This window comes from Mesorhizobium sp. RIZ17 (assembly GCF_051127865.1).
Lineage (GTDB): Bacteria > Pseudomonadota > Alphaproteobacteria > Rhizobiales > Rhizobiaceae > Mesorhizobium > Mesorhizobium humile.
Window position 1 is genome coordinate 6,697,859 of sequence record NZ_CP147861.1, and the last position, 115,343, is coordinate 6,813,201.

At 64.6% G+C, this 115,343-nt stretch carries 98 protein-coding genes (2 of these 98 running past the window's edge); 43 read left to right on the forward strand and 55 right to left on the reverse strand.

The window, feature by feature from the left end:
• Positions 1–246: the 3' portion of a TetR family transcriptional regulator C-terminal domain-containing protein gene (locus tag WDX12_RS32660; protein WP_320295059.1), read on the forward strand. It extends 384 nt beyond the left edge of the window; 246 of the gene's 630 nt are visible here — the last part of the coding sequence; its start codon lies off the left edge, out of view; its stop codon occupies positions 244–246.
• A gap of 317 nt (positions 247–563) precedes the next feature.
• Here WDX12_RS32660 and WDX12_RS32665 read toward each other — a convergent pair whose 3' ends face one another.
• Complete coding sequence (locus WDX12_RS32665; protein ID WP_434723391.1) at positions 564–1,436, reverse strand: helix-turn-helix transcriptional regulator; 873 nt, start codon at positions 1,434–1,436, stop codon at positions 564–566.
• Between the two features lie 103 nt (positions 1,437–1,539).
• Between WDX12_RS32665 and WDX12_RS32670 the strand changes: the two genes are divergently transcribed.
• Positions 1,540–2,385 carry an SDR family NAD(P)-dependent oxidoreductase gene (locus WDX12_RS32670; RefSeq protein WP_434723392.1) on the forward strand — a complete coding sequence of 282 codons (846 nt, stop codon included), beginning with the start codon at positions 1,540–1,542 and terminating at the stop codon, positions 2,383–2,385.
• Positions 2,382–3,104 (forward strand): SDR family oxidoreductase, encoded by a 723-nt coding sequence (locus WDX12_RS32675; protein WP_434723393.1) that lies wholly within the window; start codon positions 2,382–2,384, stop codon positions 3,102–3,104. Before WDX12_RS32670 ends, WDX12_RS32675 begins: the two co-directional genes overlap by 4 nt.
• Here WDX12_RS32675 and WDX12_RS32680 read toward each other — a convergent pair.
• From WDX12_RS32680 to WDX12_RS32705, 6 genes are all read right to left on the reverse strand, one after another.
• The gene (locus WDX12_RS32680) at positions 3,101–3,493 is read right to left on the reverse strand and encodes a DoxX family protein (RefSeq protein WP_434723394.1); all 393 of its coding nucleotides are present in this window, start codon (positions 3,491–3,493) and stop codon (positions 3,101–3,103) included. The genes WDX12_RS32675 and WDX12_RS32680 overlap by 4 nt on opposite strands.
• 64 nt (positions 3,494–3,557) lie before the next feature.
• The gene (locus tag WDX12_RS32685; protein WP_434723395.1) at positions 3,558–4,016 is read right to left on the reverse strand and encodes a carboxymuconolactone decarboxylase family protein; all 459 of its coding nucleotides are present in this window, start codon (positions 4,014–4,016) and stop codon (positions 3,558–3,560) included.
• Between the two features lie 30 nt (positions 4,017–4,046).
• Positions 4,047–4,565: an RrF2 family transcriptional regulator gene (locus tag WDX12_RS32690; protein WP_434723396.1), complete on the reverse strand. Its 519-nt coding sequence runs from the start codon at positions 4,563–4,565 to the stop codon at positions 4,047–4,049.
• 364 nt (positions 4,566–4,929) lie between these two features.
• Positions 4,930–6,243, reverse strand: a complete 1,314-nt coding sequence (gene preA / locus WDX12_RS32695; RefSeq protein ID WP_434723397.1) for an NAD-dependent dihydropyrimidine dehydrogenase subunit PreA — start codon at positions 6,241–6,243, stop codon at positions 4,930–4,932.
• 2 nt (positions 6,244–6,245) lie between these two features.
• On the reverse strand, positions 6,246–7,610 hold the full coding sequence (locus WDX12_RS32700; protein ID WP_434723398.1) for an NAD(P)-dependent oxidoreductase: 1,365 nt from the start codon (positions 7,608–7,610) through the stop codon (positions 6,246–6,248).
• A 114-nt stretch (positions 7,611–7,724) separates the two neighbouring features.
• Entirely contained in the window at positions 7,725–8,462 is a 738-nt protein-coding gene (locus WDX12_RS32705) for a gamma-glutamylcyclotransferase (protein WP_320295050.1), read from the reverse strand.
• A gap of 461 nt (positions 8,463–8,923) precedes the next feature.
• Between WDX12_RS32705 and WDX12_RS32710 the strand changes: the two genes are divergently transcribed.
• On the forward strand, positions 8,924–9,700 hold the full coding sequence (locus WDX12_RS32710) for a VOC family protein (protein ID WP_434723399.1): 777 nt from the start codon (positions 8,924–8,926) through the stop codon (positions 9,698–9,700).
• A 28-nt stretch (positions 9,701–9,728) separates the two neighbouring features.
• Here WDX12_RS32710 and WDX12_RS32715 read toward each other — a convergent pair whose 3' ends face one another.
• The gene (locus WDX12_RS32715) at positions 9,729–10,346 is read right to left on the reverse strand and encodes a hypothetical protein (protein ID WP_434723400.1); all 618 of its coding nucleotides are present in this window, start codon (positions 10,344–10,346) and stop codon (positions 9,729–9,731) included.
• Between the two features lie 68 nt (positions 10,347–10,414).
• On the opposite strand from WDX12_RS32715, the gene WDX12_RS32720 reads away from it, so the two are divergent.
• Positions 10,415–10,813, forward strand: coding sequence for a DoxX family protein (locus tag WDX12_RS32720; protein ID WP_320295047.1), 399 nt, complete (start codon positions 10,415–10,417; stop codon positions 10,811–10,813).
• A gap of 21 nt (positions 10,814–10,834) precedes the next feature.
• Here WDX12_RS32720 and WDX12_RS32725 read toward each other — a convergent pair whose 3' ends face one another.
• Positions 10,835–13,261 carry a GcvT family protein gene (locus WDX12_RS32725; protein WP_434723401.1) on the reverse strand — a complete coding sequence of 809 codons (2,427 nt, stop codon included), beginning with the start codon at positions 13,259–13,261 and terminating at the stop codon, positions 10,835–10,837.
• Between the two features lie 63 nt (positions 13,262–13,324).
• Positions 13,325–14,863, reverse strand: coding sequence for a trimethylamine methyltransferase family protein (locus WDX12_RS32730; RefSeq protein ID WP_434723402.1), 1,539 nt, complete (start codon positions 14,861–14,863; stop codon positions 13,325–13,327).
• A gap of 211 nt (positions 14,864–15,074) precedes the next feature.
• Between WDX12_RS32730 and WDX12_RS32735 the strand changes: the two genes are divergently transcribed.
• Entirely contained in the window at positions 15,075–15,665 is a 591-nt protein-coding gene (locus WDX12_RS32735; protein WP_434723403.1) for a transglycosylase SLT domain-containing protein, read from the forward strand.
• A 385-nt stretch (positions 15,666–16,050) separates the two neighbouring features.
• On the opposite strand, the gene WDX12_RS32740 is transcribed toward WDX12_RS32735, so the two are convergent.
• The 6 genes from WDX12_RS32740 to WDX12_RS32765 all read right to left on the reverse strand — a co-directional run bounded on the left by WDX12_RS32740 (position 16,051) and on the right by WDX12_RS32765 (position 30,775).
• Positions 16,051–18,384: a dipeptide ABC transporter ATP-binding protein gene (locus WDX12_RS32740; protein ID WP_434723404.1), complete on the reverse strand. Its 2,334-nt coding sequence runs from the start codon at positions 18,382–18,384 to the stop codon at positions 16,051–16,053.
• A gap of 51 nt (positions 18,385–18,435) precedes the next feature.
• Positions 18,436–19,593: an ABC transporter permease gene (locus WDX12_RS32745; protein ID WP_434723405.1), complete on the reverse strand. Its 1,158-nt coding sequence runs from the start codon at positions 19,591–19,593 to the stop codon at positions 18,436–18,438.
• A 12-nt stretch (positions 19,594–19,605) separates the two neighbouring features.
• The gene (locus WDX12_RS32750) at positions 19,606–20,640 is read right to left on the reverse strand and encodes an ABC transporter permease (protein ID WP_434723406.1); all 1,035 of its coding nucleotides are present in this window, start codon (positions 20,638–20,640) and stop codon (positions 19,606–19,608) included.
• 220 nt (positions 20,641–20,860) lie between these two features.
• Positions 20,861–22,513 carry an ABC transporter substrate-binding protein gene (locus WDX12_RS32755; protein ID WP_320297031.1) on the reverse strand — a complete coding sequence of 551 codons (1,653 nt, stop codon included), beginning with the start codon at positions 22,511–22,513 and terminating at the stop codon, positions 20,861–20,863.
• A 277-nt stretch (positions 22,514–22,790) separates the two neighbouring features.
• A complete protein-coding gene (locus tag WDX12_RS32760) occupies positions 22,791–28,844 on the reverse strand; it encodes a translocation/assembly module TamB domain-containing protein (protein ID WP_434723407.1) in 6,054 nt (2,017 codons plus the stop codon).
• Positions 28,845–28,846: 2 nt separating this feature from the next.
• Positions 28,847–30,775, reverse strand: coding sequence for an autotransporter assembly complex protein TamA (locus WDX12_RS32765; RefSeq protein WP_434723408.1), 1,929 nt, complete (start codon positions 30,773–30,775; stop codon positions 28,847–28,849).
• Positions 30,776–31,052: 277 nt separating this feature from the next.
• On the opposite strand from WDX12_RS32765, the gene WDX12_RS32770 reads away from it, so the two are divergent.
• The 10 genes from WDX12_RS32770 (at position 31,053) to WDX12_RS32815 (ending at position 46,954) form a co-directional block, all read left to right on the forward strand.
• Positions 31,053–36,533 carry an alpha-2-macroglobulin family protein gene (locus WDX12_RS32770; RefSeq protein WP_434723409.1) on the forward strand — a complete coding sequence of 1,827 codons (5,481 nt, stop codon included), beginning with the start codon at positions 31,053–31,055 and terminating at the stop codon, positions 36,531–36,533.
• Between the two features lie 121 nt (positions 36,534–36,654).
• Entirely contained in the window at positions 36,655–38,745 is a 2,091-nt protein-coding gene (pbpC, locus tag WDX12_RS32775) for a penicillin-binding protein 1C (RefSeq protein ID WP_434723410.1), read from the forward strand.
• A 187-nt stretch (positions 38,746–38,932) separates the two neighbouring features.
• Positions 38,933–39,691: a M15 family metallopeptidase gene (locus WDX12_RS32780; protein ID WP_434723411.1), complete on the forward strand. Its 759-nt coding sequence runs from the start codon at positions 38,933–38,935 to the stop codon at positions 39,689–39,691.
• 203 nt (positions 39,692–39,894) lie between these two features.
• Positions 39,895–40,923 (forward strand): sulfate ABC transporter substrate-binding protein, encoded by a 1,029-nt coding sequence (locus WDX12_RS32785; RefSeq protein WP_320297037.1) that lies wholly within the window; start codon positions 39,895–39,897, stop codon positions 40,921–40,923.
• A gap of 65 nt (positions 40,924–40,988) precedes the next feature.
• Positions 40,989–41,840: a sulfate ABC transporter permease subunit CysT gene (gene cysT / locus WDX12_RS32790; RefSeq protein ID WP_320297038.1), complete on the forward strand. Its 852-nt coding sequence runs from the start codon at positions 40,989–40,991 to the stop codon at positions 41,838–41,840.
• Positions 41,833–42,717: a sulfate ABC transporter permease subunit CysW gene (cysW, locus tag WDX12_RS32795; RefSeq protein WP_434723412.1), complete on the forward strand. Its 885-nt coding sequence runs from the start codon at positions 41,833–41,835 to the stop codon at positions 42,715–42,717. Before cysT ends, cysW begins: the two co-directional genes overlap by 8 nt.
• 71 nt (positions 42,718–42,788) lie before the next feature.
• Positions 42,789–43,829, forward strand: a complete 1,041-nt coding sequence (locus WDX12_RS32800) for a sulfate/molybdate ABC transporter ATP-binding protein (RefSeq protein WP_434723413.1) — start codon at positions 42,789–42,791, stop codon at positions 43,827–43,829.
• A 206-nt stretch (positions 43,830–44,035) separates the two neighbouring features.
• The gene (locus WDX12_RS32805; RefSeq protein ID WP_320297041.1) at positions 44,036–45,022 is read left to right on the forward strand and encodes a sulfate ABC transporter substrate-binding protein; all 987 of its coding nucleotides are present in this window, start codon (positions 44,036–44,038) and stop codon (positions 45,020–45,022) included.
• Between the two features lie 248 nt (positions 45,023–45,270).
• On the forward strand, positions 45,271–45,720 hold the full coding sequence (locus tag WDX12_RS32810) for an RrF2 family transcriptional regulator (RefSeq protein ID WP_027167615.1): 450 nt from the start codon (positions 45,271–45,273) through the stop codon (positions 45,718–45,720).
• Between the two features lie 88 nt (positions 45,721–45,808).
• Positions 45,809–46,954, forward strand: coding sequence for a hypothetical protein (locus tag WDX12_RS32815; protein WP_434723414.1), 1,146 nt, complete (start codon positions 45,809–45,811; stop codon positions 46,952–46,954).
• Positions 46,955–47,076: 122 nt separating this feature from the next.
• Here the strand turns inward: WDX12_RS32815 and WDX12_RS32820 are convergent, their stop codons facing one another.
• From WDX12_RS32820 to WDX12_RS32850, 7 genes are all read right to left on the reverse strand, one after another.
• Complete coding sequence (locus tag WDX12_RS32820; RefSeq protein WP_434723415.1) at positions 47,077–47,580, reverse strand: gluconokinase; 504 nt, start codon at positions 47,578–47,580, stop codon at positions 47,077–47,079.
• 43 nt (positions 47,581–47,623) lie between these two features.
• On the reverse strand, positions 47,624–48,610 hold the full coding sequence (locus WDX12_RS32825) for an ABC transporter permease (protein ID WP_320297044.1): 987 nt from the start codon (positions 48,608–48,610) through the stop codon (positions 47,624–47,626).
• Complete coding sequence (locus tag WDX12_RS32830) at positions 48,607–49,587, reverse strand: ABC transporter permease (protein WP_434723416.1); 981 nt, start codon at positions 49,585–49,587, stop codon at positions 48,607–48,609. Before WDX12_RS32830 ends, WDX12_RS32825 begins: the two co-directional genes overlap by 4 nt.
• Positions 49,584–51,128, reverse strand: coding sequence for a sugar ABC transporter ATP-binding protein (locus WDX12_RS32835; protein ID WP_434723417.1), 1,545 nt, complete (start codon positions 51,126–51,128; stop codon positions 49,584–49,586). The genes WDX12_RS32830 and WDX12_RS32835 overlap by 4 nt, the downstream gene beginning before the upstream one ends.
• Before the next feature lie 75 nt (positions 51,129–51,203).
• Entirely contained in the window at positions 51,204–52,328 is a 1,125-nt protein-coding gene (locus WDX12_RS32840; protein ID WP_320297047.1) for a sugar ABC transporter substrate-binding protein, read from the reverse strand.
• A gap of 315 nt (positions 52,329–52,643) precedes the next feature.
• The gene (locus tag WDX12_RS32845; protein WP_434723418.1) at positions 52,644–53,672 is read right to left on the reverse strand and encodes a LacI family DNA-binding transcriptional regulator; all 1,029 of its coding nucleotides are present in this window, start codon (positions 53,670–53,672) and stop codon (positions 52,644–52,646) included.
• A gap of 162 nt (positions 53,673–53,834) precedes the next feature.
• Positions 53,835–55,067, reverse strand: coding sequence for an MFS transporter (locus WDX12_RS32850; RefSeq protein WP_434723419.1), 1,233 nt, complete (start codon positions 55,065–55,067; stop codon positions 53,835–53,837).
• 156 nt (positions 55,068–55,223) lie between these two features.
• Between WDX12_RS32850 and WDX12_RS32855 the strand changes: the two genes are divergently transcribed.
• Positions 55,224–55,511 carry a DUF3175 domain-containing protein gene (locus WDX12_RS32855; RefSeq protein WP_434723420.1) on the forward strand — a complete coding sequence of 96 codons (288 nt, stop codon included), beginning with the start codon at positions 55,224–55,226 and terminating at the stop codon, positions 55,509–55,511.
• Positions 55,512–55,894: 383 nt separating this feature from the next.
• Here WDX12_RS32855 and WDX12_RS32860 read toward each other — a convergent pair whose 3' ends face one another.
• The 3 genes from WDX12_RS32860 to WDX12_RS32870 form a co-directional block, all read right to left on the reverse strand.
• Positions 55,895–56,917: an IS110 family transposase gene (locus tag WDX12_RS32860; protein ID WP_434723421.1), complete on the reverse strand. Its 1,023-nt coding sequence runs from the start codon at positions 56,915–56,917 to the stop codon at positions 55,895–55,897.
• Between the two features lie 357 nt (positions 56,918–57,274).
• Positions 57,275–58,051, reverse strand: a complete 777-nt coding sequence (locus WDX12_RS32865; RefSeq protein ID WP_320297051.1) for a FadR/GntR family transcriptional regulator — start codon at positions 58,049–58,051, stop codon at positions 57,275–57,277.
• Between the two features lie 102 nt (positions 58,052–58,153).
• Positions 58,154–59,050, reverse strand: a complete 897-nt coding sequence (locus WDX12_RS32870; RefSeq protein WP_434723422.1) for an NAD-dependent epimerase/dehydratase family protein — start codon at positions 59,048–59,050, stop codon at positions 58,154–58,156.
• A gap of 146 nt (positions 59,051–59,196) precedes the next feature.
• On the opposite strand from WDX12_RS32870, the gene WDX12_RS32875 reads away from it, so the two are divergent.
• Positions 59,197–60,135, forward strand: a complete 939-nt coding sequence (locus WDX12_RS32875; protein WP_434723423.1) for an NAD(P)-dependent oxidoreductase — start codon at positions 59,197–59,199, stop codon at positions 60,133–60,135.
• Between the two features lie 190 nt (positions 60,136–60,325).
• Here WDX12_RS32875 and WDX12_RS32880 read toward each other — a convergent pair whose 3' ends face one another.
• Positions 60,326–61,315: a sugar-binding protein gene (locus WDX12_RS32880; protein WP_320297054.1), complete on the reverse strand. Its 990-nt coding sequence runs from the start codon at positions 61,313–61,315 to the stop codon at positions 60,326–60,328.
• A 450-nt stretch (positions 61,316–61,765) separates the two neighbouring features.
• Between WDX12_RS32880 and WDX12_RS32885 the strand changes: the two genes are divergently transcribed.
• The 11 genes from WDX12_RS32885 (at position 61,766) to WDX12_RS32935 (ending at position 72,001) form a co-directional block, all read left to right on the forward strand.
• Positions 61,766–62,509 carry an ATP-binding cassette domain-containing protein gene (locus tag WDX12_RS32885; protein WP_320297055.1) on the forward strand — a complete coding sequence of 248 codons (744 nt, stop codon included), beginning with the start codon at positions 61,766–61,768 and terminating at the stop codon, positions 62,507–62,509.
• A gap of 41 nt (positions 62,510–62,550) precedes the next feature.
• Complete coding sequence (locus WDX12_RS32890; protein WP_320297056.1) at positions 62,551–63,549, forward strand: ABC transporter permease; 999 nt, start codon at positions 62,551–62,553, stop codon at positions 63,547–63,549.
• A 185-nt stretch (positions 63,550–63,734) separates the two neighbouring features.
• Positions 63,735–64,562: an AraC family transcriptional regulator gene (locus WDX12_RS32895; protein WP_320297057.1), complete on the forward strand. Its 828-nt coding sequence runs from the start codon at positions 63,735–63,737 to the stop codon at positions 64,560–64,562.
• 125 nt (positions 64,563–64,687) lie between these two features.
• Entirely contained in the window at positions 64,688–65,131 is a 444-nt protein-coding gene (locus WDX12_RS32900; RefSeq protein WP_434723424.1) for an SRPBCC family protein, read from the forward strand.
• Positions 65,132–65,143: 12 nt separating this feature from the next.
• Positions 65,144–65,938, forward strand: coding sequence for an FAD binding domain-containing protein (locus WDX12_RS32905; protein ID WP_434723425.1), 795 nt, complete (start codon positions 65,144–65,146; stop codon positions 65,936–65,938).
• 55 nt (positions 65,939–65,993) lie between these two features.
• Complete coding sequence (locus WDX12_RS32910; protein WP_434723426.1) at positions 65,994–66,476, forward strand: (2Fe-2S)-binding protein; 483 nt, start codon at positions 65,994–65,996, stop codon at positions 66,474–66,476.
• Between the two features lie 11 nt (positions 66,477–66,487).
• Positions 66,488–67,855, forward strand: a complete 1,368-nt coding sequence (locus WDX12_RS32915) for a xanthine dehydrogenase family protein molybdopterin-binding subunit (protein WP_434723427.1) — start codon at positions 66,488–66,490, stop codon at positions 67,853–67,855.
• 1 nt (position 67,856) lies between these two features.
• Positions 67,857–68,861 carry a xanthine dehydrogenase family protein molybdopterin-binding subunit gene (locus WDX12_RS32920; RefSeq protein WP_140544408.1) on the forward strand — a complete coding sequence of 335 codons (1,005 nt, stop codon included), beginning with the start codon at positions 67,857–67,859 and terminating at the stop codon, positions 68,859–68,861.
• A gap of 8 nt (positions 68,862–68,869) precedes the next feature.
• On the forward strand, positions 68,870–69,751 hold the full coding sequence (locus WDX12_RS32925; protein ID WP_434723428.1) for an AAA family ATPase: 882 nt from the start codon (positions 68,870–68,872) through the stop codon (positions 69,749–69,751).
• 226 nt (positions 69,752–69,977) lie between these two features.
• Positions 69,978–71,114: a vWA domain-containing protein gene (locus WDX12_RS32930; protein WP_434723429.1), complete on the forward strand. Its 1,137-nt coding sequence runs from the start codon at positions 69,978–69,980 to the stop codon at positions 71,112–71,114.
• Complete coding sequence (locus WDX12_RS32935; RefSeq protein WP_434723430.1) at positions 71,114–72,001, forward strand: amidohydrolase family protein; 888 nt, start codon at positions 71,114–71,116, stop codon at positions 71,999–72,001. The genes WDX12_RS32930 and WDX12_RS32935 overlap by 1 nt, the downstream gene beginning before the upstream one ends.
• Positions 72,002–72,172: 171 nt before the next feature.
• Here WDX12_RS32935 and WDX12_RS32940 read toward each other — a convergent pair whose 3' ends face one another.
• The 7 genes from WDX12_RS32940 to WDX12_RS32970 form a co-directional block, all read right to left on the reverse strand.
• On the reverse strand, positions 72,173–72,580 hold the full coding sequence (locus WDX12_RS32940) for a carboxymuconolactone decarboxylase family protein (RefSeq protein WP_434723431.1): 408 nt from the start codon (positions 72,578–72,580) through the stop codon (positions 72,173–72,175).
• Positions 72,581–72,974: 394 nt separating this feature from the next.
• Positions 72,975–74,471, reverse strand: coding sequence for a sugar ABC transporter ATP-binding protein (locus WDX12_RS32945; RefSeq protein ID WP_434723432.1), 1,497 nt, complete (start codon positions 74,469–74,471; stop codon positions 72,975–72,977).
• Complete coding sequence (locus tag WDX12_RS32950; RefSeq protein WP_434723433.1) at positions 74,471–75,520, reverse strand: hypothetical protein; 1,050 nt, start codon at positions 75,518–75,520, stop codon at positions 74,471–74,473. Before WDX12_RS32950 ends, WDX12_RS32945 begins: the two co-directional genes overlap by 1 nt.
• The gene (locus WDX12_RS32955) at positions 75,517–77,640 is read right to left on the reverse strand and encodes an ABC transporter permease (RefSeq protein ID WP_434723434.1); all 2,124 of its coding nucleotides are present in this window, start codon (positions 77,638–77,640) and stop codon (positions 75,517–75,519) included. Before WDX12_RS32955 ends, WDX12_RS32950 begins: the two co-directional genes overlap by 4 nt.
• Positions 77,641–77,737: 97 nt before the next feature.
• Complete coding sequence (locus WDX12_RS32960; protein ID WP_434723435.1) at positions 77,738–78,763, reverse strand: sugar ABC transporter substrate-binding protein; 1,026 nt, start codon at positions 78,761–78,763, stop codon at positions 77,738–77,740.
• 86 nt (positions 78,764–78,849) lie between these two features.
• Complete coding sequence (locus WDX12_RS32965; RefSeq protein WP_320297070.1) at positions 78,850–79,836, reverse strand: ABC transporter permease; 987 nt, start codon at positions 79,834–79,836, stop codon at positions 78,850–78,852.
• A gap of 281 nt (positions 79,837–80,117) precedes the next feature.
• The gene (locus tag WDX12_RS32970; RefSeq protein WP_434725743.1) at positions 80,118–81,560 is read right to left on the reverse strand and encodes a DHA2 family efflux MFS transporter permease subunit; all 1,443 of its coding nucleotides are present in this window, start codon (positions 81,558–81,560) and stop codon (positions 80,118–80,120) included.
• 112 nt (positions 81,561–81,672) lie between these two features.
• On the opposite strand from WDX12_RS32970, the gene WDX12_RS32975 reads away from it, so the two are divergent.
• Together WDX12_RS32975 and WDX12_RS32980 are read left to right on the forward strand one after the other, a co-directional pair.
• Positions 81,673–82,674: an ornithine cyclodeaminase family protein gene (locus WDX12_RS32975; protein WP_434723436.1), complete on the forward strand. Its 1,002-nt coding sequence runs from the start codon at positions 81,673–81,675 to the stop codon at positions 82,672–82,674.
• On the forward strand, positions 82,671–84,167 hold the full coding sequence (locus WDX12_RS32980) for an HAL/PAL/TAL family ammonia-lyase (RefSeq protein ID WP_320297072.1): 1,497 nt from the start codon (positions 82,671–82,673) through the stop codon (positions 84,165–84,167). Before WDX12_RS32975 ends, WDX12_RS32980 begins: the two co-directional genes overlap by 4 nt.
• An 18-nt stretch (positions 84,168–84,185) precedes the next feature.
• On the opposite strand, the gene WDX12_RS32985 is transcribed toward WDX12_RS32980, so the two are convergent.
• The 13 genes from WDX12_RS32985 to WDX12_RS33045 form a co-directional block, all read right to left on the reverse strand.
• Entirely contained in the window at positions 84,186–84,989 is an 804-nt protein-coding gene (locus WDX12_RS32985; protein ID WP_434723437.1) for a 3-methyl-2-oxobutanoate hydroxymethyltransferase, read from the reverse strand.
• A gap of 28 nt (positions 84,990–85,017) precedes the next feature.
• Entirely contained in the window at positions 85,018–85,332 is a 315-nt protein-coding gene (locus WDX12_RS32990; RefSeq protein ID WP_320297074.1) for a MocE family 2Fe-2S type ferredoxin, read from the reverse strand.
• A 45-nt stretch (positions 85,333–85,377) separates the two neighbouring features.
• Positions 85,378–86,475, reverse strand: coding sequence for a fatty acid desaturase family protein (locus WDX12_RS32995; RefSeq protein ID WP_434723438.1), 1,098 nt, complete (start codon positions 86,473–86,475; stop codon positions 85,378–85,380).
• 7 nt (positions 86,476–86,482) lie between these two features.
• A complete protein-coding gene (locus tag WDX12_RS33000; protein WP_434723439.1) occupies positions 86,483–87,397 on the reverse strand; it encodes a sugar phosphate isomerase/epimerase family protein in 915 nt (304 codons plus the stop codon).
• Positions 87,398–87,446: 49 nt separating this feature from the next.
• Positions 87,447–88,535, reverse strand: a complete 1,089-nt coding sequence (locus WDX12_RS33005; RefSeq protein WP_434723440.1) for a Gfo/Idh/MocA family protein — start codon at positions 88,533–88,535, stop codon at positions 87,447–87,449.
• Between the two features lie 104 nt (positions 88,536–88,639).
• Positions 88,640–89,707 carry an ABC transporter ATP-binding protein gene (locus WDX12_RS33010; RefSeq protein ID WP_434723441.1) on the reverse strand — a complete coding sequence of 356 codons (1,068 nt, stop codon included), beginning with the start codon at positions 89,705–89,707 and terminating at the stop codon, positions 88,640–88,642.
• Positions 89,707–90,495: an ABC transporter permease gene (locus tag WDX12_RS33015; RefSeq protein WP_434723442.1), complete on the reverse strand. Its 789-nt coding sequence runs from the start codon at positions 90,493–90,495 to the stop codon at positions 89,707–89,709. Before WDX12_RS33015 ends, WDX12_RS33010 begins: the two co-directional genes overlap by 1 nt.
• Positions 90,495–91,364: an ABC transporter permease gene (locus WDX12_RS33020; RefSeq protein ID WP_320297079.1), complete on the reverse strand. Its 870-nt coding sequence runs from the start codon at positions 91,362–91,364 to the stop codon at positions 90,495–90,497. The genes WDX12_RS33015 and WDX12_RS33020 overlap by 1 nt, the downstream gene beginning before the upstream one ends.
• Before the next feature lie 27 nt (positions 91,365–91,391).
• Positions 91,392–92,456, reverse strand: coding sequence for an ABC transporter substrate-binding protein (locus tag WDX12_RS33025; protein WP_434723443.1), 1,065 nt, complete (start codon positions 92,454–92,456; stop codon positions 91,392–91,394).
• Between the two features lie 39 nt (positions 92,457–92,495).
• Positions 92,496–93,470 carry a PfkB family carbohydrate kinase gene (locus tag WDX12_RS33030; protein WP_434723444.1) on the reverse strand — a complete coding sequence of 325 codons (975 nt, stop codon included), beginning with the start codon at positions 93,468–93,470 and terminating at the stop codon, positions 92,496–92,498.
• The gene (locus WDX12_RS33035; RefSeq protein WP_434723445.1) at positions 93,467–94,471 is read right to left on the reverse strand and encodes an ADP-ribosylglycohydrolase family protein; all 1,005 of its coding nucleotides are present in this window, start codon (positions 94,469–94,471) and stop codon (positions 93,467–93,469) included. The genes WDX12_RS33030 and WDX12_RS33035 overlap by 4 nt, the downstream gene beginning before the upstream one ends.
• A 44-nt stretch (positions 94,472–94,515) precedes the next feature.
• Positions 94,516–95,241 carry a GntR family transcriptional regulator gene (locus WDX12_RS33040; protein ID WP_320297083.1) on the reverse strand — a complete coding sequence of 242 codons (726 nt, stop codon included), beginning with the start codon at positions 95,239–95,241 and terminating at the stop codon, positions 94,516–94,518.
• A 111-nt stretch (positions 95,242–95,352) separates the two neighbouring features.
• Entirely contained in the window at positions 95,353–96,123 is a 771-nt protein-coding gene (locus tag WDX12_RS33045) for an IclR family transcriptional regulator domain-containing protein (protein ID WP_434723446.1), read from the reverse strand.
• Positions 96,124–96,229: 106 nt separating this feature from the next.
• Between WDX12_RS33045 and WDX12_RS33050 the strand changes: the two genes are divergently transcribed.
• Genes WDX12_RS33050 through pcaF form a run of 3 tightly spaced genes read left to right on the forward strand, consistent with a single transcriptional unit; the run spans position 96,230 to position 99,093 of the window.
• On the forward strand, positions 96,230–97,087 hold the full coding sequence (locus WDX12_RS33050) for a CoA transferase subunit A (protein ID WP_434723447.1): 858 nt from the start codon (positions 96,230–96,232) through the stop codon (positions 97,085–97,087).
• Entirely contained in the window at positions 97,084–97,887 is an 804-nt protein-coding gene (locus WDX12_RS33055; protein WP_434723448.1) for a CoA-transferase subunit beta, read from the forward strand. Before WDX12_RS33050 ends, WDX12_RS33055 begins: the two co-directional genes overlap by 4 nt.
• Complete coding sequence (gene pcaF, locus WDX12_RS33060) at positions 97,888–99,093, forward strand: 3-oxoadipyl-CoA thiolase (protein WP_434723449.1); 1,206 nt, start codon at positions 97,888–97,890, stop codon at positions 99,091–99,093.
• Positions 99,094–99,106: 13 nt separating this feature from the next.
• On the opposite strand, the gene pobA is transcribed toward pcaF, so the two are convergent.
• The 6 genes from pobA to pcaD are packed head-to-tail and all read right to left on the reverse strand — an operon-like array spanning position 99,107 to position 103,965.
• Complete coding sequence (gene pobA / locus WDX12_RS33065) at positions 99,107–100,279, reverse strand: 4-hydroxybenzoate 3-monooxygenase (RefSeq protein ID WP_434723450.1); 1,173 nt, start codon at positions 100,277–100,279, stop codon at positions 99,107–99,109.
• 59 nt (positions 100,280–100,338) lie between these two features.
• Entirely contained in the window at positions 100,339–101,391 is a 1,053-nt protein-coding gene (locus tag WDX12_RS33070) for a 3-carboxy-cis,cis-muconate cycloisomerase (RefSeq protein ID WP_434723451.1), read from the reverse strand.
• An 11-nt stretch (positions 101,392–101,402) separates the two neighbouring features.
• The gene (gene pcaG, locus WDX12_RS33075; RefSeq protein ID WP_320297090.1) at positions 101,403–102,017 is read right to left on the reverse strand and encodes a protocatechuate 3,4-dioxygenase subunit alpha; all 615 of its coding nucleotides are present in this window, start codon (positions 102,015–102,017) and stop codon (positions 101,403–101,405) included.
• Complete coding sequence (gene pcaH, locus WDX12_RS33080; protein WP_434723452.1) at positions 102,017–102,769, reverse strand: protocatechuate 3,4-dioxygenase subunit beta; 753 nt, start codon at positions 102,767–102,769, stop codon at positions 102,017–102,019. The genes pcaG and pcaH overlap by 1 nt, the downstream gene beginning before the upstream one ends.
• Positions 102,762–103,160 (reverse strand): 4-carboxymuconolactone decarboxylase, encoded by a 399-nt coding sequence (pcaC, locus tag WDX12_RS33085; protein ID WP_224522923.1) that lies wholly within the window; start codon positions 103,158–103,160, stop codon positions 102,762–102,764. Before pcaC ends, pcaH begins: the two co-directional genes overlap by 8 nt.
• Complete coding sequence (pcaD, locus tag WDX12_RS33090; RefSeq protein WP_434723453.1) at positions 103,153–103,965, reverse strand: 3-oxoadipate enol-lactonase; 813 nt, start codon at positions 103,963–103,965, stop codon at positions 103,153–103,155. The genes pcaC and pcaD overlap by 8 nt, the downstream gene beginning before the upstream one ends.
• Positions 103,966–104,057: 92 nt before the next feature.
• On the opposite strand from pcaD, the gene pcaQ reads away from it, so the two are divergent.
• From pcaQ to WDX12_RS33135, 9 genes are all read left to right on the forward strand, one after another.
• Complete coding sequence (gene pcaQ / locus WDX12_RS33095; RefSeq protein WP_434723454.1) at positions 104,058–104,975, forward strand: pca operon transcription factor PcaQ; 918 nt, start codon at positions 104,058–104,060, stop codon at positions 104,973–104,975.
• Positions 104,976–105,154: 179 nt separating this feature from the next.
• Complete coding sequence (locus WDX12_RS33100; RefSeq protein ID WP_434723455.1) at positions 105,155–106,471, forward strand: ABC transporter substrate-binding protein; 1,317 nt, start codon at positions 105,155–105,157, stop codon at positions 106,469–106,471.
• Between the two features lie 28 nt (positions 106,472–106,499).
• Positions 106,500–107,231 carry an ABC transporter ATP-binding protein gene (locus WDX12_RS33105; RefSeq protein WP_434725744.1) on the forward strand — a complete coding sequence of 244 codons (732 nt, stop codon included), beginning with the start codon at positions 106,500–106,502 and terminating at the stop codon, positions 107,229–107,231.
• Positions 107,228–107,956 carry an ABC transporter ATP-binding protein gene (locus WDX12_RS33110; RefSeq protein ID WP_434723456.1) on the forward strand — a complete coding sequence of 243 codons (729 nt, stop codon included), beginning with the start codon at positions 107,228–107,230 and terminating at the stop codon, positions 107,954–107,956. Before WDX12_RS33105 ends, WDX12_RS33110 begins: the two co-directional genes overlap by 4 nt.
• Positions 107,953–108,849 carry a branched-chain amino acid ABC transporter permease gene (locus tag WDX12_RS33115; protein ID WP_434723457.1) on the forward strand — a complete coding sequence of 299 codons (897 nt, stop codon included), beginning with the start codon at positions 107,953–107,955 and terminating at the stop codon, positions 108,847–108,849. The genes WDX12_RS33110 and WDX12_RS33115 overlap by 4 nt, the downstream gene beginning before the upstream one ends.
• On the forward strand, positions 108,846–109,907 hold the full coding sequence (locus tag WDX12_RS33120) for a branched-chain amino acid ABC transporter permease (protein WP_434723458.1): 1,062 nt from the start codon (positions 108,846–108,848) through the stop codon (positions 109,905–109,907). The genes WDX12_RS33115 and WDX12_RS33120 overlap by 4 nt, the downstream gene beginning before the upstream one ends.
• A 2-nt stretch (positions 109,908–109,909) precedes the next feature.
• Positions 109,910–110,695: a coniferyl-alcohol dehydrogenase gene (locus tag WDX12_RS33125; protein ID WP_434725745.1), complete on the forward strand. Its 786-nt coding sequence runs from the start codon at positions 109,910–109,912 to the stop codon at positions 110,693–110,695.
• 39 nt (positions 110,696–110,734) lie between these two features.
• On the forward strand, positions 110,735–112,180 hold the full coding sequence (locus WDX12_RS33130; RefSeq protein WP_434723459.1) for an aldehyde dehydrogenase: 1,446 nt from the start codon (positions 110,735–110,737) through the stop codon (positions 112,178–112,180).
• Positions 112,181–112,276: 96 nt separating this feature from the next.
• Complete coding sequence (locus WDX12_RS33135; RefSeq protein ID WP_434723460.1) at positions 112,277–113,938, forward strand: alkaline phosphatase family protein; 1,662 nt, start codon at positions 112,277–112,279, stop codon at positions 113,936–113,938.
• 57 nt (positions 113,939–113,995) lie between these two features.
• Here the strand turns inward: WDX12_RS33135 and WDX12_RS33140 are convergent, their stop codons facing one another.
• Together WDX12_RS33140 and WDX12_RS33145 are read right to left on the reverse strand one after the other, a co-directional pair.
• Entirely contained in the window at positions 113,996–114,850 is an 855-nt protein-coding gene (locus WDX12_RS33140; protein WP_320297100.1) for a sugar phosphate isomerase/epimerase family protein, read from the reverse strand.
• Between the two features lies 1 nt (position 114,851).
• Positions 114,852–115,343 carry the 3' portion of an ATP-binding cassette domain-containing protein gene (locus WDX12_RS33145; protein ID WP_434723461.1) on the reverse strand. The gene runs 285 nt beyond the window's last position, so only the last 492 of its 777 coding nucleotides appear in the window; the start codon falls outside the window, past its right edge; it ends in the stop codon at positions 114,852–114,854.

Consider the following 115,343-nt stretch of genomic DNA (forward strand, 5'->3'; position numbering starts at 1 on the left):
GAGCTGAAAACCCTGGTCGACGAGAAGGCCACCGTCATCAAGGGTTGGATGCGCGCCGGCAAGATCGCCCGCACCGATCCCTGGCACCTGATCTTCTCGATCTGGGCGACGACGCAGCATTATGCCGATTTCGACGTCCAGGTGCGCGCCGTACTCGGCGCCGACCGCGGCGGCGAGGGCCGCTTCGAGGACGCGGCGCGCTTCCTGGAGCAGCTGTTCCTGGATGGGCTGAAGCCTAAGGGCTGAGGCGCGACATCAAACCAGTACAAGCTTTGCCGGTCGTCGAACTGTCTCAGGCTGCGGAGATTGGCTGAAGCGCACATTGATTTCGTCATTCTAGGGCGGAGCAAGGAGCGAAGCGACGCGCGCAGACCCTAGAATCCATGCCGTGACGCTCGCCAAAGAGCACAGCGATTCAGAATGATCGTCGCGCCCAGCCAGAGCCAGTTCTGCACCGCAGCAGCGCTTTGAAGTCGCGGCATGGATCCTCGGGTCTGCGCCGCGTCGCTACGCTCCTTGCTCCGCCCGTGGATGACGAAGCTGAGGGGCTGCAGCCATCAACGTTACGCGCTGCGGCGCTCCACCGGAATTGTATCCAGCAGCTTCCGCAGCTTCACCACTGAATTCTGCTCCGCCAGCGGCGTGTAGACGATCAGCCTCATATCCGAACCGTCATCGATCGACAGGCTCATATGTTCGAACGTCATCGCGCCGGCGATCGGATGCCGCAGGTGCTTCAGGCCGGAAAGCCGGTGCACCACATCGCGCTGCGGCCACCATTCACGGAACTCGGGACTTGAGCGCATCATCAGCGCGATCAGCCGCTCGAAGTCCGGATCGCCGGTGTATTTCGCGCTCTCGGCGCGGAACGCGGCAAGTGTTGCGCGCGCCAGCTGTTCCCAGTCCACCAGCAGATGCCGCCGGTGCGGATCGGTGAACACGCCGTGGATGATGTTGCGGGCATCGCCCTCCAACAGGCCGTAGTCGCCAAAAATGGCGACGGCCGCGTCGTTCCATGCCAGCACGTCCCAGCGCGGGCCGACGACATAGGCGGGCTGCAGGACCAGGCTCTGCAGCATGTGCAGCAACGGTCCCTCGACCTTTCCCTGCACGATGCGGCGCCGCTCTGGTTGCTGGCGGCCGGCGAGCGTGAACAGATGCCGCTGCTCGGCGCCGTCGAGCCGCAGTGCCTGGCAGAGCGCCGACAGCACCTCGACCGAAGGCCGCACGTCCCTGCCCTGCTCCAGCCAGGTGTACCAGGTCGTGCCGACGCCGGCGATCATCGCCACTTCCTCGCGCCGCAGTCCGGGCGTGCGCCGCCGCGCGCCACAGGCGATGCCGGCTGCATCGGGCGAGAGCCTTTCGCGGCGGGAGCGCAGGAAGGCGCCAAGCTCGCGACGGCGATGATCTTCAGGGGAATGGGCAATGGCATCCATGCGTCTATTATAGCAGTACCGATACCAGGATAAAGTTTGAACTGTTTGGGACGCCCGTGCTGTCCCATCTTTCCGTTTAGAGCAGCGCAAGGAGGCTCTGAGCATGGAACTCAAGGACAAGACAATTCTCGTCACCGGCTCTACCGACGGCGTCGGCCGTGTGGTCGCCGAGCGGCTCGGCGCCGCCGGCGCCCGTGTGCTGGTGCATGGCCGCGACGCAGGCCGCGCCGAGGCGACGGTCGCCGCCATAGAGGCAAAGGGTGGCAAGGCGGAGTTTCTCGCCGCCGACCTCGCTTCGCTCACCGAAGTGCGCCGCCTCGCCGAAGCGGTGCGCGCAAGGACCGACCGGCTCGATATCTTGATCAACAATGCCGGCGTCGGCACCGGCGGCCAGGGCGCCAAGCGGCAGGTCAGCGTCGACGGCTACGAGCTGCGCTTCGCGGTCAACTATCTCGCCGGCTTCCTGCTGACGTCGGAACTCTTGCCGCTCCTCAAGGCAAGCGCGCCGGCGCGCATCGTCAACGTCGCTTCGGCCGGCCAGCAGGCGATCGACTTCGACGATGTCATGCTGACGCATGGCTACAGCGGCGTGCGCGCCTACTGCCAGAGCAAGCTGGGGCAGATCCTGTTCACCGTCGATTTGGCGGAGCAGCTCGACGGCACCCGCGTCAGCGTCAATGCGCTCCACCCGGCAAGCTACATGGACACCACCATGGTCCGGCAGGCGGGCGTCACGCCGTGGAGCTCGGTCGAGACCGGCGCCGACGCCATTCTCAATCTCGCCGTATCGCCGGCGCTCGAAGGACGCAGTGGCCTTTATTTCGACGGTCAGCGGGAATCGCGCGCCGATGCGCAGGCCTATGACGAAAAGGCCCGCCGCCAATTGCGGGCACTGAGCCTCGAACTGATCGAGGGTCCATCCTCCAAACCTAAGGAACAGCACTCATGAGCGAAACCATCGAACATTGCGTCATCATCGGCGGCTCGTCCGGCATCGGCTTTGCCACGGCCAAGCGGCTGGTCGGTCCCGGCATGAAGGTCACGATCACCGGCCGCAACGAGGAGAAGCTCAAAGGTGCGTGGAAGGCCCTTGGCGGCACCGTCGGCAAGCCCGCGTTCGACGCCGCGAAGCCGGACGAGGTCCGGCATTTCTTCGATGGTCTAGGGCCGTTCGATCACCTTGTCCTCGCCGCGAGCGGCGGCAAGGGGCTGGGACCGTTCGCGACGCTCGACCTTGCCGACATCGGCAGCGGCGTCGACGAGAAGATCCGGCCGCAACTGTCCTGCCTGCAGGCGGCCCTGCCGACCTTGAACAAAGCCGGATCGGTCACCTTCATCTCGGCCGTCTCGGCGCAAATTGCAGCGCCCGGCGTCGCCGGCATCGGTGCCATCAACGGCATGCTGTTGACCGTCGCGCCGATCCTGGCGGTCGAGCTGAAGCCGCTGCGCGTCAACGTCGTGGCGCCCGGCGTCATCGACACGCCCTGGTGGGATTTTCTCCCCGAGGAGCAGCGGCAGGCGGTGTTTGCCGAATATGCCGGCAAGACTCCGGTCGGCCGCATCGGCCGCGCCGAGGATGTCGCCGAGGCGATCGCATTCCTGGTCTCCAACGGCTTCATGACCGGCCAGGTGCTGACCTGCGACGGTGGGCTGAGGTTTGCGGCTTAGCCCTGGGCCGTCAAAGCGACTGCGCGATCAGCGTCAGGAACCCCACCGGCCAAAGCAACATTGCTGACGACCCCGTTGATGCGGGAGGCGCGGTCCGCGCCCTGATGATCCCAGAAGTTATGGAACATCGGCGTCGCAACGATGAGGAAAAGGATCAGGGCTGCCGCCGCAGGCACGGTCCATAGGCCGGCAATCACCAGCGCGCCGGCAACGAGTTGCAGCACAATGCCCAGCCACAGAGCCAGTGCCGCCTGCGGCACGCCGCGCGCGGCCATCAACGAAGCGACCAGCTTTCTGTTCTGGATGTTGCGCAGGCCGGCAAAAACGAAAGCGCCGCCAAGCAGCAAGCGCGCGATGATTAGAATCTCGTTCTGAAAATTCTCGAACATGTCGTTGTTCTTTCGCTGAAAAAAGGCGTGGGCCGCTCAGCGGGCCCACGCCGCGGCAGCAAGATCAGGCAGCCTTTGCCTTTTCGACCGGATGGACGGAGCGGAACGGTATGGCGAGGCGATTCCACATATTGATCATGCCAACCAGCACGGTCAGCTTCACAAGTTCCTCGTCGGAGAAATGCTCCAGCGTTGCGGCATAGAGATCGTCCGGAACACCGTTGTCGGAAATGTTGGTCACCGCCTCGGTCCAGGCAAATGCCGCCCTCTCGCGCTCGGAGAACAGCGGCGATTCCTTCCAGGCGGCGACCAGATAGAGACGCTGCTCGGTCTCGCCGTCGCGCCTTGCCTCACGGCTGTGCATGTCGACGCAGTAGGAGCAGCCATTGATCTGAGAAGCCCTAAGCTTGACCAAATGGATCAGGCTGGCCTCCAGCCCGCTCTCCTCGACAGCCGTGTTGAGCTCGGTCACTGCCTTCATGAGAGCCGGCGCCTTGGCATAAAATTGAAGTCTCTGTTTCATCGTCTTTGCCTTTCCACATTGTCTGGCGGGTTAAGTCTGTTTGGAGGAAGCGGATTTCTGCGGCCGCTGGTGACGCTCGACGAAAGCGCAGCTCGCGGCATAGGATCGCGGGTCGCCTTCGGCGGCGTACTCGGCCACGATGTCGGAGAGCTTCACTTCCGCGAGCGCCGCCCGATAGGCGCGCTCCGCCTTGAGCATCGCGGCATTGATGCCGCACGGCTTCACATAGGCCGAGGCATCGATCTTGACCGGGCCGCGCTGGCGGATTTCGCCGCAACGGAAGGCAGGCTCCCTGCCCTCGACGGCCAGCACGATATCCAGCAGCGTGATCTGTTCCGCCGCCCGCGCCAGTCGATAGCCGCCCGCGGGTCCAGGCAGCGATTCCAGGATGCGCGCCGCCGTGAGTTGGTTGAGGTGCTTCAACAGATAGCTTGGCGACAGCCCGAAGCACTCCGCAAGCACCGCGCCCGGCATGGTGCTGTTGCCGTCGACGCTGGCCAGTGTCGCCGCACAGTGGATGGCCGCTTCAACACCATCGCCCAGCTTCATGATGCCGATCTCCTATTCATGGATATCTTTTATCATGGATAAGTTTTATCTGCAATAGAGAAAACGAAGATCGCCTGCTTCGCAACACTCAGGAATGTGAGGGAAGAGATCAGATCGTTTCTGGCACCGCGCTTAGCAGGACTTGGGTTCCTCGCACCCCGCAAAGCGGGGGAGAGGTGGCCCGGCGAAGCCGGGACGGAGAGGGGGACGACTTTTGCGAAGTCAAAACCGGCGCAGGACCAGACGCAAGATAGATCACGACCCTGGGGGCAAGTTCCCAGCCGCCAAGGCCCCTCTCCGTCCCGGCTTCGCCGGGCCACCTCTCCCCACTTCGTACCCACTGCGTGGGGCGAGGAACCCAAGCTTACTCCGCCGCCACCTTGGCCATCGGGTTGTTGGGATGCGTCGTCCAGTTGGCGTAGATCGGCGACACCGGCTTGCCGGTGCGCTCGTCCATCGCGCCGGCCGCCAGCGGCTCCATGGTGATGCAGCCCTCGACCGGGCAGACATTGACGCAGAGATTGCAGCCGACGCATTCGGCCTCGATCACCTCGAAATGCCTGGCCCCATTGACCATGCTGGTGATCGCCTGGTGCGAGGTGTCCTCGCAGGCGATGTGGCAGCGGCCGCATTTGATGCAGGCGTCCTGGTCGATATGCGCCTTGGCGACATAGTTGAGGTTGAGGTACTGCCAGTCGGTGACGTTGGGCGTGGCGCGGCCGATGATGTCGGAGAGCGAGGCATGCCCCTTCTCGTCCATCCAGTTCTCAAGCCCGGCGATCATCTCCTGCACGATCTTGAAGCCGTAGGTCATGGCCGCCGTGCAGACCTGCACATTGCCGGCGCCGAGCGCCATGAATTCGGCCGCGTCGCGCCAGGTGGTGATGCCGCCGATACCGGAGATCGGCAGGCCGTGCGTTTCGGCGTCGCGCGCGATCTCGGCCACCATGTTCATGGCGATCGGCTTCACCGCCGGGCCGCAATAGCCGCCATGCGAGCCCTTTCCGTCGATCGTCGGCATAGGCGCGAAACTATCGAGATCGACGCCGGTGATCGAGTTGATCGTGTTGATCAGCGACACTGCATCCGTTCCCCCCGCAAGCGCCGCCCGCGCCGGCTTGCGCACGTCCGTGATGTTGGGCGTCAGCTTGGTGATGACCGGCATGCGGGTGTTCTGCTTGCACCAGCGCACCACCATTTCGATATATTCCGGCACCTGGCCGACCGCGGCACCCATGCCGCGCTCCGACATGCCGTGCGGGCAGCCGAAATTGAGCTCGATGCCGTCGGCCTCGGTCTCCTCGACCACCGGCAGGATCGCCTTCCAGGCGTCCTCGACGCAGGGCACCATCAGCGAAACGACGATGGCGCGGTCGGGCCAGTCCTTCTTGACCTGCTTGATCTCGCGCAGATTGGTCTGCAGGTCGCGGTCGGTGATCAGCTCGATGTTGTTCAGGCCGAGCAGCCGGCGATCGGCGCCCCAGATCGCGCCGTAGCGCGGTCCGTTGACGTTGACGACCGGCGGACCTTCTTCGCCCAGCGTCTTCCACACAACGCCGCCCCAGCCGGCCTTGAAGGCGCGCTCGACATTATAGGCCTTGTCGGTCGGCGGCGCCGAGGCCAGCCAGAACGGATTGGGCGATTTGATGCCGACGAAATTGTTGCGGATGTCTGCCATGCTCATGCCCTCCCGTTAGAGGTCAGTGCCCGGTGGATGCTCTCGGCCGCGTCGCGCCCTTGCGCCACCGCCGAAACGGTCAAATCGTCGCCGCCGAAGATGCAGTCGCCGCCGGCCCAGACTTTTGAGAGCGACGTACGGCCTTCGGCATCGACCTTGATGCGGCCGCCTTCGAGGTCGATCTGCTCGCCGCTGCCATTGAGATGCGCCGGCACGAAGCTCTGGCCAATCGCCTTGAACACCTGGTCGGCATTGAGCCGCAGCGTTTCGCCAGTGCCGGCGAGCTTGTCGCCGTTCATCGCGGTGTATTCAAGCTCGATCGCCGAGACCTTGCCGTTTTCGGCAATGACGCGCTTCGGCTGCAGCCAGTGGCGGATAGTGACGCCGTTGGCGGCGGCCAGGTCCTGCTCGAAGCCGGAGGCGTTCATGTGCTCCTGGCCGCGCCGGTAACAGACCGTCACCTCCTCCGCGCCGAGCAGCTTCGACTGCACCGCGGCGTCGATCGCTGTCATGCCGCCGCCGATGACGACGACGCGCCGACCGACCGGCAGGCCGGAAAGATCGCTCGCTTGCCGAAGCTCCGCGATGAACTCGACCGCATTGGCGACACCGTCGGCGTCCTCGCCTTCGGCGCGCAACGCGTTGACGCCGCCGAGACCGAGGCCGAGGAAAACCGCATCGTAGTTGCGCATCAGGTCGGCGAGCTGGAAGTCGCGGCCGAGCGCCTTGCCGTTCTGGATGTCGATGCCGCCGATCGCGGTGACATAATCGACCTCGGCCTGGGCGAAATCGTCGACGCTCTTATAGGCGGCAATGCCATATTCGTTGAGGCCGCCGGCCTTCGGCCGCGCCTCGAGGATCGTCACGTCATGACCGTGACGGGCAAGGCGATGCGCCGCCGCCAGCCCTGCCGGGCCGGCGCCGACCACGGCGACCGTCTTCCCGGTCGGCTCGGCGCGCTTGTAGAACTGCTTCTCCTCGCTCATGGCGACGTCGGTGGCGTAGCGCTGCAGCCGGCCGATCTGGACCGGCTTGCCCTCCGCCACCTCGCGCACGCAGACCTCTTCGCACAGTGTCTCGGTCGGGCAGACGCGGGCGCACATGCCGCCGAGGATATTCTGGTCGAAGATCGTCTTGGCCGAGCCCAGCGGATTGCCGGTGGCGATCTGCCGGATGAACAGCGGGATGTCGATCGAGGTCGGACATGCATTCATGCACGGCGCGTCGTAGCAGAAATAGCAGCGGTCGGATTCGACCAGCGCCTCATGATGATCGAGCGGCGGGTGCAGGTCGGAAAAATTGTCGGCATATTGCTCGGAAGACAGCCGGCCGCCGGCAATGCCTTCGATGAAATGACCAGTCGCCATTCCAACTCCCCTTTGTTGTCGTTTTGGGGAAGGCTAGCACGTTTTATTTTTTTATCAATTGGTCAATTTTCGGCCAAGTCGCTGTAATGGCTGGATAAAATATGATAAATACACTCATGTTATAGCGGCGGCGATTTCCATAGCCGACGGCTCGCCGCCCGTAATCCTGTGGCCGTGGATCGAGCGCACCTCGTCCGCCACAAGTTCCTGCAGCCGCCACAGATTGCGGTCATGAATGCCGAAGGTCTCGAGGTGGCTGACGGTGTTGTAAAGGTATTCGGCGCCCGAACCGACATGACCGCAGGCGCGTGCCAGCACCCAGGCCACCTTTTCCAGAGGCTGCCCGAGCGACGTCCCCCTGCCGGTCACGCCAACCCAGAAGCCCAGCGCTCGCAGCCGGCCTTGTGCCGTGCGCACCGGAACCCACCGGACCGAGCTGACGCTCTCGTGGTCGTCGATCTCACGCCGCAGCAGCCTTTCGATCTGGGCTGGCTTCTCGCCATCCGGCAAACGATAGATGACGCCGTCGCAGCGCCCGCCCCGTTCCAGCGCCATCATCAGGCCGGGCTGCTCGCGGCTGCCGCGCCAGCGGACCATGTCGAGGCAGAACGACCGGTGCCAGCCATGCGCCGAGGCGCGCCGTTGCTCGACCGACTCGAAGGCCGGTTTCCAGATCAGCGAACCATAGGCGAAGACCCAGAGCGGTCCGTCGTCGGCTTCTCCGGCGAGACGCGTGGCGAGCGCGCTGAAATCGTCGTCGCTGAGCTGCGCCCACCCACCGCTCGGACCGGGATCGATCTCTTCGCGATGGCAAAGAGCGACAAGCTCGGGCGTCAGTGACATGTGGCGCATCGGAAAACGCGAACCCCTCTTTTGGCGCAGCAAAGTCGAAAAGCGCCGGCTGCGCAAGATCGGCGGCTACGGGCGGCCGCGCAGAAACGTGAATTCAAACGACGCGCCTTGAGTATTGATCGTCCTTCAAACCGTTGCGAACCTACGCAGCAACGCCTTGCCGTTCTCGAATTCCGGCCCAGATGTCGGATTTCTGTTGCGAGCATCGTCCTAAGGTGTGTCGAGGTTCAGGTCAGGCCGCGCCGAAAAAGGCGGTTTTCGAGAACGCCGGCGGTAGCCTTCATAGGGCGGAAACACTTATGAGGGCTTCGGCCGGCGAAGGCCGGAGCGGAGCGTACTTGAGTACGTGAGCACCGGAAGCGCAGAAAACCGGCATTTGCAGGCCGGCATCACCTGAACCTCAACATACCCTAGGATGGATCGAACAACGATCGCTGCCTGAACCGGTGAGGAGACCGACCATGCCGAAATCCCCGCAACCTTTCTTCTGGTACGAATTGATGACCACCGACCTCGACGCCGCCGAGGCTTTCTACACCGCTGTCGTCGGCTGGAAGGCCGAACCTTTCGACAAGGCGCCCGGCATGCCGCGTTATATCGTCGTGAACTCCGCCATGCGCGGTGTCGGCGGGCTGATGACGATGCCGGAAGAGCCCGCCAAGATGGGCATGCCGCCGGCCTGGGTGGGCTACATCTACACCAAGGATGTCGACGCCTCGACGCAAGCGCTCAAGGACGCGGGTGGTGCGGTGCACCGCGCCCCGGACGACATTCCGGGCGTCGGCCGCTTCGCGGTCGTCGCCGACCCGCAAGGCGCGGCCTTCATGTTCTTGCAACCCAACCAGCCGGAGCAGCCGCCGGTGCCGGCGACGACGCTTGGCCATGTCGGCTGGCACGAGCTCTACACCTCGGACTGGAAGGCGGCCTTCGACTTCTATTCCAGCCAGTTCGGCTGGGAGAGCGCCGGCGAGTTCGACATGGGCGAGATGGGCATCTACAAAACCTTCGGCGCCGGCCCCGAATCCGGCGGCGGCATCATGAACAAGCCGCCGCAGATCCCGGTTCCCGTCTGGCAGTTCTACTTCAACGTCGACGCCATCGACGCCGCCGCCAAGCGCGTCATGGACAATGGCGGCAAGGTCATCATGGGTCCGATGGATGTGCCGAGCGGCCAGTGGATCATCCAGTGCCAGGACCCGCAAGGCGCGCATTTCGCATTGCTCGCCCCCGTACGATAACGCGCCCTGCTTGCTGGCTGGCGCCGGATCACTCCGGCGTCAGCACCGCCACCTTCAGATCGGCCTTTTTCGCGCCGCTAAGCTGGATGATCGCCGCGCCGCCCGCGAGCTTGAAGCGCACGCTCTTGCGGATGCCCGGGCAGCTCTTCACGCCGCTGAACGCCGCCGATTTCACGCTCTTGCCGTCCTGCACGACATCGATCCAGGCCTCGTCGGACAGGCTGACCTGAAGCTCGCCTTCCGGTGGCACGGTCACATTCGCCGTCGCGCCGAACGTACCGGCTGCCGGTGCGCGCTCCGGCGGCACTTCAAAGCTGACCGTGTCGGCGGCCTCGAGCGAGAAATCCACTGCTTGCCCGACCGTCAGGGTCGCGCCGGACTGGGCGGCCGTCGCCTCCGGAAACAGGGCCTGCTCGCGCTCGACCGGCCATTTGAAGGCATCGCAGCCGGTACCGGCGGCCATGGCGAAGCTGGTGCCAGCAAGGATTGCGAAGAGGCTGATGACGACTTTTCTCATGGTCAAGGGACTCGCTTGGTTTGATGCGTCATGCAGCAATACAACCATAAGGATATGTTTGCAACCATAGAGAGAAGAAATATGGGGATTGAAACCCTTTCCACTCACCGATTGTTGATAGCAGGCCAAGGGAAGTGAGTGGTCCGTCGCCGGGCGATAATTTAAGGCCCCGAGCGGGGGTAAAATTGGAGTTTTAAATGAAGCTTTTCGAAAGCCTTGCTCAGTACCGGCCACAGGCGCTGGGCATATTGCGCATCATGACCGCCTTGCAGTTCATCGAACATGGCTCGCAGAAGCTGTTCAACTTCCCGGCCGCTGCCGAGCCGCATGCGCTCACCGGACTGACGACAGGTGCCGGCATTCTCGAATTCGCCGGCGGCATCCTTCTGGCGCTTGGCCTCTTCACTCGTCCGGTCGCCTTCCTTCTCGCCGGCGAAATGGCGATCGCCTATTTCATGGCGCATTTCCCGCGCGACTTCTTCCCGGCCAACAACGGCGGCGACGCAGCCATCCTATTCTGCTTTGTCTTCCTCTATCTGTTCTTTGCCGGTCCGGGCGCCTTCGCGGTGGACAATCGCGAGAGCGCCAAGGCTTGATGGCAGGGATGTGCGCCACCGTCAGGCGCGCATCCGCTCGAAATTGGCATCGAACAGCGGCGCCGCCTGAACACGCGCCGCACGGCGCTTGCCGAGGATCTCGATCTCGAAGCCATCCGGCTTGTCGGCGATTTCCTTCGGCACATAGCCCAACGCAACCGACTTCTTCGCATTGTGGGCGTAGCCGCCGGACGTAACCCAGCCGCGCACGACGCCGTCGTGCCAAATCGCTTCGTCGCCAATGACATCGGCATCGGTGGCGTCGACGATGAAGGCGAGCAGCCGGAGCTTGCCGCCTTGCTTGCGCTCGGCGAGCGCTGCTTGCTTGCCGATGAAATCCGCGTCTTTGCCATAGGCGACGAAGCGGTCGAGCCCGGCCTCGACCGGCCCGTAGATCGGCCGGTACTCGCGCGCCCATGAGCCGTAGTTTTTCTCCAGCCTCAGCGCATTGAGCGCGCGCGAGCCAAACAGAGAGATGCCGAATTCCTCACCGGCCGTGATCAGCGCCTGATAGGCAGCGCGTTGATATTCCGGCGTCACCCAGATCTCGTAGCCGAGGTCGCCGGTGTAGCTGACGCGCCCGACCAGGCACGGCGCCATGCCGATATCCATCCTGGCCATCGCCATGAAGGGGAACGCTGCGTTGGAGACATCGGCGGGGGTGACTTTGGCGAGCACATCCCTCGCCTTCGGCCCGGCAATCGCGAGGCCGGTGAGCTTCTGCCCCAGTGCCTCGATCTTCACCGAGCCGTCCTTGGGCAGATGCGCCTCGAACCAGCGCATGTGATACTGCTCTGCAATGCCCGAGCCAGCGATGAACCATTCGTGGTCGTCGATATTGGCCAGCGTGAAATCGCCGATCAGCTTGCCGTCATCCTTCAGCATCGGCGCCAGCGTCATGCGGCCGCGCTTTGGCAGCCTGCAGGCAAGCATGCGGTCGAGCCACGCGACCGCGCCCTCGCCTGTCACCTTGTATTTGGCGAAGTTCGAAATCTCCGACAGGCCAACGCCGTCGCGCACCGTCGCGACTTCCTTGCCGACATGCTCGAAGTCGGTCGAGCGCCGCCACGAGAACTCGTCCTTGACGCCGTCCGGCGCATACCAGAGCGGCACTTCGAGCCCATAGGACACGCCCCATTGCGCGCCCTTGGCGGCAAGCGTGTCGTAGACCGGCGTCGTCTTGAGCGGCCGCCCGGCCGGCAGCTCCTCGTTCGGAAAGCGGATCGAGAAGCGGCGCGAATAATTCTCGCGCACCTTGGCGTTGGTATAGGCCATCGTCGCCCAGTCGCCATAGCGCGACACGTCCATCGCCCAGATGTCGGCGCCCGGATCGCCCTCGATCATCCAGTTGGAGAGCGCCAACCCGACGCCGCCGCCCTGGCTGAAGCCGGCCATGACGCCGCAGGCGACCCAGAAGCCCGGTAGGCCGCGCACCGGACCGACCAGCGGATTGCCGTCCGGCGCGAAGGTGAAGGGGCCGTTGATGATCTGCTTGATGCCGGTCTTCTGGAAGGCCGGGAAATGGCGAAAGCCGACTTCGAGCGACGGCGCGATGCGGTCGATATCCGGCTCCAAGAGCTCGTGGCCGAAATTCCACGGTGTGGTGAACTCCGACCAGACCTTGTTGGCCTTCTCATAGGTGCCCATCAGCATGCCGCCACGCTCCTGGCGCAGATAAAGCTCGCCGTCGAAGTCGACGGCATGGATGATCTCGGTGCCGGTCTTCTTGTTCCAGTCGGCGACCTCCGGCATGTCCTCGGTGATCAGGTACATGTGCTCCATCGCGAGCACCGGCAGTTCGAGCCCGACCATGCGGCCGACCTCGCGCGCCCATAGCCCGCCGGCATTGACGACATGCTCGGCAATGACATCGCCCTTGTTGGTGATGACGCGCCACAATCCGTCGGGCCGGCGCACGATGTCCTCGACCTTGGTGAAGCGTTCGACCTCGGCGCCGAGCTTGCGCGCCGCCTTGGCATAGGCATGCGTCACGCCAGACGGATCGAGATGGCCGTCCTCCTTGTTGCGCACGGCGCCGACGAACTGGCTGGAATCGATCAGCGGCATCAATTCCGCCGCTTCCTTGGCGGAAATGACTTCGAGGTCGATGCCGAGATAGCGGCCCTTCGACACCACGCCGCGCAGCCAGTCGAGTCGCGCCTCGGTCGCGGCCAGAAGCACGCCGCCGGTGAGGTGCACGCCGGTCGCCTGTCCCGAAAGCTCCTCGATCTCCTTGTAGAGTGAGATCGTGTATTTCTGCAGCTTGGCGACGTTGGGATCGCCATTGATGGTGTGCATGCCGCCGGCCGCGTGCCAGGTCGAGCCCGACGTCAGTTCGTCGCGCTCCAGAAGCACGACATCGGTCCAGCCGTGGCGGGCGAGATGGAACAGCACCGAGCATCCGACGACACCGCCACCGATGACCACGACCTTTGCATGCGACTTCATGGTTCTTCTCGTTAATTCAGTGAGTTGAGAGGTTGAAATGAATCAGGATGGGAAGCTGTTCCCTTACGGCTCGCTTTGCCCGATCGCTTCCTTGCGGCGGGCCATATAGGCTTCGAGCGCTTCGCGCACGGCGGGGTCCATGGCTGGCTGGACATACTCCTCCAGCGCCTTCTTCCAGAGCCGTGTCGCGCGCGCCGTCGTGTCGGGCGCGCCGGCCTCTTGCCAGGCCTCGTAATTCTGCCAGTTGGACAGCATCGGCTGGTAGAAGGCGGTGGCGTAGCGCTCCAGCGTGTGCGGCTCGCCGAAGAAGTGGCCGCCGGTCGGCACCGCGCCCAGCGCCTCCACGGCCAGCTCCGCCTCGTCGACCGCGATCGGTCGCAGGAACTCCATCATGTGCTGCATCATCTCGACGTCGATGATGAGCTTTTCGAACGACGCCGTCAGCCCGCCCTCCTGCCAGCCGGCGGCGTGGTAGACGAGATTGCCGTGGCCGAGCACCGCGCCCCACAGCGCCATCAGCGTCTCGTAGGCGCCCTGCGCATCGGCAGCATTGGAGGCCGAGCCCGGCGTGGTGCGATAGGGCAATTTGTAGCGCCGCGCCAACTGGCCCGAGGCGATGTTTGCCTTGGTGTTTTCCGGCGTGCCGAAGGCCGGCGCGCCCGACTTCATGTCGACATTGGAGGTGAAGGCGCCATACATCACCGGCGCGCGGGGGCGCACCAGCTGCGAGAGCACCACGCCGAACAGCGCTTCGGCATTCTGCTGCGCCAGCGCGCCGGCCAGCGTAACCGGGCTCATCGCGCCCATCAGCGTGAACGGCGTCACCGCCACCGACTGGCCGTATTCGGCCATGGTCATCAGCCCTTCCGCCATCATCTCGTCGAAGCGGCGCGGCGAGTTGACCGAAATGATGGTGGTGACGCCGGGATCGTCGCGCATCTGATCCAGCGTCAGCCCGCGCGCGATCGCCATCATCTCGATGCCGTCGAGCGCCCTGCCCCGGCCGATCGCCGAGACGTGGAAGCATTTGTCGGTCAGCGTCAGGTTGGCGAAATAGGTGTCCATGTGCCTCGTGTTCGCCGGCAGCTCGACCGGCGCGCAGACCTGGTTGCCCAGCATGTGGATGCAGTTGAAATGCTGCGCCAACCGCACGAGGTCGCAGTAGTCGGCAAGGTTGCCGGCGCGGCGACCGCGTTCCATGTCATGCACATTGGGCGGTCCGGCAACGAGCGTGAAGTTGATGGTGCTGCCGCCGAGATGGATGGCTCGAGCGGGATTGCGTGGAGTAAGCGTGTAGTTGCTGTGCGTCGACTTCAGCGCCTCCTCGACCATGCCGCGATCGACGCGCACATTCATCGAGCCGTGATCGACCTTGGCGCCGGCGCGCTCGAACAGCGACAGCGCCCGCGCGCTCATCACCTCGATGCCGAAATTTTCCAGGATGTGCATCGACGCCTGGTGGATCGCCTCGATCTGGTCGGCCGACAGCAGCGCCATGGGTGGGTAGGGATTCTCCACCCGCCGCGGCGGCAGTTGTGGAATGGCCGCGGGGCCACGGTTGCTGGTGCGCTCGGCGCCGCGCTTGCGTCTTGGTTCGCTCATGCGCGCATCAGAGCGCCGGCATGACATGCGAGCTGTCAGGAATTCGTCATTTGCCGGCGCGATTTTAGTCAAGGCGGCATTTTTCAAAACGGGATGAGAAAATAACGACACAGGTAGCCGTAATATCGACACTCGGCTTTTTCGTGCCTCGGCGCCCACGTTAAGGAACCGCGCAAGACTCCTTTTATGATTTCGGCCTATTCGTCTCCCAATGCGTAGGTCGAGTTTTAGTAAAATTGTCGCTGTCTCAGTGCTGCTGGCGCTTTCGGCCTGCGCGACGGCGCCCAGTCACATCAACAATGTCTGCGCCGTCTTCGACCAGAATGACGGCTGGTTCGACAACTGGCAGTCCGCCGCCGAACGGACCGAGCAGAAATACGGCGTTCCCGTTCCGGTGCTGATGGCGACGGTGCGCAAGGAATCCGGCTTCAAGAGCAACGCCCGCCCGCCGCGCACCAAGCTGCTCGGCTTCATCCCGTGGACGCATGTCTCGAGCGCCACCGGCTACTCGCAGGCGCTCGACGGCACCTGGTCGCAATATCAAAGCGAGACCGGCAACTGGACCGCGCGCCGCACGCGCTTCGCCGACGCTGTCGACTTCGTCGGCTGGTACCACTCAAAAACCGCCGACACCTTTGGCGTCGCCCGCAACGACACCTACAATCTCTATCTGGCCTACTATCTCGGCTGGACCGCCTATGGCCGCGGCAATCGCGGCGATGCCGGTGTTCAAGGCTATGCTCGTGCCACCGACCAGATGGCCCGCGATTACCAGGCGCAGCTACGGCAATGCGGAAACTAGTTTTCCAACACGGTGATTTTGAACGATTGCAGGCTTGTCGGGCAAGGCTATCAACGTCCGTTGGGGTAGTAAGCGCAAACCCTGGCGATGAGTTGAAGGTTCCTGAACTTCGTCATTATAGGGCGGAGCAAGGAGCGTAGCGACGCGCGCAGACCCTGGAATCCATGCCGTTACCTGGACCGAAGTGTGCAACGGTGCCGAATTCTGGACCGCCGCGGCGCTTCCAAGTCACGGCATGGATCCTCGGGTCTGCGCGCGTCGCTTCGCTCCTTGCTCCGCCCGTGGATGACGACCGCGATAGGCGTCTCGGCCAATCGCCAAGGCATGGGATCTGCCAACGCACACATAGCCAACCGGTCAAAACTTCTGTGATAAGGAACCGGGGCTAGTGCCGCCTTGTCGTATCTTTCGGCTTTTTAACACCCGTTTCCGATGTCTCGTCGCGGACTTCGTGGCGACGGGCTTTCATGCCGGCCTTGTCCTGCTCCACCGCGTCCCCGATCTGGTCGGCTTCCGCGCTGCCCGTTTTGCCACGTGGGCGTTTCGGCGCCGTTCCCGCAAGGCCTGGCCCCGCGCCCTGCGGCGCATCTTCCGGCACGCCCTCATGAGCGGCATGTTCCTTGTCGAACTTGATGACCGGCTCCATCTTCGCCAGCACGTCGTCGGCAAGCCAGCACAGGCTCATATGGCCGTCGCCGAGGTTCTTCACCGGCGGCACCTTGGTCTCGCACAGATTGTCCGGGACCAGCTTCTTGTAGCCGCAGCGCGTCTGGAACGGGCAGCCGGTCGGCGGATTCATGGCCGACGGGATGTCGCCTTCCAGCACGATGTGCTTCTTGACCACGCTGGTGTCGGCGATCGGGATCGCCGAGAGCAGCGCCTCGGTATAGGGATGGTAAGGCGGCGAGAAAATCTGGTCGGTCGTGCCCTGCTCGACGATGTAGCCGAGATACATGACGACGACGCGGTCGGCGATGTAGCGCACCACCGACAGGTCGTGACTGATGAACAGCATCGTCGTCTTGTTCTTGCGCTGGATATCCATCAACAGTTCGGTCACCGCCGCCTGCACCGAGACGTCGAGCGCCGAGACCGGCTCGTCGGCCACCACCACTTTGGCATCGCCGGCAAAGGCGCGCGCCACGCCGATGCGCTGCTTCTGGCCGCCCGAGAGCTGGCGCGGCTTGCGGGTCTCGAAGGCCCGCGGCAGCTTTACCAGATCGAGCAGCTCCAGCATGCGCTGGCGCCGCTCCGCGACATTCTTGCCGACTTTGAACTTCTCCAGCGTTCGGATGATCTGCGAGCCGACGCTGTGGCTGGGGTTCAGCGTGTCGAACGGGTTCTGGAACACCATCTGGATCGAAGACACGGTCTCGACATTGCGGTTCTCGATGCCGGTCGACTGGATCTCCTTATTGCCCAGCGTCACGGTGCCGGAGCTAGCGGTCTCCAACCCCAGAAGCACCTTGGCGAGTGTCGACTTGCCGCAGCCGGATTCGCCGACGATCGCGACCGTCTCGGATTCGCGCGCGGTGAACGAGATCGTCTCGTTGGCTTTGACGACGCGGCCTTCGCTTGAGCCGAACACCTCGCTGCCGCCGACCTTGTAGTATTTCTTGAGATCCTCGATCTTGAGCACCGGCGCGCCGGGCTCGACCTTTTCGTTGACCTTCTTGGCGCCGGGCGGCAGCGCCTCCCAGTCGATCTCGTTGAACCGCACGCAGCGCGAGAAATGCCCCTCATGGCCGTCGACCGGGATCATCGGGATTTCCGCGGCGTTGCAGACGCCCTCGACGAAATGGTGGCAGCGCGGGCCGAAATTGCAGCCCTTCGGCCGCTCATGCGGCAGCGGCAACTGTCCAGGAATGGAGATCAGCGGCCGCGAGTTCTTGTCGGCGCCGGGCAGCGGGATCGAGCGGAACAGCCCTTGCGTATAGGGATGGCGCATCCGGTCGAACACGTCCTCGATCTTGCCGGTTTCGACCGCCTCGCCGGAATACATCACCGTGATCTTGTCGCAGGTCTCGAGGATGAGACCGAGATTGTGCGACACGAAGATCATCGAGGTGCCGAACTTCTCGCCCAGACCCTTGACCAGTTCGACGATGCCGGCCTCGACGGTGACGTCGAGCGCGGTGGTCGGCTCGTCGAGCAGCAGCAGCGCCGGCTTCGACAGCAGCGCCATGGCGATGACGATGCGCTGCTGCTGACCGCCGGAAAGCTGGTGCGGATAGGAGCGCATCATGCGCTCCGGGTCGGGCAGCCTCACCGCCCGCACCATCTCCAGCGCGCGATTATGCGCCTCTTCCTTCGACACCTTGTCGTGGATCAGCGGCACTTCCATCAATTGCTGGCCGATCTTCATCGCCGGGTTGAGGCTCGCCATCGGCTCCTGGTAGATCATGGCGATCTTGTTGCCGCGGATGGAGCGTAGCTCCTCCTCGGAGAGTTCGCCCATGTCCCTGCCCTGGAACTTGATGCGCCCGCCGACGATCTTCCCGATATTGGAGAGGTCGCGCATGATGCCGAGCGACACGGTCGACTTGCCGCAGCCGGATTCGCCAACGATGCCCATCGCCTCGCCGGGCATCACCGTGCAGGAAAAATCCATCACGGCAGGGATCTCGCCCTTGCGGGTGAAGAAGGAGATCGAGAGGTTCTCGATCTCGATGATCGGCTGACCGGTCGCCTTGGCTGGATCTCGAACTGCCTCGTTCATGGGTCGCTCCAATCCTTGGTTCTCTGGAAGATGGGGCTCAACGCCCTACCATCAATCCTTCATCGATTGCTCACGCAGCGAGTCCGCCAAAAGATTCAGCCCCAGCACGAACGACATCAGCGCGATCGTCGGCGGCAGCGCCGGGTGGATGAAGGAGCGCAACAGGCGGCTGGCGTCCTTGATCGCAGTGCCCCAATCCGGGCTTTCCGGCGCCAGGCCCAGGCCGAAATAGCCGAGCGTTCCGAGCAGGATCGTCGTGTAGCCGATGCGCAGGCAGGCATCGACGATCAGCGGACCCCGGGCATTGGGCAGGATCTCCCATAGCATGATGTACCAGGGCGATTCACCGCGCGTCTGCGCCGCCGCCACATAATCGCGTGTCTTGATGTCCATGGTCAGCCCGCGCACGATGCGGAACACGCCGGGGCTGGAGGCGAACACCACCGCCACGAAGATGTTGAGCTGGTTCGGATCGATGTGGACGATGTGCAGCGGATCCTTGTCGAAGACGAGGCCCGCATAGATCCAGCCGCCGACGATCAGCGTGATGCCGAGCAGGATGTAGAGCCGGTCCGGCCGGTTCTTGAAACGCGTCCAGAACAGCACGCTGAAGAATATGATCGGGAACAGGAAGAACAGGCCTGCCATCGCATAGGGGATCGGCGTGTCCATGATGCCCGGCGTTACCAGCAGGTAGAACAACAGGATGACCGGGAAGGCCAGCACCAGGTTGGCCAGGAACGACAGCAGCGTGTCGATCTTGCCGCCATAGTAACCGGCCGGCAGGCCGAGCGTGATGCCGACCATCAGCGCGAAACCGGTGGCGGCCGGTGCGATGATCAGCACGATCTGGCTGCCAAAGACCATGCGCGAAAACACGTCGCGGGCAAGCTTGTCGCCACCGAAATAGTAGACGAGCTTCGACGCCGGCTCGATCGCGCCGGGCAGCGTGTCCTTCATGATCGACACCTGCGCCAGCGGGTCGAAGGGCGAGATGGTGGAGGCGAAAATCGCCGTGAACAGCCAGAACAGGCAGATGAAGACGCCGGCAATGCCGACGCCGCTGTCGAAAAGCTGGCCGTAGAGGCCGAGCTTCTTCTTGAAGGCGAAGCTTGCACCCATCACCAGGAGAAGCCCCACCCATACCGGCCAGAAGCGCCAAAGCACGCCGACCACGATGTCGAAGGCACTGATATATTCGGTCTGCATCCGCCCTGCCCCCTATTGAACCCTGATACGCGGATTGAGGAACGCGTAACCGACGTCGGAGATGAGCTGCGTGATCAGCACGATGAACACCGAGACCAGCGAGCAGCCGAGCAGCAGATCGATGTCGTTGTTGCCCGCGGCTTCGACCAACGTGTAGCCGAAGCCCTGGTAGCGGAACATGACCTCAACGATGACGACGCCGGTGAGCAGCCAGGGAAACTGCAGCATGATCACGGTGAACGGCGCGATCAGCGCGTTGCGCAACGCATGCTTGACGACCACGCTGCCGAAGGAGAGGCCCTTGAGGCGGGCGGTACGGATATATTGCTGCGTCATCACCTCGACCATCGAGGCCCGTGTCATGCGCGCGATATAGCCGATGCCGTAGATGGCCAGCGTCATCACAGGAAGCGTGAAGTTGTAGAAGGTGAGGCCCTGGCTTGCCGAGGCCGCCGATCCGTTCAGCCAGCCGAGCCACGAGGCGAAGATGACGGTGAAGATGACGCCCGACACATATTCTGGCGTCGCCGTCGAGGCGATGGAGGCGACTGAAAGCGTGCGGTCCGTGCGCGAGCCCTCGCGCATGCCGGCGAGTATCCCGATCAACAGCGAGATCGGCACCATCACCGCCAGCACCCAGAACATCAAAAGCCCGGTGGCGCCGAGCGCCGGGAAGAGTTTCGAGCCAACAGTTGTCTTGAACTTGGTCGAGCAGCCGAAATCGCCCTGCAAGACACCGGAGAATGTCGGCACGACCGGGTCATTGCAGAAAGAGAAGCGCTGCGCCGGCTTTCCGGTTGCTGGATCGGTGATCGGTTGCTTAGGCAGGACGCCCAGCCATTGGCCGTAACGCACGAAGAAATTCTGCCGGTAGCCATGACCGACCAACCAGTTTTCGAGCTGGTCGGCCGACGTGTGCATTTCGGTCTGGCTGATCGCCAGCTTCTTCAGATTGGGACCGAGATTGATCAGGAAGAAGACGATCAACGTCAGGCACAGCATCGTCAGCGCCATGGTACCGAGACGTCTCAAGATGAAAGAAAGCATGGCGGGCCCCTGCCGATGGGTTGGGGGAGCCTGATTACGCAGCCATCCCGCCACGAGGCGGAGCAAGCCGGCAAACAGACCTTCGAATGCGATCAACCCTGTTTATTGCATGACCCCGCTCGATGAGTCCGCAACTTTTTTGCTGCAGAGGCTCTCCGGTTCCAGGTCATGCAAGGAAGGGGACAAAGGGGCGGAACGCCCCTTTGTCCATTCGCTCGGATCAGGCCTGGTCGAGCCAGACTTTGCCGTAGTCGTGCTCGTAGGTCGGGTGCATCTTGTAATTCTGCACCGCCTTGACCGAGTGGCTGTAGAGCTTGCGCCAGTACGGCTGGATGATGATGCCGGCATCCTGCAGGGTCTGCTCGATGTCCTTCATCAGCTCCTTGCGCTTGGCGGCGTCGGCGACGGCAAGCGCGGCATTGAGCTTGTTGTCCCAGTCCGGATTCGACCATGCGGTCTCGTTCCAGGCTTCGCCGGTGCGGTAGCCGATCGCAAGAACCTGCACGCCAAGCGGCCGCATGTTCCAGTTGGTCATCGACAGCGGATACTTCGTCCAGTCGTTCCAGAAGGTCGAGCCGGGAAGCACCGTGCGCTTTACCTTGATGCCGGCGTCGCGGAGCTGGGCGGCGATCGCGTCGCCGGTGTTCTTGTGCCAGTCCTCGTCGACCGTGATCAGCTCGTGCTCGAAATCGGCCTGACCGGCTTCCGCCATCAGGGCCTTGGCCTTGGCGGCGTCGCGCTTGATCTTCGGCAGCTCGAAATATTCCGGATGGATCGGGCTGACGTGATGGTTCTCGGCGACCGTGCCGGCATTGCCGTAACCGAGCTGCAGGACGACGGCGTTGTCGACGCCGAGTTGCAGCGCCTGACGAACCTTCTGGTTGTCGTAGGGCTTGTTGTTGACATTGGTGCGGCACACGATGGTGGCCGCCGTCACGACCTCGGATTTCACCAGGTCCATCTTGTCGAGGATCGAGACATAGTCGGCCGAGGTCTCGAAGTTGGTATGCACTTCACCAGCCTCGAAGGCGCTGACCATGGCGCCCGGATCGGTGCCGTAGTCGATGAACTCGATGCCGTCGAGAAACACCTCGCCGTCCCACCACTTGTTGTCGGCGCGGCGCTTGTAGACGACCTTCTGGCCAACGTCGTAGGAGACGAGCTCAAACGGGCCGGTGCCGATCGGGCAGGCTTTGAAATCGCCGCCCTTCTCGTCGAAGCTCTTGTGGACGATCAGGCCAGGGTAGTCGCACATATTCGGGATCAGCGCGATGTCCGGCTTGCCGAGTTTCAGCTTGACGGTCATGTCGTCGACCTTGGTCACGGCGCTCTCGTCGAGCTTGTCGTCCTTGACCAGCGTGCCCAGGCGACCGGGCATCGAATTGCCCTCGGCCTTCTTGTCGCCCCAGCGCTTGAGGTTGAAGATGACGTCGTCGGCGGTGAAGGCATCGCCGTTCGACCAGGTCACGCCCTTGCGAACATGCAGCGTGTATTCGGTGGCGTCGTCGTTCACGTCCCAGCTTTCCAACAGATAGGGACGGAAGGTGTATTCGGTGGTGTACTTGACCAGCGGCTCGAGCGCCTGGCGCTCGGCATTGGCGATTTCCGACCAATCGGCCTTGCGCGGATCCTTCGGATCCTTGACCCATTGAGCGACCTTCAGCGTGCCGCCCTTCTTGCCCTTAACGTCATCGGCTCTCGCAGGGGTCGGATCAGCGAGACCGAGCAGGCCGTAGGCCATCGCCGTGGAGGCTCCGAAGACGCTGGCCAAGGCCAGGAATTCGCGACGGTCGACCTTTCCGGCCTTGGCTTCTTCGGCCAGGGCTAGGATGTGATCCGGAACGCGGTCGCTGTTACTCTTATAGATTGTCATGACTATCTCCCATTGTTGGCTTTCCGCCTTTTAACATTCCGCATCCAGGCCCTCATGTCAAAGAGGGTATGGAGTGAGAAACATTGTTTAGGGACTCTGCAACTTTGGAATGAGACCGGTTCGCGCGATAGCGACAGTCTTGACGCAAATTTGCTAGTGCGCCGCACATTTCCCGAAAAATCGATCGGGCGATTAAATCAAGACATTTTAGGCGGATAAGGGCTTCGGCGGCGCGGCGAATGCCTCCCTGGCCCGACAGCGGGGGAACGCCGCGCCCTCAGTATTCGCGTTCGTAGAAGACGCCGCCCTTTGCTTCGCCGGCGTCATTGGCCTCGCCGCGCAGCTTCACGCCGCGGCCGACATTGAGGTCGATCGTGGCCTTGCCGGAACCTGGCTTGTCGCCCTTCTGTATCGTCACATAGGTGCGGTCGTTGAGGTACTTGCCAGCCGAAACCGCGGTGCCGCCCTTCTCGTCCGTCGTCACGTCGAGATCGTCGACGCCGATCGCGCTTTGCAAATTCTCGAGCAGCGAGGTCGAGCCGCCGACGCCGGCCAGCTGCGCGGCGGCGCTCGCAAGCTGCGCGATCTGCAGCGGCGACAGTTTCGACATGGATTGGCCGAAGATGAGCTGCGCCAGGACCTCGTCCTGCGGCAGCGCAGGCACCGAGGAGAAGGTGAATTTCGGATTGGTCGCCTCGCCCGACACGAGGATCGTGACCGTGGCGCTGCTGGTCGTCGTGGTCGCCGTCATGTTGAGATAGGGCACCAGCGACCCCTGGAACCCGATCGTGCCCTCGGTGAAGGTCAGCCGCTTGGAGAGGATGATCAACCGTCCGCGCTGCAGGGTGAAAGTGCCGACCGCCTGCGGCGCCGAGGCGGGTCCCGTCAACTTCAGTGAACCGCCGAGCTCGGCGTCGACGCCCCTGCCCTGGATGAAGATCTGGTTCGGTGCGTTGACCGTCACGTCGAGCGTCAGGCCGCTGCCGCCGTTGCTGCTGCCACTGGACGTCGCCGGACGCAGCGCCTTGTCCTGCGCCCGTACGGACGCCGGCGCATTCTTGTGCTTGACATCCAGCGCCGAAAGCGAGCCCGGCAGCTTGTCCGGAACGGTGATGACCGTCCTCGCCAGGTTGACGGTGCCGGCGATCACCGGCGCGGAGACGAGCGGCCCCTTGATCGTCAGGTCGCCGCCGAGATTGGCGGTTACCACCCGGCCGTCGGTGTAGCGGCCATCGGTGAGCTTGATCGACAGGTCGGCCGGAAAACCTTGCGCCGGCGTGATGCCAACCGTGCCGCTGGCCGACAGCTTGCCGCGTGTCGACAGCGTTCCGGTGAGCCGATTGATCCTGGCGACGCCGCCGCCGATCGAAACGTCGGCTGCGATGTCGTTCACCGCCAGGCCGGAACGCGCATCGACCAGCCGGGCGCCGGACGTGCTGACCGTTCCGCCGATCACCGGCGACGATGCCGGACCGCGCACCTGGACATTGACATTGGCTGTCCCGGTCAGTCCCAGCCCTTGCGCGGCGAGCTTCGAGGCAAGGAAGGAGAACGGCACCTTGCCGTTGAAGTCGAGCACCAGGGCCGGCGTACCCGCCGTCGTCACCGAGCCGCCGCCCTTGAGGCCGAGGCCGGCGCCATCGCTGATGTTGGCGTCGAAGGCGAGCTTGTTGCCGGCAAAAGTTCCCGACGACGACACATTCATGCCACCGAGCCCGGCGCCACGCGTCTGCGAGGTCTGCACGCCGGAAGCATCGATGTTGAAGGCGACCGAGGGGGTCGCCGGCGCGCCGGTGACCTTGACCGTGCCCGAGACCGAGCCGGCCGCGTCGAGGCCCGGCGAAAAACTGTTGGCGAGCGAGATCGGCACCCGGGACAGGTTGGCGTTGATGTCGAGCGCCTGCGCGACCTTGCCTGTCACCGTCGCGGTGCCGCCGCCAAGGTTGAGCACAAGCCGGTCGAGCGTCGTCACGCCGTTGGCGATGGTGACCGTCGAGGCCTGCGCGATCGCGGCCTTGATGCCCTGCACCGTCGCCTGGCCCGACGCGAGCTCGATGGTCGTCGAGCCGTTGGCGACCTTCACCCGGCCGGCCGCTTTGGCCGGGATATTCTTGACGGTGGCGCCGCCCGAGAAGCCGGTCCAGTCGCCGTCGCGCTTGAGATCGACGTCGATACCGGTGATGGCGGTGCCGCCGGACGTCACGCTCTCGGCGCGCACCGTGCCGGCGATGACGGGCGCTGCCATGTAGTTCGCGATCTGCGCGTCGATGGCGACATTCCTGGCCGAGAGATCGCCGCGCTTGATCTGCGAGGTGTTCGCCTTGACCGCGACGTTGGGTCCGTTGGCCGCTTTGGTGAAAGCGATCGTGCCGCGCACATTGCCCTCGGCCTTTTCCAGGGCCAGCGCGGCGAGCGGCCCGATGTCGGGCAGGTCGAGCGACACGGTGCCGACCGGCACGAAGGCATCGTCGAGGGCAAGATCGCCGGAAATCTTGTTCGGACCGAGCGACAGCAAAAGCCCGTTGATCGCGCGGCTGCCATTTGTCGTGGCGAGCACGGCGCTGCCCTGCAGGTTCTGCCCGCCGACATTGCCGGTGAGCTGCACATTGGCTGCCGGATTGGCGGCATCGGCCTTGCCGGTAGCCGTCAGCTTCAGCCCGGTGATCTCGCGCGCCGCCACCGAAAGCCGGTCGCTCTCCACCGTCATCGACAGGTCGGGCGCGGTGACCGGGCCTTGCGCATTGAGCGCAAAGGCAATGGCGCCCTTGGCGTCTTTCGAGAGCCCTGAAACGTCGCTCAACGCGCCTCTGATCCCGGCAGCCAGCTTGCTGTCGGCAAGGCTCGCCTGCCCGTCGGCGCTGAGCGCGCCCGAATTCAGCTTCAGCCCGTCGACATTGACATTGCCTTTGGCATCGCGCTTCAGGGAGGCGCTCAACTGTGCGGTCTCGCCAAGCATGCCGCGCACCGCGGCCGGCAGGGCGGAAGAAGCAACATCGGCCTTCATATTGAGGTCGACCGCACCGTCGCCCAGCGATATCCGGCCGGCGACCTGACTGTTGAGCGCATCGCTTTGGAGCGAGCCGCTGTTGACGGCAACGGAATCGGTTGCCAGTCGGCCATTGACCTTCGCCGTGACCTTGCCAGCGATCAGCGGCGCGATCAACTGATTGTCGAGGCCGATCCTATCCACCGACACCGTGCCGGAGACCGGGCCTGCCCGCCCCTTGAGGTCGAAGGCATCCGAATGAAGCGCGAGCGTCAGACCATCCACCTTGGCCTGGCTGGCGGCTATGGAAGGCAGGATTGCGGACACGTCGAGCCGTGCCTGCGTGCTCTCGCCAGCCATTTTTGCCGACAAGGACTGGACCGCGATCTTGACCGGGCTCTCGGCGCTGCCGATCGTCAACGGCAGGCTGGGCCCGGATGAGGTAAGGTCGAGGGAGAAATCGCTGGCGCCGTTGGGGTTGAGGGTGCCGGCGGCCTTGCCCGAAATCCCTTCGCCCGAAAGCGTGGCATGGTCCAGGGCCACGCCGCCCGCCAGCGTGTAGCTGCCGGCAGCATCCAGATCCAGCGGCCCGAGCCCGGCCTGGCGGGTCTGGCTGGTTTCGGCGCCCGCCACCTTGGCGTTGAACTGAATGTCGGGGTTGGACGACGGACCCGTGACATGTGCCGTGCCTTCCACCGTTCCGGCCCCGTCGAGGCCGGGCACGAAATCATTGGCGAGCGCCACCGGCAAGTTGGCGAGATTGGCCGTCAGGTCCAGGGTCTGACCGGAAGTACCGGAAACCGTCGCCGAACCCCGGCCGAGATTGAGTGCGAGCTTCTCGATTGTCGTCACGCCATTGGCTATGGACAGGCTGGACGGCTCCGCGATCGCCGCCTTGATGCCGCGCACGGTCGCCTCACCGGAAGCGATTTCCACTGTGGTCGTGCCGTTGGCGATCTTCACGCGCCCGGTGGCGGTCGCCGGAATGCCGGACGCCGTGGCGCCGCCGGTAAAGTTGGTCCAGTCGCCGTCGCGCTTCAAATCGATGCCGATGCCGCTGACCACGGTGGAACCAGAGGTCACGCTGTCGGCCTTGATCGTGCCCGAGATCGCCGGCCCCTTGAGATAATTGGCGATCAGCGCGTTGACGGTGATGGTCTTTGCCGCCAGGTCGCCGCGCGCGATCGACGTGCTGGCCGCGCTGATGGTGACGGTCGGCGCCTCGCCGTCCTTGGCGAAGGCGATCGTGCCGTTGATATCGCCGGTCGCAGTCTGATTACCGAGCGCTGCCAACGGCCCGATATCGGGCACGGCGAGCGTCAGCGTGCCGAGCGGCAGGAACTTGTCGTCGATCGCGAGATCGCCCGAAACCTTGTTGTCGCCGAGCGCCAGGCTTAGCCCCTTGATCGAGCGCTTGCGGTCGGCGGTCACCAGCGAGGCCTCGATATCGAGCGCCTGGCCCTCGGCGTTGCCGGTCAGCGAGATGTCGGCCGACGGGTTGGCGATGTCGGCCTTTCCCTTGGTCGAGAGCTTGATGTCCTTCACCGTGCGGCCGGCCGCCGTCAGGCTGGCGCTCTCGGCTGACACGGTGAAATCCGGCGCCCAGCGCGGACCGGTAGCCGTCAGCGCGAAGCTCACCCCGCCGGCAAGCGGCGTGCCGGCGAGCGACGACAGCGACGAGACGTCGCCCAGCGTGCCTTTGAGATCGGCCTGGATGTCCGAGCCTTGCGCGCTGGCGGTGCCGCTGGCGCTGAGCGAGCCGGAGGTGAGCTCCAGCGAATTGGCGGCGAATGCGCCCTGCGGATCGCGGGTCGCCGTCGCCGAAAACTTCACGCGCTCGCCGAGCAGCGAGCTGATCTGCGGCGGCAATGCCTTCGAGACGGCGTCGGCATTCATCTTCAGCGTCATCGACAGATCGGCGAGCGCCACATTTGCCGTCAGCGCGGCATTGAGCGCATCGCTGCGCAAGGTGCCCTTGTCGATGGTCACGGTCTCGCGGCTGATCGTGCCGGAAAGATCCGCGGCGAGCTTGCCGGTCACCAGCGGGGCCAGCGTCGCCACGTCCGTCTTCAGGCCGGCGGCCGCGAGCTTGATGCCAACCGGGCCGCTAAGGGTCTCGATATCGAAGCCGTCGGAATGGATCTCGCCCGTAATATTGTTGAGCTGCGTGCCGCCGACGGCCACCGAGGTGAGCGACGTGCCGATATCGACCATCGGCGCCTTGCCGTCGCCAAAGGCGCGCGCGGTGGCCTTTTCGACCGCGACCAGAATGGGAACGGCGCTGTTGCCGACATCGATGGTGACCGGCTTGTCCTTGGCGGAGAGCTCGACGGCCAGGTCGCTGGCGCCTTTCGGATCGACATTGCCGGTTGCGGCGCCGTGCACCGCTTCGCTCTCTATGGTAGCGCGCTCGATATCGACCCCACCCGACATCGTCGCCGTTCCAGCGAGGTCGAAGCTCGTCTTGCCGGCAAACAGCGCCTTTATCTTCTCCGGCAGGAAGCCCTCGAACTCGCCGTCGCCCTTGGCTTCGAAGCGGTGGCCCTTGTCGGTGAGCTGATGCCGGCCGGTCAGCTGGCTGACGATGCGGCCGTCGACCATGAAGGTGCCGACACCGCTCCAGTTGGCCAAAGGCCCGCTGCCCGAAACCACGATGTTGACGGGCGGCGCATCCGGCAGCTTGAGCAGGTTGGCGATGATGCCGCCCGCCGGTTCCGACGCCTTGAGATCGAGGTCGAGCTTGTTGTCGGCCGGCGCAAAATGGATCTTGGCGTCGACATTGCCCTGTTTGCCGTCATGGCGGGAGACGTTGAGCACGCTCTCGATCGCCAACGGCGAAGGATCGGCCTTGACCGAGCCCTTGGCGGCCAGTTCGGCGATGCCGCTGCCGGCCAGCTCCTGGCCCAGCGCGATCTCCGGCAGGTCGATCTGCTTGACGTCGATCGAAACCGGCAGGCTCGTCGAGCCACCTTGCGAGGGCTGCTGGCTCGGCTGCGGCAACCGCGCCAGCTCGATGCGTTCTGCAGCGAAGCGGTCGGCACTGAAATTCCAGGAGAGCAGCGCCGTCGGCGACCAGTCGAGCGCCACCTTGCGCGCCACCATCCAGGGGCCGGCGCGGTCTTCCAGCACCACATGGTCGAGCCTGAGCGCACCCGACCAGATGCCTTCGATGCCGCTGACCGTCACCTTGCGGTCCTCGCTCGAGGCCATCTTCGAAATCAGGCCGGCGAGGTTCTGGCGGCCACCTTCGGTTCCGGTAAGCACGACAAGCGCCCCGATTGCCACCACCAGCAAGATGAGCAGCGCGTAGAGGCAGATGCGGAGGATGCGCCAGAAAATCTTCATCGTCAGAACGCCTGACCGATGCCGGCATAGATGCCGAAATGCGGATCACCCGGATCGCGGTTGAGCGGCACGGCGGCATCGATGCGCAGCGGCCCGAACGGCGTGATGTAGCGCAGGCCGACGCCGGCGCCAACCTTCACATTCGAGAAATCGGGGAAGGATTTGGTCGAGACCGTGCCGGCATCGACGAACGGGACGATGCCGATCGTGTCGGTGACGCCGATGCGCATCTCGACCGAGGTCTCGAAGAAGGAGAGACCGCCGATCGGCTGGCCGTTGACGTCCTTCGGGCCGATGCCCTGGTAGGAATAGCCGCGCACCGAGCCGCCGCCGCCGGAATAGAAGCGCCGGTCGGCGGGCACGTTCTGCAGCCCGGTGCCGACGATCGAGCCCAGCGTTGCGCGTTCGGCGAGCACGAACCGGCTTGCCGTATCGAGCGACTGGTAGGTGTAGCCCTCACCTTTCAGCTTCAGGAAGGCCGCGCCGTTCAATATGTCGTAGCTGGGCTCGGCATAGGCGAGGAAGCGGAACCCCCTGGTCGGGTTCAGCTTGTTGTCGCGGCTGTCATAGACATATTGCAGCGGCACGCTGGCGATCAGATAGGTGTGTTTGCCGAAGGCGTCGGTGATCTTCGAATAGTCGAGGTCGAATTCGGCCGAGACGCGCTGCTTCTTGTCGAGGTCGTAGGAAACGCCGACGTCGCCCTTGACCGTGAAATGGTCATAGGCATCGGGGTGTTCGAACACCGTCTTGACACCGGTGAAGAATTTCGACGTCGGCCCGAGCACGCCCGGCTTCTCGAACATGACGCCGGCATTGTAATTGAGCGCGGAAATGCTGTTGCTGCCGATGCCGCTGATGGAGCCGTCGATACGCAGCTTCTCGGCTTGTCCGAACAGGTTGCGGTGTCCCCAATAGCCTTCGAGCCCGAGGCCTTCCGTGTTCGAGAACGTGCCGCCGACGCCGAAATAGCGCGGCTTGCGCTCGCTGACCTGGACATCGATCGGGATGTTGCCGTTGGCGTCGAGGCTGTCGCCTTCCTTGATCGTCACGCTGTTGAAGACTTCGAGCCCGAGCAGCCGATCGCGGGCATCGTCGATCTCCTGCGGAGAGTATTGTTTGCCGCGCTGCAGGCCGGTCATGTATTCGGTGAAGTCGCGATCGACCTTTTCCGTGCCCTCGACCGTCGTGTCGCCATAGCCGGCGACCGGACCGGCCGCGACCGTCAGCGTCACGTCCAGCGTCGAGCTGGCATGCTCGGCGACGATCTCGCGGTCAGTGACCTTGGCAAGCGGCCTGCCCTCGTCCTTCAACGCCCGCACGATCAGCGCTTCGGCCTTGAGCACCGCGCCGGAGCCGGCATCGCCGCCGGCGATCAGGCCGAAATCGGCTGCCGCCAATCCCGCCGCATCGCCCTTCAGCCGGATGTTGCCAAGCGTGAATTTCGCTCCGGGGGCGACTGTGATGACCACCGGAATGGGCTGCGGCCCCTTGAACTCGGCATCCGGCGGCAATTCGTCGATCGACTTGCCGTCGATCGTGATGGTGACCACGCCCTCGTAGCGGGCATCGGCGTAAAGGGCGGCGACCAGTTGTTCGCGGTCGCCGCGCGCCTTGGCCATCAGGCCGAGCGACCCGGACACCGGATGGTCCTCGTCGTTTTTCAGCGCCGAGGCGTTCTCGAGCCTCTTGACCAGATCCTTGTCGGCGTCAGGCGCGTTGATCGTCACCGAATAGCGCAGCGGATCGACGATGTCGGTATCCTCGTCCTTCGACGAGCCCCAGAGCTTGATGCCGAAAATCTCGAAAGCCGCCGCCTGCCGCACTTCTCCGGCCAGCACAGTCGAGCAGACGAGCGCGAAAAGCAGGGCGCGCGGAAGCCCGCGCCCTGGCGCGAACCCTCCTGACATCTGCGTTTCATGCGCCGGCATTAAGACAACCTAGTCGACAAAACTAAAATTGGAATGAAGTTCCGTAACGTTCGTAAAGGGGCCACAATCCAATTGTCTGAAATAGACCGGGCTTGGAATTCACACCTTTTGCATTTCCGCAAGAAAGTGTGATCCGTCTCACAGAGGTTCTGTCGAAATACCGGCCTTTGGCCGGCATGGAAACCGTTCGCGGGTGAATAACCTGCGGCGATCCGGCGTTGACAAGCCTGCACGAAGCTTGATCATGCCCGGACGCTGGCGATGTCTGGAGGGTGGTATGGCAATGCGCGCGGCTCGTGGTCTTTCTTTCCTGCTTCTCATCTTTTTCGCCCTGGGCGGAGCGGCTTTTGCGGCCGAAGCCCGGCGAATCGTGACGACCGACAATTCCGACTATTTCGGTTTCGACCTGCGGTCGGAACAGAATGTCAGCCTCGACCAGTGCAAGACAACCTGTCTCGGCGATTCCGCATGCCGCGCCTTCACCTACAACACCAAGGCGAAGTGGTGCTTTCTCAAATCCGACTATAACCAGTTGAAATCCTTCACCGGCGCCGTCGCCGGCAAAGTCGCCAATGTCGATGGCGATCCCGATATCGGCGCCCCGCCGGCGCTGGCCTTCTTCCCGAACTGGATGGCCGACCAGGCCCAGCAGTTCCGCAATAAGCTGACCGACCCGGCCTATGACAAGCCGACCGAAGGCCTTTCCGCCCTGCAGGCCGCCGCCGAGCAGGCAGCACTTACCGGCGACCATCGCCTTGCCATGCAGAAATACCAGTCCGCGATCTCGGTCCTGCCCGATGACGGCGCGCTGTGGCTGGCGCTGGCGCGCGAGATAATCGCCGTGGAACCAGCGTCCAACACCACCGAACCCTCGACTTTCCCGATGAACGCCACCTCGGCGGCCTTCAATGCCTACAAGCTGGTGCGCACGGCAAAGACCCGCGCCGAGGCGCTGGCCCTGCTTGGCGCCGGCCTCGACAAACGCGACCTCTACCGGCCCTCGCTGCAAGCCTATGAGGCGAGCCTTGCGCTGGTAAGCTCGCCGGCCGTCCAGGCCGACTATGCCGACCTCAAGGCGCGCAAGGGTTTCCGTGTCGTCGAGCACACCGTCGATGCCGATTCCTCCTCGCCGCGCATCTGCGCCCAGTTCTCCGAGGAACTGGTCAAGACCGGGGTCGACTATTCGCAGTTCGTGACCGTCGACAACGCCGCGCCCAAGGCCGTCGAAGCCAAGGACAAGCAGATCTGCGTCGAAGGCCTGGAACACGGCCAGCATTACGACGTGACCTTCCGCGCCGGCCTGCCGGCAGCGATCGGCGAGACCATCGCCGCGCCCGTCGTGTTGTCGATCTACGTCCAGGACCGCGCCCCGTCGGCCCGCTTCACCGGCGACAGCTTCGTGCTTCCGGCCGGTGCCCGCCGCGGCATCCCGGTCGTCACCGTCAACATGAACGCCGCCAAGATGACGCTCTATCGCATCGGCGATCGTTCGCTGGCGCAGCTTCTGTCCGGCTATCAGTTCCTGCATCAGCTCGACGGCTACGACATTTCCACCATTTCGGACCAGATGGGCTCGCCCGTCTGGTCCGGCACGCTCGAAATCGCCAATGATCTCAACAAGGAAGTGACCACGTCGTTCCCGGTGGATGAGGCTATCCCGCAGCGCAAACCCGGCGTCTACGTGCTGACCGCGCAGCCGGTCGACGACAAGAGCGACGACTATGGTTCACGCGCCACGCAGTGGTTCGTGGTCTCCGATATCGGCCTTTCCACCTATACCGGTCAGGACGGCCTCAACGTCTTTGCCCGTTCGCTGGGTTCGGCCAAGCCGATTTCCGGCGCCGAACTGACGCTGCTTGCCAAGAACAACGAGATCCTTGGCACGGCGACCACCGACGCCGAGGGCCACGCCGTCTTCAATCCGGGCCTCACGCGCGGCGAAAACGGCATGGTGCCGGCCGTGCTGATGGCCAAGCAGGGCGACAACGACTTCGTCTTCCTCGACATGGGCAAGGCTGGCTTCGACCTGTCGGATCGCGGCGTCGAGGGGCGCGCCTCGCCGGGTGCGCTCGACGTCTATGCCTGGACGGAGCGCGGCATCTACCGCGCCGGCGAGGATGTGCATGTCGCAGCCCTCGCCCGCGACGGCGCGGCAAAAGCGGTCGAGAACCTGCCGCTGACCTTCATCTTCACGCGTCCCGACGGCGTCGAGAGCCGCCGCGTCATCAGCAATGGCGAGTCCGCCGGCGGCCATGCCGTCGACCTGCCGCTCGAGGCCAACGCCATGCGCGGCACCTGGACGGTGTCGATCTACACCGATCCCAAGCAGGCGGCCGTCGCCAGCCAGATGTTCCTGGTCGAGGATTTCGTGCCGGATCGCATCGAATTCGACCTGACCGCCGACAAGAAGGAGGTCGCCCAGGGCGAGACGGCCAACGCCACCGTCGACGGCCGCTTCCTCTATGGCGCGCCGGCCGCGGGCCTCGCGCTTGAAGGCGAGACGACGCTGTCGACCACCAGTACCTGGGACAGCTTCAAGGATTTCACCTTCGGCTTGGCCGACGAGCAGTCGAGCGAGCCGACCGTGACGCCTCTGGCCAATCTTCCCGTCGTCGGCGACGACGGGAAGGCGACCTTCCCGATCACGATCGACCAGTTGCCGTCGACCACCAAGCTGGTCAACGCCAAGGTCACCGTGCGCATGCGCGAGGCCGGCGGCCGCGCCGTCGAGCGCTCGCTCGACATCGGCGTTCGCCCGCAGCGCGACGTCATCGGCATTCGCCCCGATTTCGCCGATGACGAGGTGCCGCAGGGCGGCACGGCCAAGTTCAGCATCATCGCCGTCGACCCGAGCGGCAAGCGCGAGGACCTCAAAGGCGCGCAATGGTCGCTGGTCAAGGTCGAGCGCAATTATCAGTGGTACAGAAACAACAACTCCTGGAACTACGAGGCGGTGAACCTCACCAAGGCCGTCGCCAACGGCGCCGTCGATCTGAAGGCCGACGGCGAGGCGACCGTGTCGTTGCCCGTCGACTGGGGCCGCTACCGGCTCGAGGTCGAGACAGCCGATCCTGACGGCCCGGCGACCAGCTATGAGTTCGACGCCGGCTGGTATGTCGCCTCGACCACCACCGAAACGCCCGACGGCCTGGAGATCGCTCTCGACAAGGACACGTACGCGGCTGGCGAAGTCGCCAAGCTGAAGGTCTCGCCGCATTTTGCCGGCGAACTTCTGGTCACCATCGGCGCCGAAAAGCTGCTGAAGACCGTCACCGCTTCGGTGCCGGCCGGCGGCAACACCGTCGACATCCCCGTCGGCGACGACTGGGGCGCCGGCGCCTATGTCACGGCGACCTTGTTCCGGCCCGGCGACGCGCAAGAATCGCGTATGCCGGCCCGCGCCATCGGCATCCAATGGCTGTCGGTCGATCCAGGCTCGAAGAAGCTTGCGGTCACGCTGACGCCGCCGCAAAAAACCGCGCCGCGCCAGCAATTGTCGATCCCGATCGCCGTCAACGGCGCGCAGGCCGGCAGCAACGCCTATGTGATGGTGGCCGCCGTCGACGTCGGCATCCTCAATCTCACCAATTACAAGGCGCCCGATCCGGAGGACTGGTTCTTCGGCCAGCGCATGCTGGGACTGGAGATCCGAGACCTCTACGGACGCCTGATCGACGGCTCGCTCGGCACCATGGGCAAGATACGCACCGGCGGCGACGGCGCTAACATGCAGGCGCAGGGCAGCCCGCCGACCGAAAAGCTGGTCGCCTTCTTCTCCGGCCCCGTCGAGCTCGATGCCAATGGCAAGGCGCGCGTCGATTTCGACATCCCGCAGTTCAACGGCACCGTGCGCGTGATGGCCGTCGCCTGGACCAAGGAAGCCGTCGGCCACGCCCAGACCGACGTCATCGTGCGCGATCCGGTGGTGATCACCGCCGGCCTGCCGCGCTTCCTGGCGCCGGGCGATGCGGCGACCATGCGCCTCGACATCGCCGATACCGATGGCCCGGCCGGCGACTATGCTTTGTCGGTGACTACGACCAGCGACCTGACGACCGGCGACAAGCCGCTGCCCGAGAAGCTGACGCTCGCCCAGGGCAAGCGACAGTCGCTCACCTTCCCGCTGGTCGCCAAGACCGCGGGCGACGCCTCGCTCACCATCAAGCTCGCCCATGCCGACGGCACCGAGGTCGAGCAGACGCTCTATCTGCCGGTGCGCCCGGCGCAGCTTCCGGTCACCAACCGCATGGTTGTCGACCTGAAGCCGCATGGCGGCTCGTTGCGCGTCGACAAGGAGCTGCTCGCGGCAAGCATGCTCGACGGCGCTTCGGTCAGCGTCGGCGTTTCGCAGTCGTCCGCGCTCGACGTGCCGTCGCTTCTGATGTCGCTCGACCGTTACCCCTATGGCTGCGCCGAGCAGACCACCAGCCGCGCCATGCCGCTCCTCTATGTCAATGACATGGCCAAGAGCATCGGCATGGAAAGCGATCCGGACCTGCACGGCCGCATCCAGGACGCCATCTACAAGGTGCTCTCCTATCAGTCGTCGAGCGGCAGCTTCGGCCTCTGGGGGCCTGGCTCGGGCGATCTGTGGCTCGACGCCTATGTCAGCGAATTCCTGACCCGGGCGCGCGAGCAGAAATATGATGTGCCGGCGCTCGCCATGAACCAGGCGCTGAACAACCTGCAGAACTCGCTGGGCTACGATCAGGACGTCCAGGACAAGGGCAGCGAGATCGCCTATGCGCTCTATGTGCTCGCCCGCAACAAGAAGGCCTCGATCGGCGATCTACGCTACTACGCCGATACCCAGCTCGAAGCCTTCTCCAGCCCGATGGCCGTCGCCCAGCTGGCGGCAAGCCTGGCGCTCTACGGCGACACGCAGCGTTCGGAAGCCACCTTCCAGACGGCGCTGCGGCTGGCGCAGTCGGAGACCGACTACGACTGGTACCGCTCGGACTACGGCTCGCGGCTGCGTGACGGCGCGGCGATGCTGGCGCTGGCGGCGGAATCGAAGCCGGTGCCGAGCATCATGCCGCAGCTGATCAAGCTGGTGGGCGTGGCCCGCGCCGACGCCCGCTGGACGAGCACGCAGGACGAATCCTGGATGCTGCTCGCCGCGCGGGCACTGAAGGAAGGCAACGATTCCATCACGCTTTCCGTCAACGGCGCGCCGCATTCGGGCGGCTACTCCGACCATGTCGCCGGCAGCGACCTCGTCGACAGCCCGCTCACCATCGCCAACACCGGCGCGACGCCGCTACAGGCCGTGGTCACCGCGGTCGCCGCGCCGGTCGACCCGCTGCCGGCCGGCGGCGACGGCTTCACCATCGATCGCACCTACTACAAGCTCGACGGCACCGAGGCCAATGTCACCGAGGCCAAGCAGAACGAGCGCTATGTGGTCGTGCTCAAGGTCTATGAGCAGAACAAGTGGCCGTCGCGGCTCCTGATCACCGATCTGTTGCCGGCCGGCTTCGAGATCGACAATCCGAGCCTGGTTTCCAGCGCGCAATTGTCGAACTTCTCCTGGCTGGCGCAGACCGACGCCGCGCATCTGGAGTTCCGCGACGACCGCTTCGTCGCCGCCTTCAACCCGAACGAAGGCGACGGCGACCGCAACATCACGCTGGCCTATGTCGTGCGCGCCGTAACGCCGGGCACCTACGCTCATCCGGCGGCGACGGTGGAAGACATGTACCGGCCGCAATATTCGGCCCGCACGGCCACGGGCGTGATGGAGGTGAAGGCGCAATAGCGATGAACAGGTCGTCGGTGTCTTCCCTTCTCCCCGCTCACCGGAAGAAGGTGCCGGTCCACCCTCCGCAGCTGCAGCGCAGCTGCTGCGGAGGACGGGCAGGCGGATGAGGGGCAGCACCATGCTCTCCAGAAAAATTCTCAAACGCACGGCCATCGCAGGCGCTTGCCTCGCCGGCTTCGCCGCGCTTTCGATCGCTGCGCTGTGGGAACTCGACCGCGCCTTCCCGCCGCCGCTGCCGGCAAAGCTGACGGTCTCGACCGAGGTCCAGGACCGCGACGGCCAGTTGCTGCGCGCCTTCGCCACGCCGGACGGTTACTGGCGGCTCGAAACCCGCCTCGACCAGGTCGACAGGCAATTCGTCGACATGCTGGTGACCTACGAAGACAAGCGCTTCTGGGATCACCGCGGTGTCGACGTCCTGGCGCTTTGCCGCGCCGCCGGCCAGCTCGTCACCAGCGGCCATATCGTGTCGGGCGGCTCGACCTTGTCGATGCAGCTTGCTCGGCTGATCGAGCCGCGCGACAGCCGCAGCCTCGGCTCCAAGCTCAAGCAGATGCTGCGCGCCATCCAGATCGAGCGGCGGCTCTCCAAGCAGGAGATCCTCGAACGCTATCTGACGCTGGCGCCCTATGGCGGCAATCTCGAAGGTGTGCGCGCCGCATCGCTCGCCTATTTCGGCAAGGAGCCGAAGCGGCTCACCGTGTCGGAAGCCGCCCTGCTCGTAGCGCTGCCGCAACTGCCGGAAAAGCGCCGGCCCGACCGCAACCTCGACATTGCGCATGCCGCGCGCGACCGGGTGCTGACCCGCATGGTCTCGGCCGGCCTGCTCGGCGAACACGAAGCTTCGCGCGCTGCCCTCGACGATGTTTCCGGCCTGCGCCGCAAACTGCCGGCGCTGGCCGCGCATGCCTCCTATGCCATGCTGCCCAGGGCCGTGCCCGGCAAGCCGCTGCAACTCACCATCCGCAAAACCGTGCAGCAAGGGCTGGAACAGGTGGCAAGGGATGCCGCCAGGAAGCTCGGGCCAAAACTCTCCGTCGCCATGGTCATGGCCGACGCGCGCACCGGCGACATCCTCGGCGAAGTCGGCTCCGCCAATTTCTTCGACGCCAGCCGCTCCGGCTGGATCGACATGACCAGGGTGGTGCGCTCACCCGGCTCGACGCTGAAGCCTTTCATCTACGGACTTGCCTTCGAGCAGGGACTGGTGGCGCAGGAGATGATCATCGAGGACAGCCCTGCCGATTTCGGCGGCTACCGCCCGAAGAATTTCGACATGGGCTACCAGGGCGACGTCTCGATCCGCCAGGCGCTGCAATTGTCGCTCAACGTGCCGGCGATCCGCGTGCTCGACGCCGTGGGTCCGGCGCGGCTGACGGCGCGCTTCCGCCAGGCCGGCGTCAACCCGATCCTGCCGGTCAACGAGGCGCCGGGCCTGGCGATCGGGCTCGGCGGCGTCGGCGTGACCTTGCGCGACCTGGTGCAGCTCTATACGGGGCTCGCCAATGGCGGAAAGATGCACACGCTGCATGACGGCACCGAGCCGGCCGATGCCGAGCGCACCACCGCCACCATCCTCGACGACCAGGCGGCCTGGCAGATCAACGACATCCTGTCCGGCGTGAAGCCGCCGGAAGGCGCCATGCAGCGCGGCATCGCCTACAAGACCGGCACCTCCTACGGCTATCGCGATGCCTGGTCCGTCGGCTTCGACGGCCGCTATGTGCTGGGTGTGTGGGTCGGCCGCGCCGATGCCAGCCCCATCCCCGGCCTGTCGGGCTATGTCTCGGCCGCACCCATCCTGTTCGAAGGCTTTGTCCGTTCCGGCCTTGCCAGCGTGCCGCTGCCCAGCCGGCCACCGGGCGTCTTCAACCCCAAGCGCGAGGAACTACCGGTGACGCTCGCGCGCTTCGGCGCCGGCGCCGACGGGCTGGTGCAGGCCACCGCCACCGAGCCGGCGCCGACCATCATCTTCCCGCCCAACGGCGCGCGCGTCGACCTCGGCACGAATTCCGCCGATGCCACGCCGCTGGTGCTGAAGCTGCAGGGCGGCCGCGCGCCGTTCCGCTGGCTCGCCAACGGCAAGCCGCTCGCCGGCATCGACCGCCGCCGCACCGCAACCTGGCAACCGGACGGCACCGGCTATTCGACGCTGACGGTGATCGACGCGGCCGGACGCGCGGCGAGCGTGAAGGTGTTCGTTGAGTAGAAGACGGCAAGCGATTCAGAGGATTGCGCTTATCCGTCTTCCGTTGGGGGCGAAGCCCCCCTCTCTGGCCTGCCGGCCATCTCCCCCTCAACGGGGGAGATCAGCAGTTCCGGCGCCTCGCTCCTCCTGCAACGTTGGTGATTGGCGAAACCAGTCGCGACAGCCGATCTCCCCCCTTGAGGGGGAGATGCCCGGCAGGGCAGAGAGGGGGGCCTCGCGCCGACTTTCACGGGTAGCGGCTGCGATCTTCGCAACGCTAGCGCTCCTGCCTGCCACCTCCTCTCACGCCGCGGTCACCCCCCTTCCCGCCGGCTTCGTCAGGCTTGCCGATGTCGATCCGACCATCCGCCAGGACATCCGCTACGCCGGCGTCGAAAACTTCCTGCACCGCAAGGCAGATGGCTACGACGCCCCGGTCTGTATTCTGACCGCGCAGGCGGCGAAGGCGCTGGCCGACGCCCAGAAGGCAATGGCCGCCAGGGGCCTGACGCTGGTCGTCTTCGACTGTTATCGTCCGGCCCGCGCCGTCGCCGACATGGGCAGATGGACAAGAGAAGGCGGCCCGCCGGATCCGCAATGGTATCCGACCGTCCAGCGAGGCGATCTCATCGCCAGGGGCTATGTCGGAGAGTTGTCCAGCCATTCGCGCGGCTCGACGGTCGACCTCGCCATCGCCGAAGCCGGGAAGCAAAGCCCGGTTCATCCGGCCTGCGGCGCGCCGGACGGCGGCACGCTCAATTTCGGCACCGGTTTCGACTGCTTCGACCCGATGAGCGAGACGGCGTACCGCCCTCTTGCCACCGAAGCGGCAGCGAACCGCAGGATGCTGCTTGCCGCCATGCGTGCCGCGGGCTTCCGCAACTATGCGCGCGAATGGTGGCACTTCACCCTGGCCAAAGAACCTTTTCCAAAACAACGCTTCGATTTTCCCGTCACCGCCAATTAAGGCGCTTAGGCTTGCCCTGACCCTTCCCGCTTCTAATTAGGCCGGCTGGCGAGGACTCATCGGCTCGCCAGTTTGAGGAAGATATTTCTTCGATCGGCGGACATCCGGCGAAAAATTGCTTCGAGGAGGTGAAAAAGGCAACATTCAATGCATCTAATTTCTATAAACTCGGTAGAGTTCGCAGCAGTTCAACGGAGGCGGGAATGACCAAACCTCATTTCAGGAAACTGCTCGGCGCGCTGGTCGCCACATCTGTCCAGTTCGGCACCCTTGGTTTCGCATTTGCCGACACCACCATCCTGAACGTGTCCTACGATCCGACACGTGAGCTTTACAAAGCCTATGACGAGGCCTTCGCCGCGCACTGGAAGGCCGAGACCGGCGAGACGGTCACCATCCAGCAGTCGCATGGCGGATCCGGCGCCCAGGCCCGCGCGGTGATCGATGGCCTCGACGCCGATGTCGTGACGCTGGCGCTCGAAGGCGACATCAACGCCATTGTCTCCAAGTCGAAGAAGATCAATCCCGACTGGCGCAAGAAATTCGAAAACAATTCAGCCCCTTACACCTCGACCATCATCTTCCTGGTGCGCAAGGGCAATCCCAAGGGTATCCACGATTGGGGCGATCTGGTGAAGGACGGCGTCCAGGTGATCACGCCGAACCCGAAGACCTCGGGCGGCGCGCGCTGGAACTATCTGGCGGCCTGGGCCTACGCCAATGCGCATGACGGCAATGACGAGGCCAAGACGAAGGAATTCGTCGGCAAGCTCTATGCCAATGCCCCGGTGCTCGACAGCGGCGCCCGCGGCTCGACCGTCACCTTCGCCCAGAAGGGCCTGGGCGACGTGCTCATCGCTTGGGAGAACGACGCCTATCTGGCCCTCGACGAATTCGGCGCCGACAATTTCGACATCGTCTACCCGCCGACCTCGATCCTGGCCGAGCCGCCGGTCGCCATCGTCGACGCCAATGTCGACGCCAAGGGCACGCGCAAGGTGGCCGAAGCCTATCTTTCCTATCTCTATTCGAAGGAGGGCCAGACCATCATCGCCAAGAACCACTATCGCCCGGCCAAGCCCGAACTGGTTCCGGCCGAGGACCTCGCCAAGCTGCCTGAGATCAAGCTGGTCACCATCGACGACCCGCAATTCGGCGGCTGGAAGAAAGCGCAGCCTTACCATTTCGGTGACGGTGGTATATTCGACCAGATCTACAAGCCGGCCCAGTGAGAGGCCGAGCCTCAAAGACTGGCGACTGCAATCTGGTTGAGTAAGAAGGGACGATCCAGAACAGCATGACCACAGCACCCGCTCACGCGGGGTGGCGATTCAGGCAGCCGAGTGTCATTCCGGGTTTCGGGCTGACGCTCGGCTTCTCGCTTGCCTACCTCACGCTCATCATCCTCATCCCGCTCTCCGGGCTGATCTGGCGCTCGGCCGCGCTCGGCTGGACCGATTTCTGGGCTTTGGCCACCGACCGGCGCACCCTCACGGCGCTCAAGATCAGCTTCGGCACGGCTTTCATCGCCGCGGCAGTCAATGTCGTTTTCGGGACGCTCGTCGCCTGGGTGCTGGTCCGCTACCGTTTCCCCGGCCGGCGTATCGTCGATGCCATGGTCGATCTGCCCTTCGCGCTGCCCACCGCGGTCGCCGGCATCGCGCTCACCACGCTCTATGCACCGACCGGCTGGCTCGGCAAATTGCTGATGCCGCTCGGCCTCAAGGTCGCCTACACCCCGCTCGGCATCGTCGTGGCGCTGGTGTTCATCGGCCTGCCCTTCGTCGTGCGCACCGTCCAGCCGATCATGGAAGAGATCGACAAGGAGGTCGAGGAAGCAGCGGCGACGCTTGGCGCCAGCCGCTTCCAGATCATCAGCCGTGTGCTTCTGCCCGGTCTTGCACCAGCCATCATCACCGGCTTCTCGCTCGCCTTCGCGCGTGGCGTTGGAGAATACGGCTCGGTCATCTTCATCGCCGGCAACCTGCCCTACAAATCCGAGATCGCGCCGCTTCTGATCGTCATCCGGCTGGAGGAATACAACTACCCGGCCGCAACCGCGATCGCCGCGATCATGCTGGCGCTGTCCTTTGCAATGCTCCTGGTGATCAACCTCGTGCAGACATGGAGCCGCAAGCGCTATGGCTGATCCCGAGATCAAATCCTACGAGCCGCACCACGAGAGCCGCTCGGCCGCGGTCACGGAAAGCCGCCCCGTCCGCATCACGCTGACGATCGTCACACTCGTCTTTCTCGGCATCTTCCTGCTTTTGCCGCTGATCATCGTGTTCAAGGAGGCTTTCGCCAAGGGCGTCGGCGCCTATTTCCAATCGCTCAGCGATGCCGACACGCGCTCCGCCATCCGGCTGACCTTGCTGGTGGCGGCGATCTCGGTTCCGCTCAATCTCGTCTTCGGCCTTTCGGCCGCCTGGGCCATCGCCAAGTTCGAGTTCAAGGGCAAGGCCTTCCTGACCACGCTGATCGACCTGCCCTTCTCGGTCTCGCCGGTCATCTCGGGCCTGGTCTATGTGCTTCTGTTCGGCGCGCAAGGGCTGCTCGGTGCCTGGTTGAAGGCGCATGGCATCCAGATCCTGTTCGCCGTGCCCGGCATCGTTCTGGCAACCATTTTCGTCACCTTCCCCTTCGTCGCGCGCGAGCTCATCCCGTTGATGCAGGAACAGGGCAATGGCGACGAAGAGGCAGCACTTTCGCTCGGTGCCAGCGGCTGGCAGGCTTTCTGGTATGTGACGCTGCCCAACGTCAAATGGGGGCTGCTCTACGGCGTGCTGCTCTGCAACGCACGCGCCATGGGCGAGTTCGGCGCGGTCTCGGTCGTGTCAGGCCACATACGCGGCCTCACCAACACCATGCCGTTGCATGTCGAGATCCTCTACAACGAGTACAACGCCGTCGGCGCTTTTGCCGTCGCTTCGCTGCTCGCCGGCCTGGCGTTGGTGACGCTGGTCTTGAAAACGCTTCTCGAGATGCGCTACGGCGCCGAGATCGCCGCGACGCGCGGACACTGAAGAAATAGCTGTCGCCCGAAATGCCTGGCGTTTTGGGAATAACGGCAGCATGAACGAACCGAGGGAATTGTATGGAAGTTCGCGTCGTCAACGTGCGCAAGGAGTTTGAGCGGTTTCCGGCGCTCCACGACGTGTCGCTCGACATCAAGTCCGGCGAGCTCATCGCGCTGCTCGGCCCGTCGGGCTCCGGCAAGACGACGCTGCTTCGCCTGATCGCCGGGTTGGAGCGGCCGACCAAGGGCGCGATCTTCTTCGGCGACGAAGACGCTTCGCAGAAGTCGATCCAGGAGCGCAATGTCGGCTTCGTCTTTCAGCATTACGCGCTGTTCCGCCATATGACGGTCGCCGACAATATCGGCTTCGGCCTGAAGGTCCGGCACGGCGCCGCAAGGCCGTCGGGGCAGGAAATCCGCCGCCGCGCGCTGGAGCTGCTCGACCTCGTCCAGCTGTCGGGGCTGGAAAAGCGCTATCCGGCGCAGCTTTCCGGCGGCCAGCGCCAGCGCGTGGCTTTGGCCCGCGCCATGGCGATCGAGCCGAAGGTGCTTCTGCTCGACGAACCGTTCGGCGCGCTCGACGCGCAGGTTCGCCGCGAGTTGCGCCGTTGGCTGCGCGAGATCCATGACCGCACCGGCCACACGACCGTCTTCGTTACGCACGACCAGGAAGAAGCGTTGGAGCTCGCCGACCGCGTCGTGGTCATGAGCCAGGGCCGCATCGAGCAGGTCGGCACCGCTGACGATATCTACGACACGCCGAACTCGCCCTTCGTCTACTCCTTCATCGGCGAGTCCAGCTCGCTGCCGGTCAGGGTCGAGAACGGCGAGGTGTGGATCGCCGACCGGCCGATCGGCCTCGAGGCGCCGCATGCGCCGTCCGGCGAGGCGGTGCTCCACTTCCGCCCGCATGACGTCGACCTGCTCGACGGCTGCAGCGGCTGCATCGCCGGCACTGTTGCCGCCAGCCGCCGCGTCGCCGGCACCAGGCGCGTCGAGCTCGAGATCGGCGGCGAGCGCCAGCGCGTCGAAATCGAGCTGCCTGTCGACCATCCCGCCGCGCAGAAGAGCCGGGTGGCTTTCAGGCCACGACGCTGGAAGCTCTTTCCCACGTCCTGATCTGTCTATCACCCTGACGCCGGCTCCGGCGCCCCAGCCTGGCGCCATCCATGAATCTGCTTGGAAGAAAATCCTACCAACACGCTGTTTCGACGAGATATTTTCCAAACCCTCGCTCGCCTCTCTGGGCGCATGCCTCGTCGGACCGGGCTTTCCCGACTATGGTCGCGGCATAGCTTCGACCCATTTCCAAGGAGCCTGTTTTCATGAAGCGCCTATTGCTCGGCATCGCGGCTTTTGCCGGCCTCGTCCTCGCGTCCTCCCAAGCCTGGTCGGCCGACAAGCTTTTGAATGCATCCTACGACGTCGGCCGCGAGCTGTTCGTCGACATCAACAAGGCCTTCATCGCCAAGCACCCCGGCGTCACCATCGATCAGTCGCATGCCGGCACCTCGGCGCAGGCGCGCGCCATCGCCGAAGGTCTCGGCGCCGATGTCGTCACTTTCAACCAGGTCACCGACGTCGACTTCCTGGTCAAGAAGGGCTTGGTTTCGGCCGACTGGCAAAAGGATTTCCCGGACAACGCCTCGCCCTTTTATTCGCTGCCTTCGTTCCTTGTCCGCGCGGGCAATCCCAAGCACATCAAGGACTGGAACGACTTGGTGCGCGACGACGTGCAGGTGATTTTCCCGAACCCGAAGACATCCGGCAATGCGCGCTACACCTATCTCGCCGCCACCGCCTACGCCAAGGAAGCCTTCAAGGGCGACGATGCCAAGGTGAAGGAGTTCATCACCAAGCTCTTCAACAACGTGCCGATCTTCGACACTGGCGGCCGTGCCGCCACCACCACTTTCGTCCAGCGTGAGATCGGTGACGTGTTGATCACCTTCGAGTCGGAGACGCGCGGCATCCGCAAGGAGTATGGCGACGACAAGTTCGAGCAGGTCACGCCTTCGGTCAGCCTGCTGGCCGAGTTCCCCGTAGCGGTCGTCGACAAGGTCGCCGACGAGCATGGCAGCCGCGATCTCGCCAAGTCCTATCTCGACTTCCTCTACACGGCCGACGGCCAGGAGATTGCGGCCGACAACGGCCTGCGGGTACGCGACGCGACGGTCGCCGCCAAGCACAAGGCCGACTTTCCGGACGTCAGGCTGCTGACGGTGGAGGACGTGTTCGGCGGCTGGGACAAGGTGCAGAAGGAGCATTTCGCCGCCGGCGGGCTGCTCGATCAGGCCTATGGCAGCCGCTGAAAAAGCTACACGATCAGGAAGAGCAGGGAAGCCGGCTTTGCCGCTTTCTTGTTGTAAGCGGGTCGCATGAGTTCGCAGGGGAAATCCCGGCCCCAACGTGAAAAACGTTACGAAGAATCAACGCGTTTGTGCCTAAGCTGCCTGGCAAATTATTGGGCCAGGCGGCGTTAGACGGTCAAACAGTCATGATTTGCACACAAACAACCGCCAGATGCAGGCCCATTGGGGTTTGATGAACTGAATCGGGCATGCTGACCAAAAAAGGCAAATACGGCCTCAAGGCCCTCGTGCATCTTTCCAGCCTGCCAGCTGGCCAGCTTGCATTCGTCAACGACATCGCCGTCGCCAACAACATCCCGAAGAAATTCCTGGATGCGATCCTGGGCGAGTTGCGTAATGCCGGTTTCGTCCAGAGCCGCAAGGGCAAGGAAGGCGGCTATCGCCTCGCCCGGCCTGCTTCCGAGATCAAGATCGGCCATGTCGTGCGCGTGCTCGACGGCCCGCTGGCGCCGATCCCTTGCGCCAGCCGCACGCAATACCAGCGCTGCGAGGATTGCGACGAGGCCACGTGCCAGGTTCGCCACATGATGTTGGAAGTGCGCCAGGCGATCGCCGAGGTGCTCGACAACCGAAGCCTCGCCGCTATGCGCGACGCCGACAACGACGATTTTCCGGCGGAACTCACCTCGCAGATTTGAAGCGACCCGGTCCTGACAGCAGCTCAATCGGTTGCTTGCCCGCTCTCTACGCAGTAAAGCGGCTGAGGACGAAACGGGGCTCTGACGCATGAGGCTGCCTTGGCTCGGCAATTCCCGCAAAGCCAACCGGCAGCCATCGTCGAGCGACATCTATCACACCGAGATCATTGCCGATGTTCCGGTGCCGGAGCGCAATGAGTCTGTTCGTTTCTTCAGCCGCAAGATTGTCCGCCCTGGAAAGCTGCGTCGCTTCTCCAATCAGGACCTGCGCGAAAGCCTGTTGTCCTGTTTCTATCTCGGCGTGGCCGCGACGCTGCCGGTCTCCTGGTGGGGCCCCATCTGCGGCTGGGTGTCCGGGTTCAGGCGCAAGCGCCACTTTCGCAAGGATTTTGCCCGTTACGACGTCGCGGTGAAGGCCGTGCTCGGCGATGCCGTCGACACGAAAAGCATGTTCGAAGCACAGCTTGCCGCTCTTCATACCCGACGGCTGGCGCTTGCGGCGCATCTCGTCGCCGGCTGGCGCTGGTCGCCGGCGATCAGGCTGGAAGGCCTCGAGGCCCTGCAAGGGGCCCTGCGCAACGGTCGCGGCGCCATCATATGGTGCGACCAGTTCGCGGCGCAGACGATCATCGGCAAGCGCGCCCTGCATGAAGCCGGTGTCGATGCCCATCAAGTGAGCGCGCAGTACCACGGCTTCTCCCCCAGCACTTTCGGCCTGCGCGTGATCAACCCGCCGCTGGTCAAGGTCGAGAACCGCTTCCTGAAAAGCCGGATCGTCTTTGAGCGCACCGACGCCTATCAGGTCACCACGCGCATCCAGAAGACCCTGAAGGCAAACGGCGTGGTGCTGATGACCAACACCGTCTATGCCGGCTCCGCCTTCACCGAGGCCGCCATGGGCGAGCGCGGCTGGACCCACCTCGCCTCGGCGCCGGCAAACTTCGCCGCGCGCGCGGGTGCGGCGCTGTTTCATATGGCGACCATCGAGACAGTGCCCTTTCGCCAGTATCGGGCGATCGTCAGCGTGCTGAGCGCGGGTCCACAGATGCCGGCGGCGCCGGCAAGGGACACCACCGCGAAGAACCTCGCAGTCCAGGCGCGATACATCCTGTCGAAGCGCGACCATATGCTGGAAACGCTCAAACTCTGTCCGGAGCAGATGATGGCCTGGTCGAGCGCCACGCGGCTGACCGAGCGGCCAACCGAGGCCGTGATCGGCAACGACGGCGCCTGAAGCGCCCGGGCTGCTGCCCTAAAGCGCGTCGCGCTGAAACGGATTTCAGGCGACGCGCTTTAGGTCCTTTGTTTGATGCATGTCGTTGCCGCAAAACCGAGGTCACTTTTGCGCGACATGCATTAACTCACGATCCCTTTCAGAATCTGGGCAACACTTCGCGTTCCGTCGACCGTCACGGCCCGTTCGTCGGCCGCCGGCTCTTCCAGCGTGGCGAACTGGCTGTCGACCAGGCTTGCGGGCATGAAATGGCCCTTGCGATTGGCGACGCGCCGCCAGGCGGTCTCGCGATCGATCTTCAGATAGAGGAAGACTATGTCCGGGCAGAAGCGGCTCAGCCGGTCGCGATAGCTGCGCTTCAGCGCCGAGCACGCCGCCACCGCCTTCCGTTTGCCGGCAACCGAGGCCGCGATACGCTCGCCTATGGCGTCGAGCCAGCCCTCGCGCAGCGCGTCCGTCAGCGGCTCGCCGCGCGCCATGCGCGCCACGTTCTCCGGCGGATGCAGCCGGTCTCCTTCGATGAAGTCGGCGCCGAGAGCCTTGGCGAGCGCCTCGCCGACGGCCGTCTTGCCGCAACCCGCAACACCCATCACGACAATGGCCGGCGCCGTCCGAAGATCGTTCATGCGAAGCTCCGGGGTCCGCGATCTGCGCTCGCCTCATCCACGGTCAGCGGCTAGCCGGCGCGCGCCCGTAGAGCAGAAGCATGGCGACGATGACGACGCCATAGATGATCTGCCGCCCCGCTTCCGGCATCTGCATGACCGAGAGGATCGATTGCAGGAGCGTGATCAGGATCACGCCGGCCACGGTGCCCAGATAGGAGCCGCGCCCGCCCAGGATCGACGTGCCGCCAAGCACGACGGCGGCGATCGACGGCAGCAGATAGGCATCGCCCATGGATTGCGCCGCCTTGGACGCGTAGCCGGCCAGAAGCACGCCGCCAAAGGCCGACAGGCCGCCGGAGACGGCGAAAGCGATCATCACGATGCGGCGCGTGTCGATGCCGGAAAGGTAGGCGGCGCGCTCGCGGTTGCCGATGCCGTAGACGGCGCGGCCGAAGCTGGTGCGGGTCAGCACGAAGACCATCGCGGCGCCGATCAGCGCCCAGATGATGACGGCATTGGGAACGCCCGGAATGGTGAAGCCGGTCGCCAGATAGCGCATAGCCGCAGTCGCCGAATCCTGTGGCGAGAAGCCGCCCGTGTAGACCACCATCAGCCCTTGCGCGACCGCGTTGGTGGCCAGAGTTATGATCATCGAGGGGATGCGCAGATAGGCGACACCGATGCCGTTGACGATGCCGATCGCCACGCCGCACAGGACGCCGAAGGGGATGGCGAGAGCAATGCCGACCGACCCGTAGGCGGCCGCCGCGCAGGCCATCATGGCGCCTGCCGCCACAGCCCATGGCACGGAGAGGTCGATCTGGCCGAGCAGGATGACCAGCATCATCCCGGTGGCGATGACGCCGAGGAAGGATGCGACCTTCAACTGCTGCAGCAGATATTCAGGCGATAGGAAGCTGCGCGAATAGAGGCTGCCGAGGAAAAGCAGCAGCACGATGCAGGCAAAGGCGGTGACGACAGCCGGATCGGCTCGTCGCAGAAACTTGGGCATGCGGCCGGCAATGCCGCCAAGCGTCGTCTCGCTCACAGGAACCACTCCAGCCGGTTGCGCACCCGAAACAGCGCGAAGGCGCCGAGGCTGACCGCGATCAACAGGATAACGCCCTGGAACAGCGGCTGCCAGAGCGGATCGAAATCGAAGACGAACAAGAGGTCGCCGATGGTGCGGAAGGCGAGCGCGCCGAAGATCGCGCCGATGGCGCTGCCCTTGCCGCCGAACAGCGAGACGCCGCCAAGCACGACGGCGGCGATCGAGAACAACGTATAGGCGTTGCCGCTGGCATAGGCCGCCTCGCCCGTATAGGTGAAGAAGGTCAGGAACAGGCCGCCGATCGACGCCAGCAGGCCGGCAAGCGTGTAGGCCAGAAACTTGCCCCTGCGGATCGGCACGCCCGACATGTAGGCCGCTGTCTCCGATGAGCCCGCCGCATAAGCGGCGCGCCCGAGTTCGGAGCGGCTGAACGGCACCCAGACGACAAGCACGACGACGAGCAGCGCCACGAGACTTGCCGGCACCACGCCGAAGAAACGCCCGGTCAGGAAATCTGCAAGGTCCTCGTTGACCGAGCCGCCGGGAACCGGACGCAAAAGCAGCGCCAGACCGAAAAAGACAGCGCCCGTGGCGATGGTGGCGACGATCGGCTGCAGCCGGCCGTAAATGACGATGGCGCCGTTGACCGCCCCGCAGGCGAGCCCGGTGCCGAGCACCGCCAACACGCCGAAGGCGGTTTCGAGACCGGTGCCGACCACCAGCCAGGAAGCCATGCAGTTGGTCAGCGTGAAGATCATGCCGACCGACAGGTCGATGCCGGCGGTGATCACCACCAATGTCTGCGCCATGGCGACGAAAGCGAGCAACACGCCCTTGTTGGCGGCCGTCTGCACGACATTGGCCGTGAAGCCGGCCGGATGGTTCGCGCTGTAAATGGCGAACATGACGATGAAGATGCCGAAGGCCAAAAGCGTCCCGCGCTGCTCGGCCATTAAGTAGCGCCAGTCCTTCACGCGTTCCCTCCCAGCCCGATGCGGGTATCATCGTCATGGATGTTGAGGGCGCTGGCGATCAGCGAGTGCTCGGTGATCGCGTCGCCGACCAGCTCGCGCTTGACCGCGCCGTCATAGAGCACCAGCACGCGGTCGCAGCAGCCGATCAGTTCGTCATAGTCGGTCGAATAGAACAGGATCGCGGCGCCGGCATCCGCCAGCTTGCGCATCAATTGGTAGAGCTCCTGCTTGGTGCCGACATCGATGCCGCGCGTCGGATCGTTGAGCAGGATGATGCGCGGCTGCCGCATCAGCCATTTGGCGATGACCACCTTCTGCTGATTGCCGCCGGACAGCGCGCCGACAGGAATGTCGAGGCCCGCCGTCTTGATGGCGAGCAGCCCGACCATGTCGTCGATCAGCCGCTGCTCGGCGGCGCGGTCGATGATGCCTGCTTTCGACAACCTGTCGAGCGCTGCGAAAGACAGGTTCTCGCGCACCGTCATCGGCAGCATCAGCCCTTCGGTCTTGCGATCCTCGGGGATCAGCGCCATGCCGATGCGGTCATGGCTTGCCGCGGTCGGGCTGGCGATCGAAACAGGTTTACCGTCGATCAGGATCTCGCCTGAAAGGCCACGCAGCACGCCGAAGAAGGCGAGCAGCAATTCCCGCTGCCCCTGCCCGTCGAGACCACCGAGGCCCACGACTTCCCCTGCCCTGACACTCAGCGAGATGTTGTCGAGCCGGTCTGCCCAGGAGAGGTTGCGCGCTTCGAGCACAGGCGTCGCGGTTGGAGCGACAGCGGGTTTCGGCGGAAAGATATGGCTGTACTCGCGGCCGATCATCAGCTCGACCACCTCATTGTCGCTCTTCGAGCCAGCGGCGTAGCTGGCGACGTTGCGGCCGTTGCGGAACACCGTGCAATGGTCGGCGAGTTCCGCGATCTCGTTCATGCGGTGCGAGATGTAGAGCAGCGCCAGCCCTTCCGAGCGTAGCCGCTTCAACACCTCGAAGACCTTGGCGACATCCGCCGCGGTCAGCGCCGAGGTTGCTTCGTCGAGGATCAGGATGCGCGGCTTGCGGGCCAGCGCCTTGGCGATCTCCACCATCTGCCGGCGCGACAGCGGCAGGTCCTTGACCAGGGCGCGCGGATGGATGTCGGAAGCGCCGGCACGCGCCAGCGCCTGTTCGGCGATGCGCCTCTGCGCCTTGCGGTCGATCATGCCGAAGCGTTTCGGTGGGTCGGAAATGACGATGTTGTCGGCGACGCTCAATTCGGGAATGAGCGACAGTTCCTGGAAGATGCAAACGATGCCGGCCTGATTGGCCGCGGCCGGCGAAGCGAAACTCACCTCGCGCCCGTCCAGCGTCATCGTGCCTTCGTCGGGCGCCACGACGCCCGCCATGACCTTGATCAGCGTCGACTTGCCGGCGCCGTTCTCACCGAGAATGGCGTGGATGTCGCCGGCGGTCACCGTCAGGTCGGCCTTTTCCAAGGCCCGCACGCCGCCATAGCGCTTGGATATGCCCTCCATGCGGAAGAGCGGAGCCGCGCCGTCCATCAGCCCTCCCCGGCCGGTTTCGATTTGGCGATAGGAGACGGTGCCGCGGGCTCGCCGCGACACCGTCCAGTCAGACTATTTGTTTTCCTTGGTCTGGCCCATGATTTCCTGCGCGGTGAAATTGATGCCGCAGGTCGGGAAGGAGTTGCCGACGAAGAAGTTGTCGGACTGGTCGGGGAAATAATCCTGGCCAGCCTTGAAGTTCGGATCCTCGACGATTGCCAAAGGCAGCTTGACCGACTGCGGCACGACATTGCCTTCGAGCGCGGAGATCGCTGTCTTGATGGCGACCGCCACCTGGGCCGGGCCGGTGCCGGCGGACGAGCATTTCAGCCCGTCGCCCGCATGCGCGGCACAGAATTTGCGGAAGCCATTCTCGGTCTCGCCGCCGAATGGCACGAATGGATGCTTGGCGTCGATCATCGCCTGCACGATGCCGGTATCGCCGCCTTGCCCGGTTATGCCGTCGAAAGGCCCGCTGGTAGCGATCGCATCGGCCGTGGCCTTTTGCGCCACGCCGTCATCCCACTTGCCGACGACCTCGGTGACGTTCCACTTCTTGCCCGATCCATCGAGCACCTCGTGGATGCCGTTGTGGCGGTCGGTGTCGACGGAGGTGCCGGCAACGCCGCGGACCTCGAGCACCTTGCCGCCGTTCGGCACGTGCGCGACCAGCCATTTGCCCCAGAGCTCGCCGAGGCCCTTCTGGTCGACATTGACGTTGATGGCGTCCTTGGTGTCGAGGATGTTGTCGAAGGCGACGAGGACGACGCCGGCTTCCTTGGCGCGCTTGATGACCGGCCCGAAGGCGGTTGGATTCTGGGCGTTGACGACGATTGCGTCGAAGCCGGAATCGATGAAGTTGTTGATCGCCGAGATCTGCGCCGGCACATCCTCACCGGTCGACACGACCTTGAATTCCTTGAGCTTCTTGGCGACATCGGGTTGCGCCGCATAGGCCTTGGCCGTCTGGATCATCTGGATGCGCCAGGTGTTGGCGATGTAGCCGTTGGCAAGCGCGATACGGTAAGGACCGTCTTTCTTCGGAAACTTGAAAAACTGCGTGTCGGCCGCCCAGGGCGCGAAGCAATCCGGCTCGGCCGCGGGTCCCTTGACCACTTCAGGTCCGGCGATCGCCGACGAACCCAGCATGACGAATGCAGTGGCGGCAATGACGCCGCCAACGAGTGACTTGATCATCGATATTCCTCCCAGTTGCAGTTCTGCTTGTAATGAATCCTGGCGCTACAGGCTGGCATCCTCCGCGCGGCCAAACGCCCTCACGGGACGAGCGCGTCGCCCTGATCCTCCTCTCCCCTCAACACTCCCGGCAATTTAGAGAACTATCATATTATACATAAAAAACAAGCATTGGCTGTTGCTTATGTATAATAAACAAAGCAGATCCCCGCCGGATGTTGATTTTACAGACAAATGGTAGCGCTACCATACGAGGCTGTAAAGCGCCGCCTTCGTCATTTTTCCGTGTTCTTCAGAGCGCGATTTTCCGTGTTGTCAGCGCTGGGTGCTCTCGCGCCGCATCAGCTCGAAACCGAGGTCGACGATCCGCCGGTCCGGCCGGTTTCCGGCTATCGCCGCCAGCGCCATGGCGACGGCGCGGGTGCCGATCTCGTAGCGGTGCGTGCGCACGCTGGTGATCGAGGGAAACGACACCTGCATCATGTCGAGATCGTTGAAGCCGACAATTCCGATCTGCTTCGGCACGTCGAGCGACGCGCGATGGCATTCGAACAGAACGCCGAGCGCGATATCGTCATTGTTGCAGAACACGCCATCCAGCGTCGGCATCTTGGCCAGCGCGTCGCGGAACAACTCGCGCCCCAGCGACACGCTTGACGGCACGGGCGTCGTGGTGATCAGCCGCGCATCGAACAGCCCGGCGGCCTCCATGGCGGCGCGATAGCCGGCAAGCCGCCGTTGCGAACGCGGGTCCATCCGCGCGCCGATAAAGCCGATCTTGCGGTATCCGGCTTGCAGAAGGTGCTCGGCGGCTGTCTTGCCGCCGTCGAAATGCGAGAAGCCAACCATCATGTCGATCGGGTCCGGGCCGGTTTCCATCACCTGCACCACCGGACAGCCGGCATTCTCCAGCAGGCGTCTCGCGCCAAGCGTCTGGTCGATGCCGGCCACGATCAGCGCCGCCGGGCGTTGCGATCCGAAAACCTGCAACAGCCGCTCTTCCTCGAGGCCCGAATAATGGGTGTTGCCGATCTGGATGCGGAACGGGCTGTCGGAAAGGCTGTCATAGATGCCGCGCACCACTTCGGCGAAGACGTTGTTGGTCAGCGAAGGCACCAGCACGCCGAATACCTCCGCCCGCGCCGAGGCAAGCGCGCGGGCATTCGGGTCGGGCACGTAGCCGAGTTCGTCGATCGCGGCCTGTATCTGCCGTCGCAGATCCTCCGACACCCGTCCGGGCTCACGCAGCGCGCGCGACACCGTGATCGCGCCGACACCAGCCTTGCGCGCCACATCGGCAATGGTCGGACGGCCGCCGCCACGACGGGAACGCGGCTTGGTCAACGCCTTGTCCCCCCGTCTGCCAAGTGCGGCCGCACCATCAAGATCGGCGTCCGTGTCATCGCGCCACCAAGTCAGCCCACCAAGTCAGCATTGCCGATTGGGGTCGCGCATGCGCCGACCATTGTCAAGCGACCCGACTTCGGCGCCAGGCCTATCGATGCGTCAGGCGATCGCGGCAGCGCGTCGGTTGGCTTTCCACATCAAAAGCGCGATGGCTCCGAGGTTGACGAGGTTCCAACCGATCCCGTTCAGGAAGGCGGCGGCGTAGGAACCGGTGAGGTCGTAGATCCAGCCCGACATCCAGCCGCCCACCGCCATGCCGAAGATCGTCGCCATAAGCACGATACCGACGCGCTGGCCGGCCTCTTTTGCCGGCATATAGTCGCGCACGATGATGGCATAGCAAGGCACGATCCCGCCTTGCGACAGGCCGAAGACCAGCGAGACGACATAGAGCGAGGCAAGCCCGTCGAAGGGGATGTAGAACAACAGCGACAGGCACTGCAGCGCCGAGCCGATCAGCAGCGTCTTCACCGCGCCGATGCGATCGGCGAGGAAGCCGGAGCCGATCCGGCTGATGACACCAGCCGCCAGCATGATCGACAGCATGTCGGCGCCATGCGCGACGCCGTAGCCGAGGTCCATGCAATAGGCGACGATATGCACCTGAGGCATCGACATCGCCATGCAGCAGCCAAAGCCGGCAATCACCAGCAGGACCTGCAATTGCGCAGGCGATAGCGAGATCGGCTGCACCGGCCGGCCGCGCGGCGCGCCGGAAGTCCCTTCATGTGGCGCACGTCGGCGCAACAGCAAGACCAGCGGCACCATGGTGACGAGGCAGACGACCCCGATCGCCGCATAGGTGAAGCGCCAGCCATGTCCTTGCATCACGTAAGGCATGATCGTCGGCCAGACCGCCCCGGCAATGTAATTACCTGACGCCGCCACCGTCACCGCGACGCCACGGCGGCGGTTGAACCAGTGCGAGACGTCGGCGATCAGCGGCCCGAAGATCGCCGAACAGCCGACGCCGATCAGCAGGCCTTGAGCAAGCGTGACGCCCAGGATGGAATTGGCGAGCGACGCCAACAGAAAACCTGCGCCAAGCGCGAGCGAAGCGGCAAGTGCCGGTATCCAGTACCCAAAGCGGTCGATGGCGCGTCCGATCAGCGCGTTGCCGGCGGCAAACCCCACCATGGTCGCGGTATAGGGCATCGAGGCGGCGGCGCGGTCGACGCCGAATTCGGCCTGCACCGCGGGCAGGACCACGACCACCGCCCAGGTGCCGACGCCGCCGATCGTGGCCAGCAGCAGGGAGACGGCCAGCCGCGTCCACGCATAGACACTGTCGACGCCGGCGCTGTTTGCCGCGTTTGCTGGGACTGTGGTCACGGCGTCTCCTGTCCGCGATTTCTTCGAGATCGCGCGTTTGAACCGCACTATCGGCGCATTTCCCGGACCGAGCAGCGCCACGACCGGCAAATCGGTGGCTCCAGAACCGGGAACCCGCCTCGCCTCACGGAGTTTGCCTGATGGAAGGAGTTCGCCATGACCGCTACGAAAAAATGGTCAGCTGACGTGACCGAACACAGCAACGCGATGGACCTCGAAGACCACGTCTTCGAATCCGACGACGCCAGGAAGATCGCCGCATCGCTGAAACGTTCGGCCGAGCACAGCGACCGCCGCAAGGCCGAGCCGTTCCAGTCCGCCATGTCGATGTTGAATTTCTACATCAACCGCGCCGGCAAGAACCTGCCCGAAGAGCGCAAGAAGGTACTGGAAAAAGCGAAGGACGAACTGCGCGCCGCCTTCGGCCGCGAGAAGCAGGGATGAGGGTTGCTGGGAGCGGCTAGCACCAGTTCCTCAACACAGGGATTGCAGACTTGTCGGGCAAGGCTATCAACGTCCGTTGGGGTAGTCAGCGCAAACGCTGGCGATGAGCTGAAGACCCCCAAATCTCGTCATGTATGGACGGCCCCTCTTGGGCAAGAGGCAAAATAGCGGCGACGGCTTAAGTCTGGAGCGGTCATGTATTCGGCCTTTGATGCGGTCGATTTGATGACCGCTGGCCCTCAGGGGTTACGCGGATCGAGTTCCAATCATTCTAGCGCGCTTTTTAATCGCGATGACGAAGGCGGAGTGTCTCGACCCAGGTCCTGACCATTTTGCCGTGCTGCTATTTGCTCCTTACGCTGTTAAGGGCCTCGCTTTGCGGGTTATGCCGCAGCCGGCGCCCTGTATTGTTGTCCCGAGCTCAGCATTGCCCAGATGATGCGCGCGGTCTTGGCTGCCTGCGCCACGACCGCGACCTTGACCGGGCGCCTGGCCAGCAGGCCGCGTATCCAGGGCGAGCCTCTGTCGGGCTTGGCCCTGACCTGGCGCAGCCAGGAACTGGCGCCGAGAATGAGCAGCCTTCGCAGGTCTCTGTCGCCGGCGCGACTGATATGGCCCGTCAGCTTGTGCTTGCCGCCGGTGTCATGACTCTTGCGGGTCAGGCCGAGCCACGCCGCGAAGTCCCTGCCCGAGGCGAACTGGCGGCCGTCGCCAATGGCCGCGATGGTTGCATGTGCGATGATCGGGCCGACGCTCGGGATCGTCGTCAGCCGCAAGGCCGCTTGCTGCTGCCTGACCTGAGCCAGGATCTGCTTGTCCAGCTTGCCGATCTCGCCATCCAGCGCCCGCCATTGTCCGGCCAGCGGCGCCAGGCAGATCAGCAGCGCCGCGGGGATGGCCTCATCCGAGGTCTCGATGCGCTGCAGCAGCGCTTCCAGGCCCGCAGCCCCCTGGGCGCTTGTCTGGCCCATCTCATAGAGCAGGCCACGCATGGCGTTGGCCAACTGCGTGCGCTGCCGCACCAGAAGGTCACGCGTGCGGTGCAGCGCTCTGGCCCATTGCTGTTCGACCGTCTTGATCGGCACGAAGCGCATGTCGGGCCGGCTTACCGCCTCGCAACAGCCGTGCGCGTCGCGCACATCGTTCTTGTTGCGCGGGACATAGGGCTTCACATAGGCCGGCGGCATCAGCTTGACCTCATGGCCAAGCGCTTGCAGCGTGCGGGCCCAATGATGGGCCGAGCCGCAGGCCTCCATGCCGATCAGCGCCGGCGGCTGTGTGGCGAAGAACTTCTCTACCTGCGCGCGGCGCAGCTGGCGCTGCACCACCACGCGCCCGGCAGCATCCACGCCGTGCACCTGAAACACATTCTTGGCCAAATCGATACCAAATCTGATAGCTTGCATGACGGACGGTCTCCTTCCGCTGGAGTTAATCACAGCCCAGTTTGGCACATTCGATGCCGCAAGGGGCCGTCCACCCATCATTCTAGGGCGGAGCTACGCGAAGCGAAGCGTAGACCCTAGAATCCATGCCGTTACCTCGACCGAAGTGTACAACGGTGCAGAATTCTGGACCGCCGCGGCGCTTCCAAGTCAAGGCATGGATCCTCGGGTCTGCGCGCGTCGCTTCGCTCCTTGCTCCGCCCGTGGATGACGACCGCGATAGGCGTCTCGGCCAACCGCCAAGGCATGGGATCTGCCAACGCACGCATGGGCAGCGGTCAAAGTTTCTGTGCTGGAGAACTGGCCCAGTACAAGACCTTAACGAGACTGAATGACTTCGTCGGTATTCGCCAGCAACTTGCGGACCGCGTTGCGCGCCGCATCCGGCCGCTTCAGGCGGATGTTCCGCTCGATCGCCTCGTGCAGCTTCTGGGCGTGCTGCAGATCGTCCAATTCGCGGGTCGTGTAGGTGAAGAGATGGTCGAAGGCGGATTCGATCAGGACGCCGAGCGGCACCAAGAGGTCGTTGCCCGAAGCCCTGAGGATGGCGAGGTGAAAACGCGTGTCGGCCCGGGTCCGCTCCTGCAGGTTGGTCGCCTCCCCCATCTCGCGGCAGGCCTGGCTGATCTCGGCCATCTGCTCCTCGGTGCGCCGCAGCGCCGCGAAGGCCGTTGCCTCCGGCTCGATGATATGGCGGAACTCCTGCACAGTCTTGAGGAAAACCTCGCGGTCTGGAGACGTCGCGTACCAGGACAGCACGTCACGGTCGAGCAGGTTCCAGCGTTCCTTCGGCTCGACCCAGCTGCCAATCTTCGGCCGGGAGGCCAGCAGGCTCTTCGCCATCAGCATCTTGATCGCCTCGCGCACCGCCGAGCGGCTGACATCGAAGGTCTCCGACCATTTCGCTTCATTGGGCAGGATAGTGCCCGGCGGATAGTCGCCGCGCACGATCCGAAGACCAATCTCGCTGGCCAAGGACGTGTGCACGCTGGCGCCCGGCATGCGCGGCGCATTGGCCCGTCGAACGCCGGCCGGACGCTCCGCGGCTACGGCCTTCGTCGGCTTCTTTTCGTTGTTCGGCTTCGCGTCCCGCATATAGCCCAGAAAATCCCGTTTTCAGAAGCTGTCAAGCACGGCAGGCCCGCTTTGCGGTAACCCGCGAAGATGTGCACAGATCAACAGGCATTTGCCGCCGCCTCACGCCGTTTTGACGTATTTGCGCCAGCTGTGCTCGGGCTGGAAGCCAAGCACATCCCGCGCCTTGCGGTTCGAAAGCAGCGTCTCATATTCGCCAAGCTCGGCCTTGACCGGCACGCCCGGATAAAAGCGCTTCAACAACTCCGCCGTCGGCAGGTCCGAAGAGGTGTCGTCATTGGCCGCGTTGAACACCTGGTAGCCCAGCCCATCCTTCTCGATGGCGCGCAAAGTGATCTGGCCGAGATCGCGCGCATCGATGTAGCTCCAGGCGATGCGCTTGCGGAAGCCGGGATCGGCGAACCATTTCGGGAACAGCGAATATTCATGCGGCTCGATGACGTTGCCGATGCGCAGCGCATAAATGTCGAAGCCGCTGCGCAGCGCAAAGGCCCGCGCCGTCTTCTCGTTGACGATCTTCGACAGCGCGTAAGAATCCATCGGGTCGACGTCATAGTCCTCGTCGAGCGGGAAATGCGTCGGATTGCGCGGCTCGTTGGCGAAGACCAGGCCGTAGGTCGTCTCCGAGGAGGCGATGATGACCTTGCGGATGCCGAGCTTCACCGCCGCCTCGATGACATTGTAGGTGCCCATCGCGTTGATGCGGAACACCTCGTTGTCGGGCGTGATCATGATGCGCGGGATGGCGGCAAAATGCACCACTGCGTCCACCGGCTGCGCCCGCAGCGATGGGTCGAACTCATGCAGCCCCGCATAGCTCGACAGCGCGTTGAAGACCTGGCCGCTGTCGGTGATGTCGGTGATCAGCGTGCGCACCTTCGGATTGTCGAGCGGCTTGGTGTCGATGTTGAGCACCTGGCAGCCATGTTCGACCAGATACTCGACGACATGCCGGCCAGCCTTGCCGCTGCCGCCGGTGAACATGATCCGCTTCGTCATTTTGCTCTCCACAATGCTCGGAAATTATGTGTATTGTCAGACAATATGGTATTCCGCAATCGCCCGCCACCGCGATCCGCGGAAACCTTCTCGGCAATCGCCCGCGCGCGGGCGACCGTCACCACGAAAGACAGGGAAGAGACGACATGAGCACCACCGCTGCCCGCGAGAACATCGGTTTCATCGGCCTTGGCCTGATGGGGCACGGCATCGCCAAGAACATCGTCGACAAGGGCTATCCGCTGACCTTTCTCGGCCGCAAGAACCGCAAGCCGGCGGAAGACCTTTTGGGGCGCGGCGCCAGGGAAGTGGCCACGTCCAAGGAAGTGGCGGCTGCCTCCGACATCGTCTTCATATGCGTCACCGGCTCGCGCGAGGTGGAGGCGATCATCCGCGGTCCCGGTGGGCTGAAAGAGGGCCTGAAACAAGGCTCGGTCGTCGTCGATTGCTCGACCTCCGATCCGGTCTCGACCGTGGCGCTCGCCGCCGAGCTCAAGGCGCTTGGCGTCGACTATGTCGATGCGCCGCTCAGCCGCACGCCGAAGGAGGCCTGGGAAGGCACGCTCGACGCCATGGTCGGCGCGCCGGACGCGGTGTTCGCCAGGCTGAAGCCGGTGATCGAGACCTGGGCCGGCCGCATCGTCCATATCGGCGACACCGGCGACGGCCACCGCATGAAGCTGCTCAACAACTTCATCTCGCTGGGCTATGCCGCCATCTATTCCGAGGCGCTGGCTCTGGCCGAGAAAGTCGGCATCTCGCCGCCGCGCTTCGACAGCGTCATCCGCAACGGCCGCATGGATTGCGGCTTCTACCAGACCTTCATGCGCTGGACGCTGGAGGGCGACCGCGACGCCCACAAGTTCAGCATCGCCAATGCCTTCAAGGACCTGACCTATCTGGAATCGATGGCGGGCGCGGCCGGTATCGCCAACCCGCTCGGCAACGCCACCAAGAATTCCTTTGCGACCGCCTTCGCCACCGGCCCCGCCGAGCAGTATGTGCCGATGCTCGCAACCCATATCGGCAAGCTCAACGGCGTCGACCTGATGCCTTCGAAGGACGGTGTGAAGCAGAAGATCTGACGAGCAATTCCAGGAAAAGCGCGCAGCGGTTGGGCTCGGCGCCTTCGCCGTAGCCTTCCGGCCGGAATTGCGTAAACAAAGGAGCGGCAAGCGCGCCCTGCCCTGTCGACAGGACAAGCTGGCGTTGAAAGAAATCGGGGGCGCCTTGTGGGCGCCCCCTCCTTTTCGATGGTTTCGGATGCAGCGGCGCCTACTTCTGGATGCAGGTGTCGGCTGTTTCCTTGGTGCATTCGTCAAGGCCGGTGAAGACCGGATCGTCGACCTTCTTGTTGCCGACGAGGTCGAGCATCACCGAAGGCGCCTTGTAGCCCATTTCGAACGGCCGCTGGCCGACCAGCGCGGTCACCAGGCCTTCCTTGGCGATCGCCACCTCGTCGCCGATCGTGTCGGCGGCGCCGATGACGAAATCGTTCTTGGCGATCTTGTCGGCCATCGGCTTGAACAGGTCGCGATAGGGCTGCGGGGCGCCGAACAGCGGCCAGCCGCCCATGATGCCGAAGGCGTCGAGCTTCGGATTGGCGGCGAGGATGTCGGTCATCGCCTGCACGCCCTTGGCGCCGTCGTCATTGGTGAACACCGGGCAACCGGCGACCTCGGTCCAGCCGCCTTCGCCGGCAAGTGCCGCAAGGCCCTCCTTGCCCGACAGCGCATCGCGCATGCCTTGCGCGCGGCGCAGGATGTTGTCGGCCGCCGGATTGCCCTCGATGGTGCAGATCGTGCCGCCATTCGGCTTGGCCTTCTTGATGTACTCGCCGATCTTCTTGCCCATCAGGTAGTTGTCGGTGCCGAGATAGGTCTTGCGAAGGGCTGCGTCTCCCTTGGCAAGGTCGGCGTCGACGGTCATGATCGGGATCGACGGATTGGCGCTCTTGATCGTCTGCGCGATCAGCGGCGCGTTCGACGGCGAGATCGCCATCGCCGCCGTGTCTGGCTTGCTCAGCATGTCCTGCACGATCTGCGCTTCGCCGGCTTCATCCGAGGTCGATGCCGGACCGGTGTAGAAGCACTCATATTCCGAGCTGGCGTTTTCCTTGTTCCACTTCTCGCAGCCCTGATGGATGGCTTCGAAGAACGGATTGTCGAGACCCTTCACGACGATGACGAGCTGTTTCTTGGCCAAAGCCGGCCCGGCGCCCAACGCCATGGCGGCGACGGCGGCGAGCAAAAGTGTTTTCCTCATATCAGTCCTCCCTTGAAACAGACGGACACCGCGTGCCCGCCACACTGATCAGCCCGGATGCGCAGGAACCACGGCGAGCACTTTCTGACGCTCGCGTCCTGGGCCGTGCTGATAAGCATTTGCCGATCCGTTTGCCCGAATACCGGCGCAGCCGGATCCTTGATCTTCAAACCATTTGCCCGCCTCCGCCGGATAGACGGACGATGGGCAAGGTCTTCCTCCGAGACTTAGCTAATATCGGCTTTTCGCCAGCGTCAATTCCTATTTGTCCTACAAAACAGATTTTTTGTCGAGTCTCGAAATTAATCGTCTGACAATTGATTGACGCCCTCGTCCGCTTTCGCCTAAATGCGTGAATGCGCCGTTCGGGAGGAGATGGACGGGGCAGGACGCAAGCGGCGCCGGCCGGGCCGGCGATAGCTGTGCAACAAGTGGGGAGGCATAAGGCTGGTGTCGGTTCTCGATCTCGCCAACATCTCGAAGCATTTCGGCGCCATCCAGGCGGTCAACGATGTCTCGTTCTCGCTGGAAGCCGGCGAGGTCGTCGGCCTGATGGGCGACAATGGCGCCGGCAAGTCGACGCTGGTCAAGATGATCGCCGGCAATTTCCGCCCGAGCCACGGCACCATGCAGCTGGAGGGCAAGGAGCTTGTCATGCACAAGCCCGCCGATGCGCGCCAGCACGGCATCGAGATCGTCCACCAGGACCTCGCGCTCTGCAACAACCTGACGGCCGCGGCCAACGTCTATCTCGGCCGTGAGTTGCGCAAGGGCCTGGGACCATTCCGCATCCTCGACTATGGCGCCATGTACAAGCGCGCCGGCCAGCTCTTCGCCGAGCTGAAGTCCGAAACGCGGCCGCGCGATCTCGTCAAGCAGATGTCGGGCGGCCAGCGCCAGGCGGTGGCGATTGCCCGCACCATGCTGTCGCAGGCCAAGATCGTGCTGATGGATGAGCCGACCGCGGCGATCTCGGTCAGGCAGGTCGCCGAAGTGCTGAACCTCATCCGCCACCTGCGCGACCAGGGCATCGCGGTGGTGCTGATCAGCCACCGCATGCCCGATGTGTTCGACGTCGCCGATCGCGTCATCGTCATGCGACGCGGCCGCAAGGTGGCCGACAAGAAAATCGCATCGAGCTCGCCCGAGGAAGTCACCGGGCTGATCACCGGCGCCATCGAACAGGTTGCGTAGTCGCGTGCATCGGGCGTCCAACGCCTCAGGAAAGGTCGATAATGGCAGTCACCCTTGACCAGACGATCGCGCAGAAGCAGCACACCTTCCTGTCGCGGCTCTTCTCCAACCAGACCTTCTGGGTGGTGATCGCGGTCGTCCTCGCCTGCCTGTTCCTGTCCGTCGCGACCGATTCCTTCGCCACGTCGAAGAACCTCTTCAACATCACGCGCAACGTCACCTTCACCGCTATCGTGGCGCTCGGCATGACCTTCGTCATCATCACCGGCGGGATCGATCTGTCGGTTGGCTCGGTGCTCTGCCTTTCCTCGATGGTGCTAGCCGTCACCATGCATGCCGGCTATTCGATCGAAGTGGGCATCCTGGCCTCGATCGCCACCGCGCTGGTCGTCGGCGCCTTCAACGGCATGCTCATCGCCTATCTCGGCTTTCCACCTTTCGTGGTCACGCTCGGCATGCTGTCGGTGGCGCGCAGCTTGGCCATGGTCGCGTCCAACAACACGGTGGTGTTCCAGTTCGGGCCCGATCACCAGAAACTTCTGGCGCTGGGCGGCGGCGCCTGGCTGTTCGGCATCGCCAACCCGGTGCTCTACATGATCGTCCTGGCGCTGATCACCGGCTTCATCCTGCGCTGGACCAAGTTCGGCCGGCATATCTTCGCCATCGGCGGCAATGAGCACGCGGCGACGCTGACCGGCGTTCCCGTCAAGCAGATCAAGGTCGCCGTCTACATGATCTCGGCGCTGTCGGCAGGGCTTGCCGGCATCATCCAGACCGGATGGCTCGGCGCCGTCACCACCAATCTCGGCAACGGCATGGAGCTGCAGGTGATTGCCGCCACCGTCATCGGCGGCGCCAATCTCGCAGGCGGCGTCGGCACCGCGATCGGCGCCATCGTCGGCGCCGCGCTGATCGAGGTGATCCGCAACAGCCTCGGCCTGCTCGGCATCAACGCCTTCTGGCAAGGCACCTTCATCGGCGGCGCGATCATCCTGGCGGTGCTGTTCGACCGTATCCGCAATTTCCGCCGCAGCGACTGAGCCGGCGTCCCCTTGTCCCCAAGAGGAGAAGGGGGATGCCGCCCTATCGCTCAGTCTGAAAATACGTCCGGGCGCTTTGAACGCAAGGTCCGCCGCGCCTGCCTGCCTTGACGCGACCGTACCCCGGCCGCACTATCCTTGGGCAGGCGAAGGGAGGCCAGTCGCCCGCGGGAGGAGCGATACCCATGACGGACGCGATCAGGCTCTATTGGGGCCGGTTCGGACATGTTTCCGTGCTGAATGTCGCCAACGACTTCGTCACCCATGCCCATGGCGAGGCACATCTCATCATCTGGCTGGAAGGCACGGCGGGCGAAATGACCATCGGCCGCGAGACGGTGCGGCTTGGGCCGGGCACCGCGGCCGGCATCAACTCGTTCCAGCCGCACAGCCATGCCCTTTCCCGCGACGGCAAGCCTGGCCTTTTCCTGGCCTTCTACATCGACCCCGATTGGGCGCGCCGGCGCCGCGACCTGCCGTCGTCGACGCCGCTGTTCACGCAAGCCGCGATCACGCTGGAGCCCTGGCTGCACCAGGCGGCGGCGAACCTGCTCGATCACCTGACCGACAATGAGAGCATCGACGACGTCGCCAATTACGAGATCGAGCGTTTCATCGACTCAGTGCTCGATGCGGCGGACATATCCGCTCCGCAGATAGCCCGCGCGCGCATCAACACGATGCTCGATTTCCGCGTCCGCAAGGCGATCCAGTTGATGAAGGCCAATGTCTGCGAGCGCATCTCCTTCGACGACGTCGCCCGCTCGGTCGGCCTCTCCCGACCGCACTTTTTCGCGCTCTTCAAGGAACAGACCAACCTGACGCCGAACGTTTACTGGAACACGCTGCGCATGGAGGAAGCCGTGCGCCAGTTGCAGTGGTCCGAGGCACCGCTGATCTCGGTAGCCTGCAATCTCGGCTTCACCACCCAGGGCAATTTCTCGCGCTTCTTCCGCGACCATGTCGGCGTGCCGCCGACGCTCTACCGCGAAGCCGCTCGGGCCATGTCGTGAGCGTCTTTGCAGGCTGATCCGTCGCCGCATTTTCCGACTGGTTGATACGTGCTCAAGACGCATTGATAAGCGCCGGCTCACCGGCCGCCCTAGCCTTCTCCCGATCTTTGCAAGGGAACCAGTCTATGGCGAAAGTCACCATTTCCAGCGTCATCGACGCGCCGGTCGAGCAGGTCTGGGCGCGCATCCGCGACTTCAACGGCCTGCCTGGCTGGCATCCGCGCATGGTGGAAAGCCATATCGAGGACGGCAAGGACGCTACCGCGATCGGCTGCGTGCGTAAATTCAAACTGGTCAGCGGCGCGACACTGCGTGAAAAACTGCTGGACTTTTCGGACGAGAATTTCCTGGTCAGCTATTCGATCCTCGAGACGCCGCAGCCGCTGACCAACCACAAGGCGACGCTGCAATTGCGCCGCGTGACCGACGGCAACCGTACTTATGCCGAATGGAGCGCAAGCTTCGACGCCGCGCCCGAGGAGGCCGACAAGCTGGCCGAGGGCATGGGCGCCAACGTCTTCCAGGGCGGGTTCAACGCCCTGAAGGCCCATTTCGCCGGCCAGAGCTGACGGGAGCCCGCCATGTCGCTTGCGCTACGGACCTTTTCGAGCGTGACAGACGCCAACACCGCGCTGCAGGCGTCGGGCACCCGCTATCTTGGCGGCGGCACGCTTGTCATCCGCGCGGCCAATGAAGGTGACGTTTTCGTCTCCAGCCTGATCCGCGTCGACGATCCCGGCCTCTCGCAGATCGCGGTCTCCGGCGGAAAAGTCCGGCTCGGCGCTTCGGTCACCATGGCGGCAATTGCCCGCCATCCGGAGCTTGCCGCGCTCGCGCCGGCCGCGCGCGCTGTCGGCGGACCTGCGATCCGCAACATGGCGACCGTCGGCGGCAATCTGTTTGCCCCTGCACCCTATGGCGATTTCGCGGTGGCGCTGCTGGCGCTGGATGCGGCCGTCGTCACCGAAGATGGCGAAATGCCGATCGAGACCTTCCTGGCCGGTCGCGACACCAGCCGCGCCATCGTCACGGCTGTCGGTTTCTCATTGCCCAAGGCGGAGAGCTTCCGCTTCCTGAAAGTGTCGCGCGTCAGGCCGAAGGGGGTGTCGGTGCTGAGCATCGCAGCGCTTCTGCAGCGCACGGCGGACGGCACGGTGACGTCGGCGCGCATCGCGCTGGGCTGCATGGCCGACAGGCCGATACGCGCCTTAGCGACGGAGAAGGCGTTGCTCGGCTGCAAGCTCACGCCGCAGGGGATCGCGCCGGCGCTGGCCGCTGCGGGCGAAGGCATCGCGCCGATCACCGACCCGATCGCCAGCGCCTGGTATCGCGCCGAAGTCCTGCCGGTCCACCTCGGCCGGCTCTTGTCGAATTAATCCGTGGGGGACGCGCGTCTGTCCGGTTATCCGGGCAGGCGCGCAGGGAGGAAAAATGGCGAAGGTACCTGTCCAATTCACACTCAATGGCTCCGAGAAAGCCGAGTTCGTCGAAAGCGGCACGACGCTGCTCCATGCGCTGCGCGACAAGATCGGCGACACCTCGCCCAAGGGCGGCTGCCATCAGGGCACCTGCGGCGCCTGCTCGGTCATCATCGACGGCGAGTTGCGGCTCTCCTGCCTGACGCTGGCCGAGACCTGCGGCGGAGCCGACATCAAGACGACGGCCGGCCTCGCCGAAGGCGGCGTGCTGCATCCGCTGCAGCGCGCCTTCCTCGATGCCTTCGCCACGCAATGCGGCTTCTGCACGCCGGGCATGATCATGGCGGCAAAAGTGCTGCTCGACCGCACGCCGAACCCCAGCCGCGAGGATGTCGTGGAAGCGCTGTCCGGCAACATTTGCCGCTGCACCGGCTACGAGCCGATCATCCAGGCGGTGCTCAGCGCCGCGCGCGCTAACTCGCAGAACGTCGCCTGAGGGAACGAGCCATGGAACTGCGCAAGGATTATTTCGCCGATGTCCGCAAGGACGGCCTGCACGAGATCGGCCAGGGTCGTCCGCGGCTCGATTCACCGGGACATGTCACCGGCAAGACAGCCTATTTCGCCGACCGCAACTTCCCCGGCATGCTGCATCTGAAGATGGTGCGCAGCCCGCACCACCACGCCCGCATCCGCTCGATCGACACGTCGGAAGCGGAAAAGCATCCGGGCGTCGTGCGCGTGCTGACCGCCAGGGACGTGCCGCACAATGTCTACACCATCCTGATCCTGATCCAGGTCGGTCCCGAGGACGAGACCGTGCTTGCCGACGGCAAGGTGCGCTGGAAGGGCGAGGCCGTGGTGGCGGTGCTGGCCGAGACCGAGCGCGCGGCGCAGGAAGCCGCCGCCAAGGTCAAGGTCGACTATGAGGTGCTGCCGGCGGTCTTCGACATGGAGGAGGCGCTGAAGCCCGGCGCGCCGATCGTCAACGAATATCACGGCCAGAACCACTACCTCTATGACAGCGGCGAGTGCCGCAAGGTGCGCTTCGGCGATGTCGAGGCAGGCTTTTCCGGGGCCGACCATATCCTCGAACAGTCCTACCAGTCCTCGCCGATCGAGCATGCGCCGACTGAGACTACCGGTTGCGTAGTGGCGCCCGAGGGCAATGACCGCTTCACCTGCTACACCAACACGCAGGCGATGTTCTTCACGCTCGACAACGCCTCGATCATCCTGCAGATGCCGGGCTCGAAGCTGCATTTCGTCGGCGGCACGGTGGGCGGCGGTTTTGGCGGCAAGGTCGACGTCATCGTCGAGCCGATCGCCATTCTCGGCGCCAAGCTCACCGGACGCCCGGTCTCCTTCGTCTACAGCCGCGAGGAGGAGATGCAGATCTCCTCGCCGCGCGCCGCCGAAAAAGTCGTCATCAAGGACGGTGTCATGAACGACGGCCGCATCGTCGCGCGCAAGGTAACCGGCTATACCGATGCGGGCGCCTATTCGCGCCACTCGCCCTACGGCGCGCAGAAGGGCGCGGCGCACTATCCCGGCCCCTACACGATCCCGAATGTCTGGATCGACACCTATTGCGTCTACACCAACCGGACCCCCTCCTCCGCCATGCGCGGCTTCGGCGTCACCATCGGCGACTTCGCGCTGGAGGTGCAGATGGACAAGCTGGCGCGGCTGATCGGCATGGACCCGCTCGAATTCCGCTTCATCAACGCCTATCGCGACGGCGACATGAAGGCGCATCGCCAGCCGACCGAGGGCGCGGCGCTGATCGAATGCATGCAGGAAGCCTCGCGCGCCGCCAATTGGCCGGTGGCGGAAAAATACATGGCGATGTCCTCCTACAGGAAGGGAGCGTGAGATGGCGATCCGGCGTGGACGCGGCGTCGCCGCGATCAACTATCCGACCGGCATGAACCTCGGCGGCGACCCGACCCAGGCGCTGGTTCATTCGACGCCAACCGGCAATTTCATGGTGACGCTCTCCAGCGTCGATCTTGGACAGGGCATGAAGCAGATCATGGCGCAGATCTGCGCCGAGACGATCGGCGTGCCGACCGACCGCGTGGTCATCGACACCGCCGACACCGACACCGGCCCGCACTGCATGGGCACCTTCGCCTCGCGCGGCACGCACCGCGCCGGCAACGCCGTCATCCAGGCCGCCAAGGAAGCTCGCCAGGTGATGCTGGAAGTGGCCGCCGAGGAACTGGAGGTCAACGCCTCCGACCTCGAAACCGACGGCCAGGGCAACATCCAGGTGAAGGGCGCGCCGCAGAAATCGATCTCGATCTTCGATGTCGCGCTGTCGGCGCATTTCAAGCGCGGCCGCTCGATCTCCGGCCGCGGCATGTTCCTGATCCCGCGCTCCTATCCGGAGAAGGAGACCGGCGCGATGAAGCCCTCCACTTGCTACGCCCATGCCTGCACGGTGGCAGAGGTCGAGGTCGACGACGAGACCGGCGAGGTGACGGTGCTGACGGTGAAGAACGTCTTCGAGATCGGCCGCGCGCTCAACCCTAAGATGGTCGAGCAGCAGCTGGTCGGCGGCTCCTGGATGGGCATCAGCCACGCCCTCTACGAGACGACCGAACCCTATTATCCGAACCGCGACCATGGCGGCACCGACTTCAACCAATATCTGATGCCGGGCCCCGGCGATCTGGCCGAGACCGAAATCATCGTGCTCGAGCGCCCCTCGGCCGACGGGCCGTTCGGCGCCAAGGGACCGGGCGAGATGTGCGCCAATCCGCAGATTCCGGCCGTCGCCAATGCCGTCTTCGACGCGGTCGGGGTTCGCATCGACACGCTGCCGATCACGCCCGAGCGCATCCTGCGCGCGCTGAAGGCGCAGGCCGCGGGCTGAGGGGGAAGATGGCAAACGCCGACGCCGTTGAAGTCGCGGCTTCGCCGGAGGCGATAGCCGAGCGCCTTGCCGCCTCGCGCTATCTGGCCGACGACAGCCTGGCGACCGCGATCTTCCTAGCGATCCGCCTGGGCAAGCCGTTGCTGCTCGAAGGTGCGCCTGGTGTCGGCAAGACCGAAGCCGCAAAGGCGGTCGCCGAGCTGCTTGGGCGCGAGCTGGTGCGCCTGCAATGCTATGAAGGCATCGACGCCGGGCATGCGCTTTACGAATGGAACTACCAGCGCCAGCTGCTCGCCATCCGCCATGCCGGCGAGCACGAGATCGATATCTATGACGACCGATTTTTGATCGCGCGGCCGCTGTTGCAGGTGCTGCGGGCGCCAGAACAGCGCGTGCTGCTGGTCGACGAGATCGACCGCTCGGACCACGAGTTCGAAGCGCTGCTGCTCGAATTCCTCTCCGACTTCCAGATCAGCATCCCGGAACGCGGCACCATCCGCGCTGCCACGCAGCCCATCGTCATCCTGACCTCGAACCGAACCCGCGAGCTAGCCGAGGCGCTCCGCCGGCGCTGCGTCTATCACTGGATTGGCTATCCCGACGCCGCGCGCGAGGCCGAGATCATCATGCTGCGCTCGGGCGGTGTCGCCGAGGCGACGGCACGAGCGGTGGCGAATGCCGTGCAGGAGATCCGCGCGCGGCCCCTGGCCAAGCCGCCGGGCATCGCCGAGGCGGTCGAATGGGCGAACGCCGCGACCATCCTCGAAAAGGGCGGCAGCCCATGGCCGCAAGCTTTCCGCCGCGCCATCGGCGTGCTGATCAAGGACGAGGAGGATTTGTCCGCGATCGCGCCGGAGCTGGGGAGGATTGTCGAGGAGGCGCTGGGGTGATGGACAATCGCAACGCGCTGGCGCGATACCCCAGAGCTAATGCGCGACGCTGGCGGGACAGCCCCCCTCTCTGTCCTGCCGGACATCTCCCCCTCAAGGGGGGAGATCAGATGGCACGCCGGCTTTCGCCAATCGCCGACGTTGCAGGAAAGAGCGAGGCGCCCAAACCGCCAATCTCCCCCCTAGAGGGGGAGATGTCCGGCAGGACAGAGGGGGGCGCGAAGGAATGAGGCGTCCGGAAAGCTTGCCCCCCGCCGCCGCACCCTTCCTAGGCTTCGCCCGCCTGCTGCGCCGTCACGCCTTTCCCATCGCCTCAGAACAAATCTCCAGCTTCATGCAAGCGGTCACCCTGCTCGGCCCACGCTCGATGAGCGACATCCGCGAGGCGGCTCTTGCGACGCTCGCGCCGCCACCCGATCGACGCGGCGAATTCGAGGCGCATTTCCGCAGCTATTTCCATGGCGACGCAAAACCTTCGATCGAGGGCGAAGAGGACGACGAGACCCGCGTCAAGGACGATCGCGGCACGCGCGAGGAAGAGAACCAGGCCACTCGCCAGGAGAAAGGCGGCGAGCTCTCCTCGGCGCTCGAACAACTGAGCAGCCGCGATTTCCAGCGCGACGCCGACGGCATCGGCCAGTTTCGCCGCAAGCTGGCGTCGGCCCTGCCTGCGCGTCGTTCCTTCCGCACCGCCCGCACCCGTTCGCGCGGCACGCTCGACCTCAGGCGCTCGCTCAGCGAAATCGTCAGCGCCGATGGCGACATCCCCTCGCCGCTGCTGCGCTGCCGGCAGATCGTATCGCGAAAACTGCTCCTGCTCATCGACGTCTCCGGTTCGATGAAACTGCATACCGCCGATTACCTCAAGGTCGCGCACGCCGCCGTGCAAGGCGCGGATAGCGCCGAGATCTTCACCTTCGGCACGCGTCTCACCCGCATCACCTCAGCGCTGCGCATCCGCGACCGCGAGCAGGCGCTCGCCCGCGCCGCGGCGCTCGTCGACGATTGGGACGGCGGCACCCGCATGGGCCCGACATTGCTCACCTTCCTTTCGGTGCCGCGCTTTTCCGCCTTTGGACGCGGCGCCTGCGTCGTCATCCTGTCCGATGGCCTGGAACGCGGCGACCATGCCGACCTCGAAACCGCGATGCGGCGGTTCAGCGCCCGCGCCTTCCGGCTGTCACTGGCGAGCCCGCTCGCCGGCGATCCACGCTTTCGCCCGGCGACGTCGGCGCTCAGCGCCATCCTGCCGGTGCTCGACGATCTGGTCGACGGCTCGTCGGTCGGAGGCCTGACTGATTTCATCCTGTCGCTCGCCCGCCCCGCGCCTGCGGCTTCAGTCATCTGGAAAAGGGTATCGTGATGCAGAAGGCCATCGACGCGCATTTCCACATCTGGCGCCAAAAGGACCAGCCCTGGCTGGTCGGACCGATGGTGCCGCGCATCTTCGGCCCCTACGAGCCGATCCGCCGCGACTATCCGATCGCGGAGTTCCTCGAAGACCAGAAGGGCTCGGGCGTCGCGAAGGCCGTCTATGTCCAGACCAACTGGGCCAAGGAGGATTTCGAGAAGGAGGTCGCCTTCCTGCAGCAGACCGCGGACGAGACCGGCTGGCCGCACGCCATCGTCGGCTACGCCGACATGACGGCCGACGATGTCCGCCCGCAAATCGAGCGGCTGATGAAATACAAACTGCTGCGCGGCGTGCGCATGCAGCTCCACTGGCACGAGACTCCCGCCTTCCGCTTCGCCGCCTCGGCCGACCAGGTGATCGATCCGAAAGTGCGCGCCAATGTGGCTCGGCTGAGGGACTACGGCCTCTCCTTCGACCTGCAGCTTTTCCCGGCGCAGATGAAGGACGGACTGACGCTGGTCGGCGAAAACCCTGAGACGAATTTCATCGTCACCCATGCCGGCATGCTGACCGGCATGGAGCCGGAAACGACCGAAGCCTGGAAGGTCGGCCTGCGCACACTCGCCACAGCGCCCAATTTCTACGCAAAACTGTCGGGGCTCGGCACTTTCGTCCACCGCAACGACCCGGAACTCATCGCCTACATCGTCGACAACGCGATAGACATCCTCGGCAGCGGCCGGCTGATGTTCGGCTCGAACTTCCCGATCGAGAAGTTGTGGACCAGCCATGCCGAGCTGATCAAAGCGCACCGCGCCGCAGTTGCCAGGCACGGCGCGAAGGCCGAGGCGGATATTTTCTGGAACACGGCAGAGAAGGTGTATCGGCCAGTGTAGCGCTTTTCTTCCTTCCCCCCTTGTGGGGAAAGGTGGATCGGCGCGAAGCGCCGAGACGGATGAGGGGTGTTCCAGCGGAGTGAGACGCTGGCGTTCCCTAGAGCACCCCTCATCCGTCCGAGCTTCGCTCGGCCACCTTCTCCCACAAGGGGAGAAGGCGAAGGCGCCGCCTCACTTCACCTCGAATTGCGGATCGAGCTGGATCTGCATCGCCGTCACCAGGTGATTGGTCTGCCCGGCCAGGCCGATGATCGACACCAGCTCGCCATGCTGCGCGTCGGTCATGCCCTTGGCTCGCGCCGCTGCCGTATGCGAGTGGATGCAGTAGGAACAGCCATTGGCGGTCGAGACCGCGATGTAGATCATTTCCTTGGTCAGCGGATCGATGGCGCTGTCGGCGACCATCACCGCCTTGAGCTGATCCCAAACCCGCTTCAGCGACGCCGGATCATTGGCGAGCCCGCGCCAGAAATTGTTGACGAAGTCGGATTTGCGCGTCGCGCGGATATCGTCGAACACGGCCTTCACCGCCGGAATCTTTTCGACCTCGGCATCGCTGAGCAGTTTCGTGGTGGCCATGGCGTGGTCCTTTCGTTTGAGGCGTTGGTCGAGGTTGTTGAATCAAGCATTGCGCATAGATGGCTAACCTGTTTGTCCGATTGAGCTTTTGGCTCGAAACAGCACACTGCCGCGTAGGTTATCGAAGCACCTCAACATCGTCATTCCAGGGCGGAGCAAGGAGCGAAGCGACGCGCGCAGACCCTGGAATCCATGCCGCGACCTCGCGCGAAGGGTGCAGCGGAGCAGAATTCTGGACCGTAGCGGCGCCTAAACGTCACGGCATGGATCCTCGGGTCTGCGCGCGTCGCTTCGCTCCTTGCTCCGCCCGTGGATGACGAAATGACAGACGCCTCGGCCAATCTCCATGGGTGTTCGATCCGACTGTGCGATCATGCGCCGTCGCCTCGCTACCCTAATGCACTGCCGCATACATGATCTTCTCCTCCGTCGCCTCCGCTGGCGAGAACTCCTCGACGATACGCCCTTGCCGGCAAACCAGAATCCGGTCGGACAGGTTCATGATCTCCGGCAGGTAGGACGAGATGACGACCACGGCGAGCCCTTCGTCGGCCAGCCGGTTGATGATCTGGTGGATCTCGGCGATCGCGCCGACGTCGACGCCGCGCGTCGGCTCGTCGAAGATGACGATGCGCGGCTGCTGCACCAGCCCCTTGCCGATCACCACCTTCTGCTGGTTGCCGCCGGAGAGCTCGACCACGCGGGCGTTGTCGTTGATCGCCTTGATGTTGAGCGTCTTGGTCCATTCGGCCGAAAGCTGCCGCATCTCCTGCTGGTTGATCACCCAGGCCTTTTCGCGGCCGGCTGCGAGCAGGCCGCCGAACAGGTTCTCTGCAATGCCCATCGTCTCGAAGATGCCTTCGCTCTTGCGGTCCTCGGTGACGTAGACGATGCCGTCGGCCACCGCCTCGCTCGGCACCAGATAGCGCACCGGCCTGTCGTCGAGCTCGATAGCGCCACCGCGCAGGAAATCGCGCTTGTAGATGCCCGAGACGATCTTGAAGGTCTCGGTGCGCCCCGATCCGATCAGCCCGAACACGCCGGTGATCTGGCCTTCGAAGATCGAGAAGGAATTGTTGCGCACGATGTTGCTCATCGAGATGTCCTGCACCGAGAGCACTTTCTTGCCGGCCTTGCGCAGTTTCGTCTCGTCGCGCTGGCGGTAGATCTGCCCGGTCAGCGAGCGCCCGACCATGGCGGCGACGATCCTGTCGCGGTCGAAGGCCGATGTCTCGTCGGTGATCACCAGTTCGCCGTCGCGCAGGATGGTGATGCGGTCGGCGATCATCAGCGCCTCTTCCAGCGCATGGCTGATGAAGACGATCGACACGCCGCGCGCCTTCAACCTCCGGATCAGCGCGAAGAAATGGCGTTTCTCCTCCGGCGTGAGCGTCGCGGTGGGTTCGTCGAAGATGATGATCTCGGCATTGTGGTGGACGGCGCGCGCAATCTCGACCATCTGCCGCTTGGCAGCACCAAGCGTCGCCACCATCGCGTTGGGATCGACCGGAAAGTTCAGCGACTGCAGGAATTGCTGCGCCGAAATGTAGGTGCCGCGCAGCCGGTTGAGGAATTTCTCTGTGCCGAGATAGAGGTTCTGCGCCACCGTCATCGACGGCACCAGGCTGGTCTCCTGGAACACCATGGCAATGCCGGCTTCCAGCGCGGCATGCGGCGAGGCGTAGGCGATCTCTTGCCCCTTGTGGAACATCTTGCCCGAAGTGGCGTCGACGACGCCGGCGATGATCTTGGTCAGCGTCGACTTGCCGGCGCCGTTTTCGCCGAGCAGCGCGTGGATCTCGCCCTTCCTCAGATCGAAGCTGACACTCTTCACCGCCGGCACGCCGCGGTAGGTTTTCGTCACGTCCTCCAGGCGCACGATCGAGTCCATCAGAAGCCTCCCGGCGCAAGGTCAAGCGCCAGCACGCAATCGCCGCCCTTCGAGGCCACGAACAGGCGGCCGTCCTGTTCCGCCACGCTGCAGATACCGTGGCGCGTGCCGTTGGCGCGGCTGTGCAGGCTGAATTGCGGTTGCATGGCCCTGTCGAGCCTGACCACGAGACCGTAGGAACGGGTGGGCGACCACGGCTTGTGGATGCCCATGGTGCGGATGCCGCCGCATTGCAGCGGCTCGAGGAAGCTGCGGTTGGAGGCCAGCGCCGGCGCGATCCAGTAGGCCGGCGGCACCTGGTCGATCATGTCCTGGCGATAATGCGTTTCCTGCAGCACGAACTCGATCAGCCGGTTGCGCGGCGCAAACAGCGTCAGCCACGCGCCACCATCCGATGCCGGCGACAGCCGGGCGGGATAGCCGGGTAGATGCGTCAGCAGCGTGCCGCGGTTGCCGGTCGCGCCGAAGCGAACCAGTTGATGGCGCCAGCTCTCGCTGACCACCACATCCGCGCCGGTGGGATATAGTCCGTAAGGGAAAGCGATGTCGCCGGCCACTTTACGAAAATCTCCGCCCGCCGCTCGCGACCAAAGCGAGCCAGATGCGCCCTTCTTCATCAGGTCGGCCGCCCATTGCGACGGCAGGTGCTGTGCAGAACCATTGGCCAGCCACAGCGTGCCATCATCCGCATAGGCAAGCGCCGTGATGCAGCGGATCTCCGCAGGCAACGAGACCTCCTTGCCGGCAATCAGCAGCTTGCCGCTTTCCAGCCCGACCGTCAGGTCGCCCGATGGCGACAGCGCCAGCGCGGAGACGGGGGATTGAAAGGTCTCGATCCCCACGGGTTCGAAACCGGCCGTAACCGCCAGGATGGCATTGCCGCTGGAGACAAGCAGACGCCCGTCGGCCGCCAAAAGATTGTCCGGTTCGGTCAGTTCGGCGAAGGCCGGCAGGTCGTCGAGCCGCGTGTTGGGACGGAAGGCGCCGTCGAGCGGGGGGATGGTGACCGCCTTGCCACGAAACACATCCAGGATCGGATCGAGGATCATGGCTTTGCTCCCCAATAGCAAGCGGGGCTTGTCCAGTTCGGGTCCGCGCCGGCGATCTTGTAGCGCCCGATGCGGTTGTTGAGGATGCCGCCGACGAACAGATAGCCCTTGTGCTCGCGCATCGAGGTCACCATCGGATGCGCGTTGCCGGAAAGATCGCCGAGCGTCTCGACGATGCCGCCCTTCTCGTTGAACTTCACCACGCCGCCGGTGTTGATGTTGGGGAACAGCCATTCGTCCTGCGGCAGGCGCCGCGTCATGCGCTTGCGCATGTCGGGGTGGCGCAGCGACAGGTCGAAGCTCGGCGTGCGCATGCCGAGCCATGCCATCCAGTAATTGCCGTCGGAAGCCCGGTTGATGTTGTCGGGATAGCCCGGCATGTCGCGGATGACGCATTCGGCGCTGCCCGCCTTCGGCCCTTCCAGCCAGTAGCGGTGCACGCGGCAGGCCCAGCTTTCGGCGAAGAACAACGACTTGCCGTCATGCGCCATGCACACGCCGTTGGTGTAGCGGTAGCCGTCGAGCAGTGTCTTGGTCGACCCGTCCCTCGGGTCATAGACCAGCAGGCGGCCCGTGGCGCGGTTCTCGATCGAGTCCAGCGCCCAATCGTGGGCGTCATAGCGCTTCGTCGAATCCGTGAAATATATGCGGCCGTCGGGCGCGATGTCGCAATCGTTCGGGTCGCGCAGGCGCGCATCGTCGACGATCGAGGTCCAGGAACGCGCCGTCTCGGCCGACAGGCGCTTCACGTCCCGCTCCGGCGAGACCGAATAGAGCCCCATGGCGCCGACGCAGCTGATCAGATTGCCTTGCCTGTCGAAGGCCAGCCCCAGCGGAAAGCCGCCGATATGGGCAAAGACCTCGGAACGCTTGTAGTCAGGCGCGAAGAAGCGGACGATCTCGCCATGGCGCGTACCGCAGTAGAGGTGGTCGTCGCGGTCGAGGATGACGTCCTCCGGGCCCTCCAGCTCGCCGAGCCCGATATGGTCCGCGGCCGACAGCCGGTTGTCGAGCTCGTAGGATGTGCCGGAGCCGGGCGCGGCTGATTGCGTCTCGCCCATCTTGAGGTAGACGGGCGCGACATAGACCTCGTTCAGCACCTTGTGGCGGTTCTTCAGCCAGCGGATATCGATGGTGACGGCGACGGCCAAAAGGATGCCGAGCACCATCTGGTTGGTGCCGGTGCCGTAGCCCAGCCGGATCAGGCCGTTGGTCATGGTGAGCACGATGATGGCGCCCATCAGGCCCTTGACCACCGAGCCGCGTCCGCCGCCCAGGCTGACGCCGCCGACCACCGCCGCCGTCAGCGCCATGATCTCGAGGTTGAGGCCGGTGCCCGGCCCCGCACCGCTCAACCGGCAGGCGATGAGGAAGCCGCCGATCGAGGCGCAGAAACCGGAAAAGACATAGGTCATGAACACGGTGCGGCGCACGCGGATGCCGGCATTGTGCGCCGAGCGCCGGGAGCCACCCACCGCCAGCACATGCCAGCCGGGGCGCGATCGCGTCAGCGCGACATGCGTGACGATGGCCAGGATGATCGCCAACCAGACCGAGACCGACAGCCCCCAGAACGTGCCGTCGCCTATGAAGTCGAGCACATCGGAGGAAGCCTGCGAAAGCTGCACGTCGGCGGCATAGGTGGTGACGAGGATGTCGAACAGCGCCCGCCCGAAGATGAAGGTGACCAGCGTGGTGAGGAAGGCGCGCAGCCTCAGATATCCGACCAGGTAGCCGTTGATGGCGCCGAAGACGAGCCCCGTGCAAAGTGCGGCGGCCAGGGCCAGCCAGATCGACTGCTCGAGGATGAAGAAGACGTAGACGGCGGAAAAACAGGACAGCGCGAAGATCGAGCCGACCGAAAGATCGATGCCGCCGCCAAGCATCACCACGGTCATGCCTATCACCACCAGTGAGAACTCGCCGAGCTGGCGGGTCGATTCCTGCAACGAGGTGAGCTTGAAGAAGCCCGGAATGATCGAGCCGAACACGCCGAGCGTCGCCACCAGCGCCAGGAAAGGTATGGCGTTGTCGGTCCAGCGCTTGGTCAGGATCTCGCCGACCAGATGGTCGGGCACGAGATTGTAGCGCCAGGCCTGGAGGCGTTCACGAAAATTCATCGGCTGCTGCTGTCATTCAACGGAAAAAGAACGGGCAACGGGAAAAGAGGTGGCCGGACCGATCCGGCCACCTCGTGGGATGCTCTCGGGCGGCGGCTTATTTCGCCGCCGCTTCGGCCTGCAGCGCCTTCAAGTCCCAGCAGCTGTCGGGCTTGAGGTCGGCCTTGGTCGTCGCCTTCTCCAGCGTGTAGATGTAGGTGTGCGAGGTGCCGGCAGGCTGGCCGCTCTGCAGCAGGAACTTGATGATGGCGTTCATGTCGCCCGACTGGCGGGCAAGATCGGTCATCACCACGGCGCCATAGGTGCCGTCCACGAGCTTGTCGCAGTCAGCCGCCTTTTCGCCGCCGCCGGTGGTGACCAGGAACACCTTGCCGTCGAGCTTGGCGTCGCGGATCGCGGCTGAGGCGCCGGTGGCGTCGCCGTCCCAGAAGTCGATGATCGAGCAGATGTCCGGGTGCTGCTGCAGCATCGTCGTCGTCACGTTGCGCGAGGTCGTCGCGTCCCAGTTCGAGTCGGGCTTTGCCACCACCTGGAAGTCGGGATGCTTCTCCAGCACTTTCATGATGCCGGCATACTGGTAGAGGCTCGACGAGTTCGCCTGGTCGCCCTGCACCAGCCCGATCTTCTTCGACGAATTCTCGCCGCAGCCCTTGATCGCCGCTTCGGCTTCGAGCTGGCCGAGCTTGTCCCAGTCGCTGCCGACGAAGGCGTCGGCCGGGAAGTTGGCCGGATTGTCGACCAGCAGCACATAGGTGCCGGCGGCCTGCGCCTTCTTCATCAGCTTCGAATAGGAGTTGAGGTCGGGCGCATGGATGATCAGCACGTCGGGCCGCGTGTCGGAAGCGATGGCGTCGGTGATCGCCTGCGCGCCGGCGTCGACCACCCAGTTCGGATCGCGCGTCTCGAAGGTGCCGCCCCAGGCCTCGACTTCCTTCTTCAGATAATGCGCCCAGCCCTGCGCCAGGTCGAAGCCCATCGCCAGCGGCACCAGCATGACGCGCTTGCCGTTGAGCGACTTGGCATAGGCGGCGGGGCCCGGATCGTCGGCGGCGAAGCTCGGCGCCACGAAGGCGGTGACGGCAAGCGCCGTGGCAGCGGCCATCAATGTTTTGAATAGTCTCATGTCATATCCCTCTGGTTTCGATTGTTGCCGGCCAATCGTCGCGATCGCTCCGGGTACCCCTGAGCATATGGGCTAGTCCATCTGCTCTAAATGTCGCCTTGTTGCGCCGTCTGCTCGTCGCGCGGATTGATGATGCCGTCGACGATGATGGCCCCGAGCAGGATCGCCGCCTTGATCAGGTTCTGGTAGAGCAGCGGAATATCGATGATGGTCATGGCGTTGAGCAGGATGCCGATCAGCGCCGCCCCTACCAGCACGTTGCGCACCCCGCCCCTGCCGCCCGACAGGCCGATGCCGCCGATCACCGCCACCAGCACGATGTCGTAGAGCAGCGTCGAATTGACGATGCGGGTGTTGATCGAATGCAGGCTGGCCGCCGTCAGCAGGCCGGCGATCAGGGCCACGAAAGCCGACAGCACGTAGCGCAGCACAAGCATTGGCCGCACCGGAACGCCGATGTTGCGGGCGGCGACCGGATTGTCGCCGGCGAAATAGATGAAGCGGCCCCATTTGGTGTAGCGCAGGAACAGGAAGACCAGGAAGGCCAGCCCGGCGAAGACGAACACCTCGACCGGAATATCGAGGAAGCGGACGCCGCCGAGCAACTCGACCCAGTGCCCCCCGGGCACCGGCACGGCATCCTGCGTGATCAGCTGCGAGCGCACATAGCCGAACACGAAGGAGCCGGTGGCCAACGTCACGAAGATCGCCGGCACGTCGGCATAGGCGACGAGAAAGCCGTTGAGCAGGCCGATGGCTAAAACGCCCGCCAGCACGTAGACGAAGGCGAGCCCGTCCGAGGTTCCGGTGTTGAGCAGTTGCAGGTACCAGGCGACCGACATCGCCATGATCGCCACCGCCGACAGGTCGATGCCGCGGCCGATGATGACGACCGCCATGCCAAGCGCCAGGATGCCGAGCACGGAGACCGAGCGGACGATGGCCACCAGATTGTCGGCGGTCAGGAACCCGGGCAGGCCCAGCGCGGCGGCGGCGAACAGCAGGATGGCGATGGCAAAGACGATGCCCTCCTGATTAAGGTGCCTCCAGTTCGGCCAGCCGATCCCATTCATCGCTAGTGTCTTTCGCCCCGACGGCAAGGCCGTGCCGGCCCCCATCCCGCACGAAAGCTAATCGGCTCAACAGTGGCTCGTCAAATGAATCCGCGTTCAATAACCGCGCCTCTCCGACTATTTTCCAAGTGGACGCATCAATTGCCGAAACTGGCGCAATAGCCGGAAACTAATGTGCTTTTGGCAATCCGTTGCCCCCGATCGCTCGGCTGGCGGAAGAGCCTGTTCGATGGCAGCTGGGCCGACGCAATTTAAGTCCGCGAAATGCGGCCGGCGCGACCTCAATTGTTCGTCGAATGGCCAGAAACCTCGGCTCCGGCATTGGCCGGCAGGACCAGGAAGCGCATCGCCGCCGCGAGACCGAGCAGGCCGATCGCGATAAAGGTGATTCTGAAGTCGACGAGGTCGGGCACGGCTTCGTGCCTGACGATCTGCGACAAATTGAGGACCGCCGCCGCGATCGCCACGCCGAACAGCATCGCCATCTGCTGCAGCATGCTGGAGAGCGTCGCGGCCGAGCTTCGTTGCGGCGCGCCGATATCGGCGAAGGCAAGCGTGTTCAGCGCGGTGAATTGCATCGAGCGCGTGAGACCGGCGACCAGCATCAGCGCGACGGTCAGCGGCAGCGGCGTCTGCGGCGAGATCGCGCCGCAAGCCATGATCGCCAGCGATGCGATCGCCCCGTTCACCACCATCACTGTGCGGAAGCCGAAGCGCCTGAGCGTCGGCGTGGTCACGGTCTTCATGCCGAGATTGCCGAGGAAATAGGCCAGCACCAACAGGCCGGCATCGACTGGACGCAGGCCGAAGCCGACCTGGAACAGCAGCGGCAGCAGGAAGGGCGTGGCGTTGATCGCGACGCGGAAGACCGTACCCGCGGCAAGCGTCGAGATCGCGAAGGTCAGTATCTTGAAGGCCGAAAGGTCGAGCAGCGGATGCCGGACCTGCAAGAGGTGGCGCACGGCGAGCCAGCCGATCACGATGCCGATGGCGATGGAGCCTATCGTCGGCAGCAAGCCGTCCTCGGGATGCGCCAGGCGTTCAAGCCCGTAAAGCATCACCGCAAGGCCGAGCGAGGTGAGGAAAAAGCCCGGCCAATCGAATGGTTTCGCCTCGGATTCACGATCGCCCGGCACGAAGCGGGCGACCAGCGCAAATCCGGCCAGCCCCAGCGGAACGTTGATGAAGAAGTTCCAGTGCCAGGAGAGATAGGTGGTGATGAAGCCGCCGAGCACCGGCCCGACCACCGGCGCGAACAGGGCCGGCCAAGTGATCAGCGCCGTGGCGTTGAGCAGCTCCGACTTTTCGGCATTGCGCAGCACCAGGATGCGGCCTACCGGCGTCATCAGCGCGCTGCCAAGGCCCTGCACGATGCGGGCGGCGACGAACTCAGTCAGGCTCTGCGAAAAGCCGCAGGCGATCGAGGCCAGCGTGAACAGCGCGATCGCGACGAGGAAGATGTTGCGCGCGCCGAACCGGTCGGCAAGCCAGGCCGACAGCGGCACGAACACCGCCATGGTCAGCATGTAGGCGGTGATGCCGATGCTCATCGCCACCGCCGGCACGCCGAAGGACTGCCCCATCTGCGGCAGCGACGTCGAGATGATCGTCGAGTCCAGCAGTTGCATGAAGAAGGCGACCGCCACGATCAGCGCGACGCGCCGGGACTGCCTTGCAGAATCTATCGGCCGGGACACGGCCTCGTTGTCGGGAATGCTGGTCATGACGCGGTGGTTGAACAGCATAAGCCCGGTCCCGTCCAGAGCTTATCCAACAAACTTCCGTGTCGCCGTTTCGCCTGTTATGGATGAGCCCGGGGGTGGCCGAGGAAACCGCATGAAGCCTATCTATATCGACTACCTCAATGCTCTCGACATCGAAGCTTTGGCCATGACCGACGCCGAGATCATCGGCGCCGTCGAAACCGGGCTCGTCGCGCAGGGTAAGGGCCAGACGGTGATCGAGCCGCGCGTCCATCTCGAGCCCGACCCGTCCTTTCATGGCCACTTCAACGTGCTGCGCGGCTATGTGGCGCCGCTCGATGCCGCCGGCGTGAAGATCGTCGGCGATTATGTCGACAACTACAAGCACGGCCTGCCGTCGGAATTCGGCATCCTCAATCTTTTCGATCCACGCACCGGCACGCCGCGCGCCATCCTCGACGCCACCGTCATCACCGACATGCGGACAGGCGCCGTTACCGCCATCGGCGCTCGGCATCTGGCGAAGAAGTCGTCCAAGGTGCTCGGCCACATCGGCGCGCGCGGCACCGCCTATTGGAATGTGCGCCTGCTCGACCATCTCTTCGACTTCGACGAGATCCGCGTCCATTCGCGCCGGCCGGAAAGCCGCGACGCTTTCGCCGCGAAGCTCGCCGCCGACCTCGGCAAGCCGGTCCTGGCGGTGGCCGACTGGAAAAGCTGTGTCGATGGCGCCGATATCGTCGTCGAGGCCTCGCGGCTGCCGGAGCCGCAGCCGCTGCTCAAGACCGAATGGATCAAGCGGGGCGCGCTGGTGGTGCCCTACGGCACGATGAGCGCGGTCGAACTGTCGCTCACCGACATCATGCAGAAGATCGTCGTCGACGACTGGGGGCAGTGCAAGGGCGGCAAGTTCGGCTCGCTGCGCGCCCATGTCGAGACGGGACGGCTGAGCGAGGCGACGCTGCATGCGGAGCTCGGCCAGATCGCCGCCGGCCTCAAACCCGGTCGGCAAAGCGATGGCGAGACGATCCTGTTCTGGCATCGCGGCCTGTCGCTCTCCGATATCGCGCTCGGCAAGGCCATGCTCGCCAAGGCCGGCGAAAACGGCATCGGCCAGAGGCTGCGCTTCGCATGAGCCCGCTCGTTCTCACCGGCGCCGGCGTCAGCATCGAGGATGTGGTCGCCGCCGCGCGCAATGCCTGCAAGGTCGAGGTCACTTCCGCCGTCCTCGAAAAACTCAACAAGGCTCGCCAGGTCCTCGATGCCGCCGCGGCCGGCGGCCAGCAGATCTACGGGCTCAACAGAGGTCTTGGCGCCAATCTCGTCACGGCGGTCGAAGGCGACTCGAGCGCCTTCCAGCGCCAGTTGATCGAAGGCCGCAGCGCCGCCGTCGGCGAGGCCCTGCCGATGCCGGCGGTGCGGGCGGCGATGTTCGCCCGCGTTGCGATGCTCGCTTCCGGCGGCTCGGGCCTGTCGCCGCGCGTGTTCGCGGCGTTGGTCGAGGCGCTCAATGCCGGCGTGCATCCGGTGATGCCGTCGCTGGGCTCGATCGGCGCCGGCGACCTCCTGCTGATGACGGCGATCGCCAGGGTGCTGATCGGCGAAGGTGAAGCGGAATATCAGGGCCGCCGCATGCCTGCCGCCAAGGCTTTGATGATGGCGCGGCTCGCGCCCGTCACGCTCTCGCCGAAGGACGGCCTCTCTTTGATCAACGCCTCGGCGGTTTCCGCCGGCGCCGGAGCGCTGGCGCTGACCGATGCGCTGTCGGCGCTCGACCAGCAGCAGCAGGCCGGCGCGCTGACGATGGAAGGCATTGGCGCCAACCGCACCATCCTCGATCCGCGCCAGCATCAGGCACGCCCGGGCGCCTGCCAGCAGCTTGCTGCGAAGGCGCTGCGCGACCTGCTGGCGCGCGACGAAGCGCCGGCGCCGACCACCATCCAGGACCCGCTGTCGGTCCGCTGCATGCCTTCGATCCACGGCGCGCTGACCCAGGCGATCGACCATGCCAGGCTGGCGGTCGAGATCGAGCTCAACGCCGCCGCCGACAATCCGCTGGTGCTTGCCGAGGATGAGCTGGTCATATCGACCGGCAACTTCCACACCGCGTCGCTGGCGCTCGCCTTCGAAACGCTTGGCCTGGCGATCGCCCAATGCGCGGCCGCGTCAGCGGCGCGCTTCATCCAGCTTACCGGCTCGACCCGCCACGGCCTGCCGAAATATCTGTCGCCGGTCGGCGGCGCTTCCGCCGGCTTCGTTCCGCTGCAGAAGACGGTGACGGCGATCCTGGCCGCGATCCGCCACAAGGCCAATCCGGTGATGCTCGATTTCCTGCCCGTATCCGAGGGCGTCGAGGATCACGCCACGCAGACGCCGCTCGCCGTCGCCAAATGCGCGGAGATGATCGTTCTGTGGCGGCGGCTGATCGCCTTCGAGCTGATGGCCGCGGCGCAGGCCGTCGATTTGCGCGAGGGCATGGCGCTGGCACCGGCCACGGGCGCAATCCACGCGGCCGTGCGCTCGCATGTGGCGACGCTCAAGGAAGACAGGCCACTGGGCATCGATGCCGAAGCGCTTTATGCCGCCCTCGTCAGCGGAATCTGGCAAGGTCCGCCGGCTGCCGGCTGAAGCTTTTCGATTCTTGGATCAGGCCTTTGCGTCGACCTTCTTCATGAACAGGGTGAGCTCGTCCGGGTCCATGTGCACGATATGCCTGTCCTCCGGATAGGCGCCGCTGTTGACGTCGGCGACATATTCGGAAAACGCCGCGATGCGCTCCTGTTGCAGCCGGTCGTATTCGGCGGCGAAGTTGCGATAGACCTTCGAGTGGCGCGGCATGTGACCGCGATTGGTGCCGAGAATATCCTCGGCGAACAGATATTGCGCGTCGCAGCCCGTGCCCGCGCCCATCGACAGCATGATCAGCGGGGTGCGCTCGGAGATTGCTTTCGCGACTTCCACCGGCACCACCTCGATCTCGGCGCCGATGGCGCCGGCGGCTTCCAGCTGCTTGACCGCCTCGAAAACCTGCATGGCGGTGTCCGCGGTCTTGCCGACCGCCTTGAAGCCGCCGGTCCAGGTCGCGCGGGAGGGAATGAGACCGACATGGCCGATAACGGGGATGGCGTCGTCGGCCATGCGCTTGATGGTGGCATAGCCGGCGCTGCAATAGACGGCGTCGGCGCCGGCCTTGTAGAGCCGGAACGACCAGCGCACGAAATCGTCGGCCGTGCCGATCTCGAAAAAGTTCTCGCCCGGCATGGTGAAGAGGCCGGGCGCGGCATCGCGGTATTGCGGATTGAGCACCAGTTCCGGCGGCACCGAGACGATATCTACCCCTGCCCGCTCGGCAGCCTCGGCCTCTTCCAGCGTCAGCACGCGCAGCATGGTCAATTGCCGCTTGCCCTTCATGGCGCGCAGATCGGCAACGGTCGGTCTCTTTCGGCTCATCGGTACATCCTGTTTTGTCTGACGGCTTTCAGCCGATATCGATCATCACCTTACCGGCCTCGACCTTGACCGGATAGGTCTTGAGGTCGACGCAGACCGGCGCGCCCTTGGCCTCGCCGGTCCTGTAGTTGAAGCGGCCGTTGTGCTTGGGGCATTCGATGATGTCGTCCATCACCAGCCCGTCGGCGAGATGGGCCTTTTCATGCGTGCAGAACCCATCGGTCGCGAAGAACGCGTCGTCCGGCGAGCGATAGATCGCGAAGGTGCGGCCGCCATGGTCGAAGCGGATCACGTCCTCCTCGTCCACATCGCCCACCGCGCATGCTTCGACCCACTCCGCCATCATCACTCTCCGGCCATTATCTTTCTCTGGATTGATGCGCGGCGCCTATTCGGCGGCCGCGGCCGTTATGTCGAGATCATGGAACTCGCCGCGATAGGGCTTGGCCGTCGGCGGCAATTCGCGCTTCAGATAGTAGTCCTCGTATTTCAGCTGCCTGAGCAGCACCGGCCAGACCTCGCGATAGGCATGCCACATCGACGGGTTCGGCACCGGCAAATCGTGCTTGATCAGCTCATGCAGCTTGGGCAGCGCGTGATAGGGCACCATCGGGAACATGTGATGCTCCACATGGTAGTTCATGTTCCAGTAGATGAACCGGCTGATCGGGTTCATGTAGACGGTGCGGGTGTTGAGCCTATGGTCGGTGACGTTGTCGGCGAGCCCGATATGCTGCAGCAGCCCCGTCGTCACCATGTGCCAGGTGCCGTAGAGGCGCGGCAGGCCGATCAGCACCAGCGGTATCCATGACCCAAGCGCGATCGCGACAGCGATCGTCGCGGCATACACGACCATGTGCCAGCGCGCCGCGGTCACCGCCTTGTGCTGCTCCATCTCCGGGATGTAGCTCTTCTCGTCGTCCGACAATGTGCCGAAGGCCTGGCGCACCAGCGTCGGCAGCGAATAGCGGAAGTCGAGGATGCCGGTGAAGGCCAAGCCCGCCTTGATCAGGTCCGGCGGCCGCATCACCGCGATCTCAGCGTCGCGACCGACGATGATGGTGTCGGTGTGATGCCGCGCATGGCTCCAGCGCCACTGCACCGGATTGCGCATCAGCATGAACGAGGCGATGTGATAGACGACGTCGTTCATCCAGCGCGTGCGGAAGGCGGTGCCGTGGCCGCATTCGTGCCAGCGCGAGTCGCTCGACGAGCCGTAGAGCACACCATAGACGAACAGGAACGGCACGATCCACCACGTGCCCCAGAACCAGACGATGCCGGCCGCCGAGCCCAGGATCAGCGCGATCCAGATGATGGTGTCGCGGATCGCCGGTCCATCCGAGCGCTGCATCAATTCCTTCATGGTCTTGCGCGCCACGTCGGTGTGGTACCACTCGGCCGAGGCAAGTCCGGTCTCGATCGCCGTACGTGTGCTTTCGCCGACAAGGCTGTAATCGCGCTTGGTGCCGGAGGCCGTCGTCATCGTCCGATCAAAGCCCGTTCGCGCGGAATTTGCCGTCGAGGAATGTCTTGGCGCGCGGCACGTCGTCCTCGGTCAGATGCTCGATGATCACCGGGATGTTCGGATGCTTCTCGCTGAGCCGCCTGAGGTAGAGGTCGTAGTTCAGCGCGCCGAGACCAGGCGCCGGCAACTCGATCTCGCCGACGCCGCGGAAGGTCAGTCCGTCATGCGCATCCGCGTCGCCGATATCGGCATGCTTCTCGGTCTTGTCGCTGCCCGCGCGCTTCACGTCCTTGGCATGCGCTATCCTGATCTTGTCAGTCAGCGTGTCGAACACCTGGTTCAGCACCTGATCCATACGGTCGATGTTATGCGCCTCGAAATAATTGGTCGGATCCATCAAGAGGCCGAGACCGGGGTGGTCGACCTGCGCGAACATTTTTACTGTCTCCTCGACTGAGCCGACGACGTTGTTGACATAGGTCTCGAGCAGGAACACCGCGCCGTGATCGTAAGCCGTCTGGGCAAGGTCCGAGATCACCTTGCGGCATTCCTCGAAGCCTTCCTCGGTCTTGTTCTTCGGGTGGTGCACCCAGTCGGACTCGGTGTTGTAGGTGCCGGTCTCCGAGATCACATAGGGCGAACCGAATTCGCGTGCGTTGCGGATGATCTCCTTGAGGTAGGCAAGCCGTTTCTCCCGCTCCGCCTTGTCCGGATGGATGATGTTGGTGTAGCCGGACAGGCAGCAGACCGGCAGGTTGTGGTCGCGGAACATGTCGCGCACTTTCCTTGCCTTGTCCCTGGTGATCTGCCCGGCCGACAGGTCGATATCCTTGAAATGCAGGTCGAGCTGCACCGTGTTGAAATCGAGCGCGCGGATGCGCCTGGCGACCTCCTCGAGCTCGTAAGGGAAGTAGCCTGTGAAGATACCCGCCTGCATCATGAGCTGAAGTCCTCCCGTAAGCGATTCTGTTGCCTTGCCTTCAGCCGCCTCAGTCGATGCGGATTTCGGACAGCTTGATGGTGCGGCCTTCGGCCATCGACCGGTAGCCGGCTTCGACCAGCGCCATCGTCTTGACGTTGTCGGCGACGGAGAGCGCCGGCGGCGTGCCGGTCTTCAGCGCATGCTGGAGCTGTTCCATCACGCCGATGAAGGCGTGCGGGAACCACATCGTCTCCCAACTCGGCGTCACCCATTCACCGCCCGTCGTCTCGGTCGAGGCGTAAGTCAAGGTCGAGGCGATGCCCTTCGGCCAGCCGATCGTCCCCTTGGCGACGCCCTTGGTGCCGTCGACGCGCCAGGCGATATGCTGGTCGTCCCGATAGCCTTCCTGGCGCGGGCCGGACCAGACATCTTCCAGCGACACCGCGAACACGCCCGAGGGAAAGCGCAGCGTCGAGACCGTGATGCCGTCGGAATGCTCGAACCTGGTCCGCGGGTCCTTGCGCGTCAGCGTTGTGATGTCGTCCGGATCGCCGAACAGGAAACGCAGAACGTCGAGGTGGTGCACGCTCATATTGGCGAGCGTCAGCCGGTCGTACTCGGCCAGGAATGTCTGCCAGTGCGGGATCGCGTGCATGTCGATCTCGGCAAAGACGATCTCGCCCAGCGCGCCGCTGTCGATGATCTGCTTCAGGACGCGCATCGACTGGTCGTAGCGCATGTTCTGGTTGACCGAGAGGATCTTGCCCGAGGCGGCTGCCTCGTCGCGCAGCTTAACCGCTTCTTCCACCGAGAGCGCCAGCGGCTTCTGCGCCAGGATCGCCTTGACGTGCGGCTGCTTCAGCGCATGGCGGATCAGCGCCGGCTGCTGGTCGGGCGGGAAAGCGAGATCGACGATCTCGACGCGGCCGTTCTCGATCAGCTGCTCAGGCGTATCGTGGACGGTCGCAATACCCCAGCGGGCGGCCACCTTCTCGGCATTGGCCTTCGTGCGCGATGCGATGGCCACCACGGGAAAGCCGGCTTCATGATAGGCGGCCAGATGGCACTCCGCCATGATCATGCCGGCGCCGATGCAGCCGATCCGGTAGTCCTTGACCCGGACTTCAACGTCCGGCTCGAAACCCATGCTCGCCATCCATTCCTCCGTCGAGGACTGGATATAACGCTATGGTCCGGACTTCAGCCAAGTCCCGTGCCATCATTTCCCATCAGGGTCTGATGGCGGCTCGGCCACGTCGGTCAGCTCGCCGCGATCAGCACCGTGCTGTCCGGTGACCAGCTGAGCACCACCGGCTCGCCTTCGGCCAGCCTCTCGGCCCCTGTGTTCTGGACGATCACCTTCAGCGTCTGGCCGTCACGGTCGACGAAATAGGTGCTGTTGTTGCCGGCGAAGATGCGTTTCGAGACCTGACCCTTGAGCGTGTTGGCATTGGCTGGATCGGGCTTTGCCGCGCCGGTGGAAATCCGGATGCGCTCGGGCCGGACCGCGCAGCTCGCCTTGGCGCCGGCCGGCACCGATGCGCCGGTCGAAGCCGCGATCGTTGTGCCGTCCGGCAGCTTGATCCCGGAGCCGGTCGCGTCACCGCGAAAGATGTTGGCGTCGCCGAGGAAGGTCGCTGCGAACTCGCTTTGCGGCCTGTCGTAGATCTCCTCCGGCGGGCCTTCCTGCACCAGCCTGCCATCGCGCAGGATGCCGATGCGGTCGCTCATCGTCAGCGCCTCTTCCTGGTCGTGCGTGACGAAGATCGTGGTGATGCCGATCTCGCGCTGGATGCGCTTCAGCTCGATCTGCATGTCGACGCGCAACGCCTTGTCGAGCGCGCCGAGCGGCTCGTCGAGCAGAAGCACGCGCGGCTTGGTGACGATGGCCCGAGCCAGCGCCACACGCTGGCGCTGGCCGCCGGAGAGCTGGTGCGGCTTGCGGCCGCCGAGCTTGCCGAGCTGCACGAGGTCGAGCGCGCGCTGCACCTCCGCCGCGATCGTCGCCTTCGGCTCGCCGCGCACCGAAAGGCCGAAGGCGACATTGTCGGCGACGCTCATATTGGGGAACAGCGCATAATTCTGGAACACCATGCCGATGCGCCGCTTCTCGACCGGCACGCGCTCGACGCTTTCGCCGCCGATGGCGATGCGGCCGGCATCCGGAAAGTCAAAACCGGCGATCTGCCTGAGCAGCGTGGTCTTGCCGCTGCCCGAAGGCCCGAGCAGCGCATAGAAGCCGCCATCGGCGAAATCGATCGACACATCGTCCAGCGCCTTGTGCGCGCCAAAGCTGCGGGAGACGTTCGCGACCTGGACGCCAGCCATTACTTCTCTCCGCCGAATTTGAAGAAGCGCGCCGTGAGCAGCATCAGCGCCATCGACACGACAATGATGATGGTCGAGACCGCGTTGATCTCGGGCGTGAAGCCCTTGCGGATCGCGGCGTAGATTTCGACCGGCAGCGTCGTCTGGCCGGGCGTCGACAGGAAGTAGGAGACGACGAACTGGTCGAACGACACGGCGAAGGCAAAGAGCCCGCCGGCGATCACGCCGGGCATGATCCAGGGCAAGGTCACGCGCATGGTCACCTGCCACTGGTTGGCGCCCAGCGAGCGCGCCGCCTCCTCCAGTTCAGGCGCGAAGGTCTGCAGCCGCGCCGACACGACGACGATGACATAAGGCAGCGCCAGCGCGACATGGCCGAGCAGGATGGCGATGAGCCCGCGGCCGATGCCGACGCCGAAGAAGAAGATCAGCATGGCCGTGCCGGTGATCAGCCACGGAACGGCGATCGGCGGGAAGAGCAGCGCCTGCAGGAATTTCTTGCCGCGAAACTCATAGCGGTAGAGCGCGAGCGAGGCCATCGAACCCAGCACCGTCGAGATCAAAGTGGTGATGATTGCGATCTCGATGCTGTTCCAGGTCGCCGCGATCAACTGCTCGTTCTGCCAGAGCGAGGCGTACCAGTCCGTCGTCCACTCGAACGGCAATTGGTAGAAGGGCGAGGCGTTGAAGGACATAGCCGCCATGATGATGATCGGCAGATAGAGGAAGCCGAGCAAAAGCCCGATGTAGAAACGCCCGAGCCATTCGAGGATGCGCGTCGCCGCCATCACGCGGCTCTCCGCAGGACAGGTGCGGCCAGCGCCAGGATGATCAGCACCACCGCGAGCAGGATGAAGGAAAGTGCGGCACCCAGTGGCCAGTTGAACACCGCGACAAACTGGTCCTCGATGACGGTGCCATAGAAAGTGCCGGTGCGGCCGCCGAGGATGCGCGGCTCCATGAAGGAGCCGACGACCGGCACGAAGATCAGCGCGGCACCCGCGATCAGGCCCGGCATCGACAGCGGGATGATCACCCGCCACAGCACCTGCCGGCGCGAAGCGCCGAGCGAGCGGCCCGCCTCGATCAGCGAATCGTCGATGGCCTGCAGCGTGAGATAGCAGGTGAGAACCATGTAGGGCACATAGGAGTGCACCAGGCCGATGATGACGGCGGGATAGGAATACATGAGATCGATGTTGATCTTGAACGGCAGCACAGCGTTCAGCGCCGTGTCGAGGATGCCGCCTTCGCGCAGCACCATGGCCCAGGAGAAGATACGCACCAGCCCGTTCGACCAGAACGGCAGGATGACGAGCAGGAAGATCGCCTCGCGGCTGCGGCCCTTCAGCACCTTGGCCAGCACATAGGCCGCCGGATAACCGATGACGACGCACCACAGCGTCACCTCGAGGCCGAGCCGCAGCGATGAAAGCAGAAGCCGCGAATAGAGGCTTTGCGAGAAGAAGGCGGCGTAATTGCCAAGCGTGAACGACCACTCTTTGCCTGCCAGCGGCAGGTCGGTCATGAAGGAGAAGAAAACCATGGCCGACAGCGGCAGGAAGATCGCCACCGTCAGCCACAGATAGGCGGGAAGGAGAAGCGGCAGGGCCGGCTTCAGTCCGCGGCGCGAACCGACCGCAAGCTGGTCAGCCATTTTGCCTCTCCTCCCGAAAGACGCCTGTTACTTCACGTTGACCTTCAGCTCCTGCCACAGCGCCAGGTATTTCTCGCGCTGCTCGTCGGTGACCGGCGCCTGGAACTGGATGCGCTTGGCGACGTCCGGGCTGCCCATCACCTTGCGGTTGAAGGCGTCCTCCGGCAGCGCCTCGACCGCCTTGGTGTTGGCGGAGACCGGCGCGCCGACCTTGGTGACCCATTCGACATAGAATTTCGGATCGATCATGTAGTTGATGAAGGCCTCGGCGCCGGCGACGTTCTTGGAACCGACGGGGATCGAGAAAGCGTCGAGCCAGGCGACCGAGCCTTCCTTCGGGATGACCAGCGAGACCGGCAGCTTGAAATGCGTCTTGGCGCGGTCGGCCGAGCCGCTCCAATAGGTGCCGATGTCGATCTGGTTGGAGGCGACCATCTGGTTCCAGTCGTTCTCGGAGCTCCAGAAGGTCTTGATCTGCGGCATCAGCGAGGTGAGCTTCGCCTTGACCGCGTCCATATCCTTGATGTCGTTGATGTTCTGCCCCGACGCCAGCGCGCCGAACTGGACCGCCTCGACAGCGTCGTCGCGGATGATGACGCGGCCCTTATGCGCCGGGTCCCACATCTCGGCGATGCTCGTCGGCGGCTTGTCGAAGGATTTCTCGTTGATGGCCAGCGCCGTCAGGCCCCACACCCACGGCACGCCATAGACCTTGCCGTCATGGTTGAGCATCGGCGAGCTGGCCTTGTCCTTGGCGATGTCGGCATAGTTGGAAAGCTTCGAGACATCGATCGGCTGGATCAGCTTGCCGGCCATCGCCTGGTCGTTGAAGGCGGCGTTGATCATGACGACGTCGTAGAGGCCGGGATTGGTCCGGATCTTGGTCAGCATCTCCTGCTCGGAGTTGAAGAAGTCGTTGACCACCTTGAAGCCGGTCGCCTTCTCGAAATTGGCGACCGCCCATGGCTCGTCGGCGCCATAGCCTTTCCAGTTGAGCACGTGCACTTCCTCGGCGGCTTGTGCTGCCAGCGTGAAGGCGGAAACGAAGACGGCGGTAGCCGTCAGAAAAGCGGTCAGTCTGGGCATGCGCATGTTCTTTTCCTCTCATTGTTTGCCCGATTGACGGGCTTGTTAAGTTGCAGTCGCTTTCGCCTGGCCAGGCGCGGTCGTCGCTTCGCCGCGCTTAGTCAGGAATTTTTGGATCTCAGTGTCGGTCGGCGCGGAGGACCCGCCATGGCGTGTGACAGAAAGTGCGGCGGCGGCGTTGGCATAGCGTGCCGCGTCGCAAGGGCTTAGACCGCGCGAAAGGCCGCTGACGAAGGCGCCGATATGCGTGTCGCCGGCACCATTGGTGTCGACCGCCTCCACCTTGAACCCGGGCACCGTACGGGTGCCGCCGTCGGCCATGCGCACCAGGCAGCCATGCGCGCCGGCACGGATGACGACGCCTTCGGCCCTGGGGCAATGCTCGGCGAGCAACCGGATGGCGACGGTCTGGGCATCGCCGGCGCCGGCAATCTCCGCGGCCTCGTTGGTGTTGCAGCTCAGCCAGGTCGTGCGCGCCAGCACCCTGTCCAGGATCGGCCGCGGAATATCGGCGATCACCGGAGTCGGATCGAAGACGAAGGGAATGCCGGCCGGCAGCGCCTCGATCCAGTCGGTGAGCGCGTCACGGCTGCCGGGATAGCTCAGCGTATAGCCCGACGTGAAAACCCAATCGCCTGGAACGGCTTGGACCGGCTTCATCATGTCGAGCGTCAACCGGCTCTCGGCGCCCGGCCAGGAGACGAAGGTGCGTTCGGCGTCGCGGCTGATCATGGCGACGCAATTGCCGCTGTCCATGGATGGTGACGGCGGTGTCAGCGTCTCGATGCCTTCGGCCGCGAAGGCGGCGCGCAGGAAGTCGCCGTCCGGCCCGGTGCCGAGCTGGCCGCCGAACACCACCTTCATGCCGGTGCGGCTTGCCGCGACCATCATGTTGAAGCCGCCGCCGGCGACCCGCGCATAGCTCGTCGCGGTTTTTTCCGTGCCCGGCGCCGGCAAGGCGTCGATGCGGTAGACATAGTCGACCACCGCGCTGCCGACATGGACGAGCCGTGCGCTCACGCCGCGTCCTCCTTGCCTGGACCGGTCTTGGCCGTCCGCGCCGCGACCAGATCCTCGGCCAGCGCGCGGACATCCGCGATGTCGATGCCATGCAGTTGGGCGATGCGATCCCGCGGCAGCTTCGACAGGCCGGAGCAGGCGCCGGCCATGCCGGCGGCAATCGCCCCGATCGTGTCGGTGTCGCCGCCGAGATTGGCCGCGATCACGGCGGCCCGCCATGCATCGCCCTGCGCGACCTCCAGCACCGCGAATGCCGCCGGCACAGATTCCTGGCTGGCGACGCCCGTGCCGATCAGGTCGACGATCAGCTTGATTGCTTCCTTCTCCGCCTTGCCCCGAACGAGCGCCTGCGCCCAGAAAATGCGCGCGGCGATATCACCGCCGGTGACCCAATGGCCGAGCGCAGCACCAAGTCTCGCGGCTGCGACCGCATGGCCGGAAGCGGCGCGCCAGTCGCCACCCGAGACACCGAGGCTGACAGCTGCGGCGACTGCCGCGGCCGAGGCAATGGCGATCGAGGTATTGTGCGTGGCCCGGCACGTTTCCGCGACTTTGGCGACCAGGGCATCGAGCGGCTCCGGCGGCATCATGATGCCGACCGGCGCGATGCGCATTGCCGCGCCATTGGTGTCGCCGCTGCGTCCAGCCTCCTCGGCCGGCACGCCGCTGTTGATGGCGTCGATGGCGCGCTTGGTCGACGGTCCGAGCAGGTCGTAGCTGCCGCGAGCCTTGACGTCGCGCTCCCAGTCGAGCAGCGCGTTGACCCAGCGCGCATGGTCGAAACGCCCGCCGGACTCGACCAGGATGCGGCCAAGCAGCAGCGCTTGCTCGGTGTCGTCGGTGATCGCGCCGGCCGGCAGTCCTTTCGACACCGGGTGGTCGGCGGCGGGCGCGATGAAATCCTCGACATGGCCGTAGAGCTCGGCGATGCGGGCCGGCGACAGAAGCTGCGTCGGCATACCCAGCGCATCGCCCAGCGCCCCGCCGATCAACGCGCCCATTGCCCGATCGCCTATTGTTCGATCACTTGCCTCCCCGGCCATGCTCAGAACTCCAGGTGAAGCGCGAAATGCGCCGGGTTGAGCAGGCTGGTGACGAATTCGATCGCGCGTCCGTCGGCGGCGCGCGTCAGGCGGCGCGTGCGCAGGAACGGCGTGCCGGGCGCGCAATCGAGGATCGCGGCGTCGGCGGCGCTCAGCATCTCGATATCGACCCACTCCTCGCCGTGGTCGGGCACCAGCCCTGCCCCGCGCAGCGTCTGGTGCAGCGTGCCTTCGCGCAGGCCGCGCAGGGGTATGTCCTCCAATTCGGGCGACAGCGGCAGGCGGCTGCGCTCGATCGAGATGGCGTGGCCGTCATTGGCATTGGTGCGGGCGCGGTCGACGGCAATGAAGGACGAGCTGTCCACGCCGAGCCTGGCCGCCAGTTCCGCGTCCTCGATGATCTCGAGCCGCAAGGTGCGGGTCTCGGCATTGGCGCCCGCATTGGCAAGCGCGCGCGACCAGCCGATCGCGTCATCGACCGGCATGCCGTCGAAGGTCACGAAGGAGCCGATGCCGACCTTGGTGGTGATGAGCCCCCGGCTGGAGAGTTCTTCCAACCCTTTGCGCACCGTGTTGCGGCTGACGGAGAAGCGCTGGACGAGCTCGCTTTCGCTCTGCAGGCGGTCGCCGAAGCCAAGCAGGCCGGAGCGTATCTCATGCTCCAGAACCGTCGCGATCTGCTCGGGCTTGCCCGTGCCGGGAGTAAGCTGCATCGCGCGACGGGCCATATCGATACCTGTTCAGTGAACCTGTATAATCCTGTTCATTAGCGTATCTGAAATGAAGCGTCAACGGGCTTCGGCCCGACGATCGGCTGCCTGTCAAACATCGGCTGGTCGTCAAACGAAGAAGAATTCCTCGACGCGCTGCCTGGCCTGCCGCAGCACCGGCAGGATGTCGCGCTCCATCGCCTCGACCGAGAAACGCGCCGACTGCGTCGAGACGTTGATGGCCGCGACGGTGCGCCCGGCGCGATCGACGATCGGCACCGCAATCGAGCGCAGGCCAAGCTCCAGCTCCTCGTCGACGATGGCGAAGCCATCCGCCCTCGCCCTGTCGATGGCCTTGCCGAGTGCGGCGCGGCCGGTGATCGTCTTCGGCGTCCGCCGCTTGATGGCCGCCTCGGCAAGGAAGGTCTTCAACTCATCCGCCGACAGGCCGGAAAGCAGCACCCGCCCCATCGAGGTGCAGTAGGCCGGCAGCCGCGTGCCGACATCGAGCGCGACGCTCAGGATGCGCCGTCCAGGGATGCGCGCGACATAGACGACATCCTCGCCCGACAGCACTGCCGCATTGCAGGCTTCGTCGAATTTCCCCGCCACCTCGCGCATGATGGGCGCCGCGAAGGTCCAGAGCGAAGCGCCGCCAAGCCATGTCCGCGCGACAGTCAGCAAGCGCGGCGACAGCGAAAACAGCCGGCCGGATTGCGTCGCATAGCCCGTGGCTACCAATGTCAGCAGGAAGCGCCGGGCCCCCGCTCGCGTGAGGTCCGCCTCCTCCGCCATCTCGGTCAGCGTCATGCCGGCAGGATGGCGCGCGAGGATTTCCATCACCGCCAGGCCACGCTCCAGCGAACCGACAAGGTCACGTGAAATCGCTTCCTCTTCCACGAGCGCCTCCAGACCGGCGTTGACTCAATGCAAAGCTTGGAGTTAAAAGTATCCCATATAAAACATATGTTCGCAATACGAACTTTTTGCACCACGGAGCTCGGAGATGGTCAAGTTCCTGCCGCTGAAAGAGGCCGTCGCGGAGAATCTGCATGACGGCGATACCGTCGCTTTCGAGGGCTTCACGCATCTGATCCCGACCGCCGCCGCGCATGAGGCGATCCGCCAGGGCTTTCGTGAGCTGACGCTGATCCGCATGACGCCCGACCTGATCTACGACCAGATGATCGGCATGGGCATGGCGAAGAAGGTCGTCTTCTCCTATGTCGGCAATCCGGGCGTCGGCCTGCTCAGGCGCGCCCGCGACGCTATCGAGAACGGCTTTCCGCGCGCCATCGAGGTCGAGGAGCACAGCCACGCCGGCATGGCCAATGCCTACGAGGCGGGCGCCGCCGGCCTGCCCTGCGCGGTGTTTCGCGGCTATCGCGGCGCCGGTCTCGCCGCGGTCAATCCGAACATCAAATCCGTGACCTGCCCCTTCACCGGCGAAGTGCTTGCCGCCGTTCCGGCGATCCGGCCCGACGTCACCTTCATCCACGCGCAGAAGGCGGACCGGAAAGGCAATGTGCTGGTCGAAGGCATCATCGGCATCCAGAAGGAGGCCGTTCTTGCCGCAAGGCGCGCCGTGGTGACGGTCGAGGAAGTGGTCGAAAATTTCGACGACCTCCACCCCAACCTCACCGTGTTGCCGAACTGGACGATCGCGGCGATTTCGGTCGTGCCTGGCGGCTCGCACCCCTCTTACACGCATGGCTATTACGAGCGCGACAACGCTTCCTATCTGGAGTGGGACGAGATCGCCGCCGACCGCGACCGCTTCCAGGCGTGGATCCGGAAGAACGTCATCGAGAGCAGCGCCGACGACTTTGCCGGTCGCGTCAAGCATCTGAGGAAAGCCGCATGAGCGACGCGAAGGACATCGGCTTCACCCCGAACGAGATGATGACGATTGCCGCCAGCCGCGCGCTGAGAAGCGACGATGTCTGCTTCGTCGGCATCGGCGCGCCGTCGGCCGCCTGCAACGTCGCGCGGCTGACGCATGCGCCCGACATCACGCTGATCTACGAGAGCGGCACCATCGGCACCGCGCCCGACGTGCTGCCGCTGTCGATCGGCGACGGCGAATTGTGCGAGACGGCGGTCACCACCGTCGCGGTGCCGGAGATGTTCCGCTACTGGCTGCAAGGCGGCCGCATCTCGATCGGCTTCCTGGGCGCCGCCCAACTCGACAAATTCGGCAACATCAACACCACCGTCATCGGCGACTATGCGCATCCCAAGACCCGCCTGCCCGGCGGCGGCGGCGCGCCGGAGATCGCCACCTCGTCGAGGCAGGTCTACATCACCATGGCGCAGTCGAAGCGCGGCATGGTCGAGAAGATCGACTTCTTCACCTCCTTTGGCCATGGCGACGGCGGCGATCACCGCAAGCGCCTCGGCATCGACACGGCCGGCCCTACTTTGCTGATCACCGACCTCGCCATCTGGAAGCCCGACCCGGTGACCAAGGAGTTCACCGTGGTGTCACTGCATCCCGGCGTCAGCCGCGAGCAGGTGCAGGAAACCTGTGGCTGGACGGTCAAGTTCGCGGAGGCCCTTGACGAGACGCCGGCGCCGACGGAACTCGAGCTGAAGACATTGCGCGACCTGCAGGCCCGCACCAAGGCGGCGCATCAAGGGACCGCCAAAGGGAAAGCCGCATAAATGACTGAGGCCTTCATCTGCGATTACATCCGCACGCCCATCGGCCGCTTCGGCGGCGCGCTGTCCTCCGTGCGGGCCGACGATCTCGGGGCGATTCCGTTGAAGGCGCTGATCGAGCGCAATTCCGGCGTCGACTGGGCGGCCATCGATGACGTCGTCTATGGCTGCGCCAACCAGGCCGGCGAGGACAACCGCAACGTCGCGCGCATGGCGCTGCTGCTTGCCGGCCTCCCGCAGGACATTCCCGGTTCGACCGTCAACCGCCTGTGCGGTTCCGGTATGGATGCCGCCACCATCGCCGCGCGCGCCATCAAATCAGGCGAGGCCGAGCTGATGATTGCCGGCGGCGTGGAATCGATGAGCCGCGCACCCTTCGTCATGCCGAAGGCCGACACCGCCTTCTCACGCAATGCCGAGATCTACGACACCACCATCGGCTGGCGTTTCGTCAACCCGCTGATGAAGAAGCAGTATGGCGTCGATTCCATGCCGGAGACCGGCGAGAACGTCGCCGAGGATTTTTCCGTCTCCCGAGCCGACCAGGACGCCTTCGCCGTGCGCAGCCAGGACAAGGCGGTGGCCGCGCAAGAAAGTGGCCGGCTGGCGAAGGAGATCACGCCGGTGAGCATCCCGCAGAGGAAAGGCGACGCGATCGTCGTCTCGAAGGACGAGCATCCCCGCGCCGGCACCACCATAGAGGCGCTGGCCAAACTGCCAACGCCGTTCCGCCAGGGCGGCACGGTGACCGCCGGCAATGCTTCGGGCGTCAATGACGGCGCGGCCGCCCTCATCATCGCATCCGAAGCAGCGACGAAGAAGCATGGGCTGACGCCGATCGCCCGTATCCTCGGCGGCGCCGTCGCCGGCGTGGCGCCGCGCATCATGGGCATCGGCCCGGCGCCGGCTACCATGAAGCTTTGCGCCCGCCTCGGCCTGACGCCCGAACAATTCGACGTCATCGAATTGAACGAAGCCTTCGCCTCCCAGGGCATTGCCGTGCTCCGCCAACTCGGAATTTCCGAGAAGGCGGAGCATGTGAACCCCAATGGCGGCGCGATCGCGCTCGGTCATCCGCTCGGCATGTCCGGCGCGCGCATCACCGGCACGGCGGCGCTCGAGCTGCGCGAGCGCGGCGGCAAGCTGGCTTTGGCCACCATGTGCATCGGCGTTGGCCAGGGCATCGCCATCGTGCTAGAGCGGGTTTGACCGCTCAAGCATATCAATAGGGCAAGCCGACGTAGTTTTCGGCGAGAGCGGTCGACGCCGCTTTCGAATGCACGAGATAATCGAGCTCGGCTTCCTGGATGCGTTGGCCGAACTCGCCCGTCTCCGGAAAACGGTGCAGCATCGTCGTCATCCACCAGGAAAAGCGCACCGCTTTCCACACGCGCGCCAGCGCCTTGGACGAATAAGCGTCGAGCCCAGCCTCTGATTTCCCGTTATAGAATTCACGAAGTCCGGCAAACAGATAGCGCACGTCGCTGGCAGCGAGGTTGAGGCCCTTCGCGCCAGTCGGCGGCACGATATGGGCGGCGTCGCCGACCAGGAACAGCCGGCCGAAGCGCATCGGCTCGGCAACGAAGGAGCGCAGCGGCGCGATCGACTTCTCGAAGGATGGCCCGGTGGTGACGGCGGCCGCTATCTGCGGCGGCAGGCGCCCGCGCAACTCGTCCCAGAAGCGGTTGTCCGACCAGGCCTCGACGCGTTCGTCGGCCGGAACCTGCACATAGTAGCGGCTGCGCTGCGGCGAGCGCATCGAGCAGAGCGCGAAGCCGCGCTCGTGATTGGCATAGACCAGCTCATGGTCGGCCGGCGGCACTTCGGCAAGCACGCCCAGCCATCCAAACGGATAGTGCCGCTCGAACGTCTTCAACGCGCTTTCCGGCACCGAGCGGCGGCTGACGCCGTGGTAGCCGTCGCAACCGGCGATGAAGTCGCAATCGATGCGATGCGTGAGCCCGTCCTTGTCGTAGGTCACGAAGGGCGACGCGCCGCCGAAATCATGCAGCGCGACATTCGACGTTTCGAAGACGGTCGGGAGACCCGCTGCTTCGCGCTTCTGCATCAGATCCAGCGTCACCTCGGTCTGGCCGTAGACGGTGACATGCTTGCCGCCGGTGAGCGCCGTCATGTCGATGCGATGCGCGCGGCCGTCGAAGGCGAGCGAGATGCCTTCATGTGGCAGGCCCTGGGCATGCAGCCTGTCCGCCGCGCCCGCTTCGCCGAGAAGGTCGACCGTGCCCTGCTCCAGCACGCCCGCCCGTACCCGGCCGAGCACATGTTCCCGGCTCGACCGTTCGAGGATGATCGTCTCGACGCCAATGGTGGCGAGCAACTGGCCGAGCAGCAGACCGGACGGTCCGGACCCAATGATAGCGACCTTCGTGCGCATCAGATCCCTTTACACATGTCGTTCTCCCAAAACCGCTGCGCACTTTTGGGCGACATGCGTTAGCGCCCGAGGCTCTCGATCTGCGCGGCCAACTCGGCGGCAAGCCTGAGCGCGGCCGCGGTCGCCACGACCATTTGTGGCAGGAGGAGCCATTCCAGCGTCCAGGCCGCGCCCGAACGCTCCTGCTCATGCACCAGCGCGTTGTGCATGCCGGAGAGCTGGACGGCATTGAAGCGCGCCAGCGCCACCAGGGCTTCCGCCTTCACCGGATTCTGCTTGTGCGGCATCGCCGACGAGCCGCCGCCACCGGACAGTCTGATGTCGGAGCCCGCCTGCGCCATCAGCGCAACGTCTTGCCCGAACTTGCCGAGGCTGCCGGTCACCAGCGACAGCCAGCCGGCGAGCTCGGCGAGCGCGTCGCGCTGGCTATGCCATTGCGGCGCGTCGCCAAGACCGAGTTTCGCGGCAAGCGCGGCGCGCACGGTGGCGGCCTTGTCGCCGAGCTTTTCCAGCGTTCCCGCTGCACCGCCGAACTGCAGCACCAGCAGCCGGCCGGAGAGCTCTTTCAAGCGTTCCTGGTGACGTTCGAGTGGCGCCCGCCACGAAACGATCCGATCGCGTACTGTTATTGGAATTGCCGGCTGCATGCGCGTCATCGCCATGAGTTCACGGTTTCCAAACTCCAGCTCAAGACCGGCGAGGCGAACGACGTTCTCGCCAAGCAACAGGCCGATATGGTCGACGACCTGCCGCAGGCGCAGCACCAACGACGTATCGATCACATCCTGGCTGGTGGCGCCGAAATGCACATATGCATCGTGCGGCGCGCCGACAGCGGCTTTAACCTGGCGCACCAGTTCCGGCACCACGACGCCATCCATGGTGACGCCGGCGCGCAGCTTCGCCGTGTCCGGCCGGAACGCCGCCAGCGCCTTGACGATCGCCGCCGCCGCATTGCTGGGGATCGCGCCGTGCTCGGCTTCCGCCTCGGTCACCGCCCGCTCGAAATCGAGCATGGCGCCTATGTCGGCTTCGACGGAAAAATGCTTGGCCGCCTCCTCGTCGCCGAGCAGGCCGGAAAGCAGCGGGTGATCGAAGGGCGAAACGGTCATGGCCGCCACGGTCAGCTGTCGAAGAAGACCGTCTCCTTTTCGCCCTGCAGATGAATGTCGAAGACGTAAGTGTCGCCCTGGCGTTCGGCGATCAGCGTCGCCACGCGCAGGCGATGCTCGATGCGCGCAAGGATCGGGTCCTCGGCATTGGCCTTCTCCTCGTCGGAGAAGTAGAGCCTGGTGTTCAGGCCGATATTGATGCCGCGCGCCACGATCCACAGCGTGATATGCGGCGCCATCAGCCGCCCGTCGCGGAACGGCACCCGGCCCGGCTTGATCGTTTTGAACAGGCAGACGCCCGTTTCCATGTCGGTCGGCTGCCGGCCCCATCCCTGGAAGTTCGGATCGGCGGCGCCGCGCAATTCCGTCGGCGAATTGTAGAGGCCTTCGGCATCCGCCTGCCAGATCTCGACCAGCGCATCCTTCAGCGGCGTGCCGGTGCCGTCGAGCACGCGGATGCGGAGTTCGATGCGCTCGCCCCTGGTCTCGCCATTGACCATGGTCGAACCGAGATCGCTCGCATAGACGCCGCCGATGCCGCAGAAATTGGGCGTCAGCCCGATATGCACATAGGGTCCGGCGGTCTGCGAAGGGCTCTCCTTCAGCCGGTCGAGCGACTGCGCCATCAATTGCCCTCCGGCCGGTTCTCGAACAGCGTCGAGCGGCGCCCGCGCAGCACGATGTCGAACTTGTAGGCGAGCGCGTCCATCGGGATGGTAGAGTTCATGTCGAGCGCGGCGATCAGCGCTTCAATCGCGGCCTTGTTGGAAATGCCGCCGACGATCGGACAACGCCAGATCAGCGGATCGCCCTCGAAATACATCTGCGTGATCAGTCGCTGCGCGAAGCCGTGGCCGAACACCGAAAAATGGATATGCGCCGGCCGCCAGTCGTTCGGCCCGTTCGGCCAGGGATACGGCCCGGGCCTGACGGTGCGAAAGGCGTAGCCGCCATCCTCGCCGGTGATCGCGCGGCCGCAGCCACCGAAATTCGGATCGAGGGGTGCCAGATAGCCGTCCTTCTTGTGACGGTAGCGGCCGCCGGCATTGGCCTGCCAGAATTCGAGCAGCACGCCGGGCACACCCTTGCCGCGCTCGTCGAGCACGCGTCCATGGACGATGATGCGCTCGCCGATGGCGCTCTCGCCGCGCTTGGCGAAATTATGGATCAGGTCGTTGTCGAGCTCGCCCAGCGTCGCGTGCCCGAACACCGGGCCGGTCAATTCCGACAGCGTGTTGTCGAACGACAAAAGCGCTTTCTGCGGCGAGCGCAGCACCGAGCTCTTGTAGTTCGGCGTGAACGCCGGCGGATGCCACTGGCGGTCGCGCTGGAAGAAGGCGCCGGTTTCCGGCGCGCGGTTGGAGCCGGGCTCAGCCATGGGCGGCTCCGTCCATCTGCGCGAACACCTGCTTGGCGATCTTGAAGGCGCGGTTGGCGGCCGGCACGCCGGCATAGATCGCGACATGCAGGAAGGCCTCGCAGATGTCGTCGCGCGAGGCGCCCGTATTGGCGGTGGCGCGCACATGCATGGCCACTTCCTCGTCATGGCCGAGCGCCGCAAGCAGCGCCAGCGTCACAATCGAGCGCTCGCGCTTCGACCAGCCGGGCCGCGCCCACACCGTTCCCCAGGCGGCTTCGGTGATCAACTGCTGGAACGGCCGGTCGAAATCGGTCGCGGCGTCCTCGGCGCGGTCGACATGCGGATCGCCGAGCACGGCGCGGCGGACCTCGAGACCGGTCCGGTAGCGGTTCTTCGTGACATCATCCATGAGCAGACTTTCCCCCAGGCAACGAGGCGACGAAATCGCGGATCAACGTGACGAGCGCTTCGGGCTGCTCGATGCACGGGATATGCGCGGCATTGCGGATCACTTCGAAACGCGCGCCGGGGATCAGTCCGGCCAGCGAGCGGACAAGATCCGGCGGCGTCGAACCGTCCTGGTCGCCGACCATGCAAAGCGTCGGCACCGCAATGCGTCGCGCGCTGTCGGTGAAATCGGCATCGCGGACTGCCATGCAGGTACCGATGTAACCAGGCAGAGCCTGCCTGGTGAGCATGTTGCAGCAGCCGGCCAGATCCGCCGAACGCCTGGCATGGAACTCCGGCGTGAACCACACTTTCATGATGCCTTCGGCGATCGCCTCGATGCCGTCGCGCTCGACGGTCGCGATGCGCGTGTTCCAGCTTTCGGCGGTGCCGATCTTATGTGCCGTGTCGCTGAGGATCAGCGCCTCTACGCATTTGGGGTGGCGGGTATAGAGCCGCTGCGCAATCATGCCGCCGACGGACAGGCCGAGGAGCACGACCTTGTCGAAGCCGAAATGGTCGATGAGGGCGACCAGATCGTCAACATGGTCGTCGATAGAGCGTACGCCGCCGCCGATATCCGACAGCCCATGGCCGCGCTTGTCGTAGACGAGCATCGGCATTTCGCCGGTCAGTTCCGCGACGACGTCGTCCCAGATGCGGAAGTCGGTGCCCAGCGAATTGATGAAGATGATCGGACGCGACGTGCCGGCTGCCTCGATATGGCGGTAATGCAGCGCGACGCCGCCTATGCTGACGAATGGCACGATTTCTATCCTCCAAACCCACATTGCACGAGCGGTTTGGTTCGGTAAAATGATATTTTGCGGCGTTTCATTAACTCTGAGGTTATCGAACCATGGCCGAAAGCCGGATCCGCTTCCGCCACCTGCAGGCGTTTCTCGAAGTCGCGCGGCAAGGCAGCGTGGCGCGCGCGGCCGACTTCCTGAATGTCAGCGCGCCGGCCGTAACCAAGACCTTGCGCGAACTGGAAGAAGCGCTCGGCGTCGCGGTGGTCGAGCGCGACGGGCGCGGTATCCGCGTCACGCGTCTCGGCGAGATCTTCCTCGGGCACGCCGGTTCTGCGATATCGGCGCTGAAGCGCGGCGTCGATTCCGTGCGCCAGGACGGCGCCCTCAATCGCGACCCGATCCGCATCGGCGCGCTGCCGACCGTTTCAGCGCGCGTCATGCCGCTCGCCATGAGCCTGTTCCTCGAGGAAAATACCGGGGCCGCGCTCAAGATCGTCACCGGAGAGAATGCGGTGCTGCTCGAACAGCTGCGCGTCGGCGCGCTCGATCTCGTCGTCGGCCGCCTCGCGGCGCCGGAGCACATGACCGGCTTCTTCTTCGAGCATCTCTATTCGGAGCAGGTGCTGTTCGTGGTGCGCGCCGGACATCCCCTGGCCGAGCCGGACGCAGACATCTTCGCGCGGCTCGACGAGTTTCCCGTCCTGATGCCGACGCGGGAATCCGTCATCCGACCTTTTGTCGACCGGCTCTTCATCACCAATGGCATGACAGCGCCGGCCACGGAAATCGAAACCGTTTCCGATTCCTTCGGCCGCTCCTTCATGCGCCAGAGCAATGCGGTGTGGATCATCTCGGCCGGCGTCGTCGCCAATGAGATCGCCAGCGGCGCCTTCGTCGCCTTGCCGGTGGATACGGCGGAGACCAAGGGACCGGTGGGCTTGACCATGCGCACCGACACCGCACCCTCGCCCGCCTTCACCATCCTCTTGCAGACGATCCGCGAGGCAGCACGGCACCACGCTTGACGATCGGCGTATCGGTTCGAGTTCCACTAACCCAGGGGTTAATGAAACACCGTAAAATATCATTTTACCGAACCAAACCGCTAGTGCAATGTGGCTTCGGAGGATCGAAAGCCGTGCCGTCCGCAGCAAACGGAAGACCCGTTTGCCGTCGTGTCGAACGGCAACTGAGGGAGGAGCAGATGTCTCATAGTATCGGCAGCAAACCCGCTCTGTCGGGCATTTCACGGCGCCAGTTCATCGCCACTTCGGTGGCCGGCGGCGCAGCACTTGCATTCGGCCGCGGCAGGGCCTTCGCGCAAGCCGCCGACACGCTCAAGGTCGGCTTCGTCAGCCCGCGCACCGGCCCGCTTGCCGGCTTCGGCGAAACCGACGGCTATGTGCTCGACCTTGCCCGCAAGGCTCTGGCCAATGGCATCGAGCTTGGCGGCAAGAAATACGGCGTCGAGATCATCGACCAGGACACCCAGTCAGATCCGTCCCGCGCCGGCCAACTCGCCAAGGACCTGATCAACAACCAGGCCGTCGACCTGATGCTCGCCGTCTCCACGCCGGAGGTGATCAATCCGGTGGCGGACGCCTGCGAGGCAGCCGGCGTGCCGTGCCTCTCCACCGTCATGCCCTGGGAGGCCTGGTATTTCGGCCGCGGCGCCAAGCCCGGCGCGCCCTCGCCCTTCAAATGGACCTATCATTTCGGCTTCGGCGTCGAGGAGTTCTTCAAGGCCTATATCTCGCAGTGGAACCTGATCGAGACCAACAAGAAGGTCGGCGTCATGTATCCCAACGACGCCGACGGCAACGCCATCCGCGCCCATCTGGCGCCGCTGCTTGCCAAGCAGGGCTTCACCATCGTCGATCCCGGCGCCTACGAAACCGGCACCACCGACTATTCCTCGCAGATCGCGCTGTTCAAGCAGGAAGGCGTCGAGATCTTCAACTCCTTCCCGATCCCGCCCGACTTCGCCGCCTTCTGGCGTCAGGCCGCGCAGCAAGGCCTGACAAGGCAGATCAAGATCGCCCAGGTCGCCAAGACCGGCCTGTTCCCGTCGGATATCGAGGCGCTCGGCGACCTCGGCATGAAGATTTCGAGCGCCGCCTATTGGCACAAGGCGTTCCCCTACAAGTCGCCGCTGACCGGGGTCTCGGGCACGGAGCTTGCGGACGGCTACGAGGCGGCAAGCGGCAAGCAATGGACGCAGCAGCTCGGCGCCTCGATGTCGCTGCTCGATGCCGGCTTCGAAGCCCTGAAGGCAAGCGCCAACGCCAAGGACAAGGCTGCAGTTGCCAAGGCGCTGAGCACGCTGAAGACCGAGACGATGATCGGCAAGGTCGACTTCACCAGCGGCCCGGTCGCCAATGTCTCGCCCGGCCCGATCATCGGCACGCAGTGGGTCGCCGCCAAGGATGGCTCGAAATTTCCGCTCGACTATGTCGTGACCGAAAACGCCACCGACCCGAAGGTTCCGGTCGAGGCCAAGCTCCAGCCGTATAACGGCTGATCCGTCGGGGGACCGCATCGTGAACGCCATGCCCAACGGTGCGATCCTCAATGCCGCCGGCATCCACAAGCGCTTCGGCGCGCTGGTGGTGCTGGACGACATCGACTTCGCCATGGGCGCGGAAGAGGCGGTTGGCATCGTCGGACCGAACGGCGCCGGCAAGACGACGCTGCTCAGCGTGCTCTCCGGCGCCTATCCGCCGAGCGCCGGTACCATCGCCTTCAAGGGCGATGACGTCACCGCGCTGCCGGCAACGCGGCGATGCCGGCTGGGTCTGGTTCGCACCCATCAGGTGCCGAAGCCCTTCGGCGGCATGACCGCTTTCGAGAATGTCTTCGTCGCCGCCTCGCACGGCGCCGGGCTCGGCCGCGACGAGGCCTATGTGGAAGCGCTCGGCTCGCTGAAGCTGTGCGGCATGCTTGGCGTCGCCAACCGGCGCGCCGAGACGCTCGGCCTGCTCGACCGCAAACGTCTGGAGCTGGCGCGCGCGCTCGCGGCGAAACCGAGCCTGCTTCTGCTGGATGAGATCGGCGGCGGCCTGACCGACGGCGAGGCAGGTGAACTCGTCGAGACCATCCGAGAATTGCGCCGCCGCAAGATCGGCATCGTCTGGATCGAGCACATCGTCCACATCCTTTTGCAGGTGGCCGAGCGTCTGATCTGCATGGATGCCGGAAAGATCATCGCCGACGGCGAGCCGCAGGCGGTGATGGCCGACCCGCATGTGATCAGCGCCTATCTCGGCGGAGGCCCGAAATGAGCCTGCTATCCGTCGAGGATCTGGTTGTCCGCCACGGCCTGCTGCAGGCGGTGCGCGGCGTCAGCCTCAGCGTCGAACGCGGCGAGACGCTGGCGCTGGTCGGCGCCAACGGCGCGGGCAAGACGACCTTGCTTCGCGCAATCGCGGGCGCGCACCAGGCAGCCTCGGGCCGCGTGGTCTTCGACGGCGCCGACCTTTCCGGCGTGCCTTCGCATGAACGTGTCCGCAAGGGCGTAGCCCTGGTGCCGGAAGGCCGGCGGCTCTTCGTGCAGATGACGGTCGAGGAGAACCTCCTGCTCGGCCGCAGCGCCGGTCGTCCCGGCGAGTGGAGCGTCGAGCGCGTGCTCGAAACCTTCCCCAACCTCAAGCCGCGCCGCCACGCCAAGGCCGGACATCTTTCGGGCGGCGAGCAGCAGGCGACGGCAATCGGCCGCGCGCTGATGAGCAACCCCGACCTGCTCCTGCTCGACGAAGTCTCGCTCGGCCTGTCGCCGCTGGTCGTCGATCGGGTCTATGCTTCGCTGCAGGGTCTGATCAGCTCCGGCACGACGATCGTCCTCGTGGAACAGGACCTCAACCGCGCGCTCTCCGTCTCCAACAAGGTCATCTGCATGCTGGAGGGCAGGATCGCGCTTGCCGGCGACAGCAAGGCCGTCTCGCGCGACGAGGTGACAAAAGCCTATTTCGGCCTGCACCGGAAAGCCGCCACAGGTGTGCCGGCATGATGAACCAGATCGTCCAGGGCATCCTGCTCGGCGGCTATTACGCGCTGATCGCCTGCGGCCTGTCCTTCATGTTCTCGGTGATGCGCATCATCAACCTTGCGCATGGCAGCCTCGCCGTGCTGTCTGCTTTCGCGCTATGGCTGCTCGCCTCGCGCTTCCACATCCCGCCCTTCTACGGCCTCGCCATTGTGTTGCCGCTGATGGCTGCGATCGGCTGGGCATTGCAGCGCTTCCTGCTCGAGCGCAGCGCGCGTGGCGGCGCGCTGCTGCCGATCCTCACCACTTTCGGCCTCGCGATTGTCATCGACAATGTGCTGTTCGAGCAGTTCGGCGCCGACACGCGCTCGCTGGCGCCCTTCATCGGCAGCCTGTCCTATGATTCCTGGGAATGGCCGGGCAGCATCTATGTCGGCAAGCTCGCGGTGATCATCTTCGTAGCCGCCGTCGTCCTGCTCGGCGGATTGCAGCTGTTCCTCACCCGCACCGGCCTCGGCCGCTCGATCCGCGCGACCTCGGAAGACCCTGATACCGCCGGCCTTGTCGGTGTCGATGCGCGCCGCGCCATGGCAATAGCCGCCGCCATCGCCATGGTCACGGTCGGCCTGGCCGGCGCCTTCCTCGGCATGCGCGCCACCTTCGATCCCTACGCCGGCGCAACGCAGCTTCTGTTCGCCTTCGAGGCGGCCGTCATCGGCGGCGCCGGCTCGCTCTGGGGCACGCTGATCGGCGGCATCGTGCTGGCGCTCGCCCAGACGCTCGGCGCCAAGATACATCCGCAGGGTTTTCTCATCGGCGGCCATGTCGCCTTCCTGATCGTGTTGTTCATCCGCCTCTACACATCCGGCCTCGGCCTTCGCGGCTTGCTGCGCATCTCGACGGGGAAGGCGTCATGAGCGCCACCTCCCCCGTCATCGAGCGCGGCACCGCCGCCTCGCGCATCGCCGGCGTCGGCGTCGTTGCCATCATCCTGCTTTTAGCCATCGCGCCGCAGTTCCTGTCCGCCGGCGCCGTCGACCGCATGACGGCGCTGTTCATCTATGTGATCCTCGCCGCGATGTGGAACGCACTTGCAGGCTTCGGCGGACTGGTCTCGGTCGGCCAGCAGGTGTTCTTCGGCCTCGGCGCCTATTTCGCCATCCGGCTCGCCAATGCCGGGCTCAACCCGTTCGTCTCGCTGTTCGTCTCGGCGGTCATCGTCGGCGCCGTTTCCTGGCCGATTTCGCTGTTCATGCTGCGCCTGAGGAACGGCGAATTCGCCATCGGCATGTGGGTGATCGCGGCGCTCACCCACCTCCTTGTCAATCTGGATCGGCTGATCCAGGGCGAGACCGGCACGTCGCTGATCTCGCTCAACGTCTACGATGCTTCGACACGCAGGCTGACGATCTACTGGCTGGCGCTGGCCTCAATGACCGCGCTGCTTGCCATCCTGTTTGGCCTGCTGCGCGGCAGCACCGGCGCCGCCATCCGCGCCATCCGCGACAATGAGGATGCGGCGGCCTCCGTCGGCGTGCGCGTCACCGGCACCAAGCGGCTGCTCTTCGTGCTTGCCGCCTTCGGCATCGGTGTCGCCGGCGCGCTGTGGCTCGCGACCTCGATCACCTTCCAGCCAAAAACCTATTTCAGCGTGCAGTGGACTGCCTACATGATCTTCATGGTGCTGGTCGGCGGTATCGGCACCTTCGAAGGCGCCATCCTCGGCGCGCTGCTGTTCTTCCTCATCGAAACCTGGTTCGGCGGCATCGGCGTCTGGTACCTGATCGGGCTCGGCGCCACGGCGCTGGTCTTCTCGCTGTTTTTACCGCGCGGTTTCTGGGGCACGCTGGAAGAACGCTTCGGCTGGCGACTGCTGTCCGTCGGCTACCGCGTCAGGCTTCCCGTCGGCGCATCAAATCCGACCGGCGAGATTGCTTCGCCGCTACAGACCACCAATTCTCGGGAGAAGGCATGAGCATCCTGTTCGGCAAAACGATCCTCATTACCGGCGTCGCTTCGGGCATCGGCGCGCGCACCGCGGAGTTGGCGGGCCAGCTCGGCGCCGACGTGATCGGCGTCGATTTGCGCGAGCCGGCTGAACATCAAGGCATCTTCGTCAAGGCCGACATCTCGTCCAAGGCCGGTGTCGACGATCTCGTCGCGCGGCTGCCGCAGCGCCTCGACGCTCTCTGCAACGTCGCCGGCCTCTCCGGCAACACCGGTGCGGCGCCGACGCTCGCCGTCAACTTCTACGGCCTGCGCGCGCTTTCCGAGGCGCTGGCGCCAAGGCTTCGCGAAGGTGGCGCCATCGTCAACGTCGCCTCGATCGCCGGCTTCGGCTGGCGCGCCAATCTGAACCGCGCCGCCTCGATGGTCGGCATCGATGGCTTTCCCGACGTCGCCAAGGTGATCGCCGACCATTCGGTGAAGAACGAGGAAGGCTATCCGGTGTCGAAGGAACTGCTGCTTTTGTGGACCTTCCGCGCCGCGCATCAGGAGCTGTTCAAGAGCCGTGGCATCCGCGTCAATGCGGTCAGCCCAGGCCCGGTCGAGACGCCGATCCTCAAACAATTCCGCTCCGTGCTTGGCGATGCCCGCGTCGACAGCGATATCGCGCGGGTCGGTCGCGCCGGCACATCGGGCGACATTGCGCCGGTGGTGCTGTTCCTGTGCTCCGACGGCGCGCGCTGGATCAATGGCGCCAACGTGCCTGTCGACGGCGGCCTCGAAGCATCTATAAACGCCGAAGTGCTCGGCTTCTGAGACAATCTGCAACGCTCGATCGCGAGCGAGGGAGTGACCATGGACATCGGACTTCTGATCGACGGCGACGAGCGGGCGGCGACCGGCAAAGCCTCCTACGAACGCCTTGACCCGTTCACCGGCAAGCTCGCGACGCGCGCCGCCGCCGCAAGCATCGCCGACGCCAACGCGGCCGCCGATGCCGCGGCCGCTGCCTTCGATACCTGGTCGAAGACCGGGCCTGGCGAACGCCGAGCGCTGCTCTTGAAGGCGGCCGATGTCATGGCTTCAAAAGTCGGCGAGTTCACCAAGTTGATGATGGAGGAGACCGGCGCCACCGGCCCCTGGGCCGGCTTCAACGTCATGCTGGCGTCGAACATGCTGCGCGAGGCGGCTGCGATGACCACGCAGATTTCCGGCGAGGTCATTCCGTCCGATAAGCCCGGCACGCTCGCCATGGCGATCCGCCAGCCCGCCGGCGTCTGCCTCGGCATCGCGCCGTGGAACGCGCCGGTCATCCTCGGCACGCGCGCGCTCGCCATGCCGCTCGCCTGTGGCAACACGGTGGTGTTGAAAGCTTCCGAAATGTGCCCCGGCACGCATCGCCTGATCGGCCAGGTGCTGGTCGAGGCCGGCTTGCCCAAGGGCGTGGTCAATGTCGTCACCAACGACCCGAAGGACGCAGCCGCAATCGTCGAGGCGCTGATCGCGCATCCGGCCGTGAAGCGCATCAACTTCACCGGCTCGACCAAGGTCGGCCGCATCATCGCCGAGCTCGCCGGTCGCCACCTAAAGCCGGCGCTGCTCGAGCTCGGCGGCAAGGCCCCGCTCGTCGTGCTGGACGACGCCGACATCGACGCGGCGGTCAATGCCGCGACTTTCGGCGCCTTCATGCATCAGGGGCAGATCTGCATGTCGACCGAGCGGCTGATCGTCGACGAAAAGATCGCCGACGAATTCGTCGCCAAGCTCGCCGCGCGTGCCTCGAAACTTCCGGCCGGCGACCCGCGCGGCCAAGTCGTGCTGGGCTCGCTGATCAGCAGCCAGGCGGCGGACAAGATGGAAGAGCTGATCGCCGACGCGACCGCCAAGGGCGCAAAGCTTGCGGCCGGCGGCAAGCGTGCCGGCACGGTCGTGGAAGCCACGCTCCTCGATCACGTGACGCCTGCGATGCGCGTCTATTCCGAAGAGTCCTTCGGGCCGGTGAAGCCGGTCATTCGCGTGAAAGGCGAGGACGAGGCGGTACGCGTTGCCAACGACACCGAATACGGCCTGTCGTCCGCCGTCTTCAGCCGCGACATCCGTCGCGCCATGGCCATTGCCGCACGCATCCAGGCCGGCATCTGCCACATCAACGGCCCGACCGTCGGCGACGAGGCGCAGATGCCGTTCGGCGGCGTCAAGGGCTCGGGCTACGGCCGCTTCGGCGGCAAGGCCTCGATCGCCGAATTCACCGATCTGCGCTGGGTGACGATCGAGGATCCGGGACAGCACTATCCATTCTGAAGAGGAGCCATCCCTTCGGACCATCGCCAAGCAGTTGGAAAAGTGCTCGTCGTTCTGGCATTACCGCTCGTCCGAAAGCCACTCAGACGGATAGCAATGACTTCGAAACGCAACGTCCTTTTCATCATGTGCGACCAGCTGCGGTTCGATTATCTAGGCTGCGCCGGACATGCCAGCCTGAAGACGCCGAACATCGACCGGCTCGCCAGCCGCGGCGTGCGCTTCACCAATGCCTATGTGCAGTCGACGGTATGCGGCCCCTCGCGCATGAGCGCCTATACCGGCCGCTATGTCCGCTCGCACGGCTCGACGCATAATGGCGTGCCGCTCAGGGTTGGCGAACCGACGCTGGGCGATCATCTGCGCGAGGTCGGGGTGCGTACGGCACTGATCGGCAAGACCCACATGAGAGCCGACGAGGAAGGCATGGAGCGCCTCGGCATCGCCAGGGACTCCATCATCGGCGTGCGCGTCGCCGAATGCGGCTTCGAGCCGTTCGAGCGCGATGACGGCCTGCATCCATCGACCAGCTACGATCCTGATCCGGCCTACGACACCTATCTGCGAGAGCACGGCTTCGATGCCGAAAATCCCTGGGAGCATTGGGCGAATTCCGGCGAGGGCGACAATGGCGAGAATTTCAACGGCTGGCTGCTCGTCCATGCCGACAAGGCGGCGCGCATCCCGGAGGAACATTCGGAGACGCCCTACATGACGCGCCGGGCCATGCGCTTCATCGAGGACGCCGAGGCCAGGGGCGAGCCCTGGTGCGCGCATCTTTCCTACATCAAGCCGCACTGGCCCTATATCGTGCCGGCGCCCTATCACGACCTATACGACAAGGCCGACATCCAGCCGCCGATCCGCAGCGAGGCGGAACGCGTCTCGCCCAATCCGGTTTTCGAGGCCTTCCAGCAGGAGCGCTATTCCAGGAATTTCTCGCGCGACGAGGTCCGCGAGACCGTCATCCCCTGCTACATGGGCCTCATCAAGCAGATCGACGACCAGCTCGGCCATTTGTTCGGCTTCATGGAGAAACGCGGCCTGTTCGAGAACACCTTGATCGTCTTCACCTCGGACCATGGCGACTATCTCGGCGACCACTGGCTCGGCGAAAAATACCTGTTCCACGACGTGGCAGTGAAGGTGCCGATGATCGTCTACGATCCGCGCCCCGAAGCCGACGCAACACGTGGCACGACGTCGGATGCACTGGTCGAGATGATCGACCTTGCGCCGACCTTCCTCGACTATTTCGGCGGCAAGGCCAAGCCGCATATCCTCGAAGGGCGATCGCTGCTGCCGCTCACGTCGGGCGAACGCAAAAGCCTGCGCGACCATGCCGTCAGCGAGTATGACTACAGCGGCGATGCCGCGCGGCTGAAGCTCGCCATGCCGGTCTCGGACTGCAAGCTCTACATGATCACCGACGGCCTGTTCAAACTCGTCCATGGCGAAGGCGTGGAGCCGATGTTCTTCGATATCGAGAACGATCCGGGCGAGTTGCGCGACCTCGGCCGCGACCCGGCGTCGGCCGCCGATATCGAAAGGCTGAGGAAAGCGCTGATGCGCTGGCTGGCGCTGCCCAACAACCGCATCACCGTTCCCGACGATTGGCTGACCGAAATCGACGACAAGATCGCGCATTTCGATCCGATCGTCGGCTCCGGCGTGCTCATCGGCTACTGGGACGAGGCCGAGCTTGCCGAGCAGCAGGAGGCGCGGCGCCAATGGCTGGCGCGCCGGCAGGGCAAGTAAGGATTGTCCCACGCAATTCCGGCCGGAAAACCGCTGCGCACTTTTCCTGGAATTACTTCAGCCGAGCGTCAGCCCGGCCTTCCTCGCTTCCTCGCGCAGGAACGGCAGGCCGACCTCGATCACGTCGCGCGGATCTTCCGCCACGGGGCGCCATACGGCCAGCCCACCGGCGATGTCGACATCGACATGGTTCATGCTTTCGAGCGTGATCGCGCCCTGATAGCCGATGTCGGCGATCGCCTTCATGCAGGCCGCCCAGTTGAGCATGCCGCGCCCGGGCACGCCGCGATTGGCTTCCGAGACATGCACATAGCCGAGATAAGGTGCCGCCGCCTCGAAGCCGGAAGCAAAGCTCTCCTCCTCGATATGCATGTGGTAGGTGTCGAGATGGATGAAGATGTTGTCGGCGCCCACCCGCTCGATGATGCGCGCCGCGTCGATGCCGCGGTTGATCAGATGCGTCTCGTAGCGGTTGCAGGGCTCGATGCCGAGCTTGAGGCTGCGTGACTTCGCCGATTTCGCTGCCCTTTCGAGGAAGCGGCACATGCCGTCGATCTCGCGCCGCGTCGGCGCCCGCCCGGTGGTCTTGCCGATCGTGCCGTAGGTGACGCCGCCAAGCGCCTCGGCGCCCACCTCGTTGCAGACCTTGAAGGCCGGCTGCAGGAAATCCAGCGCCTCGTCCGGCCGCTCGACCACGTCGAGCGCGCGTGGCAGGCCGAGCGAGGGGATGAGCTGGACGCCATAATGGTTGGCGAAGCCCCGCGTGCGCTTGGTGTCGATCTCCTCGGGCCTGAGCAGCGGGATCTCCATCAGCCCGATGCCGAGCTCCTTCAGCCGGTCCATCTGCGGCTCGATGCGCGCGAGGTCCCAGACCGGAGCGATGGCGAAAGTATGCAGTCCGAAGGTGTTCATGTCAGCCTCGTTGCTCATGCGCCGCCGCTGCGGCAATGTCGCCGCCGCCGACGATGCGGCTGACGACTTCGTTCATGTTGGTGTTGGCGGTTACGAGATCGGCATCCGCCCTGCCGTGCCGCAGCACGACGATGCGGTCGGTGACCGACAGCACGTCGTTCAGCCGGTGCGAGATCAGGATGACGGCGATGCCTTCCGAGCGCAGCCGCCGGATGAGGTCGAGCACGCTCTGCACCTCGCGCACGGCGAGTGCCGCGGTCGGCTCGTCCATGATGACGAGCTTCGGGTTGAAGGTGAGCGCACGCGCGATCGCCACCGTCTGCTGCTGGCCGCCGGAGAACGAACCGACCGACCGGTTTATCGACGGCAGATGCGCGCCTAGACGCTCGATCATCCTGGCGGCCTGGCGATCCATTTCACCCTTGTCGACGAAGCCGGGGAAAAGGCCGAACAGCCTTTTGGTCGGCTCGCGTCCAAGGAAGATGTTCGAGGC

Excerpts from the sequence above, each read along its gene's own strand:
- WDX12_RS33000 (WP_434723439.1), bottom strand. The coding sequence starts at position 87,397 with ATGATGCAGGCGGGTATCTTCACAGGCTACTTCCCTTACGAGCTCGAG.
- WDX12_RS32880 (WP_320297054.1), bottom strand. The coding sequence starts at position 61,315 with ATGAGGAAAACACTTTTGCTCGCCGCCGTCGCCGCCATGGCGTTGGGC.
- WDX12_RS32950 (WP_434723433.1), bottom strand. The coding sequence starts at position 75,520 with ATGATCCTCGATCCGATCCTGGATGTGTTTCGTGGCAAGGCGGTCACC.
- WDX12_RS32940 (WP_434723431.1), bottom strand. The coding sequence starts at position 72,580 with ATGGCCACCACGAAACTGCTCAGCGATGCCGAGGTCGAAAAGATTCCG.
- pcaQ (WP_434723454.1), top strand. The coding sequence starts at position 104,058 with ATGGCCGAAAGCCGGATCCGCTTCCGCCACCTGCAGGCGTTTCTCGAA.
- WDX12_RS32710 (WP_434723399.1), top strand. The coding sequence starts at position 8,924 with ATGCCGAAATCCCCGCAACCTTTCTTCTGGTACGAATTGATGACCACC.
- WDX12_RS32925 (WP_434723428.1), top strand. The coding sequence starts at position 68,870 with ATGGCAAACGCCGACGCCGTTGAAGTCGCGGCTTCGCCGGAGGCGATA.
- pcaF (WP_434723449.1), top strand. The coding sequence starts at position 97,888 with ATGACTGAGGCCTTCATCTGCGATTACATCCGCACGCCCATCGGCCGC.
- WDX12_RS32750 (WP_434723406.1), bottom strand. The coding sequence starts at position 20,640 with ATGCTTTCTTTCATCTTGAGACGTCTCGGTACCATGGCGCTGACGATG.
- WDX12_RS32760 (WP_434723407.1), bottom strand. The coding sequence starts at position 28,844 with ATGAAGATTTTCTGGCGCATCCTCCGCATCTGCCTCTACGCGCTGCTC.
- WDX12_RS32965 (WP_320297070.1), bottom strand. The coding sequence starts at position 79,836 with ATGAATGGGATCGGCTGGCCGAACTGGAGGCACCTTAATCAGGAGGGC.
- WDX12_RS32720 (WP_320295047.1), top strand. The coding sequence starts at position 10,415 with ATGAAGCTTTTCGAAAGCCTTGCTCAGTACCGGCCACAGGCGCTGGGC.
- WDX12_RS33015 (WP_434723442.1), bottom strand. The coding sequence starts at position 90,495 with ATGGCGGCGACGCGCATCCTCGAATGGCTCGGGCGTTTCTACATCGGG.
- WDX12_RS32815 (WP_434723414.1), top strand. The coding sequence starts at position 45,809 with ATGAGGCTGCCTTGGCTCGGCAATTCCCGCAAAGCCAACCGGCAGCCA.
- WDX12_RS32995 (WP_434723438.1), bottom strand. The coding sequence starts at position 86,475 with ATGACGACGGCCTCCGGCACCAAGCGCGATTACAGCCTTGTCGGCGAA.
- WDX12_RS33050 (WP_434723447.1), top strand. The coding sequence starts at position 96,230 with ATGGTCAAGTTCCTGCCGCTGAAAGAGGCCGTCGCGGAGAATCTGCAT.
- WDX12_RS33105 (WP_434725744.1), top strand. The coding sequence starts at position 106,500 with ATGCCCAACGGTGCGATCCTCAATGCCGCCGGCATCCACAAGCGCTTC.
- WDX12_RS32675 (WP_434723393.1), top strand. The coding sequence starts at position 2,382 with ATGAGCGAAACCATCGAACATTGCGTCATCATCGGCGGCTCGTCCGGC.
- WDX12_RS33115 (WP_434723457.1), top strand. The coding sequence starts at position 107,953 with ATGATGAACCAGATCGTCCAGGGCATCCTGCTCGGCGGCTATTACGCG.
- WDX12_RS32770 (WP_434723409.1), top strand. The coding sequence starts at position 31,053 with ATGGCAATGCGCGCGGCTCGTGGTCTTTCTTTCCTGCTTCTCATCTTT.
- WDX12_RS32700 (WP_434723398.1), bottom strand. The coding sequence starts at position 7,610 with ATGGCGACTGGTCATTTCATCGAAGGCATTGCCGGCGGCCGGCTGTCT.
- WDX12_RS32835 (WP_434723417.1), bottom strand. The coding sequence starts at position 51,128 with ATGGACGGCGCGGCTCCGCTCTTCCGCATGGAGGGCATATCCAAGCGC.
- cysT (WP_320297038.1), top strand. The coding sequence starts at position 40,989 with ATGACCACAGCACCCGCTCACGCGGGGTGGCGATTCAGGCAGCCGAGT.
- WDX12_RS32680 (WP_434723394.1), bottom strand. The coding sequence starts at position 3,493 with ATGTTCGAGAATTTTCAGAACGAGATTCTAATCATCGCGCGCTTGCTG.
- WDX12_RS32910 (WP_434723426.1), top strand. The coding sequence starts at position 65,994 with ATGGCGAAGGTACCTGTCCAATTCACACTCAATGGCTCCGAGAAAGCC.
- WDX12_RS33035 (WP_434723445.1), bottom strand. The coding sequence starts at position 94,471 with ATGGGCGCGTTGATCGGCGGGGCGCTGGGCGATGCGCTGGGTATGCCG.
- WDX12_RS33010 (WP_434723441.1), bottom strand. The coding sequence starts at position 89,707 with ATGGCTGGCGTCCAGGTCGCGAACGTCTCCCGCAGCTTTGGCGCGCAC.
- WDX12_RS33025 (WP_434723443.1), bottom strand. The coding sequence starts at position 92,456 with ATGCGCATGCCCAGACTGACCGCTTTTCTGACGGCTACCGCCGTCTTC.
- WDX12_RS32945 (WP_434723432.1), bottom strand. The coding sequence starts at position 74,471 with ATGGACTCGATCGTGCGCCTGGAGGACGTGACGAAAACCTACCGCGGC.
- WDX12_RS33020 (WP_320297079.1), bottom strand. The coding sequence starts at position 91,364 with ATGGCTGACCAGCTTGCGGTCGGTTCGCGCCGCGGACTGAAGCCGGCC.
- WDX12_RS32985 (WP_434723437.1), bottom strand. The coding sequence starts at position 84,989 with ATGAGCCGAAAGAGACCGACCGTTGCCGATCTGCGCGCCATGAAGGGC.
- WDX12_RS33070 (WP_434723451.1), bottom strand. The coding sequence starts at position 101,391 with ATGACCGTTTCGCCCTTCGATCACCCGCTGCTTTCCGGCCTGCTCGGC.
- WDX12_RS32805 (WP_320297041.1), top strand. The coding sequence starts at position 44,036 with ATGAAGCGCCTATTGCTCGGCATCGCGGCTTTTGCCGGCCTCGTCCTC.
- WDX12_RS32690 (WP_434723396.1), bottom strand. The coding sequence starts at position 4,565 with ATGAAGCTGGGCGATGGTGTTGAAGCGGCCATCCACTGTGCGGCGACA.
- WDX12_RS32900 (WP_434723424.1), top strand. The coding sequence starts at position 64,688 with ATGGCGAAAGTCACCATTTCCAGCGTCATCGACGCGCCGGTCGAGCAG.
- WDX12_RS32685 (WP_434723395.1), bottom strand. The coding sequence starts at position 4,016 with ATGAAACAGAGACTTCAATTTTATGCCAAGGCGCCGGCTCTCATGAAG.
- pcaG (WP_320297090.1), bottom strand. The coding sequence starts at position 102,017 with ATGGCGCAGTCGCTCGACCGGCTGAAGGAGAGCCCTTCGCAGACCGCC.
- WDX12_RS32970 (WP_434725743.1), bottom strand. The coding sequence starts at position 81,560 with ATGACCAGCATTCCCGACAACGAGGCCGTGTCCCGGCCGATAGATTCT.
- WDX12_RS32820 (WP_434723415.1), bottom strand. The coding sequence starts at position 47,580 with ATGAACGATCTTCGGACGGCGCCGGCCATTGTCGTGATGGGTGTTGCG.
- WDX12_RS32800 (WP_434723413.1), top strand. The coding sequence starts at position 42,789 with ATGGAAGTTCGCGTCGTCAACGTGCGCAAGGAGTTTGAGCGGTTTCCG.
- preA (WP_434723397.1), bottom strand. The coding sequence starts at position 6,243 with ATGGCAGACATCCGCAACAATTTCGTCGGCATCAAATCGCCCAATCCG.
- WDX12_RS32860 (WP_434723421.1), bottom strand. The coding sequence starts at position 56,917 with ATGCAAGCTATCAGATTTGGTATCGATTTGGCCAAGAATGTGTTTCAG.
- WDX12_RS32895 (WP_320297057.1), top strand. The coding sequence starts at position 63,735 with ATGACGGACGCGATCAGGCTCTATTGGGGCCGGTTCGGACATGTTTCC.
- WDX12_RS33040 (WP_320297083.1), bottom strand. The coding sequence starts at position 95,241 with ATGGCCCGTCGCGCGATGCAGCTTACTCCCGGCACGGGCAAGCCCGAG.
- WDX12_RS32745 (WP_434723405.1), bottom strand. The coding sequence starts at position 19,593 with ATGCAGACCGAATATATCAGTGCCTTCGACATCGTGGTCGGCGTGCTT.
- WDX12_RS32665 (WP_434723391.1), bottom strand. The coding sequence starts at position 1,436 with ATGGATGCCATTGCCCATTCCCCTGAAGATCATCGCCGTCGCGAGCTT.
- pcaC (WP_224522923.1), bottom strand. The coding sequence starts at position 103,160 with ATGGATGATGTCACGAAGAACCGCTACCGGACCGGTCTCGAGGTCCGC.
- WDX12_RS33005 (WP_434723440.1), bottom strand. The coding sequence starts at position 88,535 with ATGGCGAGCATGGGTTTCGAGCCGGACGTTGAAGTCCGGGTCAAGGAC.
- WDX12_RS32705 (WP_320295050.1), bottom strand. The coding sequence starts at position 8,462 with ATGCGCCACATGTCACTGACGCCCGAGCTTGTCGCTCTTTGCCATCGC.
- WDX12_RS32735 (WP_434723403.1), top strand. The coding sequence starts at position 15,075 with ATGCGTAGGTCGAGTTTTAGTAAAATTGTCGCTGTCTCAGTGCTGCTG.
- WDX12_RS32935 (WP_434723430.1), top strand. The coding sequence starts at position 71,114 with ATGCAGAAGGCCATCGACGCGCATTTCCACATCTGGCGCCAAAAGGAC.
- WDX12_RS32785 (WP_320297037.1), top strand. The coding sequence starts at position 39,895 with ATGACCAAACCTCATTTCAGGAAACTGCTCGGCGCGCTGGTCGCCACA.
- WDX12_RS33120 (WP_434723458.1), top strand. The coding sequence starts at position 108,846 with ATGAGCGCCACCTCCCCCGTCATCGAGCGCGGCACCGCCGCCTCGCGC.
- WDX12_RS32980 (WP_320297072.1), top strand. The coding sequence starts at position 82,671 with ATGAGCCCGCTCGTTCTCACCGGCGCCGGCGTCAGCATCGAGGATGTG.
- cysW (WP_434723412.1), top strand. The coding sequence starts at position 41,833 with ATGGCTGATCCCGAGATCAAATCCTACGAGCCGCACCACGAGAGCCGC.
- WDX12_RS32870 (WP_434723422.1), bottom strand. The coding sequence starts at position 59,050 with ATGACGAAGCGGATCATGTTCACCGGCGGCAGCGGCAAGGCTGGCCGG.
- WDX12_RS32765 (WP_434723408.1), bottom strand. The coding sequence starts at position 30,775 with ATGCCGGCGCATGAAACGCAGATGTCAGGAGGGTTCGCGCCAGGGCGC.
- WDX12_RS32930 (WP_434723429.1), top strand. The coding sequence starts at position 69,978 with ATGAGGCGTCCGGAAAGCTTGCCCCCCGCCGCCGCACCCTTCCTAGGC.
- pbpC (WP_434723410.1), top strand. The coding sequence starts at position 36,655 with ATGCTCTCCAGAAAAATTCTCAAACGCACGGCCATCGCAGGCGCTTGC.
- WDX12_RS33130 (WP_434723459.1), top strand. The coding sequence starts at position 110,735 with ATGGACATCGGACTTCTGATCGACGGCGACGAGCGGGCGGCGACCGGC.
- WDX12_RS32740 (WP_434723404.1), bottom strand. The coding sequence starts at position 18,384 with ATGAACGAGGCAGTTCGAGATCCAGCCAAGGCGACCGGTCAGCCGATC.
- WDX12_RS32905 (WP_434723425.1), top strand. The coding sequence starts at position 65,144 with ATGTCGCTTGCGCTACGGACCTTTTCGAGCGTGACAGACGCCAACACC.
- WDX12_RS32725 (WP_434723401.1), bottom strand. The coding sequence starts at position 13,261 with ATGAAGTCGCATGCAAAGGTCGTGGTCATCGGTGGCGGTGTCGTCGGA.
- WDX12_RS33110 (WP_434723456.1), top strand. The coding sequence starts at position 107,228 with ATGAGCCTGCTATCCGTCGAGGATCTGGTTGTCCGCCACGGCCTGCTG.
- pobA (WP_434723450.1), bottom strand. The coding sequence starts at position 100,279 with ATGCGCACGAAGGTCGCTATCATTGGGTCCGGACCGTCCGGTCTGCTG.
- WDX12_RS33135 (WP_434723460.1), top strand. The coding sequence starts at position 112,277 with ATGACTTCGAAACGCAACGTCCTTTTCATCATGTGCGACCAGCTGCGG.
- pcaH (WP_434723452.1), bottom strand. The coding sequence starts at position 102,769 with ATGGCTGAGCCCGGCTCCAACCGCGCGCCGGAAACCGGCGCCTTCTTC.
- WDX12_RS32960 (WP_434723435.1), bottom strand. The coding sequence starts at position 78,763 with ATGAGACTATTCAAAACATTGATGGCCGCTGCCACGGCGCTTGCCGTC.
- WDX12_RS32865 (WP_320297051.1), bottom strand. The coding sequence starts at position 58,051 with ATGCGGGACGCGAAGCCGAACAACGAAAAGAAGCCGACGAAGGCCGTA.
- WDX12_RS32730 (WP_434723402.1), bottom strand. The coding sequence starts at position 14,863 with ATGAGCGAACCAAGACGCAAGCGCGGCGCCGAGCGCACCAGCAACCGT.
- WDX12_RS32915 (WP_434723427.1), top strand. The coding sequence starts at position 66,488 with ATGGAACTGCGCAAGGATTATTTCGCCGATGTCCGCAAGGACGGCCTG.
- WDX12_RS32875 (WP_434723423.1), top strand. The coding sequence starts at position 59,197 with ATGAGCACCACCGCTGCCCGCGAGAACATCGGTTTCATCGGCCTTGGC.
- WDX12_RS32955 (WP_434723434.1), bottom strand. The coding sequence starts at position 77,640 with ATGAATTTTCGTGAACGCCTCCAGGCCTGGCGCTACAATCTCGTGCCC.
- WDX12_RS32920 (WP_140544408.1), top strand. The coding sequence starts at position 67,857 with ATGGCGATCCGGCGTGGACGCGGCGTCGCCGCGATCAACTATCCGACC.
- WDX12_RS32755 (WP_320297031.1), bottom strand. The coding sequence starts at position 22,513 with ATGACAATCTATAAGAGTAACAGCGACCGCGTTCCGGATCACATCCTA.
- WDX12_RS32670 (WP_434723392.1), top strand. The coding sequence starts at position 1,540 with ATGGAACTCAAGGACAAGACAATTCTCGTCACCGGCTCTACCGACGGC.
- WDX12_RS33055 (WP_434723448.1), top strand. The coding sequence starts at position 97,084 with ATGAGCGACGCGAAGGACATCGGCTTCACCCCGAACGAGATGATGACG.
- WDX12_RS32990 (WP_320297074.1), bottom strand. The coding sequence starts at position 85,332 with ATGGCGGAGTGGGTCGAAGCATGCGCGGTGGGCGATGTGGACGAGGAG.
- WDX12_RS32780 (WP_434723411.1), top strand. The coding sequence starts at position 38,933 with ATGCCCGGCAGGGCAGAGAGGGGGGCCTCGCGCCGACTTTCACGGGTA.
- WDX12_RS33100 (WP_434723455.1), top strand. The coding sequence starts at position 105,155 with ATGTCTCATAGTATCGGCAGCAAACCCGCTCTGTCGGGCATTTCACGG.
- WDX12_RS32810 (WP_027167615.1), top strand. The coding sequence starts at position 45,271 with ATGCTGACCAAAAAAGGCAAATACGGCCTCAAGGCCCTCGTGCATCTT.
- WDX12_RS32975 (WP_434723436.1), top strand. The coding sequence starts at position 81,673 with ATGAAGCCTATCTATATCGACTACCTCAATGCTCTCGACATCGAAGCT.
- WDX12_RS32840 (WP_320297047.1), bottom strand. The coding sequence starts at position 52,328 with ATGATCAAGTCACTCGTTGGCGGCGTCATTGCCGCCACTGCATTCGTC.
- WDX12_RS32890 (WP_320297056.1), top strand. The coding sequence starts at position 62,551 with ATGGCAGTCACCCTTGACCAGACGATCGCGCAGAAGCAGCACACCTTC.
- WDX12_RS33140 (WP_320297100.1), bottom strand. The coding sequence starts at position 114,850 with ATGAACACCTTCGGACTGCATACTTTCGCCATCGCTCCGGTCTGGGAC.
- WDX12_RS32855 (WP_434723420.1), top strand. The coding sequence starts at position 55,224 with ATGACCGCTACGAAAAAATGGTCAGCTGACGTGACCGAACACAGCAAC.